Source organism: Ruegeria sp. AF3, from assembly GCF_056536285.1.
The window spans coordinates 2,197,501-2,312,843 of record NZ_JBQFJM010000001.1 but is presented as its reverse complement, the minus strand read 5'-3'; the positions used below and the strand labels follow the sequence as shown (position 1 = coordinate 2,312,843).

The following is a 115,343-nucleotide window of genomic DNA, read 5'->3' as shown; positions in this document are numbered from 1 at the left end:
TAGACGCCATTTTGGACATTTGCAGCGGATCGTTCACGGTCCAGACATAGATATCCTTACCGGCATCGTGAACCTTTCGGATCAGGCCCGGCGTTGCCATCCCAGCATTGATGGCGACAAACTCGCCCTCCAACCCCGACAGATCACCAATGGCTGTGGCAGCCAATACACCCGAACGCCAGTCCGGGCGCAGTTTCTTCATCTTTTGGACGGCCGGATATTTCAACGACATGGTGGCGACCTCGTCCTGCATCTCCAACTCTTCCACCAGATTGATCACCCGGTTTTCCAGATCAATATCATGGCCATAGTATTTCAGTTCGATAAGAACCCTGGACTTGCCTTTGGCCGCCTCCAGCACATCACGCAGAGTTGGCGTTCGTTCCGAGGCGTATTCCGGATCAAACCAGCTGCCGATGTCGATATCTGCCACATCCGCCATCGTTGCATCCCAGACCTTCAGGTTAACACCCGCCAGCTTCATGAAATCGCTGTCATGGGCCACGATGATCACATCATCCGCAGATTCCTGAACGTCGATTTCAACCCAATCCGCGCCGTCCTCGATGGCTTTCAGAACCGAGGCCATCGTGTTTTCCGGCCGCAAGGCCGCTGCACCCCGGTGGCCAATGACCTCGGCATGATCCGGGGCCTGCACACGTTCCAGCAGACTTTGACCTGACCAAAGGCCAATAACCAACGCGGCAAGGGATGCGCCCACTGTCACAAATACAGGCGCCCGAATTTTCCGGGGTTCTGGGTGGGCGATCTTTTTTGCATCAATATCGAAAAACCCGTCCAACAAGACGGCCAACGCGCCCAGCGCCGTTGCCGCCAGAACCAGCCCCGCCAATGACCACAGCCCTGCGACGACAAAACTGAAGGTCAGGGCCAGCTTGAGGTTGCTGCCGTCCTGCACGGGTACGAAAGTAAACAAAAGGCTGGCCACTGCGGCAATCAAAGCGGCGATGACAAGGCGCATCCCCAGCCAAAGGGCAAGTTCGATCTTCAACCGCCCGCGCCTGCCTTCCATCTTCTGCGCACTTTGGGCAAACGCCGTTCGGGGCGCAGTTCGTTCGAAAAGGACCAAATGCAGGGCCAGCGCCCAGGCGGACAGGCGACGGATCAAAAGCCACGCCAGTACAAGAACAACCACTCCGATCAGAAGAACCGCCACCTTGAAGGCGGGGGGGCGGAAGGTCAGGTAATAGTTGATGTCATATTCAGTCAGCGTCCACCAAGCGATCAGGCCAGCGACAGCCACGAATGGCAGGGCAAGCAACAGGACACGCAGGATGAAACGCACGGCAAATCCGAACAACGCCGGGAAACGGGACAGGATCAACGCGAGCGCCGCACTGCCAGCGCGCCAGGGATCTTGTTCGCCCATACGCAGCGACCCGGCCATGACCGAGAACACAAAGACCTCGGCCAGCAGAAACAGGCTCAGAACTACAACAGACGAGATAAACCCGACCGGAGACAGCAGGAACATGGCAATGTCCTGATCCGTCAAGGCCGTCTGGTCAGACAGAGAGACTGCCAGATTGACCGTCAGTGCCACCCCTGGCGCAATCAGCGCAACAAGCAGTAATCGCACAGCGATATAAATTGGCACAAAAACCCGACGCCGGGCCCAAGCCCCCGCGTAGGCATGTGTTACGGCATGGAAATATCTGTTCACGCGGTCGCCTCCGAACTGATACATTCATTCAAAGGCGCGCAAACGTGAATTGCAAGTCAGCTGTCTTTCAGGTCCGCAGCCAGGCGGAACCCGATGCGGTTGGCTGGCTTGTCTTCAACCGATTTGGGAAGCGCACGCAACATCACGTTCAACTGGCTGACATGTTGCACCAGTTGCGTGCGGGCTCCGGTCCCGTCGGACCCGTAAAAGGTTATCATGTCGGGGTCGAAATAACCCATCCCCTCGATCCGCATCACGCCTGCATCGCCGCCAGTGAAACCCATGGCGACCTCATGATCGCCGTCCAATGTCTGTTCGAAATTCTGGATATACAGGATTAGCCGCTCGTAGGCCCATTGTGCGGGGCTTTTGCTGGCCACCGGTTTTTTCAGCGTCTCTGGCAGTTTTTTGGTTCCGGATTCGGCTTTCGGATCGGCGTGCACCTCGTAACATCTTGGCAACGCTGCGGCTTCTGCGGCCTCGGCCGAGGTTTCGATCTGGTCCTGCATTCGTCTACCCTTTGCGCTGATACAGCCATGCCCCATCCGCGCGTTGCGTCCGGGTTACTGCACCAATGTGGTAGAGGTGATTTACATGTGCAACCGCCTCAACCAGCGCAAGGCCATACTCACCCTCTTGGATTGTACGTTTGAACAGCGGCATAAAGCAGTCAGCGGCAGATTTGGGCTGATCCAGATGATCCAGCAACCGTTCCAGCGCGCCATGGTGGTTGTCAATCAACTGCTTCATGCGCAACGGCAGACCGGTGAAGGGCAATTTGTGCCCGCCTAAAACCAGATGATCGGGACGGGCGAGTACCTGAAGCCTCTCACAGGCCTCCATCCATCCTGACACCGGATCTGCCATGGGTTCGGTCGCATAGACACCCAGATTGGGACTGATTGAACTGAGGATCTGATCACCGCTGAGTACCAGATTGTCATCGCGGCTCCAGAAGGTGGCGTGTTCCGGCGCATGGCCATTGCCCATATGAACGTCCCAGTCACGTCCACCCATACGGATCACGTCACCCTGCTTGATCCCGGTAAAACCCAGCGGCATGGGATAGACCGTGTCGGCAAAATTAAAGGGCCGGTCCGCCATCCGTTTGTTCAGAACTTCGGATGCCATCCCCGCGCTGCGATAGAATTCCAGCGTTTCTTGCGGCCAGGTTTCCTGCACATCCAGCGTCAGCATCCGCGCAAACAGCCACGAGGTGCGGCTTGTCACCAGCTCGGCGCCGTGTTCCGTCTGAAACCATCCGGCATTGCCAACATGGTCGGGATGATGGTGAGTCACCACCACCCTCCTGATCGGCTTGCCTGCAAGTGGCCCGGCCATCAACGCTTCCAAGATGCGCCGCGTCTTGTTCGAGGACAGCCCCGTATCGATCACGGTCCAGCTGTCGCCATCGTCCAGAGCGTAGATGTTTACATGGTCCAGCGCCATCGGCAGGGGCAGGCGCATCCAGAGAACACCTTGGGCAATCTCGGTGGCTGCGCCCTGCGCGGGCGGTTCAGCCCACGGATATCTGATCCCCAAGACGTGATCCCCATCCATCAGGCTGCAAACTCGTCCGTGCTCAGCGCGAAAAGGTCATCCGCCCCGTTCTGCGCCCGCGCCAAAAGGCCCGAATGTTCGGGCAACAGGGCGTTGATATAATATCGCGCCAGTTTCGCCCGCGGTCCCTCTGGGTCGGCAAGGGCTGCGGTCAGGTGATAATGCCCGCCCAGCACCCGGGCAAAAGCCTGCAAATAAGCAACTGCGCCTGCAAAGCGGTTATTCAAATCGTCCTGTGCGACCAGCCACTCTGTCGCCTCGCGCAGTGTTTCGGTGGCTTCCCAGACCGGACCCGCCAGATCAGGCAGCATTGCACGGGCGCGTTCGGCCTGGTCTTCGATCTCATCCAGCAAGTTCGAAGCAGCCTCGCCCCCGTCCATCATCTTCCGCGCAACAAGGTCCATCGCCTGAATACCGTTGGTGCCCTCGTAGATCGCGGTGACACGCGCATCGCGATAGAACTGTGCCGCGCCGGTTTCCTCAATATATCCCATGCCACCATGCACCTGGACCCCGGTTTCAGCCACACGCATCCCGGTCTGAGTACCAAACGCCTTGCTGATCGGCGTCAACAGCGCGGCCCGCGCAGCCCAATCGGCGTCACCAGTGGCCTCTGCCATATCGATCGCGACCGCATTAGCCAACAGGATCGCGCGCGCGGCATAAACATCAGCACGCATATCCAAAAGCATGCGGCGCACATCCGCATGATCGATGATCGTCCCGGACGGCGTTTTGCCTTGTTTCCGTTCCAGGGCATAGGCCAACGCGTGCTGGTATGCACCTTCGGCCACGCCCACGCCCTGTCCGCCAACACCAAGACGCGCATTGTTCATCATGGTAAACATGGCAGCCATACCGCCATGTTCGGCACCCACCAGCCAGCCTTTGGCTCTGTCATATTGCATCACGCAGGTGGGCGATCCGTGCAAACCCATCTTGTGTTCCAGCGAAACCACTTTTAGATCATTGGCCGCGCCCGGGTCACCATTTGCGTCAGGCAGGAATTTAGGGACAAGGAACAATGAAATCCCTTTGGTGCCGGGCACTCCATCGGGAAGGCGAGCCAGTACCAGATGGCAGACATTCTCGGTAAAATCGGTATCGCCCCACGAGATGAATATCTTTTGACCGGTGATCGAATATGTCCCGTCACCGTTCGGCTCAGCCTTCGCAGACAGCGCGCCAACATCCGATCCGGCCTGAGCTTCGGTCAGGTTCATGGTGCCCGACCATTCCCCCGTCATCATCTTAGGCAGATACAGCGCTTTCAATTCGTCGCTGGCGTGATGCTCCAACGCCTCAATCTGGCCCTGAGACATAAGCGGCGCAAGTTGAAGCGACAGGCAAGCAGCACTCATCATCTCGTTGACCGCCGTGGTGATGGTCATAGGCAGCCCCATCCCCCCGTATTCAGGATTGCCACTGATCCCGATCCAGCCACCTTCGGCAATTGCCTTCCAACCGTCTGCATATCCCGGAGAAGTTCGCAGCACGCCATTTTCAAGTCGTGCAGGTTCCAGATCACCGGGGCGCTGTAGAGGGGCCATCACCTCTTCGCACATTTTTCCAGCTTCGGTCAGGATCGCACTGACCACATCCCCGCTGGCATCAGCAAATTTATCCGTCGCAGCGACCTGGTCGAACCCGACCACATGGTCCAGCAGGAACTGGTAATCTGAAATTGGGGTGCGATAGGGCATGATCACTCTCGAAGGCTAACAATTCAGAACATATCGGCAGGCTTGGAATTGTGGGCAAGCGCCGGTAAGCGTATGAGCTTGGATCAATTACCTACTGTCCCCTATGTTTCAAGCAACCAAAACGCGGCGTCACCAGTTATGATCTCAACCGGCACTCAGGAATTGACGGCGGATCCCGGCGGTATCGCGCGGGCTGCAGATATGTTGCGACAGGGCCTTCTGGTCGCCTTCCCGACCGAGACCGTCTATGGCCTGGGCGGCGATGCACGCAACGGGCAGGCGGTGGCGTCGATCTACGAGGCCAAGGGGCGGCCCAGTTTCAATCCGCTGATCGCACATGTCGCTTCGGTCGCCGCGGCGCAACGGTATGTGCAATGGTCAGATCAGGCCGAGCATCTGGCGCAGGCCTTTTGGCCCGGTCCGCTTACCTTGGTTTTGCCCTTGCGCGAAGGGCACGGGATTTCATCGCTGGTGACGGCAGGTTTGGATACGTTGGCCGTGCGCGTTCCGGCACATCCGACAGCGCACGCGCTGCTGGCCGAATTTGATGGCCCGGTTGCTGCGCCGTCTGCAAACCCGTCGGGTCAGATCAGTCCGACCAAGGCAAGTCATGTCTGGTCAGGTCTTGGCGGCAAGATCGCGGCTGTTCTGGATGACGGGCCGTGCGGTGTCGGGCTTGAATCCACCATCATCGGTCTGGCTGGGGAACCCGCGCTTTTGCGTCCAGGTGGCATCGCGCTGGAGCAAATCGAAGAGACGCTAAAAACACACCTACATCTGCATCAATCCGGTGACCTTCTGACCGCCCCCGGCCAGTTGCAATCGCATTATGCGCCGGATGCTCCGGTCCGTTTGAATGCCGAAACCCGTCAGGGTGATGAGGTGTTGCTGGGATTTGGACAGGTTGAGTGCGACCTGAACTTGTCCGCCATTGGCGACCTGACCGAAGCGGCGGCAAATCTGTTTGCGTTTCTGCATCAACTGAACGAAACCGGGCGACCGATTGCCGTTTCTCCGATCCCAGGCACGGCATTGGGGGCGGCAATCAATGACCGGCTGCGGCGCGCTGCAGCACCTCGCGACAGCTGATCAGGCCCGCCCTGCGCTGGCAGAAAGGGTCAGCGGGTCCACGCCCAAAGTAGCCAACGCTGCCTCCCATTTCGCATCATCGGGCACATCGAAAACAAGCTTGGGTGTCGCGTCAGTGGTCAGCCAACCGTTCATGGCAATTTCATCCTCAAGCTGACCGGGCCCCCAGCCGGAATAACCCAGCGCCAGCATCGAGTTCAGCGGCCCGCTGCCTGATGCCAAATCCTCGAGCACATCAAGTGTCGCCGTCATGCTGAAGTCCTCAGAAATCTGCATTGAATGCAGGTTGGCCTCGTAATCGGCGCTGTGAAGGACAAAGCCGCGCGACATCTCGACCGGCCCACCGAAATGCACAAGGCGCTCTCCGACAATCGGAATACGGCAGGCGATGTTCAGTTGACCCAGCAAGGTCTTTATCCGCAGGTCCGAGGGCTTGTTCACAATCAAACCCATGGCTCCATCGTCGCCGTGGCTGCACACATACACCACCGAATGGTCGAATCGCGGATCCCCCATACCGGGCATCGCAATCAACAGTTTTCCGGTCAGGTCCATGGGCCGCCATCTCTTTCTCAGAACACCTCAACAATGGCCCCGCAGCATGTCTATTGGCAAGAGAACAACAGGTATTTTGGCGGATTTCATCCCAGTGAACAGAACGTGACTTGGAATCCGGGCCAACGCCGCGCATTTAAGAGGGATGAAGATGTCGATGAAACACACTGCTGTCGCCGCACTCGCTTGCCTGCATCTGGCCGCCCCGGTTGCCGCTCAGGGTCTGGACGGCGTGGTTCAGCTGGATGTTCTGGATGGCGGACGGACTGCAAACGGCACTTATCTTACCGCCTTGAAGGTGACGCTTGAGGATGGTTGGAAAACCTACTGGCGTGCGCCCGGAGATGCTGGCATCCCGCCGGAAATCAACTGGAAACGCTCAAGCAATGTCGGGCGTGTTGAGATCACATGGCCTGCCCCCGATGTCTTCGATCAAAACGGGTTGCAGTCGATCGGTTACAAGAACCAACTGGTCCTTCCTATTGAGATTACGCCGCGCAACCCTGCCAAGCCGGTCCGATTGCAGGGCGAAATGGATCTGGGCGTCTGCAAAGACGTTTGTATTCCGGAACGTCTGGGCTTTGACCACACGCTCGACGCCAATGCCGGGCGCCATCCCGCGATTGCCGCGGCACTGGCGCAACGTCCCTATTCCGCGCAGGAAGCTCGCGTGTCCAGTGCCACGTGTCGTCTGACGCCAACGAAAGATGGTATGCGTATCGAAGCACGAGTGACCATGCCATCGGCAGGTGGTCATGAAGTTGCTGTGATCGAACCCGGCAATCCCACCCTCTGGGCTTCGCAGCCGGTTGCACAACGGCAGGGCGATACGTTGGTGGCCGAGGCCGAGATTATCAATGCATCGGGTACACCCTTTGCGCTGGATCGGTCTGAAATCCGGATTACAGTTCTGGGCGCCAATCACGCAGTTGATATTCAGGGTTGCAGCGCAGGCTGAATTCATGACCCAATCGCCAAAAATCGGTGCCCTGGCCGTTGTTCTGCACCAGGATCAGGTTCTTCTGGTTCAGCGCAGCAAGCAGCCCGACGCCGGGCTGTGGGGGTTTCCCGGTGGCCATGTCGAATGGGGTGAAACCGTATTGGAAGCGGCGCAACGCGAATTGCTGGAAGAAACCTCGGTGATCGCGCAACCGTCACATTATCTGAACAATCTGGACCTTCTGCGCCGAACCCCAGATGGGCTGGTCGTGTCCCATTACCTGCTGGTCGGGGTCGCATGTCAGTATCGCTCGGGCACGCCGAGGGCCGGTGACGACGCACTTGATGCCCGGTGGTTTCCCATCGATCAGATACGCCAGGGCAACCTGCCCATGAGCGCGCGGGTCATTGAGCTTTTGGAATATGCCTTGCTTGCGGTTTAAGTACCTGCCGATTTCGTGAGGCGACCATAGAGTATACCTGAGGCAGCAATGCTTAGAATCACAATCGGTACAGCGCCGGCAACAAACGCGCCCAGCCCCATTTTCAATGCGGCAATGCCATCATCACCGGGATAAAGGCTTTGTAGCATGGCAAGCGGTGCACCGTTGACAGCGGGCCAGATCATCGTCAAGGCAAACCAGATCCCAAGTATCACGCCGGTTCCGGCCAACGCGCCACGAACAACCTTGTCAGGGGCCCGTGCAGCACGGCGCATGGCTGTCATCGGACGTGCCACGTCATTAAGAATTCCCAGCAAGGCAGGTACAAGAACCAACACCAGCAACATTCCGAAACCAAGCCCGTAGACCAGTGTGATTACAGTCGGTTTCAAGAATTGCGCCTGTTGAGAGCCTTCATATAGTAAGGGCGCAAGGCCAAGAACCGTCGTCAGCGTGGTCAGCATCACGGGGCGCAACCTGTCTGCCGTGCCATCCAGAATAGACGGAATCAACCCGCGATCCTGCTGGTATGCGTCGATCGTGGTCACCAAAACGATCGAATCGTTGATGATGATCCCTGTCATGCCCAGCAGCCCGACAACCGTGAACATGCTCAGCGGCACCTCCCAGATGTAGTGGCCCCAAATCGCCCCAACCAGGCCAAAGGGAATAATCGCCATAACCACAAGGGGTCGTGTCCAGCTGGCAAAAACCCAGGCCAGTACAAGATAAATACCGGTCAGACAAAGGATCAGACCGTTGCGGGCCTCGGACAGGAATTCGTTTTCCTGTTCGCTCAGACCCGACATGCGCCACTCAACCTGCTTTTCGGCCGCGATATTGGGAAGGATCTCGTCCTGCATCACGCGTTCAATTTCGGCGGCCCGTGCCGGATCGTCTTCCGAAATATCGCCTGTTACCGAAACCACCCTCAGGCCGTTTTCACGCCGGACCGTCGAAAACCCGGACTTGCGCTCGACCGAAACGATATCAGCCAGCGGTACATAGACCCCATCAGGAGAACGCATCAGAGTTCGTTCCAGAAAATCTGCTGTCAGTTCACCTTCGGGCAGTTCGACACGGATCTCGGCGCTGCGCGGCCCGTCGGGGAAGGTTGCGGCCTCAATCCCGTTCAAACGGTTGCGCAAAGCCCGCCCCAGCGTTTCGATCCGAAAGCCCAGCGCCTGACCCTGTGCCGTCAGGTCAAGAAGAAACTCTTCCTTGTCATATGCCAAAGTGTCCTCAAGCGCCGAAACTTCAGGAAACTTCGACAGCGCAGTTTGCAGATCTTCAGATGCGGCTTTCAGGACATTTACGTCTGAGCCATAAAATTGCACATCGATTGCATCGCCGCCGGGGCCGGACCGCCAACCGCGGAAGCTGATCACTTCGACCTTGGGGTGACGCGGTACGAAATCCTGTAGCTCGCCCACAAACTCAAAACTCGAATATGGGCGCAGATCGGCGTCGATCAATTCAATCGAAATACCCCCTAACACTCTGCCGCCCTTGCCGTCAGCCGCAGCAAGCGCACGCCCGGCATTGCCACCAACTTCAGCCAGGACATAGTCAATTGGATTTCGGCCATGACGCTCTTCGTAGATCCGGCCCAGTTCGTTGGTTGCATCCTGTAGAATGCGCATCATCTCAAGTGTATCTGACCGGGTCGACCCTTCGCGCATAATAAACCCGCCGCTGACCGAACTGCGTTCAGGTGCGTTGAAGAACCGCCAGTTCACGTCGCCACGAATGAACAATGCGACCTGACTGGCCAGGATGGCGATCATCAGCGCGGCCACCACATAACGCGCCCAGATCACCCAGGCGATAAGCGGGCGGAACAAGTGATCCCGAACCCAACGAAAGCCACGATTGACGACGCGGTTCGGCAGATCGTACCAGTGTTCCTTGGCCGAATGCGCAATTGCATGCGCCATGTGATTGGGCAGGATCAGGAAGCATTCCACCAGCGATGCAACCAGAACTGCGATCACCGTGAAAGGGATATCGCGGATCAGCTCTCCGAAACGTCCTCCAACCAAGGTCAGGCCGAAAAACGCAATCACCGTCGTTACCGTGGCGGCCAGAACCGGCATTGCCATTCGACGCGCGGCGCGCTCTGCGGCTTCCACTGGTGTCTCGCCCAATCGGCGGGAGCGAAAATCAGCGTGCTCCCCCACGACAATGGCATCATCTACAACGATCCCCAACGTAATGATCAGACCAAACAGTGAAACCATGTTCAGCGACAGACCGCCCAGATACATCAGTGCAATCGCCGCCGACATCGCCACCGGAATGCCCGCAGCAACCCAAAACGCAATGCGCGCATTGAGAAATAGGAACAACAAGATGACAACAAGCCCCAGCCCCATCAGCCCGTTATCCACGAGGATGTTCAACCGGTCGGTAATTGCTTGCGCCCGGGTGCGGATCAGATCAATTTTCACACCTTCAGGCAGGCTGGCCTGCATCTCGCGGGCAACGTCCTCGACCGTGTGCTGAATACCTATCGCATCGCCCAGGTTCGACCGGTCCACTCTGATCGACATGGCGGGATTGTCGCCCACATAATAGCTGCGGTCGCGGGTGACGCCTTCTACCCAAATTCTGGCAATGTCACCAACCTTCAGTTTCGACCCATCTTCGTTCGTCCGCAGCGCGATGCCTTCGATCTGTTCCGGCGTGCGTTTCTCAGTTCCCGCCCGGACACGAGCACCCGCGCCTTCGACATTGCCAGCGGGGTCCGTATTGACTTCGGCACCTATCGCTGCCGCGATTTCGGCCATCGTTATATCGTTTGCGATTAACTGAGCGGTGGTGACCTCGACAACGATGCGCGGTGCGGCAATACCCCGGATTGTCGTGCGGGTCACACCTGATGCGAATAAACGATTGATAAGCTCATCCGTCAGCTTAGCCAGCTGAGCAGTATCGGTCGGCCCCGTGATCACCACATCCGTCACCCGATCACGCCACGCACCACGTTGAATCTTGGGCTCCTCAGCGTCTTCCGGCAGATCTGTGACAGCGTCTACGGCGGTCCGGACTTCCTCAACAGCGCGGGACACATCCCAGTTGGGTTCGAATTCCAGCCTGATACGGGTCCAGCCCGGATGCGAGGAAGCCTCGGTACTGGTCACCCCTTCGACGGCCAGCAGCGCAGGTTCCAGCAACTGCACTATCCCGGCGTCCATGTCCTCGGGCCCGGCACCATCCCAGGTTACGGATACATCGACGCGTTCCAGAATGACGTCCGGAAAGAACTGTGCACGCATGTTCGGGATTGCCGCCGCGCCAAGAACCAGCATGACAAGCAACAGCAGGTTGGCAACTGTCCGATGCCGCGTGAAATAACTGAGAAGGCCACCCGCCGCGCCAGGTATCTCGCGCATCATGGCGTTTATCCCCCAGCCCTGGTTTCAATACTGCGCACCAAAGATGTCGGCACTCGAGCTTCGCGCAGCCGGGTTAGAACCTTCGTCTTTTCCTTCGGTGGCATCGCACTGTTCGCCTCGACTTGAGCTACAAGTTCGGCGCGTTTCTCGTCCGTCAGCTCGACCATTCCGGGGTCTGCACCCGCCTCAAGCCGCAGGGGCCGAACACGCACGCCCGACCCAAGCAGGGGGGTTCGTCCGACGACGACCTCACGCCCTTCCAACCCGTCGCCCCGCAGCAGAACTTCATCCCCCTGGCGGCGGATGAGCTGAACCGGCAGACTTTCCAATCGGTCATCAGGGCCAAGAACCAGAACTGTTCCGGATGCATCAAGGACCGAAGACGGCAGTCGGTAAACTCCGGCAAGGGGCTGTTCCTGAACTGAAACCGTAACGAAATCTCCAGGTTTAAACCCCGATGCCTCTTGCAGGCGGGCATAGATCAACCGCCCGGTCTGGCCTTCACCGGCAGACCCGCTATCGCGGCTAATCTGGCCAATTGCGGTCAGATCGGTCCCTGTGACTTCAAGAGATATGGTGACCGGCGCATTGATCAGACGATCGCCGCCATCCAGAAGCCGCACATATTGCGCGGTCGACACCCGAAACGCCACCTCTAAGTCGTTGGGATCAACCAGTTCAGCAAGCTTTTCATTTGCAGATACCAGCCGCCCTTCCACAAGCGTAACATCCGTTAAAGTGCCGCCAAAGCCCGCCCGGATTGTCATGTCGCCCAGATCGCGCTCCGCAGCTTCCAGTGCTATCATGGCGCGGGCCAACAGGGTTGATGCCTGATCCACACGGGATTCAGCCTGTGCCAGCGCAATACGCCGCGCCAGTACGGCCTGTTGCGCCGCTGCGGCAGCCAGTTCGGCCTCTTCCACGCTAGCGGCGGCCCCCACGCCCCGAGATTCCAGATCGCGTTGACGTTGCAACGCCCTTTCCCGCAGTTCCGCCTGAGCCTCAGCCGATTTCAGCTCGTCCTGCGCCAGCAGCAACGAGCGTTCTGCATCGCGCTCTTCAAACTGAGCGTCCAAGAGATCAGACTTGGCCCGATCCAGCGCGGATTGTGCATCTGCCGGATCCAGTTCGACCAGCACTTCGCCAGCCTCAACAATTCCACCATCTTCAAAATCTTCGGCCAGCGCGACAACGCGACCGCCGAGCGCCGCGCGCAGCTCCAGCCTGCGGCGGCTTTGAACCTCTCCGAAAGCTTCAAGATATGGGGTTACGGTTTCCGCCTCGGCAGGCCGAACTGCAACAGCAAAGACCCTTTCTCGTGCTGGCGGTGTCGCGCCCTCACGCGTCAAAGCCTCCTGAACGGCCCCAACGATCATCTGTGCAGCAACGAACAACAAAGCCAGCGCCAGAAACGCCAGAAAAATACCGACAAGACTATGCCGCAGAAATCGCATCGATCAGTTACCCCGGTTGCACCACGCTGCCGTCCACAACATGTAGCTGGATCAGGAAATATGCCAAGCCACAAGGCGGTTATACGGAATGGAACGTATGACCAGTCTACTTCCGTCGCAGATGTTCGTCCAATCTGGGCATTATTTCCACAAAATTGCACGGGCGATGGCGATAATCGAACTGTTTTTCCAAAATACCGTCCCACGCATCCTTGCAGGCCCCCGGGCTGCCGGGCAAGGCGAACAGATATGTCCCCCCGGCAACACCCCCCGTCGCCCGCGATTGCACCGCGGAAGTTCCAATCTTCTCCATCGAGATGATCGTGAAGACGGTGCCAAAGGCTTCGATCTCTTTTTCATAGACATCGCGATGCGCCTCGACGGTGACATCGCGCCCGGTCAGACCCGTACCGCCGGTCGAAATCACGACGTCGATCTGTTCATCCGCCACCCACGCGCGCAACTGATCTACGATCTGTTTGCGCTCGTCCCGAATTATTCTCCGATCCGCGACGACATGGCCCGCCTTTTCGATCCGGTCCACCAATGTCTGACCCGAGCGGTCCTCTTCCAGCGATCTGGTATCCGAGACAGTCAGTACGGCGATCTTAACCGGGATGAACTCCATGGTTTCGTCAATGCGCGACATGTGGTGTCAGGCCCTTTCCAGGATGGCAAGCCGGACCGCAAGGGCCGAAAAAATGCCCCCTGTAATCCAGCCCAGAATACGTGAAGCGCGCGGATTCGAGACCAGATGACGCCCCGCGCTTCCGGCGAATACACCAACCAGCCCGTTCACCACGAACCCGCCGATGCCTATGATTGCACCGAAAATCAAAAACTGCACCAGGACCGATCCCCGCGACGGGTCTACAAACTGCGGGATAAAGGCAAGAACGAACAGAATAACCTTGGGGTTCGTCAGATTGACAAGCATCCCGTCCCGAAAAGACAACCGGGTCGGTTTGACGGGTGCCTCGGCTGACACTGCGCCATTTCGAACGGCACCCCAGGCCAAGTACAGCAGGTATGCAACACCAACCCAGCGAATGACATCAAACAGCCATGGCAAGGTCGCAACCGCCGCGCCAAGGCCCAGCCCAGCCAGAAGGACCTGTATCATTCCACCCGCGGATATCCCGGCACTTGCGGCAATTGCGGCGCGCGGACCTGATCGCAGGCCCTGACCGAAACAGAACATCATATCCGCGCCCGGTGTCAGGTTCAGCGCCAGCGCGGCGGGAATGAAGGCAAGCAGCGTTACCAACTCAATCATAAGGCGACCTCGAACCAGTTTACCTTGGGACCAAGGTTGGCGATCCGGGTGCGGCCGATCGAGCCGCGATATCCCCAGCTGTCGTGAATATGGCCGCAAAACGTGAAACGGGGCTGTATCCGCTCGATCGCGTTCCGAACAGCGATCGAGCCCACAGCCATGCCTTGCGAGGTCACATCCCCATGACCCTTGGGCGGCGAGTGCGAAATCAGGATATCTGCTCCGCCGCAGCGCGCCAGCAGTTCGGCGGCCTCACCTTCGGTAAGATCGCAGGACCAATCACCAAACGGTGTGGGTGGAACACCGTAGCCAAGCCCGAACAGGCGCAATCCATCCACTGTCATTCCCGTTCCGTGCAGAACATGCACACCCTCGGGCACCGCTTTGCCCAGATCCTCTGCGCTTTCGGCATTCCCGGGTATCAGGACCAGCGGCGCTGAAACGCCCGAAAGCATTTGCATCGCCTCATCCAGACCCTGCCGCATGTTGCAATAGTCCCCTGCGCCGATGACCAAGTCGGCATCAGCGCTGGCGGCTACCAGATCAGCGGCGCGGTTGCGCGCCATATGAAGATCGGAAAACGCCAAGACCTTCATGACTCACCTCGCAGCCGGGCTTTCAACTCCAGCAGATCAGCCCAAGCCTGCCGCTTCATTTGCGGCTGGCGCAGCAAATAAGCTGGATGAAACATCGGGATCACAGGCATGTCCATCGCCTGATCCCACTGGCCGCGCAATCGGGTAATCCCGCGTTTCCCCAGAACAGCCTGACAGCTGATATTGCCCATTACCACCAGAACCTCGGGCCGGGCCAGCGCCACGTGACGTTCCAGAAAGGGCTTCATCATCCCTATTTCTTCGGGCTTTGGGTCACGGTTCTGTGGGGGCCGCCACGGCAGCACATTTGTGATATAGACGTTCTGCCTGCGATCCAGATCAATCGCGGCCAACATGCGATCCAGCAACTGGCCCGCGCGCCCGACAAAGGGCTTGCCCTCGCGGTCTTCGTCGCGGCCCGGCGCCTCACCAATGATCATCACCCGCGCACCGGGCGTTCCATCAGCAAAAACCAACTGCCGTGCCCCGCGCTTCAGCTCGCAGTGATCAAAAGCTTCCATTGCACCGCGCAGCTGATCCAGTGACCCCGCCCCCTTGGCTGCTGCTTGCGCAACCGTTACCGGGTCGGCCTGTCCGGGCTTTGACGGGATGGCTGCCGCAACCTCTGCCTTCTTGGGCTTTGGTGACGTGTCCGGCACCGAATATCGATCAACCGGAGCGTCCCCGATTGCCTCGGTCACGCCCAGTTCGACCTGCCATTCCAGCAAGGCCCGTGCAGAGTAATAGTCCAAGCCCGATTCCATATGGATAATTTACCCGCCTGAGGGCTGATGGAAAGCGAATTGGGCTTGATTGGTCGCTCTGTCGCGCCGACCATCAGGGCACGATGCTCAGAACCTTGCGAATCCTCCTGATCGGGCTTGGGCTGGTGCTTACCGGCAATCCGGTATTGGCGACGTTCCACGACGCACAGGGCCAATGCCGTGCGGGCCAGTTCAAATGCGGCACCACCTGTTGTTCAGGTGGTCAAAGATGCAGCTTTGATGGGCACTGCATACCGCTGGGAGGTACCTATTGCGGTGGCGGGCGCAGCTGCGGCCCGTTTGAACGCTGCGTGGCGGGAGGAGCGCGTTGTGCACCCGCAGGCGCGAACAAATGCACATCGCGTCTGGATTGCCCCGGTGACAGTTTTTGCAATGGGCGCGGCGAATGTGAACGGATCACACCAGATCCGGGTACAGCCCCTCCTACGATATGCAAGGATGGCCGAACTTGTGCGCGAGGCTCATTCTGTCTGCCGGGTGGGGGGTGTTCCCGTCCGGGATGGTTCCTGTGCGAAGAAACAGGCTCGCAGTGCCGTCCGGGATTCAAATGCTCGGACCATCAGGGTTGCGTGCCGATCAAAGCCATCGACTGCGGATACGGCAAATGGTGCAAACCGGGTGAACAATGTCTGCCCGAAGGCGGCTGCGAAAAACTGCCAGAGGGTTCTGATCCTTAGGTTGCTTTGCACCGCGTGGCTTTCTATAAGCGGCCCGATTGTCAGACAGGAGCCCGCCCATGCGTTTCGCCCATCGTCACCTTCTTGGCATCGAGCATCTGTCGCAATCCGATATCACCGAAATTCTCGACCTGGCCGAAACCTATGTCGACATGAACCGCCAGTCGACCAAACATTCGGACGTGCTGTCGGGGCTGACCCAGATCAACATGTTCTTTGAAAACTCAACCCGAACGCAGGCAAGCTTCGAACTGGCTGGCAAGCGTCTGGGCGCGGACGTGATGAACATGGCGATGCAGGCCAGTTCGATCAAAAAGGGCGAGACGTTGATCGACACTGCGCTGACTCTGAACGCGATGCATCCCGACCTTTTGGTGGTGCGTCACCCGCATTCAGGCGCGGTCGATTTGCTGGCGCAAAAGGTCAACTGTGCTGTTCTGAACGCAGGCGACGGGCGGCATGAACATCCGACACAAGCGCTACTGGACGCGCTGACGATCCGCCGCGCAAAAGGTCGCCTGCACCGTCTGAACATCGCCATTTGCGGCGATGTCGCGCACTCCCGTGTTGCACGCTCGAACCTGATCCTGCTGGGCAAGATGGAAAACCGCATTCGTCTGATCGGCCCGCCCACACTCGTGCCGTCGCAATTCGCCGAGTTCGGGGCCGAGGTATATGACGACATGAACGAAGGCCTCAAAGACGTCGATGTGGTCATGATGCTGCGCCTTCAGAAAGAACGAATGGATGGGGGCTTCATCCCGTCAGAACGCGAGTACTACCACCGGTACGGCCTGAATGCGGAAAAACTGGCGCTGGCCAAACCCGATGCCATTGTCATGCACCCCGGCCCAATGAACCGCGGGGTTGAGATCGACGGAACCCTGGCTGATGACATCAATCGATCCGTTATACAGGAGCAGGTGGAGATGGGGGTCGCTGTCCGCATGGCCGCCATGGACCTTCTGGCCCGCAACCTGCGCGAGGTTGCATGAACAATCTGAAGGTCGCCCCCCATGAACGCGGCGTCCTGCGCCTGTTCACGCTGGACATGCGCCCAGAAGAGGCAAAGTTCCTGCGCGAACCGGGTGCCGCCGATCAGGTGCTTGGCGTCGACGGGCTGGACCCCGAGCAGATCGACGTCTTTCCGGTGTCCGACCTCGAGGAACTTGGGCTTTACGGCTATCTGTACGAAGGGTGTGGCGTGTCCGAGGATCAGTTGGACCGTGCCGCGCTGGCGCAGATCGGCGGATGGGTCATGGTCCTGCGCAGCGCAGCGTTCAAAGACCAGACCATGACACTTGAGCCCGATCCCCGGCTGCACCTGACGGGCCTTTACACGGAAGAGGCAACCAATTGGACCGGCGGAACGATCGAAACCGAAAGCGCCAGACCTTTCTCGGCCCCGCAAACCGCGCCGGTTGACAACAAACCGCTCCGCATAGGCTCGGCTGTTATGGCATTGGTAGTACTTTTGATCACCGGAGGGATTCTATGGCTGATCCTGTAGTCTTTGCCCCGGACAAGGGCGCGTATATCCGCACCAATGCGTGGCTTGCGGCCGCTGCCATGGCCGGTGCAATGGCTGTGTTGTGGTTGACCGGCAACCCTTATGTCTGGACCGGAGCACCTGCTGGCCTCGCCGCTATCGGCATCCGCGCGTGGTATCTGGCATCGGAAGAACTGGCCGCAAACTGGAAGATGACCGACACTTTGTTGACCGGTCCCGGCGAGCGAAAAGTTGCGCTGAATCAGATCGAGGCGGTCAAAACCATGGGCAGTTTCGTGCAAGTCGTTACCAAGGGCGGAGACAAACACCTGATCAAGTATCAGGCCGATCCCGCCGCCACGAAGGCCGCCATCGAAAGGGCTGTTCCATGAATACCGTTCTTTTCACCAACGCACGCCTGATCGACCCCGAAGCGGGAGCAGAGTCAACTGGCTGGTTGCAGGTGAACGATGGCCGGATTACCGCCCGAGGCGAAGGAATTGCTCCGAGTACGGAGGGGCATATCGTAGATTGCAACGGCAAGTGCCTCGCCCCTGGCATCATCGATATTGGCGTCAAGGTCTGTGAACCCGGTGAACGTCATAAGGAAAGCTATCGGTCAGCAGGACTTGCTGCCGCGGCTGGCGGTGTCACGACGATTGTCACCCGACCAGATACTATGCCAGCAGTCGACACACCGGAAACGCTGGAATTCGCGACACGTCGGGCGCAGGCCGATGCGCCGGTCAATGTTCTGCCGATGGCTGCCCTGACCAAAGGGCGCGAAGGGCGCGAGATGACCGAAATCGGGTTTTTGTTGGACGCGGGCGCGATCGCCTTCACCGATTGTGATCACGTCATCACCAATACCAAGGTGTTTTACCGCGCCCTGACCTATGCGAAGTCCTGTGGCGCGCTTGTGATAGCCCACCCGCAAGAGCCGGGGCTGAGCGCCGGGGCCGCGGCGACCAGCGGAAAGTTCGCCGCATTGCGCGGCCTACCCGCAGTGTCACCGATGGCAGAGCGGATGGGGCTGGACCGCGACATTGCCCTGTTGGAGATGACCGGCGCCGCCTATCACGCCGACCAGATCACCACGGCCCGGGCGCTGCCTGCACTGGAGCGCGCCAAGCACAATGGGCTGGACATAACCGCAGGGACGTCGATCCACCACTTGACGTTGAACGAGCTTGACGTGGCCGACTATCGCACCTTCTTCAAGGTCAAGCCGCCGCTGCGATCAGAAAACGACAGGCAAGCGGTTATCGAAGCCGTTCGCACCGGGCTGATCGATATCATCAGCTCGATGCACACCCCTCAGGACGAAGAAAGCAAGCGCCTGCCGTTTGAAGAAGCGGCCTCGGGTGCGGTCGCACTGGAAACGCTTCTGCCCGCGGCCTTGCGCCTGTATCACGCGGGCCAGCTGGATCTGCCGACGCTGTTTCGGGCCATGGCCCTTAACCCGGCCAAGCGGCTTGGGTTGGACAGCGGTCGCCTGTCGAAAGGCGCGCCAGCCGATCTGGTTCTGTTCGACCCGGATGTGCCTTTTGTGCTTGATCGGTTTGCACTAAAATCAAAATCTCAGAACACTCCATTTGACGGCCAGCGGATGCAAGGTAAGGTCATTTCGACCTATGTAGCAGGTAATGAAGTGTTCCGGAGACCCTGATGCCCCCAATCGACAACTCGACTAGCGAACTGCTCCAATGGGCGGTGGTTGGATACCTGATGGGCTCCATTCCCTTCGGCTTGTTGCTGGCCAAGATCATGGGATTGGGAAATCTGCGCGAGATCGGGTCCGGCAATATCGGGGCGACAAATGTCCTGCGCACCGGCAACAAGGCCGCTGCGGCGCTGACCTTGCTGTTTGACGCTGGTAAAGGCGCGGCGGCCGTTCTGATTGCACGTGCCTATGCGGGTGAAGATGCGGCCCAGGTTGCTGCACTTTTGGCGTTTCTGGGCCATTGCTTTCCGGTTTGGCTGAGCTTCAAGGGTGGCAAGGGCGTGGCGACCTTTCTGGGGCTTTGGCTAGCACTGGATTGGCGCGTTGGTGTTGCCTGCTGCCTCACCTGGCTGGTCGCGGCGGCAATCTGGCGGATATCCTCGGTTGGTGCACTGGCAGCCGCTGCGCTTTCCACAACCTGGGTGTTGTTGCTGACAAACGGGACTACATTTATCCTTGGGATAATTCTGACACTTCTTGTCTACTGGCGGCACAGCTCGAACGTTGCGCGGATCAAGGCCGGAACGGAACCCAGAATCGGAAAACCGTGACCGCGTCAGACGCGTTTCTGTCTGCCCTTTTTGCACTGCCGTTGGGCAGTTTCACCGGAACCTCCGGCGGTCGACGCTATGTTGTTGTGCGTCAACAAATGGCGCGTGGTAAATCCCACAAGCTGATCGCGCACGAGCTAGGCGGAACCGACTATATCAGCCTGAACCTGTATCAGACCCAGGGCAGCGGCGCGTTGCTTCGACCCTGTGAAATGCCCGCACACAAAGTCATCGCATTTGTCCTGAACCTAACGCCGGATACCTGAGGCGGCTCGGCAAAAAAGAACAGTGGCTCTATCACCTGCGCACAATCACAATTCATTGTTTTGAACGTGATCAGCCCGCTTCCCAAATCGCTATCGTGACGGTCAATTACGGGCCACACAGGACAACAATCTGGGCCTTACGGCGGCAATTATTGCGGTGCTGAACGGGCTCATTTCACGAAAGGTGAAGCAATGAACAAGTTTAAATCTCTGATCAGTGGCGTGGCACTGTCTGTCACGTTGGCAACCTCCGCGCTGGCGGCTGGCGTCGAAATCAACGCAAGCTCGACTGGTCTGGCCATGCAGGGCTATGATCCGGTGGCGTACTTCACCGCTGGCGAAGCGACCAAGGGCGATTACCGCATTACTGCATTGCACGATGCTGCACTGTACCGGTTTTCGTCGGAAGAAAACAAAGTAGCCTTTGAAGCCAATCCTGATGCATATCTGCCCGCATATGGCGGCTATTGTGCCTTCGGCGCGGCCATGGGCTTTAAATTCGACGGCGACCCGAACCACTGGAAGATCGTTGACAACAAGCTGTATCTGAACCTGTCCAAAGACATTCAGGAGCGCTGGGAAGGCGACATCCCGGGTTTCATCGAAAGCGCGAGCGCAAACTGGGAAACGATTGCTGAAAAATCCCCGGCAGAGCTGCAATCGCAGTAAAACCTGATTATTTCAGGCACAGCGGCGGCGGGTTTTCCGCCGCCGTATGTTATTGAAGACCTCTTGCCCTTCCCATTCAGCGCATCAAGTGTCCCAATTCAATGGGCAATATCGTTTGGATACTGCGTTACAGGTCCAGAGTTACAGGTCCAGAATTGTGCTGCCAGTCGTTTGCCGCGCCTCAAGCGCACGATGCGCATCAGCAACCTGATCCAAGGCAAAACGCTGATCGACATGGACTTTGACCTCACCCCCCTCGACTTTGCCAAACAGGCGACGTGCCATTGCCTGACACACCGCATGATCCGCGATATGAGTAAACAACGTGGGCCGGGTGATCTTGAGCGAGCCTTTCTGGCCCAGAACCCCAAGGTTGAACGGTGGAACCGGGCCCGAGGCGTTGCCGAAGGAAATCATCATGCCCAGCGGTTTCAGGCAATCCAGTGATCCTTCGAACGTGTCCGCTCCGACCGAGTCCATCACCACGTCTACGCCCTGACCCTTTGTAATCTCAGCCACGCGTTCTGCGAAATTCTCGGACCTGTAATTGATGCAATGCGCGGCCCCGTTAAACCGCGCAAGGCTGCATTTCTCGTCACTCCCCGCCGTTCCGATCAAGGTGATGCCTTCGGATTTAGCCCATTGGCATGCGATCAGCCCGACCCCGCCAGCTGCCGCATGGAACAGGACCGTATCACCCCGTTTCAATGGTGTGGTCCGGTGAAATAGGTATTCAACCGTCAGACCTTTCAGCATCATCGCTGCACCGGCTTCGAATGTGATGCCATCCGGTAGCGGGCAAACCTGCGCAGCGGGCATCACGCGCGCCTCACAATAAGCACCGGGCGGGGCTGCGGCGTAAGCGGCCCGCTGCCCCGGTCTGAGATGCGTTACCCCTTCCCCAACCGCCTCAACGGTACCTGCGGCCTCCATGCCTAAAGCATGGGGAAGGTCAAGGGGATACAGGCCGGTGCGTTGATATACGTCGATGAAGTTCAACCCGCAGGCCTGATGCCGAATACGTATCTCACCCGGACCGGGATCACCTACAGGCCTGTCTTCGATCCGCAAAACCTCAGGCCCACCAAATTCGTGAATCACAACCGTTTTCGCTGTTTTCTGCATCCTGACCTCCTCTTGCCTGCCATCAAGCTAACATGACTGTGACACACGGCAATCCGTCCGATGCCGGAGTATTGATCCAGATTTCGCAAATTTATGTTATACTGAGGCATGGCGTTGCCGGTTGGGCCGGCCACGGGCAACTGAATGCCGGATCCGTTCCGCGGCGCAAGTCTCGCCAGGGAAGGGTGAAGAAATGGCTAAGACAATCGGAAACCCGATCAGCTGGGCGGCCCAGGCTCTGGGCGCCACAGGTGACCACGTCACAGAAAGCGTCTCGCAACTTGGCAGTGCAGATCCAACGCAAGTGCCAATGGTGCAGACCTTGACCCTGCAAGACCTACGCGCCTGCCTGAGGGCGGGGTATCAGGATTTTCTCGAAACCCGAGCGGATGTGGTGTTCATTGTCCTGGTTTACCCGGTTGCCGGGCTTTTGATGTTCGGCTTTGCCCTGAATGCCAACCTGGTTCCGCTTCTGGCCCCTCTGGTCGCTGGCTTCGCGCTGATCGGGCCAGTTGCGGCCGTGGGCCTCTATGAGATCAGCCGCAAGCGTGAACAGGGCAGCGAGGTTCACTGGCTGGACGCATTTGGTGTGCTCCGCTCGCCGTCATTCGGAGCAATTCTGGTTTTGGGGTTTTACCTTGTGATGCTGCTGCTGCTTTGGCTGATGGTGGCACAAAGCATTCACACCTACACGATGGGCCCCGAGGTTCCAGCGTCGCTCAGCGCATTTGCCACGCAGGTGTTCACGACCTCCGCGGGCTGGACGATGGTCATTGTTGGAACAGCGGTTGGATTCGTTTTTGCGCTTTGCGCACTGGCGATCAGCGTCGTCAGTTTTCCCTTGCTGCTGGACCGTAAAGTAGGCCTGCCGGTTGCTGTTGTGACATCATTCAGGGTGCTGCGTCACAACCCCGGCGTCATTCTGACCTGGGGATTCATCGTAGCGGTGCTTTTGTTCCTGGGGGCTTTGCCACTGCTGTTGGGGCTTATCGTGGTGATGCCCGTTCTGGGTCATGCCACGTGGCATCTGTATCGCCGCGCCGTTGCGTGAACGCGCGGGACTCGCCCGCGCATTCTAAACTCAACCCGCGATCTTCAGAACAATCTTGCCAATATGACCCGAGCTTTCCATGCGCGCATGGGCGGCGGCGGCTTCGGTCAGATCAAACTCGCTGTCCATCACGGGCGCAACTTTTCCGGCATCCAACAGAGGCCAGACAGCTTCGCGCAGGTCCTGCGCGATTTGCGCCTTGGCCAGATCACTTTGTGGGCGCAATGTGCTGCCGGTCAGGGTCAGGCGCTTGACCATCATCAGGGCAAAGTTCAGCTCGATCACAGGCCCTTGCAGAAACGCGATTTGCACCAGCCGCCCATCTTCGGCCAGGGCCTTGACGTTGCGGGGGATGTAATCACCTCCGACCATATCGAGGATCAGGTTTGCCCCACCTTCGGCGCGCATGGCTGCTACGAAATCCTCGTCGCGGTAGTTGATCGCTTTTTCGGCGCCCAGCTTGATGCAAGCCTCACATTTCTCATCCGACCCAGCCGTGGCGAAAACGCGCGCGCCAAAGGCATTGGCCAGTTGGATTGCCGTCGTACCAATACCGCTGGACCCACCGTGAACCAGAAAACGTTCACCTGCCCTCAACCCGCCACGCATGAACACGTTGGACCAGACTGTGAAGAAGGTCTCGGGCAGACACGCTGCCTCTTTCATTCCCATACCCGCGGGCACAGGCAAACAATGAGCCGCTGGGGTCGAAACGTATTCCGCATAGCCACCGCCGGGCAGCAGTGCGCAGACCTGATCACCGACAGACAGTCCTTCGACCCCCGCACCGACCGAGACCACTTCGCCCGAAGCTTCAAGCCCCGGCAGGTCACTGGCGCCCGGCGGCGGATCGTAAGCGCCCGCGCGTTGCAAAGCGTCGGGGCGGTTCACCCCGGCATAGGCCACTTTCAATACAACCTGTCCGGCCCCCGGCTTAGGGATAGGACGTTCGGTCAGCTGCAAAACATTGGGACCACCCGGTTGAGAGATCTCAACAGCACGCATCATCTGGGTCATAGGCACCTCCTTTGCCCAATGCCTAACAGGCATCAGAGGCAAGGCCCAGCACCAAGACGCGTTACTTTCGGGGGTTCAACATGCCAGGCAGATCATCCCGCATCTTGGCCGGCGCCCTCACCTGACCCGCCAGCCAGTTTGGAACTGCAAGAAAGGGTTTCAAGACCGGGTTGTCACGCACCTGAGCCTTGAGCTTTTCGAACTCCATGACATTTGCGATCCGGCGATCCAGAAACTCCCACGTGCGCTGATGGTCAGGGCTGTCATCACCCAGCCAGAACAGCAAGGTCGAGGAATAGACCCCCGACAAGGTTGCCCGTTTGGTATACCAGTTCACATCTTCCGACGTATCGCCCAGTGCGTCCCATATCAGGTCGCAGGTCTGCCATAAGGCCTTGGCCCCATCGGTCGCATACGCTGGCAGGGAAAACAGCGTCATGCCCCGGCGCACCAGCTCTTTGTCTTCAACAGCCTGCAACCGGAACCGGACCGCAGCGGCAATCTTGTCGCGAAATTTTAGCCCGCTCATGTCCTCGGACCTGAGGCGGTCCAGCATCACCTGATCGCCGCGCGCATGAAAGGCCAGTGCCAGATCAACCGCCCCGCGCGGGCAAATTGCACGTGCCAAACCGTCATCCAGACCACAATCGGAAACCGAGGCGCGAAAGCTGGTTTCCGACCAGCCGTCGAAAGGAACATGGTTCAGCATCGCGTCCAAAAGCTGCCGTTTTGCATCTTCATATGTGGTGGTCATGACAGTTCTCCGGTTGTCAGGTCCAGTACTAGACAAGTTAGGGCGGCTTTGCTATACGGCCAACTCCTGCAATTTCCTTGCAACTCTATCTAGAAAGGTGGTGACAACCACATGCAGGTTAGTGTTCGCGACAATAACGTCGATCAGGCGCTTCGTGCCCTGAAGAAAAAGCTGCAGCGCGAAGGCGTGTTCCGTGAAATGAAGCTCAAGCAACATTTCGAGAAACCGTCCGAGAAGAAAGCGCGCGAGAAAGCTGAAGCGATTCGCCGTGCCCGTAAACTGGCGCGCAAGAAAGCCCAGCGCGAAGGTCTGCTCTGAGATCTTTGATTTCGTCCAGCTTTGGATGACACTATTTGACGACCCCCGAGGCATGGCCCGGGGGTTTGTCGTTTCAGGGCTCGGATACAATCCGCCGACTCGTGGTTCAGGTTGTGCGGCAAGCTGCCATTTCCGTACAGGCAGTGTTTTGCCCGGCGCTTTGCAGCGCAGCGAATCTCGTCTCGGTAGCATCGGGCCGCCAAAACTCGCCTGAATTGCGCCGCCCTCTATCACCCGCGACGTCCCCGCCTCTAAGTGAGCCCGTCCGCAAGGACACAAACACAAACGGAGGCAAATATGTCGACTGCAAGTACATACGAACGCGAGATGCTGGCGCTGATAAACCAGGAGCGCACGTCCCGCGGTCTCACCCCGCTGCAACTTGAAACGCAGCTGAACGACTCGTCCGAAGATCACAGCACCTGGATGCTGAATACAGACACCTTCAGCCACACCGGTTCAGGCGGTTCTAGCGCAACCCAGCGGATGCAAAACGCGGGGTTCGATCTTGAAGGAAGCTGGCGCACCGGGGAAAACATCGCATGGCAGTCCGAACGCGGCGCGCCGGGTATCAGCGACGATGTCGCCCAGTTGCATCAAAACCTGATGAACAGTCCGGGTCACCGCGCCAATATCCTAAACCCGGATTTCAAATATATCGGGATCGGGATCGAAACCGGTGACATGCAGGGCTTCGATGCGGTGATGGTTACGCAAAACTTTGCCGCAACCGACGCGGCTGTCATGCTGGACAACGGCAATACAAACGCGCCGCCCGTTCCCCCGGCAACACCGGATGAAGTTGCAGAGCCCGAGGAACCGGAAACCGAAACCCCGGATACTGACGTCACCGAGACCGAAGAGCCTGGGACTGAGACCCCCGAAACCGAGGAGCCGACACCCGAGACACCAGACACCGACGTCACAGAGACGGAAGAACCGGACCCCGAATCGCCTGATACCGACGTCACTGAGACCGAAGAACCGGAACCTGAAACCCCCGGTACCGAGGAACCAACACCCGAAACACCGGACACTGACGTAACCGAAACTGAAGAACCGGAACCTGAAGCGCCGGATACTGACGTAACCGAAACCGGGGAACCGCAACCTGAAACGCCCGATACCGAAGTCGTGGATGGCGGTGAGCCGGAAGCCTTCTGCTTTGACATTCAGGCCTTCCTGGATGAAATCGCCAGCTTCCTTGAAAACCTGCAAGCTCAGTTTGACGAGTTTGACTGGCGCGACGACATGAATGGCGGCACTGATGTGGCAGGCAATAATGACGACGTCGATATCATGCCAGCCATAGATACCACCCCGGAGACCGAGATTGAGCCTGTCGACACCCAAACAGCCGAAGACGATGGCTGCGATGTCTTCATGATCAATATCTTCACCCATGACTGCATGATGGATGCGGCCTGATCACTTGAAATTGTGCGAGGTCGGCCCTGCCGGCCTCGCATGCGTTGCTCAGTAAATCTTTGGAACGTAAAGCTCGTCTGGCAAAACCCGCCGCTCGTATTCAGGATTGTACCGACGGTCCGGCAAATTGACCTTTTCCTGTGGCACGTCTTCGTAGGGGATTCTTGTCAACAGATGCTCGATACAATTCAGACGTTCGCGTTTCTTGTCATTACCCTCAACGATATACCACGGCGCTTCGGGTATGTTGGTTCGGAACAACATGTCTTCCTTGGCCTTCGTATACGCCTCCCAGCGAATACGGGATTCAAGATCCATCGGTGACAGTTTCCACTGTTTCATCGGGTCGTGAATACGCATGAGGAACCGCAGTTGCTGCTCTTCATCCGTGATCGAAAACCAGTATTTCAGCAGAATGATCCCTGACCGGACCAGCATCCGTTCAAATTCGGGAACGTCCTGAAAGAACTGTTCGACCTGATCCTCGGACGCAAAGCCCATCACCCGTTCAACCCCTGCCCGGTTGTACCACGAGCGGTCGAACAAGACGATTTCACCCGCGGCAGGCAGATGCGGCACGTAGCGTTGAAAGTACCATTGGCTCTGCTCGCGGCGACTGGGCGCTGGCAGAGCAACCACACGGGCGACACGGGGGTTCAGACGCTGCGTGATCCGTTTGATCACGCCCCCCTTGCCCGCACTGTCACGGCCTTCAAACAGGATACAAACCTTGGCACCAGTGTGCTGCACCCAATCCTGCACCTTGATCAACTCGGCCTGCAATCGCAGCAGGTTTCGGAAATAGACCTTGCGATCCAGCATTTCGGGGTGCTGGTCCCGATAGATTTTGCGGACTTCCATCGACAGCATAGGCTCACTGAACTCGATCTCGAAATCTTCGTCCAGCGTGTCTTCCAACTCGGCCTCAAGCCAGTTCTTGGTGCCCCCATCGTTTTCGTAAGCCAAGATCAGCTCCTTCTCAGTCATCGGGTTCGAACCATATCGGGCCTGTGTAACCGCCTGATGTCATCAGATAAATTGAAGCCGATCCGTTGCAGCAATCTCAATCGGAAATCAGGGTCTGGACGGGTATATGGTCTTTTACCCGAATGTGTACGTCTGACCCAAAGGATACAAGCACAAGAATAGACACAAGGCATCAGTCGCGCGCTTCCTAGTTGCTTGCATTGCCTTGTTTTTGTGCGGCATGACTGAGTCCACAATTCAGACGAGAACGCCGTGACGTTTTTCTTTTCGACATTGCCGGTCACCTGGCCTTGGCTGATCCTGATCACAGCGCAAGTCGCGGCGATGGTGCGTCGAACTGGCCTTGCGTTTGCCCTGCTGGTTCTGTTCGTCAGTGTTGCTTGGGTTACCGGGCTGATGTCACCGACAGCAATCGTGGCGGTGGCGCTTGGTCTGATCGTGGCCTTCTTCCTCCCACGCCAGACAGGTCTGCTCGCTATCGCAGGGCATACGCTGTTGATCCTGTGGTGCCTGGCATTGGGGGCACATCTGTTCCCAGGGTTCAACAACTTGAAACTGCTGGATCAGGTGCAGGCAAGTGTTTTCAGCACAAGTTTCACACTGCACCTGAATCTGGACAAACCCATGGTCTTCTTTGCCGTTCTTCTGGCCTGGCCCGGAATGCTGAACAGCGCAATCCAGAACAGAATAAGACCTTTGCTAGCGGGTTTGCTGATTTTGCCTGGCCTGTTTCTGCTGGGTCTATCGCTGGGCGCGGTGCGCTTGGACCTCTCAACCCCTTATTGGTGGATGGTATTTTGCCTGTCCAACCTGTTTCTGACTTGTCTTACCGAAGAGGCGTTCTTTCGCGGCTACTTGCAGTCGGCCATTACCTCGCGCCTTGGAGTAACAGGCGGTCTGGTCTCCGCCAGCCTGCTGTTTGGATTGGCGCATATCGGCGGAGGACCCGCGCTTGTAGTATTCGCAGCCCTTCTCGGGCTGGGGTGCGGGTTGGGATATTATGCTACCGGTCGGCTCTGGGTGCCTGTTGCGATGCATTTCGGGTTTAACCTGACCCACCTGCTGCTGTTCACCTATCCCGGCCCATTATGACGGTCAGACCGGCAAGGCCGTGGTCTTGAACACGGTACGCAACGCAAATGAACTTTGCATCTGCGCCACCCCTGGCAAGCGCGACAGGTATTGCCGGTGGATACGCGCGAAATCTTCTGTATTTTCCGCCACAACTTTCAGAATGTAATCTGCGGTACCTGCCATCAGGTGACACTCCAGCACATCCGGTATTCGGGCCACCGCCTTTTCGAACACATCCAGAACCTCTTCGGCCTGACCTTGTAACGTGATTTCGACAAAAACGGTGGTTGGCACGTTCATTTTCCGCGCATCCAGCAGAGCCACGTAGTTGCGGATATAGCCGTCAACCTCCAACCGTTGAACGCGGCGGTGGCACGCAGACGGAGACAGGTTGACCTGTTCAGACAACTCGGAATTCGACATCCGGCCATTCTTCTGAAGTGCGGCCAGAATCTTTCGATCGGTCGTGTCCAGGCTCATTCCTGCAATTCCTTTGCGAGTTTTTTGAATAGTACGGGAAATTCTTCCAAAGAAAAGTCCATTAGCACGTTTTCTTTCACAGAAATTGCGCCACGAAATGCACATAATTTAAGCAGCTTATGAACGGAGAGCCCAATGAAAATCGGTTGCCCCAAGGAAATCAAACCTCAGGAATTCCGCGTCGGGATGACGCCCAATGCCGCTCAGGAAGCGGTTGCACGCGGACACCGAGTCCTGATCGAATCCGGTGCAGGCATCGGCGCAGGTTTCGACAATGACGCCTATGTTGCAGCAGGCGCGCAAATCGTTGACACCGCAGAAGAGGTGTTTGCCACCGCTGACATGATCGTCAAAGTCAAGGAACCTCAGGCGGTTGAACGCAAGATGCTGCGTGAAGGGCAGTTGCTGTTCACCTATCTGCACCTGGCTCCGGACCCGGATCAGACGCACGACCTGCTGGAGTCGGGCTGTACCGCAATCGCCTATGAGACCGTAACGGATGCTAACGGCGGTCTGCCGCTGCTGGCACCCATGTCCGAGGTCGCCGGTCGGCTGGCACCTCAGGTTGGATCCTGGACCTTGCAGAAGGCAAATGGTGGCCGTGGGGTTCTGATGGGCGGCGTTCCCGGCGTTGGCCCGGCCAAAGTAGTTGTGATTGGCGGCGGCGTCGTCGGGACACATGCGGCCAAGATTGCCGCCGGAATGGGGGCTGATGTCACCGTTCTGGATCGGTCACTGCCGCGTCTTCGCTATCTGGACGATGTCTTTGGCGGAACTTTCAAGAACCAGTATTCGACAGCGGGCGCCACCGCTGAACTGATCCAGGACGCTGATATGGTCATCGGTGCTGTTCTGATCCCCGGCGCTGCCGCACCGAAACTGGTGTCGCGTGCTCAACTGTCGACGATGAAACCCGGCGCAGTACTGGTGGATGTCGCCATCGACCAAGGCGGGTGCTTTGAAACGTCAAAAGCCACTACCCATGCCGACCCGATCTACAATGTCGATGGTATCATGCACTACTGTGTGGCCAACATGCCGGGCGCTGTTGCGCGCACCTCGACCATCGCACTGGGCAATGCCACGATGCCGTTCATGCTGTCGCTGGCCGACAAGGGATGGAAACAGGCATGTCAGGACGATCCGCACTTGCTGGAAGGTTTGAACGTTCATGCTGGCAAACTGACCTACTATGCCGTTGGCAAGGCCCTTGGCATCGACGTCGTTTCGCCAAATGTGGTGGTCAAATCGTAAGTAACTCCACTCCCGAAGTTGCCTGTTGACGGCAATTCTCAGGGTGGTGCGGTCGGTACCGAACCGACGGCTTTCACAAAAAAGGGCACCGCGTTTCTATGCGGTGCCCTTTTCGATACGCGGAAGGTATGAATGACTGCCAGATCATTGAGCGCCAGCCGTCACCCCTGTTTTTGAATTTCGACCGAATGTGGATACGGAATCGAAACACCTTTGGCGTCAAACGCCTCTTTCACCACTTTCGTTAGCTCGAACTTGACGTCCCAGTAATCGGCTGCCGCACACCATAGCCGCGCAGTCAGATCGACCGAGCTGTCACCGAGATTCGTGACCCGCACCCAGGGTTCAGGGTCGCTGTGAATTCGCTGGTCGGCCTTGGCCACATCCAGAATGATCTGCATGGCGGTATCTGCACTGTCCCCGTAATCAATTCCAAACACCAGATCGACACGCCGTGTGTCATGGGCTGAATAATTGGTTATGATCGACCCCCATGCCTGACCGTTTGGAACAATGATCTGAACGTTGTCGGGGGTCACAAGCTCGGTCGTGAACAGGCTCAGGTCCATAACGGTTCCTGCCGTGCCACCGATATCCACATACTGTCCAAGCTTGTAGGGCCGGAAAACCACCAACATCACACCGGCCGCAAGATCACTCAACGTACCCTGAAGTGCCAACCCGACAGCCAGCGAGGCAGCACCCAGAATAGCGACGATACTGGTGGCTTCTATCCCGAAGATCCCCAGAACGGCGACCAGAACTATGGCCAGAATTGCCCACTTGATCACACTGGCGGCAAAATTCCCAAGTGTCGGGTCGATCTGTGGTGTTTTGTTGATCCGGCGGCGTACAACACTCGCGATCGTTCGGGCGGCGATCCAACCCAAAACAAGAACGATCAGAGCTTTCGCTGCATTCAAGGCAATGGGCAAGTATAGATTGGCCATACCAATCGCCTGCTCGGCCAAGTCGGCGGTTTGTTCCATCTCGAATTTCCTCGTGTTTTCTGTTCGTCAATTCTCATAAAACAGGCTCCGCGATTGGTGCGGAGCCCGATGTCGCGACGAAACGACAGGCCTACTTCTTCAAAGCGTCCCGGATTTCCATCAGGATGTCCAATTCGCTAGGACCTGTGGGGGCTTCTTCAGCCGCTTCTTCCTCTGCTTCGGCAGCGTCTTTGACCTTGTTCACCATTTTTACCAGCATGAAGACAACCCAGGCGATGATCAGGAAATTGATGATCGCCATTATGAAAGCACCATAGGCAAAGACGGATGCGCCTGCTTCACGTGCCGCTTCAAGGCTGGCACCTTCGGCCACATCGCCTGCCAGAACGGCGTAGTTGTTCGTAAAGTCGATACCCCCTGTGAACAATCCAATAAGCGGATTGATCAGGTCGCCCACCAACGAGGTAACAATTGCGGTAAACGCGGCACCGATAATGATCCCGACCGCCATGTCCATGACATTGCCCTTGGCAATGAAAGTCTTGAATTCTTCCAGCATAGCATCCCTCTTGTTTTTTTAAGTCCACGCCTCTGTTCACGCATGAGCGCATAGGAATTGTGCGTTAAACGCATGAAGAAGGGTATGTTTTTTAGGGGAAAGCCACCCTACTTTTCCCCAAACGGCATTACTCAGGAGGTTTCATGTCTCAACTTACGCCTTTTTTCGTAACCGACAGATGGCCTGCGAAGGATCCCAGCATCCTTCAACTTTACTCCTATCCAACGCCAAACGGCGTAAAAGCCTCGATCATGCTTGAGGAAACCGGCCTGCCCTATGAGGCGCATCTGGTGACACTGGCAGATGCGGATGTCAAAAGCTCCGAGTTCCTGTCGCTGAACCCGAACAACAAGATCCCGGCGATAATCGACCCCGACGGTCCGGATGGCGTGCCGCTGGCCCTGTTCGAAAGCGGTGCCATCCTTCTGTATCTGGCCGAGAAAACAGGTAAGTTTCTTGGCCAAAACGCGGCAGACAAGCACCGGATCACACAATGGCTGATGTTTCAAATGGGCGGCATCGGGCCAATGTTTGGCCAGCTAGGCTTTTTCTACAAATTCGCAGGCAGCGCGATAGAAGATCCGCGCCCGCGCGAGCGTTACACCAACGAAGCCAAGCGCCTGCTGAACGTGGTGAATACGCAACTGGAAGGACAGGATTGGATCGCGGGCGAGTATTCCATCGCGGATATCGCTCTTGCTCCGTGGCTGAATGCACTGGATTTCTATGGTGCTAAGGATGTTGTTGACTGGGACGGTTATTCCAATGTCGTTGCTTATGTCGATCGTTTCTTCCAACGCCCAGCGGTTCAGCGCGGCAAAGCCATACCCGCACGAGACTGATAACAGTTAAAAGAAATGGGGCGCCAAACCGGCGCCCCTTTTATCGATCAGCCGGGCAGAGCGCCTGTCAGCACGTAACGTAGAATTTCGACCACCTGAACGGGTTCTTCCGCCACAGCCAACGCGGCGGCATCAACCTCTTTCAGCGCGTGCTGGTGATCCGGGCCATGCAGAACGATGATCGACTTGCCCAATGCTGCAGCATAACCCGCGTCAAAGGCGGCGTTCCACTGCTTGTATTTGTCGCCAAACCTGACGACGACAACATCCGCATCCGCAATCCCCTTGCGGGTCCGGATCGCATTGACCATCGCTCCCTTGTGGTCGTGCCAATACTTGTTCGGCTCGGCCCCAAGAATGGCCACACCACAATCATCACTGGCCGCGTGATCGGTTACAGGGCCGTTGAAGGTCACGTCCAAGCCTTGCGCCCCATCGATGATCTGTTCACGCCAGTCAGTGTGGATTTCTCCGGAAAGATAAACGTTCAGGCCCATGGCAAACTCCGCTGTTGTTTCCGACCAATTTAAGGGTCCCACACCCAAAGCCCAACGCGGATTCCGGAAAAACCCCTACATTTTGCGAGCCACTAGGAATCGGCGAGCGTCACGTACGGGGAAACTGTCGCTCTCGATGATGCGGAACCCGGCGTGTTCAATGGCCGCATCAAGATCCGCCTCAGACAGGAATCGAACAAACGGAGCCTTACCAAAGAACTGCATGATCGGAAGCGCGAGACGAATAGCGTAATACTTCAGGCTCGCTCCGCTGGACGGTCGGCAAAATGTTTTCGAAATAAACAGTCCGCCGGGTCTAAGGACCGAATGTACTCGGCTCAATGTCAGATCCAGATCTTCGACCAGGTGCAAAAGATTGAATGCCAGCACCGCATCAAAAGAACCCTCAGGCGGTCGATTTGCATCAGCCTCGGTAAAGGTGACGTTTTCGATGCTTTGCGAAGCGGCGTTTCGACGTCCAACGGCCAACATACCGGGGGACACATCGGTTGCAGTGATAGATCCTACATATCCGGACAGCTTCAGAGCAGTCATGCCTGTGCCGCACCCTAGTTCCAGAACATCATTGGTTTTCTTCAGGTAAGACGCTGTCCGTTCCAGCGTATGCTCGTACGAAGCCATATCCTTGATGGGCGAGCAGGCATATTTCTCGGCCACTCCATCCCAGAATTTCGCAGTGGTGGTCATTGAGGAGTCTCCTTTCGACGAGAACTTATTCATGCGCAGACCGAATATAAATTGCCGAATTTTGCAGGTTTACTATACATTTTTGTATGAATGATTTTGGCGATTTTGATTGGAACCACATCCGGGCCTTTCTGGCGACGGCTGAAACTGGGTCATTTTCCGCGGCGGCACGGCAGCTGCGGCAAACGCAGCCTACCCTGAGTCGCCAGATAGCAGCGCTTGAACAGGACTTGGGCGTGATGCTGTTTGAACGGGTTGGCAGAACCCTTGAGATCACTCAGGCCGGATTGGAGCTGCTGGATCATACTCGCAAAATGGGGGACGCCGCCAACCGCATCGCGCTGACGGCGTCCGGACAGGCACAATCCATTGAAGGCCGGGTTCGCATCACCGCCAGTGACGTGATGTCGGCCTATGTCTTGCCCGACCTGCTGCGCGAAATCCGGGCGCAAGCCCCGCGCCTGCGGATTGACGTGATTGCCTCAAACGATATTCAGGATCTTATGCGGCGCGAGGCAGATATCGCGATCCGCCATGTCCGTCCTGATCAACCCGACCTAATCGCGAAGCTGGTACAGGAGGCGTCGGGGCATTTCTATGCAACCACAGAGTATCTCAACCGTGCGGGACGCCCAAAATCAAAGCAGGACCTTTCACGGCATGAGTTCATCAGCTTTGGCGACAACAATCAGATGATCGCCTATCTGAAGCCGCTTGGCATTCACCTGACCAACGAGAATTTCCGGCTTGGGTCTCAGAACGGAATAGTGGCTTGGGAATACGCCAAACAAGGCTTTGGCATCGCGCCCATGTCGCAGACCGTCGGCGATGCGACACCAGGTATGGAGCGTGTATGCCCCGGGATGGAGGCTATCACATTTCCGATCTGGTTGACCACGCATCGCGAGTTGCACACCAGCCGCCGCATCCGGCTGGTCTATGACTTACTGACCAAGTTCCTGTCCAAATAAAAAACGCGCCCGAAGGCGCGCTTTCCATTGGAGCCTCAGAGCTCTAACCGCGCAGAACTCCGCCCGTCGCCTTGGCGACCTTGGCAATGATCTTCGCGGCCACGGCTTCGATGTCTTTTTCCTTCAGCGTCGCCTCGGTCGGTTGCAGGCGCACGGTAATGGCAAGAGACTTTTTGCCTTCGCCAAGGCTGCCGCCGATGAATTCGTCAAAGACACGCACGCTCTCGACCAGCGCCTTGTCGGCACCCGCGGCTGCGTTCACCAACGTCAGCGCTTCGACATCGGCATCGACGACAAAGGCAAAATCACGCTCGACCGCCTGCAAGTCGCGTAGTTCCAGCGCAGCGCGGGTGGCACCGGATTTGCGGGGCAAAGGCACTTCGTCCGGCCAGATGGTGAACGCCATTGCCGGACCTTTTATGTCCATCGCCTGCAAAACGCGCGGATGCAGCTCTCCGAAGACACCCAGTACTTTTTTCGGACCCAGACAGATTTTGCCATGGCGACCCGGATGCCACCATGGATCGCCGTCGCGCAAAATCTGAACCTTTTCGGGCGCACCAATGGCGGCCAGTACAGCCTCGACATCAGCCTTGGCATCGAACACATCCACCGGACGCGCAGCACCGTGCACATCCTTGGGGCCCGAACGTCCAACCAGCAGGCCGGTGATCTGGGTTTTCTGATCGCCCGGCTCGCCATTGTAAAAGACCGGACCGACCTCGAACAAGGCGACATCCGCGAATCCGCGCGCCTGATTGCGGGCCGCAGCCTGCAACAAGCCAGGCAGCAGATCGGGGCGCATATGGCTCATCTCGGATGAAATCGGGTTTTCGAGCATGGTCGTAGTATCACCACCACCGAACAAAGCCGCCGAGGCCTGATCAATGAACGTATAACTGACGCATTCGTTGTAACCCAGCGCCGCGCAGGTACGGCGCGCCATGGACTGACGGCGTTGTGTCGGGGTCATTACCGGTTTCGGTATCCCCTCGGTCACGCGCGGCAGCGGCCTGCCTTGCAGCTTTGTCAAGGAAGCAATCCGCGCGACTTCTTCCACCAGATCGGCCTCGCCCAGGATATCCGGGCGCCAGCTGGGGACATGGGCCATCTCACCTTCCAGACGAAAGCCCAGACGGGTCAGGGTCTGTCGCTGTTCGCTTTCGGGAATATCCATCCCGACCAGAGACTGCACCTTTTCCGCATTCAGCTTGTAGGCGCGCGCATGGTTCGGTGCTTTGCCGGCCTCTACCACGTTGGAGGCTTCTCCGCCGCAGATATCCAGAATCATCTGGGTCGCGTGTTCCAGCCCCTCGCGGGTGTATTCCGGGTCGACACCGCGCTCGAACCGATAGCGTGCGTCGGAATTGATCTTGAGCGCACGGCCCGTCAGAGCGATCTGAACATGATCCCAGAACGCGCTTTCAAGGAAGACGTTTACCGTTTCCTCGGTACATCCGGTTTCCTCACCGCCCATGATGCCCGCAATCGACTCCGGACCTTTGTCATCCGAAATCACCATCATTCCGGGTTGCAGCGTGTATTCTTTTTCATCCAGCGCGACCAGCGTCTCGCCGCCTTTGGCGCGGTGCACCCGCAGGTTGCCCTGAACCTTGTCGGCGTCGAACACGTGCAGCGGGCGATTGTGATCGTAGGTCATATAATTGGTGATATCCACCAGCGCCGAGATAGGACGCAGACCTATGGCCTTCAACATATCCTGCAGCCATTGCGGGCTGGGGCCATTCTTCACGCCACGGATCAGACGGCCAGTGAAATGTGGCGCGCCATCCAGCGTGTCTTCGTCGATCGTCACCTTGATCGGGCAATCGAAATCACCCGGAACATGCGTATAGTCACGCTGCTTCAACGTGCCAATTCCACGCGCGGCCAGATCGCGCGCAATCCCTTCAACCCCCAGCGCATCCGGGCGGTTCGGAGTGATCGCGATTTCGATCATCGGGTCGACTTTGGAAGGGTCGTTTTCTGCAAGCCAGTCCACAAATGTATCACCCACTTCGCCCGAGGGCAGTTCGATGATGCCGTCATGTTCATCCGACAGTTCCAGCTCACGCTCGGACGCCATCATGCCAAAGCTTTCGACACCGCGGATCTTGCCGACGCTGATGGTCAGGTCCAGGCCAGGGATGTACATGCCCGGTTTGCAGACCACGACCGTGATCCCTTCACGCGCATTGGGTGCACCGCAAATGATCTGTAGCTCACCTTCATCCGTATCGACCTTGCAAACGCGCAGCTTGTCTGCATCAGGGTGTTTCTCGGCGTGTTTCACATAGCCCAGCGTAAAGCCTGCCAGCCGTTCGGCCGGGTTCACGATCTCTTCGACCTCAAGCCCGAGATCGGTCAGCGCCTCGGCGATTTCATCAACCGAAGCATCAGTGTCGAGGTGGTCTTTCAGCCAGGACAGAGTGAATTTCATTGCACGGGGCCTTTTTTGGCAAACATCCAGTCGGCACAGGCAATGGCAAAGAATGCGCCGGGGTGCAAGCTCTGCGCGTCACGGATAGGTGGGGGTGCGGCCCAAAAGCTCATCCAGCTGCCATCCGATCCAGCCATGGGGGATGAAATGCCCACCGGGATGCGTGTCCAGCGTCACCTGCCCCTGCGTGCAATCGGTCCATTCCACTCGTCTGAGCGTCAGGAACGGTTCCACACTCCACTCCCCGCGCAGGGTCTCCGCACCGCAGCCATATTTCTCACGCCACAGCGCCACTGGATACGTTGTATCGCCACCCGGACCGAACGGGAAATCCATCACCGTGTCGCCCGTCCCATGGACATGCCGCGCCACTCGCGGGGCTTGCGGGCAGGTCTCGGTCTGGCGGAGTGTACCGGCCACACCCAGCAGTGCCGCGATATCATCGCCGGTTTCGCAGACAAAGCGCCACGCCATCGCACTGCCAAAGGAATAGCCTGATACATAGATGCGGGTCGGGTCTATCGGATAGCGCCTGGCGATATCCTCAAGCACCCGGTCGGCAAAAGGCACATCATCCGAGCTTGCGGACCAGAAATCCCAGCTTTTGCCCAAACCGTTCGGGGCCACCAGCAGCACACCCCGACGCTTCGTGGCCCCTGCAATCCGTTCGTGGTTCACGACCACGGCGCCCTGCCGCGCCCAACCATGGAAATGCAGCAGCACCGGCAGAGGTGTTTCACCATCCCAGCCATCAGGTTCAAGAACGTGATACGAGCGGTCACCGAGATCACAGGCAATATCGCCGTGGCATTCGGTTTTCCAGGGACCCATGGCAAAGCCGGGCGAGGCAATTAACAGGAAAGGGCAGAGCAATCGACAGATCATGCGCCCGACCCTAACGAGGCATTCCGCCCTGTCACTTAACATATCGGTGTGGTCCGAACGCAGGCCGCGCTTCAGCCCGGCACCCACCCATCGCACATGGCGGGCTGAAGCCCGCCCTACATCAGGTCAAAACACCAAGCCGCGCTATGGCCAGACCGCGGGATGGCGATCCTTGGGTTGTGGTGGGCAGTTTATGCTGGCCAAGTCCGAGCGCTGTTCGAGCGTTGTACTGTCGGGGACAAATCACCAGCTCGTGCGGGCGGTCTGGCGATAGCGCGGCGGCCTATCGGCCTTTGCTCCGCGCAACTCGCCTTATGAATTCTCGTTCTTGTCTCTTATCGAACGACCGAATGGAGTGATTGTGATTAAGTCGACCTCTGCAACTCGCGTCTTCCCCAGATTCTCTTCGCGAATTGACCTCATCAATGCAGCAAGAAGTCCATCAAACTCTTCGTGCGGGACTTTGTGCTTTGCCGTAATCCTTCGATCAAAAGCTACCAATTGTTTCATTGCAGAATCTGACGCAACGACGGCGAATTTCATCTTGGCTGTTGAATATGCAGCAAGGGCATCATCGAAGCCTTCGCCGCCTCTGTTGAAGGCATTGGCCAGTTCACAAATGGCCTCAATAATTTCTACATAGATTTCGAAGTGCCGCTGCCTGACCTGCTCACGCCTATCAAACCAAGCCTTAACCACATACCCAACGAACAACAAAACAAGCGCCGATACGAAGGCGAAGTTTTGCTGCATCCAAAAGTCGGGTTCCGTCACCTACTCAAACCACCATGCAGATTCGGCATATCCAACGCTGCAAACCCGTAGTGGCGCAGCCAGCGCAGGTCGCTATCAAAGAACGCCCGCAAATCCGGAATACCGTATTTCAGCATCGCCAGACGGTCGATGCCAATCCCGAATGCAAAACCCTGATAGACCTCTGGGTCGATCCCTCCAGCGGCGATCACCTTGGGGTGGACCATGCCGGAACCCAGAATCTCCATCCAGTCGTCGCCCTCACCGATCTTCAGCTGACCGTTATCCCACGAACAGCGGATATCGACCTCGGCCGATGGCTCGGTGAAGGGGAAATGCGAGGCGCGGAAGCGCAGTTCGACATCGTCGACCTCGAAGAACGCTTTCACGAATTCTTCCAGAACCCATTTCAGGTTCGCCATCGAGATGTCCTTGTCGATGGCCAGCCCTTCGACCTGATGGAACATCGGCGTGTGGGTCTGGTCGTAATCGGCGCGGTACACGCCGCCCGGACAGATGACGCGGATCGGTGCACCCTGCTTTTCCATCGACCGGATCTGTACCGGCGAGGTATGGGTGCGCAGCACGTGCGGCGGGCGATTGTCGCCTTCAGCGCGGTGCATATAGAACGTGTCCATCTCGGCCCGTGCGGGGTGGTGACCGGGGATGTTCAGCGCGTCGAAATTGTACCAGTCGTCTTCAACACGCGGCCCTTCGGCCACCGAGAAGCCCAGTTCAGCAAAGATCGCGGTCAGTTCCTCGGTCGCCTGGCTGATCGGGTGGATTGACCCCTGACGGCGCGGGCGGGTCGGCAGGGTGACGTCCAGCCATTCGGTCCGCAGGCGCTCATCCAGTGCAACATCGGCCAGCGCGGCTTTTTTGGCGGACAGCGCCGAGTTAATCTCATCCTTCAGGGCATTCAGCGCCGGGCCTGCGACCTGACGTTCCTCGGGCGTCATCTTGCCCAGCTCGCGCATCTTCAGCGCGACCTCGCCTTTTTTGCCAACAGCCGCGACGCGGATCGCCTCAAGCGCGTTTTCGTCGCCTGCTTCGGCGATTTGGTCCAGATATTTTGCCTTAAGATCGTCCATGACGGCCCTCTGAATTTGGTCGAGAACCTGCTATCGGCCCCGCCCCGCGAATGCAAGCGGGACGGTGCGCATCAATAGCTGTATTCGGGATAAATCCGGGTCAGGTCTCCATTCCAGTCGCCATTGTAGTGTTCCAGCAACTCATCTGCCGGAACCTTGCCGGTGTCGATGCTTTCCTTCAACGCATTCAGGAAATGCGTCTCATCCGGGACCAGCCCACCAGCACCGGGGCGCGCGCGGGCTTTCAGGCCCGCCTCAGAGATCGCCACGACTTCACGCGCCAGATCATGCATGTTGACGTTGCCAACCTGCGTCTGAAGCCCGTCTTTGGCCGCCGCAACACGCAGCCCCTCGCGCGTTTCGGCATCCCAGCCCTTGACCAGATCCCACGCCGCATCCAGCGCGGTTTGGTCATAGGTCAGCCCGACCCAGAAGGCCGGCAAGGCGCAAAGTCGTCGCCAAGGGCCACCATCCGCGCCGCGCATCTCCATGAACTTCTTGATCCGCGCCTCGGGGAAGGCCGTTGTCAGGTGATCGGCCCAATCCGACAGGGTCGGCGTTTCTCCCGGCAATGCAGGCAACTCACCCTTGAGGAAATCGCGGAACGACATGCCCAGCGCGTTGATGTACTGCCCGTCGCGGTAGACGAAATACATCGGCACATCGAGCGCGTATTGGACATAGCGTTCGAATCCAAAGCCATCCTCGAACACGAAGGGCAACATGCCCGTGCGCGCATCGTCCAGATGTCGCCAGATATGGCTGCGCCAGCTTTTCTGGCCGTTCACCTTGCCTTCGAAGAACGGAGAATTGGCAAACAGCGCCGTCGCCACCGGCTGCAACGCCAGCGCCACGCGCAGTTTCTGTACCATGTCGCCCTCGGACCCGAAGTCGATATTGACCTGAACGGTACACGTCCGCCGCATCATGGCGCGGCCCATGGTGCCGACTTTTTCCATATAATCGTTCATCAGCCGATACCGCCCTTTGGGCATCAGCGGCATCTGGTCATGCGTCCAGATCGGCGCCGCGCCCAGGCCGATGAATCCCACGCCGATCTCATCGGCGATATCCTTCACCTCGCGCAGGTGAGTGTTCACCTCATCGCAGGTTTCATGGATCGTCTCCAGAGGGGCGCCCGACAGCTCCAGCGCGCCACCCGGTTCAAGGCTGACATTTGCGCCGTCCTTTTCCAGACCGATCAGATGACCGGATTCACGGACCTCTCCCCAGCCGTGGCGATCCCGCAACCCCTCCAACACGGCGACAATGGATCGCTTTCCTTCAAAAGGCAGAGGTTTCAGCGTGTCCTTGCAATAGCCGAATTTCTCATGCTCGGTGCCGATGCGCCAATCTTGCTTGGGTTTGCAACCCGATTCCAGATATTCGGCCAGTTGTTCATGGCGTTCGATCGGACCGCCGCCGGACTGAGGGATGGACATGAACCGTGCTCCGATCCTGCTGTGTCTGTTTTGAAGGTCAAGTGGTGGTCGTAAATGGCGCCAGTGTCAATGCAACGGCAAATGCGCCGGGCGCGACGGTGTACGTTCCCAGATAACGACCGGATGCTGCGATTTGCCGTTGAGTTCCGACAGCATTTGCTCGGTTTTGAGGCCCGGCAGGTTTGAGAATACGTCGAACAACGCCTCGGCTCCTTCTGCATTCACAGGAATGTGAAGCGCTGGCTGGCCCGGCTGATCCAGAACCCAATGTGCGGGGTCGGAGGTCGGGTCAAGGGCCAGACGCTCAATTTCGCGGGACGCGACGATGCCGCCATCCAAGGGACCCAGATAAGTGATCTGGCCTTCATCAATCGTCACGACACCTTGCCCACCCGCCCCTGTTCTGAAACGCGCGCGCTGAATGCCGATCACAGCCAAAGCCGCTGACACGACAATCAGAAACCAGCCTACCCAGGCCAACAGCCCACCCGGCCCGCTGATCCAGCTCAGACCAAGGATCAGGACAAAAGCCGCGACCAGAACCTCGCGCCAACGCCAAAGCGCCAGTTTTGCTTCGGGTCGGATGAAACTCATGAGAGCACCCTTTGCGGTTCCTGAAGCAAAGCGACCTTGTACCAGCCCACCTGTTGGAACCCGATCGCCTCATAGGCACGGGCGGCAGGTGCGTTGTTCGCAAACAGGATCGCGGCCGCCGCGCCCTCGGTTTTTGCTTTCTGCATCAATGCGGTCGTGACCCGTCGACCCAGGCCACGGTTTCTGTTTTTACGTGGAACAAAAACACCACCGACCTGAACTTGGTCGTGAACCCTGGCATTTACAGACGCCATGGCAACCGGCGCGTCGCCTTCCATCAGGACAATCGCCCTGCCTGCGGTCATTTCCGCCTCGACGCGCTCTGCGGCAAGCTCACGCGCCTCTTCGCCTGCGGCTTGTCCGGTATCCTCGATGTAATCCGCAAACCAAGTGTGCAGCCTTGCTCGATCCTCGGCGCGCAAAGCGCGATAAGGAACAGGTACCTCAGTCAGACCGCGCAGGTCACGTCGATAAAGCGGTTCATCGTGATTCAACCGGTACTTCGCCTGCCCCAATCCCAGAGCGCCCAAAGCCACCTCAACCTGATGTGCATCCCCCGTCATACCCAAAACGGTTTCGCCTTCGATCATCCGAGCGAACCACTCGGCAGCTTCGGTTTCAGCGTTGGGCAATTGAACCATCAGATAGCCCTTCTTGCTGAGCCCGAAGACACCCTGAACCTGATCCTCACCCCAGATGAAGTAGCGGCTGGAATATTCATTCGCATTCAACCCCACCCCATGAGCCGCCAAATTGCTACGCAAGAACATTGAACTGTCAGGGTAGCGGGCCAGAAACCTCTCAAGCGCCAGGGCATCCGATTGAACCGCCTCGCGAATCACGACCAATCCCCCAATGCCTGCTGCCACATGGTCAACGCGGCCACCGCCGCTGTATCCGCCCGCAGAATACGCGGGCCAAGACTGACCACATGCGCATAGGGTAAAGCCGACAACCGTGCGCGCTCAGCGTTGGAAAACCCGCCTTCCGGGCCGATGAGAATAGCCCAGGGGCACCCTTTTTCATTCGCTGCCAGCCGCAGGGCCGAGCCGACCTCGGCCTCGTTGCAGAACATCAAGTGCCGACCTTCAGGCCAGGTATTCAGCACGCGGTCCAGCCGCTGAAGGTCTGCCACTTCGGGCACGTAGGTTCCTCCGCATTGTTCAGCGGCTTCGATTGCATGAGCCTGAAGCCGGTCTTGCCGGATACGGTCTGCGTTGGTGAATTCGGTCTGAACTGGCAGGATGCGAGCCGCGCCCATTTCAGCGGCTTTTTCAACAATGAAGTCGGTGCGCGCCTTTTTGATCGGCGCAAACAGGAACCACAGATCGGGGGGCAGCTGCAAAGGTTTGGTCTGCCTGATACAGGTCAGAGCGCCACCACGTTTTCCGGACTCGGCCACCTCGGCCAGCCACTCGCCATCCTTACCGTTAAACAGCGCCACTGCTCCACCAACCGGCAGTCGCATGACCCCAAACAGATAGTGCGCCTGATCGCGCGTCAAAGGAACCGATTGCCCCTGACCCAAGGGCTGCTCTACATACAGTCTGATTTTCGCACTCATGAGACCTACATATGCAAGGCAATGCCCCAACACCAGATGGTCAAGTCGCCGATGCCGTCACCGGCAATTGGGTCGACACCCATGCCCCAGCCTTTGCCCGACCGTATCTGCGCCTCAGCCGCGCGGACCGGCCCATCGGCACATGGCTGTTGCTGCTTCCATGTTGGTGGGGGCTGGCGCTGGCCATCCTGCATGACGGCCAACCGCGTTGGGAAGATCTGTGGATTGCCCTAGGCTGCGCATTCGGAGCCTTTTTGATGCGAGGTGCCGGTTGCACGTGGAATGACATTACAGACCGGGAATTCGACGCACAGGTTGAACGCACACGATCACGCCCGATACCGTCGGGGCAAGTCAGTGTCCGGCAAGCTGCGGCCTGGATGATCCTGCAAAGTCTTCTGGCGCTTGGCATTCTGCTCAGCTTCAATCAGGCGGCCATTGCCATGGGTGTGTTATCTTTGCTGCCGGTGACCGTTTATCCGTTTGCCAAGCGGTTTACCTGGTGGCCTCAGGTTTTTCTGGGGCTGGCCTTCAACTGGGGCGCATTACTGGCCTGGACGGCGCATAGCGGGTCGCTCGGCTGGCCTGCTGTCACGCTGTACCTGTCCGGCATCGCGTGGACCCTGTTCTATGACACGATCTATGCACATCAGGATACCGAGGATGATGAACTGGTCGGCATCAAATCCACCGCGCGCCTGTTCGGCACCGACACGGCGAAATGGCTGAAGTATTTTCTGGTCGCAACAGTATCGCTGATGGGGCTGGCCATTATTGATGCCGGGGTGCCTGACGCGTCGATTCTGGCGTTGGGGATCGCGCTTTGCGGTCCCTGGGCCATGGGCTGGCACATGATGTGGCAATTGCGCGGGCTTGATACTGAAGACAACGACAAGCTGCTGCTGCTGTTTCGGGCCAACCGCGATACCGGCTTTATTCCGCTGATCTTCCTCTGCGTCGCCTTGCTGCTCTGATTGCACCCGCTGAACGGGGCCTGTAAAGATCGGCGCAAACGCCTGAGGAGTGCCAAACCCAAACATGCGTCTGCCGTATTTTATCGCTGTTTCCCTGATCTTTCTCGTATCAGCAGGCCTGTCGCTTCTGGCAGCCAGCTATGCCGTTACCGAGATCGAAGAATCATCAGAACTGGCTGTACGGCGCTCGCTGGACCTAAAAGGACATGATTGGGCCGAGGTCGAGGCCGATGGTTTGCGGGTGGTCCTGACTGGTACAGCGCCAGATGAGGCGACCCGCTTTAACGCTCTGACCGCCGCGGGAACCGAAGTTGATACATCTCGCGTAATCGATGAAATGGAGGTTATCGCAACTTCTGCCCTCGCAGCACCGCGCTTTTCGGTAGAAATCCTGCGCAATGACAGTGGAATCTCGGTGATTGGTCTGATCCCGGCCAGTGAGAACAGGGACAAGCTGATCCAACGGCTGGGCAATCTGGACAGATCCGTTGCCGTGTCGGACCTGATGGAAACAGCGGATTATCCAAAGCCCAAAGGATGGGATGCCGCAATTTCTTACGCGTTAGAGGCCCTAACCCACCTGCCCCGCGCCAAAATTTCCGCCAACCCGGATTTGGTCAGGATCACGGCAATTGCCAACAGTCAGCAAGAAAAACAAAAACTGGAACGCGACCTGACCCGTACGGCACCGCCCAGCCTGCGGGTTGGGCTGGCAATTTCAGCACCTCGCCCGGTCGTCACGCCTTTTACTTTGCGTTACCTGATCGACGAAGGAGGTGGGCATTTTGACGCCTGTTCCGCCCAGGATGAGAAGGCACGTGACCGTATCGTGGCCGCCGCGAAAAACGCGGGGTTGACGGGGTCTTATTCCTGCACCGTCGCCTTGGGCGAACCATCGCCACGCTGGCCAGAAGCAGCCGAGAAAAGCATTCAGGCGCTGTTCAGGATCGGCCAGGGTTCGGTCACCATTTCCGACGCAGACATTACCCTGATTGCTGCCGAGGGTACCGATCCTACGGTGTTCGACCGGGTTGTGGGCGAGCTTGAAACCGAGCTGCCTGCGGTTTTCGCACTGCACGCCGTTTTGCCAGAGCCTGAAACAACGAACGCAAACGGCCCGGTCGAGTTCTCGGCCACCCGCAGCCCTGAAGGGCTGGTGCAATTGCGCGGACGGCTGGGTGATGAAACTCTGCGCGACATGGTCGACAGCTACGCGCGCGCGGCCTTTGGGTCCGATCAGGTGTATACCGCCACCCGCATCGTTTCGGATCTTCCGGCGGACTGGCCAGTACGTGTTTTGGCCGGTCTGGAGGCTTTGGGTCAGCTCCACAACGGCGTATTGACCGTTACACCCGATACGGTCGAACTGATCGGCCTCAGCCACGAAGAAGACGCCAAGGCTCGCATCGCAGGTCAACTATCCGACAAGCTGGGCGAGGGGCAGGAATACACCTTGACCATAACGTATCAGCCCCCACCGGAACCCGAGGACGCCCTGCCCGACCCGGAAGTCTGCGAGGCCCAGATCGCCGAAATTCAGGCCACCGGTAAGATCGCCTTTGAGCCCGGATCGGCCACGATTGCATCAGACTCGCGCGATGTGGTGAACCAGATTGCGGATATCCTGCGCGACTGCGGTCCGATCCGTATGGAGATTCAGGGCCACACAGACAGTCAGGGCCGGGAAGAGATGAACCAACAACTCAGCCAGGCGCGGGCACAATCCATTCTGAACGAATTGCGCGGGCGGCGCATTCCTACCAGCAGCTACACCGCTGTGGGATATGGGGAAACGCAACCCATCGCTGACAACGACACCGAAGAGGGCCGGGAAGAAAACCGCCGGATCGAGTTCCGTCTGATCCGCCCTGAGCCTGTTGCAAGTACCAAAACAGGGCTTGAAGCGCTTGAGACCGAGGCTGCGACATCCGCAGAGGACCAAACCGACACGACCGCACCTGATGCGGATGCAGGGGACCAGTAAGTTGAACAGAACAGAATTCGTCATTGTCACTGCCATTATCCTGTTCGCGGCCTTCTGCATGGGCTGGTTTGCCAACTGGCTGGCGCACCGCCTGTCCCGCGTAAGTCAAAGCGATGTCGCTGATCTGGACCGGATGAGTCAGGAGTTGCACGAGGCCGAGGAAACCCGCGATCAGGCCATCACCTATTTGCAGCAACGTGAGGCCGAATTGACGAACCAGCTAACCCAGACAGAGGCCGAGCTGGCAGCCGCAATGGATGGCCTGCGGGCCGCGCGTCAGGAGGCCGAAGAACTGCGCGGACGGATCAACAACGCGGATTAAGCGCACGACCTTGCGCCGTCGCCGAAGTTTGCAAGAATAAACGGTCGCTAAGTACTACCACCGGGTCAGCGCGTCTTCGTCTTCGTCTTTGGCTGCGACCCATTCCGCACCAGAGTGGGTGATTTCCTTCTTCCAGAAGGGTGCGCGAGACTTCAGATAATCCATCAAGTATTCCGCTGCCTCAAACGCATCTTTACGATGCGGCGCAGCGGTGGCCACCATCATGATCCTGTCCCCCGGGGCCAGTCGGCCATGACGGTGAATCACCAGGACGTCACCCAATGACCACCGCTCCTTGGCTTCCCGGGCAATCTTGGTCAGGGCCCGTTCCGTCATACCCGGATAGTATTCAATCTCCATCACGTCCAGATCACCGCTTGCCAAGTCGCGCACAACGCCAGTGAAGGTGACAATGGCTCCGTTGGCATCATCCCCGGCGGCAAAAGCATTGGCCTCGGCCCCCAGATCGAATGCTTCCTGCTGAACAGCGATCCGCATGGGTCAGCCGCCTGTCATTGGTGGAAAAAATGCCACTTCCCGAACGCCCGACAGCGAGGCGTCGAAATCCGACAACTCCTGATCCAGTGCAACGCGCAGGGCGGACAAATCGGCAAATGCCGCGGCATAGCGATCTTCCCGCGCGCTCAACTCGGCCACCAGGTCATTGACTGTGACTGCCTGCGTCTCGACCTTTTCCTTTGGCAAGCCGATACGCTCGCGAACCCATGCAAAATACAGCACATCCATCCCTTAGATCTCCTTCAGATGTGGCATGGCTTTACGTAGGTAATCATAGCCGGTGATCAATGTCAGCGTCGCCGCAATCCACAGCAACCACAGCCCGATCTGGCCCGCCCAAAACATGCCATGGATGTTCCAGCGCAGGTGGTTCACATCTTCAACCTGGCCCGCGATGACCTGTTCTACCAGCGCAGCGTCCATGCCGAAACTCGCCATCACGGCATAGTGTTCAAAGATACCCTGCGAGAACAGCACGGCAATGGCGATCATCTGCGCTGTTGTTTTCCACTTAGCCAGCTTTGTAACCTTCAGCGTCCCCGCAACATCGCCCAGATATTCGCGCAGGCCCGAGACAAAAACCTCGCGGAACAAGATTACGGTGGCGGGTAGCACGAGCCATGGCGTCCAGTGTTCGGTCGAATAGCCAACCAGAATCATCAGCGCGATCACCACCATTGCCTTGTCGGCAATCGGGTCCAGCATCGCACCCATCTTGGTTTCCTGTTTCCACGCGCGGGCCAGATAGCCATCGAACCAATCGGTGATCGCCGCAGACAGGAACAGGATCAAAGCGAACCAGTCCGCATAGGGCCGGGTGAAGTACAAAAACATAACGGCCAGACCGGGCGCAGCCAGCAGGCGTAGAACCGTCAGGAAATTGGGCAAATTCCACTTCATGGCTCGGACCCTATATCGCCGGTTCAAGACAGAAAAGACAAACTGGTAAAAAACTACGTCACTCACAACAGCTTGGTCAAAGCGCCGCAGGTCCGACGCTTTGGACCTTGTGCACTTGGCGTTTCACGTCTTTGCGGTCAGATTGCCCGTCGACTGCAAAGCGGAACGTACAGGATGACAGCGCATATTCAAACCGACGCCCGGTCGAACATGGTCGGCAGCCTGTGGATGGTGGCCGCAATGGCGGGCTTTGCGCTGGAGGATGCGTTGCTGAAAGCAGCTTCGACCGCGCTTCCGATCTGGCAGGTAATGGTGCTGTTCGGGACGGGCGGGTCCGTTATCTTTGCCGCGCTGGCGTCAGCTCGTGGAAAACGCCTGATGCACCCAGACGTTCTTTCCCGCCCGATGAAAGTTCGGGTGCTGTTCGAAGTCTTTGGTCGGCTGTTCTATGTGCTCGCCATCGCATTGACGCCCTTGTCCTCGGCCACGGTGATCCTGCAAGCGACGCCGTTAGTTGTGGTCGCAGGCGCGGCGTTGTTCTTTGGTGAAACGGTTGGTTGGCGGCGATGGAGCGCAATTTTTGTCGGTATGATCGGCGTCGTCATTATTCTGCAACCCACTGGAGACAGTTTTTCGCTGCTGTCGATACTGGCCGTGCTGGGTATGTTAGGGTTCGCAGGGCGTGATCTGGCCAGCCGCGCGGCCCCTGCCACGCTAGGAACCGAAGTTTTGGGGTTTTATGGTTTCCTCAGCATTATCGTCGCGGGCCTTGCCTATCGGATGTGGGAAGGCGCGCCCTTGGCATCGGTTGGCCTGCACACCAGCCTGCATCTGACGGGCGCGGTTCTGATGGGCGTCATGGCCTATGCCTCGCTCATGAACGCAATGCGCACGGGAGAAGTGTCTGCCGTGACCCCGTTCCGCTATACCCGACTGCTGTTCGGTACCGGGTTGGGTATCGCCCTGTTCGGCGAAAGCCTGAACCGTACCATGTGGGTCGGCAGCGCGCTTATTGTAGCCTCGGGCCTCTATATCCTGTGGCGGGGGCGACAAGTCTAACCCTTGTCGTGGAAGAAATCATAGACTTTCTGAGCCAACCCGGCCGAGATCCCCTCGACCGCTTTCAGGTCCGCCAGATTGGCCCGGCTTACCGCTTTGGCGCTGCCGAAGTGAGTCAGCAAGGCGCGCTTGCGTGCTGCCCCGACACCTGGGATTTCGTCCAGCGGCGTGGCACCAACGGCCTTGGTGCGTTTCGCACGGTGGGTGCCAATGGCAAAACGGTGCGCCTCGTCCCTTAGCCGTTGAATAAAGTACAAGACGGGATCGTTGCGTTTCAGCGCAAAGGGGCGCTGACCGATCCGGTGAAACTCTTCCTTGCCGTGGTCACGGTCGACCCCTTTGGCAACACCGACCATCGGAATGTCTTCGACCCCGTGAGCCTGCATGATCTCGTGCACAGCGCTGACCTGCCCGGCACCGCCATCGATCAGCAGCAGGTCGGGCCAAAGCCCCTTATCCCGATCCGGGTCTTCTTTTTGCAGGCGGGTGAAGCGACGGTTCAGAACCTCTTTCATCATGCCGAAATCGTCACCCGGGGTCAGGTCATCGCCACGAATGTTGAACTTGCGATAGGCGTTCTTCATGAACCCGTCGGGCCCTGCCACGATCATGCCGCCAACAGCGTTGGTACCCTGAATGTGAGAGTTGTCGTAGACCTCGATCCGACCGGGCGGGCCGTCCAGATCAAATGCTTCGGCCACACCGCGCAACAACTTGGCCTGTGTCGCGCTTTCCGACATGCGCCGGGCCAGAGACTCTCGCGCATTGCGCAATGCACCTGCAACCAGTTCCTGTTTTTCCCCGCGCTGCGGCACGAGAAGCTCGATCTTACGACCGGCTTTTTCCGTCAAAGCTTCCTGCATCAAATCGGCGTTTTCGATCCCGTCCGACAAAATCAACTGCCGTGGTGGTTCCTTGTTGTCGTAGAACTGGCCAAGGAAAGCTTCCATCACCTCGGCCGGAGATACATCTGGTCCTACACGCGGGTAAAAATCCTTGTTGCCCCAGTTCTGGTTGGCACGGATGAAGAATACCTGAACACAGGCTTGCCCGCTGTCCATATAAAGGCCGATCACATCTGCTTCGGTCACACCACGAGGGTTGATGCCTTGTACGGTCTGTACCTGCGTCAGCGCCCGGATACGGTCGCGCAGACCGGCGGCGCGTTCGAACTCCATAGCCTCGGACGCCGCCATCATCTGTTCAGCCAGTTCCTCCTGCACCTTGGTCGAGCGCCCCGACAGGAAACGTTCTGCATCCTTGACGCTTTCACTGTAATCCTGCTCCGAAATCAAACCGACACACGGCCCGGAACACCGTTTGATCTGATAAAGCAGACAGGGCCGCGTGCGGCTGTCGAACATGGAATCCGAACAGTTACGCAGCAGGAATGCTTTTTGCAGCTGGTTCAATGTGCGGTTTACAGCACCCGCGCTGGCAAATGGTCCGAAATAGGCGCCTTTTTCCTTCTTCGCCCCGCGGTGTTTCTTGATCTGCGGAAAGTCATGATCCTTGGCGACCAGGATGTTGGGAAAGCTTTTGTCGTCCCGCAGCAGCACATTGTATTTCGGTTTAAGCTGCTTGATCAGGTTCTGCTCCAGCAGCAGCGCCTCGGTTTCCGTTCTTGTGGTCAGAAACATCATCGAAGCGGTCGAGGAAATCATCTTCTCGATCCGGCCTGAGTGACCCGGCCTTGTATAGTTCGACACCCGCGCCTTCAGGTTTCGCGCCTTGCCCACGTATAAAACCCGACTGTCGGCATCCAGCATCCGGTACACCCCGGGTGAGCTGTCCAGCGTCTTTGCATAACGCTGAATGCAGGCATAACCGGTCAGGGACGATTCACTGTGGGTAGTCATGGGATTCCGATATGATTCTCTTTTACTGGCTGCAATCTTGCGGGCTTCAGATCAAGAGAAAACAAATCCACGATTCCTGTGGATAAGTGTGAAGATAAGTTTTCACAGCCTTAGAATTTCCCTTGTTTCATTACCACTTCATTAACATGCACAAAAAATAGGCACATTATCAAGATGCTGATTTTTAACGATATTTTTTCACACATTTAGCAAGTGTATGAAAAAAAAGACATTTTTGTAACACGCAGGTAACACAAACGTGCGCGGTGCAAAACTTGCAGCGATATTGCTTATTCAACTCCCAGAACGTCCGGTGTTTTCCACCCCAGGTGCTGACCGCCATCCACGCATATCAGTTGCCCCGTTACTGCGTGTGCATCCAGAAAATATCCCAAAGCGGCGGTGATATCCGACGGATTTGACCCGCGTTCCAGAACAGTATTCGTTCGTTGCGCCTGGAAATGCTCAGCGCTTTGACGATGCCCCTGTACCGTTGGTCCGGGTCCGATGGCATTGACCCGGATTGCAGGGGACAGCGCCTGTGCCGAGGTACGGGTCAGCGTCCATAGCCCCATTTTGGCGATGGTGTAAGACATGAACTCGGGTGTCAGCTTGCGTACACGCATGTCCACCATGTTGATGATCAGACCGGTCGCCAGGGGTTCGCCATTTTCGTCTGTGTCCGGGGCCAGCCCCTGCCCGGCCATGGCTTGGGTCAAAACGAACGGTGCGCGCAGATTGCTGTCGAGATGGCGGTCCCAGCTTTGACGGGTCGCGGTGTGAACACTGTCATATTCAAAGATTGAGGCGTTGTTCACCAGACAGGTGATCGGCCCGCCCAGAGCCTCGGCTGCTTTGGGCAGCAGGTCCTGCACCTGTGCCTCGTCGAGCAGATCAGCCTGCAAGGCCACCGACCGTCGGCCCAATGCCTGAACCTCCGCCACAGTCTCGTGCGCGGGGCGTTCTGAGGACGCATAGTGAACGGCGACATCATATCCGCGTCCGGCCAGATAAAGCGCCATGGCCCGGCCAATGCGAATACCGGCACCGGTCACCAAAGCTCGGGTCATGCTTCACCTCGTTTTGTCAGATCACACCAGCAATACAGTGGTATAAAGCGCATAAAGGAAGGTCAGTACCAGACCCCAAACGCGAGAGATATCCTGCTTGAAAAGAACAAAGGGAACCAGAAGCAGCGAAGCGCTCAGCATGACCCAAAGGTCAAAATACAGGAAACCGGGATCAACCGGGATACGCCCGAACCAGGTTGCGATCCCGATAATGGCCAGCAGATTGAACATGTTCGAGCCGATCACGTTGCCTAGGGCCACATCGGCCTGCCGGCGCAACGCGGCCATGACGGTTGTTGCCAGTTCGGGTAAAGACGTTCCGACCGCAATCAGGGTCAGACCGATAACCGTCTCACTGACACCATAGGTTCGGGCGATGACCGTCGCATTTTCCACCAGCAGGTGCGCCCCCATTGGAAGGCCGACAAGGCCTAGGATCAGGTAAACCGATACCTTCCAGTAAGGCATGTCAGGATCGGCTTCTTCCAGGCCTTCAAGGTCGTCGTCATCGGCACAGGCTTCCCCACAGGCCTTGCGGTGCGCCTTTGCTTCACGAAAGGCATTCATCAGAACCAGGCCCAAAGCCGCCAGCAGGATCAGGCCGCTGACGACGGTGAATGTTCCACAAAACGCCAACCCTATGAACAAGGCCGTCGCCATCAGCATGAAGGCATAGTTCCTACGGCTGTCGCACTCGCTGGTGTGGATCGTTGCCAGCATCGCTGGAAGGCCAAGAACCAACAGGATGTTGGCCGTGTTTGATCCGACAACATTACCCAGCGCGATACCCGGTGCGTGTTCCTTGACGGCGCTGATAGCAATCAGCAACTCGGGCGCGGACGTGCCGAAGGCCACAATCGTAAGGCTGACGATCAGAGCCGGGACACCTAAACGCAGGCTCAGGTTCACTGCGCCACGCACCAAGGCATCGCCTGCCAGCAACAGGATCAACAAGCCAAGACCAGACAGCAGCCACGTGGTGATCAAGCCCGGCCTCCTTTTTCACAGGTACAGGGGCCCTTTCCGATGCGATACCGACCGCATCGCGGACATTTTGCCGAGCTCAGCTTTTTCTGCCCGGGAAACCGCAACTTGCCGAACATTGCCAATACGCCCATAGCGATCAGAAAAAGAGTGACAGCCTTTACGATCACGTCACAAACCGAAACGCGCGTAAGCTGCCCGCTCCTCTAATCCTGCAATAGCGTCCTGCGCCAGGCTGGTCCCAAACCGGGTCCAGATCGGTTTTTTCACGCCATAGCGGCGGAATTTGACCTTGTCACCGAAACGGTCCTGCATCTTTGGCTTCAGATGGGCGATGCCGTCGATCAGCCCCAGTTCCTGCGCGCGACGCGCCAGCCAGACCTCGCCCGTGAACAGATCAGTTTCCTGATTCAGCTTGTCCCCGCGCCGATCTTTGACATGCGCAATGAAATTCTCGTGGATATCACCCAACAACCCTTGCAGGCGGGCTACATCCTCTTTCTTTTCTGGTGAAAACGGGTCGAGCATGGACTTCGATTTCCCAGCGGTATGGACCCGCCGCTCAAATCCCTGCCGCGCCAGAAAGACATGCGCGCCAAACCCAGCCGAGATCACACCGATCGATCCCAGTACGGAACTGTCATCGGCCCAGATCTCATCCGCTGCGGCGGCCAGCCAATACCCACCGGATGCAGCGACGTCTTCGACAAAAGCGATGACCGGCACGTCCAGTTCTTCGGACAAACGCCGAATGCGCGCACCGATCATTGAACTTTGGACAGGGGATCCGCCCGGTGAATTGATCTCAAGCGCCACGGCCGCAGGTTTTCCCTTGCGAAAGGCTTTCTCAAGAACCGGCGCCAGCGTGGCGTCATTCAAGGACCCGCGCCCGGCCATTCCAATGGCGCCGGACAGGCGGACGATGGCCACACAGGGATGTTTTTTGACGAACGGCAGGCTGAGCTTCATGGGTGCCGATGTAGAGTGCCGCCATCCCGTAAACAAGGGACTCTTCGAACCTTGAACGCGACGTGAACCAGATTCACACACTCGATGGGCAAAAATGCAACGCACCGGTGCGGGTTAGCTGCGAATGCGCCAGCCGGTTTTGAAGATCCAGCCAATGACCGCCAGACACACCCCGGTAAAGGCTATGATGGCCAGCAAACTCAGGGCAATGGGCACATCCGCAAGCCCGAAAAACGACCAGCGAAACCCCGAAATCAGATAGACGACCGGATTGAACAACGTGATCGTCTGCCACAGAGGCGGCAGCATCGAGATTGAATAAAACGTACCGCCAAGGAAGATAAGTGGCGTGACCACAAGCTGCGGCACCAATGACATCTGTTCAAAATTACTGGCCCATATCCCGATGATGAACCCCAGCAATGAGAAGCTGAGACATGACAGGATCAAGAACGCCGCCATGGCAAAGGGGTGTTCGATCCGTATGTCGACGAAGAAGGTCGACGTGGCCAGAATGACCAACCCCACAAACAGCGCTTTGGTGGCCGCCGCACCGACATACCCAATCACGATTTCTATAAAATTCACCGGTGCCGACAACAGCTCGTAGATGGTGCCCAGAAACTTGGGAAAATAAATTCCGAAAGACGCGTTCGAGATCGACAGCATCACTACAGACAGCATGATCAAGCCCGGCACGATGAACGCGCCGTAGGATACGCCCTCGACCTCCTGAATTCGACTGCCGATGGCGGTGCCAAACACCACGAAATACAGCGAAGTGGAAAGAACCGGCGACAGGAAGCTTTGCGCCAGGGTGCGAAAGAAGCGGGCCATTTCGAACCGGTAGATTGCAGCAATTGCGGTCCAGTTCATGCCGCCTCTCCGGATACCAAATTGACAAATATCTCTTCCAGGCTCGATTGCCGTGTCTGCACATCGCGCAATACCAGCCCGGCCTGCGACACGTCATTCAACAGGGTCGTTATCCCCGTGCGATCCGCATGGGTATCGTAGGTATAGATCAGGCTATCCCCGGCGCCATTGAGGGTCAGATTGTGGTTGGCCAAATCATCGGGAATCTTGGCGATTGGCTCGGTCAGCATGACGACAATCTGCTTTTTGCCCATCTGCGCCATAAGCGTGTCTTTGTCCTGCACCAAAAGCAATTCACCCTTGTCAATGACGCCGACGCGATCCGCGATGGCTTCGGCCTCTTCGATATAGTGGGTGGTCAGAATTATGGTGACACCGTCCCGTTTCAGCTCGGCCACGATTTCCCACATATCCTTGCGCAGCTCGACATCCACACCTGCCGTCGGTTCATCCAGAAACAAAACACGTGGTTCATGCGCCAGAGCCTTGGCGATCAGCACGCGGCGTTTCATGCCGCCCGACAGCTCCTTGATGGGGTTCTTGCGCTTGTCCCATAGCGAAAGCTTGCGCAGAATGTCCTCGATCCGGGCGTTGTCTTTGCCCAGCCCAAACAACCCGCGTGACAACCGAACCGTGTTCCAGACCTTTTCAAACGGTTCCAGCGCGATCTCTTGCGGGACAAGCCCGATCATCCTGCGCGCTGCGCGATAATCCGACTGAATGTCGTGCCCGCCGACTGAAACCGCACCGGATGTTGGCGTGGTTATTCCGCAGATCGTCGAGATCAGAGTGGTTTTCCCCGCCCCATTCGGCCCCAGAAGCGCAAGAATTTCGCCTTCTTCAATGTCCAGAGACACACCTTTCAGCGCCTCGAACCCATCGGCGTAAGATTTGCGCAGATCTCTGATGGATAAAATGGTCGTCATATCCGCTCCCCGTTCTGGCACAGACCCTATCGCCCCGAACACAGGGATAACAGGCCCATTCCGTACCATGTGATGAACAACTGCCAAAAGGAAGACCGTCCTCGTCGGCAATCATCCGGCTTGCAATCCCGACACCAGCCAGCAAACTCTGCCGGGAACGGAGGGCCCTGATGCTGAACGGAATACGTGTTGTCGAACTCGAAGGTCTGGGCCCCGGCCCGTTTGGTGCCATGTTACTGGCAGATCTGGGCGCTGACGTGATAACAATCCACCGCAAAGGGGGCGCCGCAACACCGGGTATGCCGGAACGTTCCCTGCTGGACCGCGGCAAAAGATCCATCGCACTTGATCTGAAGGACGCCAATGATCTGGATACCGCGCTTCGCCTGATCGACACAGCCGATGCGCTGATCGAAGGATTCCGCCCCGGTGTGATGGAAAAACTGGGGCTCGGCCCGGATGTCTGCCTGACCCGCAATCCAAAACTGGTCTACGGGCGCATGACGGGCTGGGGGCAGGATAGCCCGCTGGCCGACACGGCGGGGCATGACCTGAATTACATCGCCCTGTCCGGTGCGCTCTGGTATGCTTCGCATCCCGGCCATGCACCGCAGACCCCGCCAACGTTGGTAGGTGATATCGGCGGTGGGGCCATGTATCTTGTGGCGGGCATTCTGGCCGGGCTGATCAATGCACAGCGCACTGGCGCAGGTACTGTCGTTGATGCGGCAATCTATGACGGCTCAGCCCATATGATGAACCTGCTTATGACAATGCGCCAAACCGGCAACCTGTCTGAAACCCGGGGTCAAAGCCTGTTGGACGGTCCCCACTGGAGCAGCACCTACGCCTGCGCCTGCGGCGGCTTTATTTCCGTGCAATGCCTCGAACCAAAATTCTACATGCAATTTCTGAACTTACTGGGCCTCACAAACGATACCGAGTTTCAGCGGCAATACGACCGTGATCTGTGGCCTTCGCTTTCACGCCGTCTGACCGACATCTTCGCCAGTCAACCTCGCGATCATTGGGAGGCCCTGTTTCGCGGAACAGATGCCTGCGTTGCTCCTGTTCTCAGCCCGGACGAAGCTCGCTCACACCCGATGAACCGCCATCGCAACAGCTGGCAGGATTTTGACGGTGCATTTCAGGCCGCCGCCGCCCCACGGTTTTCAGGCCATGACTGGACCCCGAAACCCAGCCCCAAGCGCGGCGAGCATACTAAAGAGATCCTCGCAGAGCTGGACGGCCTGCGCTGATCCGCACTTCATCTGGCCCAAAATATCCCGGGGGATGGATTGGCCTCAGGCCAAGAAGGGGGCTGGCCCCCTTTAACCTGCTTACTGTGCGCGTACCGTATCGATCATCAGCTGAACATTCTCAGGATCGGCATCCGGCGTGATCCCATGTCCCAGGTTGAAGATGTGCGGTCCCTTAGAGAACGCCTCGACAATCCGCCGCGTCTCATCCACCAGAGCCTGCCCACCGGTCACCATATGCGACGAGGCCAGGTTTCCCTGTACACAACCATCAATCTGTACATGTCTGGCGGCCCAATCGGGCGACACCGAATTGTCCAGCGCGACGCAATCCACACCCGTCGTCTTGGCAAACCCGACATACCCCTCCCCCGCCTCGCGCGGGAAACCGATCACCGGGATGCCGGGGTGACGCTCCTTGATGGCCTGTGTAATCACACGACACGGTTCCACCGCGTATTTGCGAAACGCGTCACCTTTCAGGGAACCCGCCCAGCTGTCGAAAATCTTGATCACCTCGGCCCCAGCGTCGATCTGAGCTGACAGATACTCAATTGTTGCCTCCGTGATGCGATCCAGAAGCGCCTCGAATAAAGCAGTATCGCTCTCTCGCAGAGCGTGAGCTGGTCCCTGATCGGGTGTTCCACGCCCAGCGATCATGTAGGTCGCGACCGTCCAGGGCGCGCCGGCAAACCCGATCAGCGCGGTCTCAGACGGCAATTCTCGCGACAGGATCCGAACAGTTTCATAAACTGGTGACAACGTCTCATGAATCGCATCTATCGGTTTAAGCGCATCAAATTCGGATGGCCGCGTGATAGTCGACAAACGTGGGCCTTCGCCGGTCACAAACCACAGATCCGCACCCAGCGCCTGCGGCACTAGCAGGATATCGGCAAACAGGATCGCAGCGTCAAAGCCATAGCGCCGGATTGGCTGCAATGTGACTTCGGCGGCCAGTTCCGGGTTATAGCATAAAGACAGAAAATCTCCGGCCTGGGCACGGGTGGCCCGGTATTCCGGCAGATACCGACCCGCCTGGCGCATCATCCAGATTGGCGGCACGTCCTGTACTTCACCCGCCAGCGCCCGCAGCAGTTTCTTTGTCTCGGCCATATTCGCCCCCAATCTTCCGGTTTTGGCAACGGGTCGTCCTTCGGCGGCAATTTGTCAAGCTCAGCCCCCATTGTCAGGGCAATGTGACGCGACTAAAGCTGTGCACATGACTTTGACCCTGCCCACTCCCGCATCGCCCCTCAGAATTGGCACCCGTGGTTCACCGCTGGCTCTGGCTCAGGCCTATGAAACCCGCCAACGCCTGAGCGATGCTTTCGATCTGCCCGAAGCGGCCTTTGAAATCGTCGTGATCAAAACAACCGGCGACAATCGCGCAATGATCGATGCGGATCGTCCCCTGAAGGAAATCGGCAACAAGGGCCTGTTCACCAAGGAAATCGAAGAGGCGATGTTGCGCGCTGAAATCGATATCGCCGTGCATTCAACGAAAGACATGCCTGTTGAACAGCCCGAAGGGCTGGTTCTGGACACATTCCTCCCGCGCGAAGATGTGCGTGACGCTTTCATCTCACCGCGCCTTAACTCAATCCACGATCTGCCCGAAGGGGCCGTTGTGGGCACCTCGTCTTTGCGGCGCCGGGCACAACTGCTGAATCGGCGGCCGGATCTGAAAGTGGTCGAGTTTCGCGGGAACGTGCAGACGCGGCTGAAAAAACTGGAAGCCGGGGTCGCGGATTGCACTTTTCTGGCCATGGCAGGCATTCGCCGTCTGGACATGGACGAGGTTCCAGCCAGCGCCATTTCTCCGGATGACATGCTGCCCGCGATTGCACAGGGTACCATTGGCATCGAACGGCGCAGCAACGACATGCGAGCGGCTGAAATGCTTGAAGCGATTCATCACGCGGAAACGGGATGGCGGCTGGCCGCCGAACGCACCTTGCTGGCCGCGCTGGACGGGTCTTGCGAAACTCCGATCGCCGGTCTGGCAGAACTGGACGGAGACAACTTAAGGCTGCGCGGCGAAGTCCTGCGCCCCGATGGATCGGAAACCGTGAACAGAGATGTGACCGGTGCTGTCAAAGACGGGCCGGAAATGGCCCGCGCGATGGCGGCGGAACTGCTGGAACAGGCGGGTCCGGGTTTTTTCGATTGGAAAAAATCAAATTAAATTGAGGCAGTGTGAACTTGATCACTGTGGCTGCCGGGAATCTCAGGCATTAATGTGACATACCGATGAGGAAGTCGGGTCAGTCTCGAAAGTATCGAAAAGTTTTCAGATTGCCGGTGATTTAATCAGTATTCGAGGGGGCGAGGCTGATCCCCGACTTCCAAAGGTAGCGGGTCGCTGTTGAATTCAACGGCGACCCGTTTACGTTGTATACATCCAACCTTCAGGAAATGGCATCAACAGCGTGACGGACAGCGTGGCGGGTCTGTTCCAGATCCGCATCGGTGATCGCCAGCGACGGATAAAGCTTGCCCGGAGACTTGAAGATTCCATGGGCGCGCAGCACCGCATTGTAAGTGGCGTTGCGCTGTTGATCATCATGGTTTGCACTGCGATAATCACGGCATTCAGCGTTGGTGAAATAGATGTCAAACAAAGTCTCGTCACCGCAAATCCGATGCGCGATGCCCGCTTCATTCAAGGCGTCCGACTGAATCTGCTGCAAGTGTTTTCCAATTGCGCGCAAACGCTCATACGCGCCGTCACGCCGCAGAATCTCCATCGTCTTCAGACCAGCTGCCGAGGCGACCGGATTCCCCGATAGGGTCCCCAACTGCATCAGCCAACCTTCTTCCCCGACCTTCGATTTATCGAAATGCTTCATGATCTCGACGCTGGCACCGAGCGCAGCCAGAGGGAAGCCACCGCCCGTGATCTTACCCAAAGTGCAGATATCCGGTGTGACCCCGTATCGTTCCTGCGCCCCGCCATAAGCCAGCCGGAATCCGGTGACAATCTCATCAAAGATCAACAGCACACCATGTTGATCACACAGGGCTCGTAGGCCCTGCAAATATCCTGGTATTGGCGGGATAATCCGTTGTAAAGGCTCGACCATAATCGCGGCAACGTCGTCATTTTCATCCAGCAAAGCAGCGACGGCTTCCAGATCGTTAAAGGGCGCGATCAGCATTTGCTCAGCCACGCTGTCGGGGATACCGGCGCTGTCGGGAACTGCCTGCGGGAAATTGACTCTGCGGCTTGGGGCAAGGCTCATCTGCGCCTCGGCGCTCATACCGTGATAACCGCCTTCAAACTTCAGGATCTTGCTGCGCCCGGTATAAGCCCGCGCCAGGCGAATCGCATACATGTCGGCTTCGCCGCCCGACGCGACAAAGCGCACCTGCTCGCAGCAGGGAACGGCGTCGATGATCGCTTCGGCCAGTTCGATGCCCTTGCTGTTGTTTGCAAAAAACGTCATCCCCTTGGGCAGCTGTTCCAATACGGCTTCCATCACCTCGGGGTGGCCATGGCCCAGCAGCATCGGACCCGACCCGATCAGATAATCGACATATTCGTTGCCGTCCTCGTCCCAGACTCGGCTGCCTTCACCACGGGCGATGATGATTTCGGGATCAAAGTTGCCAAACCCCCCGGCGGGCAGAACGTCATTCGCGCGTGCAATCCACTCGGATTGTGTTCGGATTTTCAGCATCTCAGTCGATCTCCAGAATTGGGGTGCCGAGAATATCGAGGTCCGGCACAACACCTAAACCCGGACCTTCGGGCGGAGCAATCCGGCCGTTTTCACGAATTGGTGCATCAGGACACAGACGTGGGGCCACGTAAGAAGACAAGTCGCACGTGTTCATCAGAGAACCTTTCGGCGTCGACGCCGCAAAGTGAAGTGAAGCCGCAGTAATAATATCAGACCCCCATGTGCATTCCGCGCATATCTCGGTGCCCAGATGCACGGTCAGATCCCGAGCACGACGCATTGCCGACAATCCGCCGAATTTCGAAAGTTTAAGCGCCACTGCATCCATGCACCCCAGTTCATGCGCACGCATAAGCGAGACAAGATCAAAGGCACTCTCGTCGATTTTCATCGGAAGACCGGTAGCCTGACGGACAGCGGCACAGTCTTCCAGCGTTTTGCAGGGCTGTTCCAGCATCACGTCCAGATGTGCCACCGCACGCCCGGTTCGGGTCGCCTGCAAGCGCGATGCTCCACAATTCCAGTCACCATATACCAACGGCCCGGTTCCCACGGCTTCGCGCACTTTGATCAACCGTTCGGCATCCGCCTGCCAATCTCCCTCGACGCCCAGCTTGACCTGAAACTGGCGGATGCCGGTTTGAAAAGCGGATTTGGCAATGCGCGCCATCTCGTCCGGTGCAATGCAAGTAATTGAATGATAGAGCGGCATATTTGCCTGCGTTCGCCCACCCAACACCGCATAAACCGGCAACCCTGCCGCCTGACCGAACAGGTCCCAAAACGCGATATCGACGATCGATTTCGCGTATTGATGCCCTTGCAGAAACCCGTCCAGCTTGCGCATGGGGGCGTCTATACCAAAAGGAGTGATCCCGAGGATTTCAGGCCCCAACTCAGCAATGGCTCCCGGCACCCCATCCGCATAGGCCGGCAGGTAATGCGGGATCGGGCAGACCTCACCCCATCCCCTGTGACCGGTATCCGTTTCAAGGCTCAGAATATGGGATTTCACAGTGGCACAAGTCTTGCCGTCAGCCATGTGGTACGTTTCGTGACTTGTCAGATCGACAGACCAGAGCGTTATCTTGTTGATTTTCAAGCGTATACTCCCACTGGATCACCTAATGTGCTTTCATCCGGATGAACGCCAAGTCCAGGCTCTTCTGGCAGGTGCAAGTGGCCATCAACATTCCGAGGCCCACGCCCCCCGGCAATATCGACCGTGATCATGTCCTGACAGGCCCATACTGCAAGGCAGTTGTTATCCGGGATGGTCGCGGCCAGATGCAATGCTTCGGTATCGGCCAGAACCGTACCGCCAGTGGCCATTACGAACATGTCTATCCCATGGGCCAATGCGATATCCCGAATGCGCGCAGCCTTGGTCAGCCCGCCGACGCGGTTCAACTTGATCCCGAAAATCTGAGTCAGACCATCGCGGGCGATAAGGGCCGCATCCTGCAAAGTCACAAGGCTTTCGTCCACTGAAACGGGCGACGAATGAAGTCCCGAGATTGCAGCAATGTCATCCAGCGTCTCACAAGGTTGTTCGAACATGACATTAAGTTCCGCGCAGGTGCTCATCACACGCAACGCTTGCTGACGCGTCCAGCCTCGATTGACATCATAAAGAACGATCTCGCCGGGTCGCCGAATACTCTCGACATCGCGAACACGCGCGATGTCCCGTTCAACGTCACCGCCGATCTTTACGGAATGGGCGATGTAGCCCCGCTGGCGATAACGCTCTATGACCGCGCGCGTTTCGTCGACGGTTTTCGCCCCGACCGAGGACGCAATCGGGCGCGGTGTCCGCGATCCACCCCCCATCAGATCGGCAATCGGCACGCCCGCCGCCTGACCCGCGATATCCCAGCAGGCCATATCAATTGGGCTTTTGGCATAAAGGTGCCCGGGCAAGGCAAGATCCATCGCCCGTTCCACCTCCAAAACCCGTCGCGGATCCAGGCCCAGAATGAACGGCGCCATCGTTTCAATTCCAGCGCGGATACCCGGTCCATGCGCGGGCACATAGGTATGGCCCCATGGGGTCCCTTCACCCCAGCCAACAAACCCCGCATCGGTCTCGATTTTCACGAGTGTCGCGTCAAGGGTTTCGAATTTCAGCCGCCCACCAGACAACCAATATGGATGCTCAAGCGGGAGATCGATGTGATATACAGTGATAGCTTTGATCTTCATGCGATATCCATCCGGGGCAAGTCACCCATGCCTTCACCGCGCCACAGGACATAGGTCAGGATCGGCTGATCTGTGGTGACCATGGCATGACTTTGCCAACTTGCGTGCAAGCGCGTTTGATTGGCACCAATATAAGTTTCGTCCCCATCGACCTTGAACAACGCACCTCCGCCAAGAACGAGGTAGAGTTCTTCGGCCTGATGGCTGTGCCAATCGTAATTCAGGCCAGCCCCCCAATACGCGATGTAGCCGCGCAGCAGGGTCGAGTGAAAATGTCCGGTTGGACCGAACAGCTCATAATAGCCGTATCGGTTCAGGAAATCCGCACCAACTTCGTCTTCAGTGTAGGTGTGTTTCCAATGTGCCAGATGCGCCGTCGCTTTGACCGCCGTGATCAGGTCACGGGTTGGCGCGTCTTCAACAAGGTCGAAGGCTGCCACCAGTCTCGTTGCGGGAATGGGTGCGGGATCCAACCCCGTCGGGGTCAGATTACCCGGCCAAGACGCGAACGCAGCCAGATCCGGATGCGCATGGTGCATTTGCCGGGCAGCTTTAAGAACATCGTCAAGCGTCATGGCATCACCACGATGTTGCCGGCGTGCTCTTTCGCAATGAACGCGGCTTGCGCATCTCGGAGATCCTCCAACGGGTATGTCGCGGCAAGCGCTGGCTGGATCTCACCAGCCTCGATGTATGTTACGAGGTTCTTCATGACCTGAGGGTCAATGACGGTCGAACCGGTGAAGGTCAGGTCGCGCAGGTAGAATGTGCGCAGATCAAGTTCGACGATCGGGCCTGCAATTGCGCCCGAACAGGTATAGCGGCCACCCCGTTCCAATATGTCGATCAGGTTCGGCCAGTATGGTCCGCCCACGACATCTGCGACCACACTGATCTTTTCTACGCCCAGCGCCTCGCGCAGGTTCGCAGGAGCGCGTGGCAGAATGACGTCGGGGCCAAGCCTGGCCACGTCCGCGTGTTTGGATTCGGATGCCATCGCGATCACCCGTGCGCCGCGCCGTTTGGCCAGTTGCACAAGCGCACCGCCCACACCGCCGGAAGCACCTGGAACCAAAAGTGTATCCTCGCCGGTCACATTGGCTCGGGTCAACATGCCTTCGGCGGTGGAGTAAGAGCAGGAAAAAGTTGCCAGTTCAGCATCCGTCAGGTTCGAGGTGATTGCCACAGCATTCACCGCCAGAGTTGTCGCGTATTCGGCAAAACCACCATCCCGTTCCGAGCCGAAATAGCCGGTCTTGTCCATATTGTCGGGTTCCACCGGGTCGCGCAGCCAGCCATCCGTAATGACACGCTCGCCAATACGCGCCAGGTCAACACCGTCGCCGACGGAAACGATATGCCCGCAGATATCGGCCCCTTGAATTCGCGGAAAGGTGATCGGATTACCGCCCCAGGTGGGATCTTCTTCGCCAACCTCTTCAAACGCACCACCGGTCGTCGCGGCTGTGACCGTCTTGGAATACCAACCTGACCGCGTATTGACGTCCGTATTGTTCAACCCGCATGCCGCAACCTTGATCAGCACTTCGCCCTCCGCAGGTTCAGGGCGCGGCCAGTTATCGTGCCGAACTATCTGCTCTAAACCTCCATGGCCCATCGTGACCATGGCTTTCATTGTGGCGGGCAGGCTCATCAGGCGGTCTCCACTACTGCGTCTGTGCGGGGCAGCAGGCTTTCTGGATCGTAGGCGGGCTTATCCAGTACACAAGCCGGACGCGGCTTGCCGTGAATCACGACCTCCAATTCGGTTCCCGCTTTTGCTGCTTCGGGTTTGATGTAGGCAAAGGCCAATATCTTACCAACCGTGTGACCGAACGCGACCGAAGCCGTCGAGCCTATGACACGCCCGTCCAGCATCACCGCCTCGCCTCCATGGCCGTCAATTTCGCCATCCGGCTCGATTTGCAGATAGGCACATATCCATGGCAAATCGGTGTTCAGCGTCTTGTCCCTGCCCAGGTAGTCCTTGCCCGTACGGGCAAAGCGCAGCGCGTCAGCTTCGGCCAGCGTGACCTCGTTGGTCAGCTCACCTGCCCCTTTGAAGCCCTTCTCCATCCGCATCACGTTCATGGCGAAACTGCCGTAGTCGGCGATGCCATACGCCTCGCCCGCAGCCCATAGCGCATTGTAGACATCAAGGCAGGCAGCGTTAGGCATATGCAGTTCCCAACCCAGTTCGCCCGCATAAGACATGCGAAACGCCCAGAGTTTATGACCGGCAATCGTGACCTCTTGCGCTGACAGCCAGCGGAACCCGGCATTGCTCAGATCGGTATCCGTACAGCGCGCCAGAACTTCGCGTGATCTGGGGCCGTTTAGCGACAAGGCCGACCAATCAGAAGACAGCGCGGTGATCTGCACAACTTCACCCTTACGCTGATGCGCCAGGTGATCAAGCAAGCGCTGTTCGAAGAACGCCGCACAGACCAGATAGAAGCGGTCTTCGGCGATGCGGACAATCGTAGTCTCCAACTCAATCCGGCCACGGCGGTTCAACATATGGGTCAGCGTGATCGAGCCAACCTTTTGCGGCATCCTGTTAGCAGTCAACCGATCAAGTAGGGTATAGGCATCCGGCCCCGATACTTCGACTTTGGTGAAGGCGGTGACATCCATGATGCCGACACGTTCGCGCACTGCCTTGACCTCGGCCGCGACCATGTCGTCGGCAGGAGTGCGGCGGAAGGAATAGTGATCGCGCTGTTCCACGCCATCGCGGGCGAACCAGCGGGGGCGTTCGAAGCCATAGACCTCTTCATGTACCGCGCCTTTAGACTTCAGCAACTCATACAGTGGCGACGGCTTGATCGGACGCCCTGCAAGTCGATTGAAGTGTGGAAACGGGATTTCGTGACGTAAGCAATAATCTTCTTCCGCCTTGGTCACCTGCCAGTCTTTGGTGGCATAGCTGCCAAAGCGGCGCGGATCGAAATCCCGCATCGAGATATCGGCAGCCCCATGCACTATCCAGCGGGCCAGTTCACGGGTCAGACCCGGCCCCCAGCCGATGCCGATCTGCGTCCCGCAACAGCACCAGTAATTTCGCACACCCGGCGCAGGACCGATCAAGGGGTTGCCGTCCGGCGGATGTGATATCGCCCCATGCACATCACGTTGAATGCCCAGTTCGGAAAAAATCGGCATCCGGTTCAGACTTTCCTCAAGCCATGGCATTACCCGGCCATAATCCGCGTCGAACAACCAGTTCTCGTACTCCCAAGGGCAATGATCATGCCAGACCGAGTTCGGGTTCTCTTTCTCGTATATTCCGATCAGGCCGCGCTGCTGCTCCATCCGGATATAGCCCGAGACTTTGCGGTCATCGCGGATCACCGGCAGTTCCTTGTCCAAGTTCTGGAATTCGGGCACTGGCTCAGTCACGAAATAATGGTGCGTCATTGACGTCATGGGCAGTTGCAGCCCGGACCATTCGCCCATCTGGCGCGCGTAGGTGCCGCCCGCGTTCACCATATGCTCACAGACGATGGTGCCCTGTTCGGTCTCAACAATCCATTCGCCGTTTGCGCCCTGCGTGATGTTCGTCGCCCGGCAGCTGCGGAAGATGCGCACGCCCTTCTGGCGTGCCCCGGCTGCCATCGCCATGGTCACATTGGTCGGATCCACATGCCCGTCATCCGGTGTATGCAGCGCGCCCAGAACACCATCAAGGTTATAGAATGGATGCAGTTCAGCCACCTTCTCGGGACCGACAAGTTCGATATTGAAACCCAGCGACCGGCCCACCGACAGGGTATGGCGCAGCCAATCCATCTCATCCTCGGTATATGCGAGACGGAACGAGCCGCAGCCATGCCATGTGACAGGCTGACCTGTCTCTGCCTCAAGCAGGCCGGAATACAAACTGATGTTGTAATCGACGCATTTGCCCAGACCAAAGCTTGAGGTTGAATGCGTAATCTGCCCTGCCGCATGCCATGTACTGCCGCTGGTCAGCTCGGCCTTTTCCAGCAGAACAGTCTCTTCGCCCCAGCCTTCATGGGCCAGATGGTAGGCCAGACCAACGCCCATGACGCCGCCTCCGACGATGACCACGCGTGCGTGTGACGGCAGTTCATTCCCGGACATGATTTTTCCTCTTCCCGAGTCGCTTTTCTGCTCGACAGGCTAATTCCACATTTGTACCATCGTCAATCATGAATGACACAAATGTATCATCAACTGTTCTGGACCGCCTGACCGAAGAGTGGGACGCCCTGACCCCTGAGGCGCAGAAAGCCGCGCGTTACGTTCTGGAGAACCCTACGGATGTAGGGGTCTCAACCGTGCGCGAAATTGCCGAGGCAGCAAAGGTCAAACCCAACACCTTCGTGCGCATGGCACGGCAAGTGGGGTTTGAAGGGTACGAAGATTTTCGCGAACCCTTTCGCGACGCGATCCGAAAAGGGCGCGTGTCGTTTCCAGACCGTGCCAGATGGCTTCAGGACATCGGCAAATCCGGTGAATTGGGCGGCCTGTATGCCGATATGATCGGCGCCGCGATCCGGAATATCGAGGAAACATTTGCAGGGATCGACGCGACCCGCCTGAAATCTGCTGCCGAAGTCATCTGGAATTGTCGCCAGATTTTCACACTCGGCGTGGGCGTCAACAATTCCAACGCGCGCAACTTTACCTATCTGGCTTCGACCGGGATGAAGCAGTTTCATGCAATCCCCCGCCCCGGTTCAACCCCGGTAGACGATCTTGCATGGGCGGATGAACAGGACGTGCTGATTGCGATCACCTGTCATCCCTACCGAACCGAAGTGATCGAGGCGGTCAAACTGGCACGTCAGCAGGGCCTGACTGTCATAGGTATCTCAGACAGCCCGGCCAGCCCTGTGATCCGGAACGCCCATCACGGGTTTGTCGTCGCAGCAGATACGCCGCAGTTTTTCCCATCATCCGTTTCGACCATCGCGCTGCTGGAAACGCTGCTGTCTTTCGTGATCGCGGTATCCAGCGACGAGATCGTCGAACGGGTCGAACGTTTCCATCGTCGTCGCCATCAGCTTGGAATCTATGCGGAGGAACCCGAATGAACGTACCGCTGACCCACTCACTGGACGCGCGATATTATACCGACCCCGCCATTTTCGAGAAGGAGATGCAGGGGCTTTTGGCCCGAACATGGCAGTTCGCAGGCCATGTCGCGCAGGTTCGGGAAACAGGGGATTACTTTGCTTTTGAGATCGCCGGGCAAAACCTGTTCTGCATTCGCGGACGCGATGGCGAAATTCGCACTTTCTATAACGTCTGCCAGCACCGCGCGCACGAAATGGTCTCGGGCGCAGGAAACACCCGCGTCGTCGTCTGCCCTTACCACGCGTGGACTTACGAGTTGTCCGGCCAGCTGCGCGCGGGTCCAAATATCAAATCCGTCCCCGGATTTGACCGCAGTGCAATCTGCCTGACGGCGGTCCGGACCGAAATCTTCAATGGGTTCATCTTCGTCAATCTCGACGAAAACGCAGCCCCGATGGATGACTGGTATCCCGGAGTGCGGCAGGAAATCCGTACATTTGTCCCACATATCGACGAGCTTGAGCCGCTGGAATGGGTCGAGATCCCTGAACACTGCAACTGGAAGGTCAGCGTCGAGAATTATTCGGAATGCTATCACTGCCCGACCAACCACCCGACTTTTGCTGAAGGTGTCGTCAAGCCCGAAACCTACGACATCCAACCCGATGCAGGCGGCGGTTTCGTGCTGCGCCACACGACCGAATGTCAAAGTCTCGACAAGATGACTTACCCTATCGACCTGTCGGTGCCTCATGCGGGCGATTACCAGTCTTGGTTCCTGTGGCCTATGTTTTCGTTCCAGTGCTACCCGGGCAATGTGCTGAACACATATCACTGGCACGCAAGTGACACGGATCACTGCACCGTCTGGCGCGGTTGGTACACTGAAGGTGGTTCGGAAAGCGCGGTGATCCGGCAACTGGCCGTTCAGGACAGGGAAACAACGGTCGAAGAAGACATCCGGCTTGTGGAATCCGTCCATCGCGGCCTCAGATCTCGCGGTTACCGCCCCGGCCCGCTGGTGCTGGATCCGGGTTGCGGTGTGATGTCCGAACACTCAATCGCCAAGTTGCAACAATGGATGCGCGAGGCCGTGGAATGAAACCCGCCCTTGGCAGACATAACCTGTTTGCCCTGCCCTTGAGCGGATAGATCAACCACGCTGATGCTCAAGGAATGGCACCCTTGCGAAATCGACCGGCCCTGGCCTAAAGCCACGCAGGTATAACGACATAGTGGACCAGCCACACCGGTTAAAACAGATGCACCAGTTGATAATTTCGCACTACGATCCTGCATACAAACACCGCCTGACACGCTGACAAACCGGAGACCCACAATGGCCGACTTATTTGACGAAGACCTGTTCCTGAAAGGGTTGGAACAACGGAAGAATACACTGGGCGCAGAGTATGTAGAAAAGAACCTTGCAGCGGCTGACGATTTCACCCGCCCGTTTCAGGAAGCCATGACCGCCTGGTGCTGGGGTTTTGGCTGGGGGGATGACGTGATCGACGCAAAAACGCGGTCGATGATGAACCTGTCCATGATCGGCGCTTTGGGAAAGATGCATGAATGGGAAATCCACTGCCGCGGCGCCATCACCAACGGGGTCACCAAAGAAGAAATACGCGCCATCATCCACGTGGTCGGGATTTATTGCGGCGTTCCGCAAGCATTGGAGTGTTTCCGCGTCGCCCGTAAAGTGCTGGAAGACAAATAAACGCCATCAAAGACCAGCTTCGGCCAACAGTCGCGCGCCTTCGTCATAGTATTTTCTGTTTTTGAAACAGCCGGGCCAGGCCCAGCGCTCGGCCGTAAATCCGGGCTGCAATTCCAGGATGCGACGGGCGTGCCGACGTGCCAGTGACTGGTTGCCTGCCGCAGCGGACAACATGCATAACACGACCCGCGCCCGCACGCTGCCGGGGTCCACTCGCAAGACATTATGCGCGTGCTGCCATGCTGCCTTGTCTTCCGAGAGGGCAAGGGTCATTGACAAGTTCGCCTCGATCCAGATCGGCGGGTGCGGAGTTAACGCAAGAGCTTGCCGATACGTGGCTATTCCGTCCTCAAGCCGGTCGTCATACATCAACAAGACACCATAATAGCCCAGCAATTCGGGGCTGCTGTGGAACCGCTCAAGAACCTTGCGCATCAGCTGGCAAGCCTTGGCAGTATGGCCAGCAACATTTTGGGTAAACGCTTCGAGCGCGGCACAATAGGGATCCGCCGGGTGTTTTTCACGCATGATGGCGCAGTCGGCCTCGACCAGAGCCAGCGTTTGTTCCGGCGAATCTTCCATGCCCAACCGGATCAGATCCAGGCGGCAGAATCCGACAGCGATCCGCGCAGGCAGATAGTCCGGATCGCGCCGCAAACAGACCTCATACTGGCGGATGGCACGAAACAGGCCGTCCTTGGTCGTAAGGCTTTCCTGAATGCGGCCATTCTGAAATGCCGTCCAAACTTCGGTGGATGTAGCGTGTGCTGACCAGATATCGGACCAGTGACCATCCCGCAGCCGCAACTGAAGCGCTTCGACAACTTTCATTGCGATTTCTTCAACGGCGTCAAACGTATCCTTTTCCCGAAACCGGAAACGTTCGGTCCACAGGCACACCTGATCCACAGTTGACGTCAATTGTGCTGCCACGCGCAGCCCTTCGGCCCCTACCACGCTGCCGCTTAGCATATAACCGTCGACAGGCCCTTCCTGTCTTCGCGCATCGCGCAATTCAATGACATCCGACAACGTGCCCAAAAGGAAAAGCAATTCGTCCCGGATCGAGGCCGCCGCCACGTTGATGTTGTTATCGTCACCAATTACTTCAAACGGCTCGACAACAATTGCTGGTCTCTGGCGCCCCCAATGGGATGGAAAGCGCGCGCCAACCGGAACGGGCGCGTTTTCATCAAAACCAACATCCCAATAAGCTTGCCGTTCAACGGCCAACCAGTCTTCAAATTCCGGGTCTGCAACATCCAACCCTTCCAGAAGCTCGGCGCGATCCGGTTGAAGCGGTTCATCAAACAAATCAATTTCAAGCGCTTTCAGGTCGATGGAGACATTCTCGCGCCCGATGTCCAGAAACCCCAGACCGAACCCGGCCAGATGCTTGGTCAAGACACTAAGTTCCTTGCGCAACGATGCCGCACCCTGTGCGGGTGAGCTTTTGCTCCAAAGCTTGTCTTGCAGCCAGGCCCTGCTGCGAACAGCATTTTTAGACAACAACACCAAGGCGAGAAGCGCTTTCGCCTTGGTGCCGCGTGGTGTTGCATCCTGGCCGTCGTCGCAAATCACCTGAAACGGACCGGTCAGGAATATCTTGGTTTTTGCCTTACTCAAATAAACTCCTCAGGCAAGTTCAGACACTGCGGTCAGGAACCACAGCCATAAACGACAATGCCACCCATCGCTTCATAGGCCAGCTTGCAGCACCATGACTGGTGATCGGGATTTGGGTCTGGCTCTTTTTCGCTCAGATCGGGGATGACAATGTGAACCCTGTCCTTGGAATCATAGACGAACTCCACCGCAGGATTACCGACATCCGAAAGGATGTCATGTATCTTCTGCTCAGCCGCATCGCGATCTTCTGGCGACCCCAGCGCGTTGCTCCGGGCGGCGTTCAAAACTTCACACCCAAGATCCTTAAGTGTGTATTTCGGATTAATAGTCAAACGAGCCATACTAAAAGTCCTTTCTTAACAACCACAACCATTTGTATAACCCGTTACATACCTATCCGGAAACAAAAATGACTGACGCGCTGATTGAACTGGCCGAAAACGCAGGGCTTATTTCCGGACCTTCTTTTGCTGAATTTCCCAAAGGTGCTCCGATCCACACCGCCTTTCGCATGATCAATTTGCGAAACGGAACAGTGCCACCCGCTGGCGCAATGAAACATCGCGTGTCCTTCGGCACTGCGCGTAACCGGAACGAAGCCGCGCGGCTTTCGGGTTTCGAAGCGATCGAACGTTATGCGCTGCAATACAGCGCGGATTCGCCTGAAACCCGCGAGAGCCTGATTTCATCGGACGGTGCCACGCATTTTCTGCCACGTGATGCCCTTGCTCTGGGTGCGCCGGGCAGCGACGGGCAGATCACGTCGAAGGGGGCCGCAGCGGGACCAACGCATGAGGCCGCTGCGCTATGGGCCTCGCTTGAATGTCTGGAACACGCGCTTGGACCACGTGAGTTCGACCAAGTGTTGCCCGAAACAGCGCTGCCGCGCGATCTGACCCGCTGGCTGAACACCTACCTGCGCAATCTGAGCGTTCACCTTCGCGTGGTTCCGGCGGTCGGCTTGCTACTGCGTGCGGTCTGCGCCGATGCGGATGGCGGGCGGCCAACCTATGGAACGGCTTTTTCCGCCGATCTGGCGACAGGTGTCTGGCACGCGGCATGCGAAGCGGTTGTGTCCTGGCGCAATATGGTGACGCTTGACCACACCGGCGTGACAGATGACGCGATGAATGAGGAACAGGCACGCTTGTTCCGACTGTATCGCGGCGCGCAAACCAATCGCCCGCCAACTCCGGCATCCTCTTTCGATGTGGATGCCTGGAAAAGCCCCGACCCGACGCTAATGGCTGTATTGACAGCGGCGGCCAACGCTGCCGGGCGTCCGATTGCCATATTCGATATGACGGCGCCGGAAATACCTTTGCCCGTGGTCAAAGCCGTGCCGGTTTGAAACCTTTGTCAGTGACTGAATTGGCGAGTTAGCGCTACGTTGCCAAAGACCTCGGTTTCGGTCCGGTCCGCAAATTCAGAAATCTGTTTGCATCGTTTGGTTTCTGGAAGCCCACAAACGATGTCGCCTGGATCAACAGGCGGGACTTCAACAAATTCGACCCTTGTGATCGCGCGTGGTTTGGCCGCTACTGTTATCAAGGGGCCAACTTCGATCAGGCTGGCAAGCGCGTAACCCGACACAGGCCGTGCGGTTGGCCCTGTTCCCATGGTGATATCGTCCAGAAACCGGGGATCATCGTCGCCCGGCCCGAACTCAAGGCGCATGGGCATTCCAGCTTCACCGCGCTGATAACGCACCCAATCTGTCGGCACATCCACCGCATCCACGAAGAGTTCGGAAATGTGAAACGCCCGAAAATAAAGCCCCAGAGGATTCACGAATGCCATCGCGCGCCCTGTCGGTGTCGCCGTGCCCTTGGAGAAGGCCAGATCAAGGGCTTCACCCGCCAAACCAGATCCCGCATGGCGACAATACAGATCCTGTCGGTTGGCAAAATGTAACACCTCACAAAGCCGCGCGGGCCTTCTGTTTTCACCATGGCCGACAACATAGGGAAATGAGGAAAGATGCATTGTGGCGATCAGGTCGCTCAGGCTGTTTGTCTCTGTGGTCATGAACAAAGCATGTTCGATATTCAACGGATGCTCTGGTGGATGGGCAAAATCTGTTCCCACCAGTCTTTTGTGAAAACGAGCGATGCGTTGAGGCACATCCATCTCGCACCAATCTGCTCGCGAAACCTCGAACAGCTCTTCGCAGGAATATGAACATCTGGATACGGTTTCGACGACCGAAAGGAAGTGATTCAGATCGAACACTGCCATGGTTCTCCACCACTCCATCAGTTCGGTCGTGGCGACAAAGCGCTTCGGCCGCATTTTGCCGTCGGAATCGGGACGTAAAATCAGCGCATATTCCAAAAATTCATTGTGCAGTTCAGCCCGGCTTGCCCATCCCTGATCCGAAAGACTGGCGGCCAGTTCCTCGCCCAGACAATCCCGGGGTTCGCGCGGGTTGGCAGACCATTTGAACCCCGTCGATATCTGACCATCGACGATGTCGTCTGGGTCCATGACCAAGAACGGGCTCACTCCATTGCCATCGAACATCCCTTCAATTCTCGAGTTCCAATCCGACAGGGCAGCTACACTCACCCCCCTATCGGCGCAACCTGGCGATTGAAAAACAGCCATCACCGAACACCGATCCGTATCTGAAATGCAGGGCTGATCTGCCATCAATAATTGCCACGGCAGTTCCAGCCTGGTTCGAGAGATCATCATCGTTGACGGGCACGGAAGCATCATGAAAAATCTCCCTCCGAAAAAAATTGAAACTTCATCCGCCCCAACCTGCCTGTTCTGGCAGGTGGCGGGTCCACCACAATTCCGGCGAACTATTGGCAACGTGGATTTCACTGCCAGAAGACCGATTACCCAAGATGCTGAGATGATCGCCGTCAAAAGTCTCAAGCGACACTTTCGATGACGTCGGTGATTTTGCCATATGTTCTGCCAGAATGCCGACCGCGATACGCTCACCCATCCGGATACTGTCGAAATAATCGCTGTAGAAATGAACGCCCGCCAAATTGCGCCCAAGTGCAATATTCGCAGCCAACTTGTTCAACTCGCCATTTAGCGTCAGGCAGTCTGCACTGTCTTCCGGTCGGGTCGAGTTGTTCAGGGTCTTACCCCCCGCAGCTGGCACAAGGACCCGAGGCAGACCGGCCGAAGCCAAAGACACCCGTGATCCATCCAAAGCGTGCGTTCTGAAGAAAGCTTTGAGCACAGTGACGCATGCCCCGGCAACGGCACCATGAGCCGCCCCATAAGACGGGTGCATTGGCGAGCCTTCGGGATAAGCAACCGGCAGCAGCAAGTTACGGTCATTTCGCGGCAGGCCCTTATGGGAAATGGCGTTATGCGCAAACCTCTTCACCGAAGGCGAGGCGGCGATTGCATCCATAAGACTGAAACCTTCGCTTGCCGCAGCTTCGAGTTTTCTCAGATGAGCCGCGGCAAAAGGCTCGGCCGCGCCAAGAGTTGCGCCGTGACCGTTCGCCATCAAACTCGTAACACTGCCCAGCTTTTCAGGCCGAGCACGATTGTGCACCTGAAACGTCTGGCGTTTCGCGGCCCTCAGGGCCCGTGCCCCGGCTTCCGTCAACAGGGACAGTACGTGCGCGCCGCCCCAGGCAGAGCCTGGATCACGCACACCGGCATATCCATCCTCGGGCAAACCTTCATCTGTCGGCGTGCCCTGTCCCAGCATCAGCAGGCAGGCATTGAAAAAAGCCTGATAGATTCTGTCAAAATGCACGTAAGAGGCAAGGTCGCGCGGTGTTTCAATGAATTTCGTTCCCTCGCTTTCAAAGGCTTGTTCAGCCGTCGTGTCCGCCCCGTTCTGAACGTCCAGCCACTCAGCCCAATCCCGCAGATAGTCCACGCCCGCCGCCTGCGGCTGGATCTTCTGGTCGATCCTCAAAGCGCCGAAGGGAACAGCCCCGACGGCCATTGCCTGCGTCAGCATTTGCTTTTGTCGGCGCGCTTGATCTGCTGTCAGTGGATCGTGGCCTTGTACCAGGAACTGCGACAGATACGGTCCCTGTGCACAGCCCTGTGAGCAACCGCGAAACAGGGTTTGAGGGGTCAGGCCGCCACCGTCCCGAACCCGCCGCGTCGCCGAAACCTTTCCAATCTCTGCGCCATCAGCGTCCCGAGGGCTGCCATCGCGCCGGAACCATTCCATCTGACAAAGGGCACCCGCCACGTTGGCCGCATCACCAGCACCATCCCTGATGGATTCGAACGGCACATCCCGCAGATAGGCCATCGCGTAAACCTCGGCCATCTCCGCCGCCAACTCATCCGATCCAAGCCGGGGCGCGGGTGCAATTCCCAACCCCCCCGCGTCACATCCGTTGAGACCAAGCCGATGACCCAGGATTGGCCCTTCCCACGCACGCCACCTAAATTCACCACCCTCTGATGGCGCGGTGCGGAAGGGCCCGGAGTAGGCTGGCGTGTCGAACAACGCCAACCGATTGCCATGATTGTCGGTGCAGGTCGGATCAGCCATTTCGTCCAGAAACTCGGTATAGACCTGCGCGTCGACAATTCCGTTCACGTCATGACGCAAACCCTTCGAGAAATTCGTGGGCCATGTCCCTTCAAAAAGGTCCGATTCACCGTTGTGATCCTTGAAAACCTCCTGAGTGGAACGCTCCAACACACTCAAACGGCGTCGACCCCGGCCTACCTTTTGATTGGCTTCATAAGGGTTCTGCCATGGTTCAGACGGAACGGTATATTGCGACATGATGTTCTCCTCATCGACAACAGAACGAATCGCATCACGGCGTTACCGGATCGTGACTTCCAAAAAGGGAATTTGTTTTCTACTTTTTTTTCAATAAGTTGCCAGCTTCAAGACTGCGTACAGAACGCTATCACGCAAAAAAATCGTGACCCGATTTCACATTGCAAAGCCAACCGAGCACTTGAACGCCGCTGTAGACTTGCCACGTCTCAGATTCTCGCAAACCAGGCCAGAAGCCACAGGCAAGGCCTGCGATTCTAAAGACATTGCGAACTGCATCAGTCCGGAAGAAAGTGAACCAATTCATACCAATGGCGGATGCAAACCGTTGCGATTCCGTTCTATTTCAAAGAGTTCGGATGGATCTGTAAAAAAAACCAAACACTGCGGAATTGACCTTGTATATCCGTTGCTTGCACGGATATACCCGTCGGCGGAGACGTGGCCGAGTGGTCGAAGGCGCTCCCCTGCTAAGGGAGTAGGCCCGGAAGGGTCTCGAGGGTTCGAATCCCTTCGTCTCCGCCATCAAATCAAACTATTAAGTTTGCAAAAAACAATAACTTGCCAGACACTGGACAGTCTGCACCCGGTCTGACGAGAGTCGACATCCCTTAGAAATTATTGCTCTCCGCTGCAGCTGTAGTACAGGCAGCATTGCCAAATTAATGGAAAAGCCCGAGCCCACGCGTTCAGGCCGATACTTCGGCGGCATCACCTTTCCGCAGTTTGAATATGTCGGTTCTCGCATTGCGGCGAACCTAGGCCAGAATGTCGAGCACATCACAGTTGCCCTCGATCGCGCGTCACAACCAAAGCTTCATGCCGTTGGTCGGGACGATTACTTCACCCATGTGGTGTTATTGAGGGATATCCGCCCGGTCAGTTCGATCGGGATCGGGCGCCCAAAGCCCCTGAGTATCTAGTTGAGCGCCCTAATCCCGGCTGAATTAGCCCCCTTTTATCAATGACGATCTTTTGCGGCAGCACTACCATAGGGCGTATCAACCAACCAAGATTGGGTCATCGATAACCTTCCCTTTGGACATATTCTCTGGATATCGCTTACTTTCTTGTTAGTGTGCAGCCAGTGCAGAACTCAATCTGCGGTCGTTTTGAACAGCGTCTATCGGAGCTTCTTTTTGATTATTCCATTTCACGTGCGAGAGATGCTGCGGCGTGTAAAAGCGCGATATGACGTTGAACGCACACCACATCAATTGGCCCCAAGCAACGAAAGTTTTTCGCCTTTGCGCCCCTCTCGCAAGGCTAACAGCGCGACGGTTGCGCGGTTCTGGGACCAGTTGAAACCTGTGGCAAGCGACGCAGATCAAGCCTTGATCGCGGATCCCGCAACAGTTGAGGCTTCGGAAACCTACAGCGCCAATATTGAAAATTTCATTGGAACTGTGAAGGTGCCAGTTGGCATCGTTGGGCCATTGCGCTTGAATGGTATGAATGCCAATGGGGATTTTTATGTGCCTCTTGCGACAACGGAGGCTGCTCTTGTGGCCTCTTACGCACGGGGTGCTTTTGCTGCTGGGCGGTCTGGAGGCGTCAGCACTGCAGTATTGTATGAAGGTGTATTGCGCACGCCAGCCTTTGTGTTCGAAAGCCTTTTGCAAGCCGGTCAGTTCGTGGATTGGGTGGTCAGCAATGTCGACGACCTCCAGAAGGCGGCTGATGCGACAACCCGACATGGTAAACTCGTCTCGCTTGAGCCTTTCATAGACACGAATATTGTCTTTCTGATTTGCCGCTACACCACAGGTGATGCGGCAGGTCAGAACATGGTAACCATTGCAACAGATGCGCTGTGCCGTGCAATTGAAAGCGGTTGCCCAATACCAATTGGAAACTGGTATATTGAGGGGAACTTTTCGGGCGATAAAAAAGCTTCGGCGCTTGGATTGGTGACGGGTCGCGGCCGCAAAGCAAGTGCGTCGATAACCTTGCCTGCAGATGTCGTGGAAAAGACACTCGGCACCACCGTGGATGCAATGCTGGCTTATGGTCGGGTGGCCAATCTTGGGTCACATCTGTCCGGTCAGCTTGGGGCCCAGGCCCACTATGCCAATGGGCTTGCGGCCTTTTACATCGCAACCGGGCAAGACGCTGCCTGTGTCGCTGAAAGTGCGATGGGGGTGACGCGGATGGAACCCAGAGGAGATGATCTTTTCTGCTCGGTGACGCTTCCAAATATCCTTGTCGGTTCCGTCGGAGGTGGTACTGGCTTGCCCAGCCAGGCTGCGGCACTGAACATTCTTGGATTGAAGGGCGCTGGTCACGGCACAGCGCTGGCAGAAGTCGCTGCTGCGATTTGCCTGTGCGGAGAGATATCGATTGTCGCCGCAATCGCTGCGGGGCATTTCACGCGAGCCCATGAGAGTCTGGCCCGCCAACGATGACTTTGCTGGCTCGATTGTGGATCTATCAATCCGAACGCTTTCCGCTAAAGAAGACCGTTCCGCTTTTGCTGGTGTTTTCTGCGGCAAGCATCTGTGTCTCGGCTCGACTTGCTGATCGCCCCTTGCCCGAATTGCCCGCCTTTGCGATCGGCTTCATCCTGGCGATAATGCTGTTTTTTCAGATGCGCGTTTGCGATGAATTCAAGGATGCCGAGGACGACCGTCGCTACCGACCCGAGCGCCCCATTCCAAGGGGGCTGGTGTCACAGGCGGAGATGCTGGTGCTTGGTTTACTGACATTGCCGGTGACTGCCGCTGCTGCATGGTTGTGGTACCCCCCGGTTCTGTGGTGCCTTTTTGTGGTTTGGGTATGGCTGGCGGCAATGACGGCCGAGTTCGGGGTGCCGGTCTGGCTAAAGGCGCGACCGGTTCTCTATCTGTGCAGCCACATGGCGATTATGCCGCTGATCGATTTGCTGCTCACCAGTATAGAATGGCTTCCAGCCGGTGGCGCGGCATCGAAGCTATGGTTGTTTCTGGCATTGTCTTTCGTGAATGGTTGCGTTCTTGAAATCGGGCGCAAGTTGTGGTCGCCCGAAAACGAAATTGACGGGGTAGATACCTATTCGGGCCTTTGGGGGTATCGCTTCGCCGCTATTGTTTGGCTGTCCAGTGTTGCGCTGTCTTTTCTGTTGTTAGTGGGTACTGGGTTTGCGACCGGCGTCGGAACGCCAACCATAGTGTTTGGGGCCGTCGCGTTTGTGCCCTGTTGTCTTGCGGTACGCAGCTATGTGATGGCACCAACGCCAAAGGCACAAGGCAGGATGGACACAGTCGCGGGACTTTGGGTGTTCTTCTGTTATGTCACAGCGGGCTTTTTACCGTTTCTGGTTGGAGGCTTCAGATGACCTTTATCGTCAATCAATCCGATGCAACTGACCCGACCGTGGTCGGAGGTAAAGCCGCTGCGTTATCGAGCCTTGTCTGCCACGGATTCAATCCGCCTGCGTTTTTTGTCATCAGCGATACCGCTTTCCGACAAGGCAAGACTGGACCAGTCGCGGTGCGCGGGCTGAGTGATGCACTTGGCGTTGCATTGGATGCATTGGGTCCGGGGCCATATGCGGTGCGCAGTTCCGGTCGGGCCGAAGATGGTGCGGAGCACAGTCATGCAGGGCAGTTCGATACGGTCTTGAATGTCGATGCTAGCAAGATATTGCTGGCGGCGAAACGGGTTTGGCAATCGGGATTTACGGATTCTGTCGCCACCTATCGCTCGGTCAAATCCGGGGGTGAGGCAGAAGCCCCTGCAATCATCGTACAGCGCATGATTGATGCGACGACCGCCGGTGTCGCTTTCTCGGCCGATCCGGTAACCGGGCGACGAAACACTGTAGTCGTGTCTGCCGTCAAAGGCCTGGGCGATGCCCTGGTCGCAGGTGAGGTTGATGGCGAGGACTGGACCATCGAACAAGCCAGACAGCCTGAATGCGCGCAAGACACGCCCCAGGTTTTGACACGGGACCAGGCGCTTCAGGTCGCAATGCTGGCGCGCAAAGCGGAAGAGGCTTTTGGGGGCCCGCAAGACATCGAATGGGCATTCGATGCGGATGGGTTGCACATTCTTCAGGCACGGCCGATTACGACCGAACTGCGTCCAGTGGCGATACCGGATAATGCGCTTACCATCTTTGACAACTCGAACATTGTCGAAAGCTATCCGGGCATGGTCAGTCCGCTGACTTATTCCTTTGCCGTGCATGTCTACTCTCGGGTCTATCGCGCCTTCGTGCGGCTTCTGGGCGTTTCGGATAGAGCCGTCGCGCGGAACTCGGCCATCTTCGACAATTTCCTTGGGCGCATTGATGGGCGTGTCTATTACAATCTGGTCAACTGGTACCGTGCGCTGGCGCTGCTTCCGGGGTTCTCGCTGAACCGCGACTACATGGAAACAATGATGGGTGTGTCAGAACCCATGCCGCGTGAGATTACAGATGGGATTGGGCCTGCTCCTGCTAAAGGCGCGCGCAAGGTATTGGAGTATGCCAAACTGGTTGCGGTTGCGGGCAGCCTGATCTGGCAGGCCGTGCGTTTGCCGCGCACCCGGCGCAACTTCTATGCCAGGCTGAACGAAATTCTGGATCGTGATCTGGACACAGAAGCTGCGAATGCGACCGAACTGGCCGCCGAGTATCGTCATATCGAAAGTACCCTGCTGGATCGCTGGGACGCGCCGCTCATAAATGATTTCTTGTGCATGATCGCCTTTGGCGCATCGCGTAACCTGCTGTACAAGTGGTTGGGTGAAGACGGGCTGATGCTGCATAACGATGTTATGATTGGCCAGGGTGATATCGTCTCAGCCGAACCGGCGCAGCGCATTGCCCGCATAGCTCACTTGGTCCGCGAAGCCGGGATCGCGGAACAGCTGAGCGTGGAATGCCAGTTGGAAACCCTTGCATCTTATCCTCAGATTTGGGCCGAGGTTCAGTCTTATCTGAATAAATTCGGGGATAGATGTACTGAGGAACTGAAGCTGGAGAGTATTCCACTGCGCGATGATCCCACCAGTCTGCTGATGGCCATTGCCGCCAGTGCCACCCGCCCCGAGGGTAAGCGGCACATCAGCACAGAACCGGACTGGAAATCCCTGTTTCCAGCCAATCCGTTGAAACGCCACATTTCCAAATGGATCGTAGGGTGGGCCAAGGCCCGGGTACGTGATCGAGAGAATCTGCGCTTTGAACGCACCCGGATATTCGGCCACGCCCGACGTGTTTTTCTGGGCATCGGGCGAGAGTTTGTGGCAAGGGGGCTGCTTACAAATCCCCGCGACGTCTTTCATCTGACGACATATGAAGTCCTGGGCGCCGTCGAAGGGTTCTGCCTGTCGCCTAATCTGAAGGCCATAGTCTCGCAGCGTCAAAGCGAAGATGCAGCTGCATCCCAACGCGCGGACCCGCCCGAACGTATAGAAATCCGAGGTCCCGCCATTGCTCCGATATGGGCGGTTACCGAAGAGGTGGACAGCGATCCGGAGCGTTTGAAAACCGGCACCGGCTGTTCAGCCGGGCAGGTAATCGCAAAGGCCCGTGTGATCCGTGATCCGCGGACCGAGGCGCTACAGTCCGGCGATATCCTTGTGGCGCGCCACACTGATCCGGGCTGGATTGCGGTATTCTCGAATGCATCGGCCATTGTAGTAGAGCGGGGATCACTATTGTCGCATTCTGCCATCGTGGCGCGCGAGTTGGGCATTCCCTGTGTAGTGGGTCTGAAGGGCGCCACGCAATGGATCAAGGATGGTGAAACCCTGTCGGTCGATGGAGCAAGCGGCAAAGTGGAACGGTGCGATGGGGTATAGTGAAATCGAAGGCAAAGCAGATTTCGGTCACATCCGGTACGCGCAGCTATGGGAAGACGCAGACGTTCTGACCGAGGCGCTGGGCGATTGCGCTGGGGGCACGCTGGTTTCCATATGTTCGGCCGGGGATAATGCACTGGCTATGCTAACGCTGAACCCGTCGAAAGTTGTGGTAGTTGATCTGTCACCGGCACAGATCGCCTGCCTGAAGCTACGGATCGGCGCCTTCCGGAACTTGACACACCCCGAGTTTCTGGAACTGACCGGGTCACGCGCCAGCAACAGGCGCGCTGCATTGCTATCGCAGGCCCTGCGGGAAACCGACACTGAAACACGTGCCTTTTGGACCGGTCTTGTCCCGGATGTCGAGCACCACGGGATAGGCGGGGTCGGCAAGTTTGAGCGGTATTTTCGCATCTTCCGCACCCGGCTTTTGCCGCTTGTTCATTCCCGACGCACGATTGATGATGTCTTTACGCCCCGAACACCCGAAGCGCGCGAAGTTTTCTTTGACACGCGCTTTGATACCTTCAGATGGCGGCTGCTGCTGAATGTGTTCTTCTCGCGTTTTGTGATGGGGCGCATGGGTCGCGACAAGGCATTCTTTGATCACGTCGAGGGCAGCCCCGCCCAGCATGTAGCTCGTCGAATTCGCCACGCAGGTGTTGATACCGACCCATCGCGAAATTCATATTTGCACTGGATTCTGAAGGGAACGCATGGCGACGCGCTCCCAATGGCCTGGAGACCCGAGCATTTTGATACGATCCGCGCCCGCCTGGACCGCCTGGATATCCGTCCGGGGTCGTTGGAGGCCTTCGTCTCGACTGGCGAAAAGGCCAATGGTTTCAACCTGTCGGATATCTTCGAATATATGTCACCCGAAGTGTTTGAACAGGTTTACGGGTCTATCCTGTCCGCTGCCGCGCCCAAGGCCCGCCTTGTGTATTGGAACATGATGGCGCCCCGCCGCGTGCCCGTCGTACATAAGGGAAAAATAGAATCACATCACGCGATCGAGGATCGACTGAAGGCACGCGACATGGCCTTTTTCTACTCGGACTTTGTCGTGGAAGAGGTGCTTGTGTGAGTGTTCCGGCACAGATTCTGCTGGCCTTGACGTCTATTCTGGTCCTGTTGGGATTGATGGCAGTTGTCCGACGGTTGGCGCAAAAGGTCGGCTTGAACGCTGAAGTACAACGCAAGCTGATGCATGTTGGAACTGGGCTCTTTACCCTGGTTCTACCTTGGGTGTTTCCGGATCGTTGGCCGGTTTACATGCTGATCGGGATAACGTTGTTCGTCATGCTGATCCTGCGATTGCCCCGGTTCTCGAAAGGTTTAGGCGCGGCCCTACACAGCGTCGAGCGCACCTCATACGGAGATTTCCTTTTGGCTTTGTCCGTTGGGTTTTGCTTTTTGCTGGCCGGGGAAAACGCTCTGTACTACCTGCTTCCAATCGCTGTTTTGACACTGGCTGATGCCGCAGCTGCGCTGGCCGGGACCACTTACGGGACCAAACGTTACGTGGTCGAAGATGGCGACAAGAGTTTGGAAGGGTCAGTGGTGTTTTTTGTCATAACGCTATTGGTTGCGATCATCTGTTTCCTGTTCTTGTCGAAACTCCCTCCCTCGAACATCATGATGCTGTGCCTTATGGTTGCAGCCTTTGGCACATTGGTCGAGGCGCAAAGCTGGCGAGGGTTTGACAACCTGTTCCTGCCGCTTGGTTTGCTGATTTTTCTGAAAAGTCACTATCATAGCTCTTTGGCAGAGCTGGCGTTGTTGGCCGTTTTGTTTCTTGCCTCCCTTGCCAGTTTCGGTGTCGTGGGAACCAAACTGGGCCTGACCAAACATACGACCCGCGTCTATGTTGTTGCGGTCTTTCTGTTACTGGCAGCCGCAAAACTCCAGAATACAGTGCTGCCGATCATGGTTCTCGCCGCGCACGGCTGGGCGCGCACCGCCTCTCCGTGTGACAGTAAGTACCCCGATCTGGATGTTGTTGCCGCCCTGGGCCTGTTGGGCTTCGGTTGGCTTGCGGCCGGGCATGCAGCGGGATGGGATGCGATATCCTTTTTTGGGCTGAGTGCGATGGGGTTGGCCATGGGGCTCATTGCAGTGGCGTTGCGCCCCGCGCCAATTGCGATACCGTTTGCTGCCGCCCTCCTGTTCTTCATCCGGTCCTGGGTGGTTTCCCTGAATTCTGACCAATCGAATTGGGCCGAACCCCTGACTGCACTCGCACTTGTATCACTCGCAACAATGGCGATTGTGCCCCTATTGCTTCCACATTTGCTCCAAAAGAATCGTGTTTTCAGGCTCACGCTGTTGGCACTGTTTCCACCGCTTGCCTATTATTTCTGGTCCATAGCAGGGGCCGTTGGCGGTGGGATGGTCTCAGGAGTTGTATCATGACGAAAGAAACCATTCAGACTGATGGCGCCAAACTGTCTGTTTATCTGCAAGGCCCCGATTGGGACGATGTTCCCGCTGCAACAATCGGCGACTTTTCGTGCCAGACCCCAGAGGCCGGTTTGGAGGCTTTGAAAACGGCGGTTGCGCGTGTCCGGCGGGCTGGGATTGATCGGATCATTGGGCCGATGTCTGGTGACACATGGCATAGCTATCGGTTCGTATCCGACAGCGACGGTTCAGCGCCTTTTTTAATGGAGCCGACGAACAAGCCACATGAGCCCGATGTGTTTCGGGCGGCAGGATTTGCGACCATCAGCAAGTATTTCTCGGCGCGCGTGTCTTTGGTACAAACGTCCAGGTCGCCTCTTTCTGCAACCGACGCGTTTGATGTCGAACCCTGGGACGGAACCAACCCTGAAGGATTGTTCCGGCAAGTGTACCAACTGTCAGTTGAGGCTTTTTCCAAAAACGCCTTCTATAAACCTATTTCTGAGAGTGATTTTCTTGCAATGTACATGCCCGTCATTCCGCTTCTGACGCGCGAGCTTATCTTCTTTGCTCGCCGTCCGGACGGCTCGTTGGCAGGTTTCCTGTTTGGGATCCCTAACTATGCAGAAGGCCCAAATCCAACTGCGGCCGTCTTAAAGACGTATGCAAGCCTTGAGCGCGGCGCAGGTCGTCATTTGGCCAGTCATTTCCATAGATCGGCACTAAATCTTGGTTTTAAAACAGCCATCCACGCGCTGATACATGATGATAACAAATCCGCCGACCGCAGCGTTGTCGAAGGGGCTAAGGTATTCCGGCGGTATAACCTGTTCGGGTTGCGCCTGGATGATTAATCTGTTGGATCATTTTGCCGTTGCCGTCGACCGATTTCCAGACCGAACGGCCATCGTAGAGAGCAACGGTCGCGAGGTCACCTTTCGAGAGTTGCAGTTACGCGCGCAGCAATTGGCCGGAAAGTGGGGACGTAAGGGGCTTGGCCATGGCGATCGCGTTTTGTTGGCGATGCCGGTCAATGCTGATTTATACGCTAGTCTTGCGGCCTTGTGGTCATTGGGGGCAACGGTGGTTTTGCCTGAACCAGCTATGGGACTCGCTGGGCTGCGTCATGCAGCGAGAGCGACCCGACCCAAGGCCTTTTGCGCATCGGGTTCCTTTGCGCTGCTCGGGTTTGTTGTGCCCGAACTTATTAAAATGCGGCTTTTGCTACCTGGCAATGCCAAGGGCGACCTGAGGAAAGCTGTTGTAAAAGACAGTGACACGGCGCTCATTTCCTTTACGTCCGGGACAACAGGTCAGCCCAAGGCCATCCCCCGCAGCCATGCGTTTCTGATGGCACAACATGATGCCATCGCACCGCTTCTTGACAGTAATGAAGCAGAGCGGGATCTGGTAGCGTTCCCGGTGTTCACCCTGATAAACCTTGCGGCCGGGCGCACGACTGTTCTGCCGAACTGGAAGATGAGCAAACTGGAGCGGCTTTCTCCCGAACAGTTGGCGGTTTGGATATCGAAGCAACACGTTACCCGGCTTCTGATCCCTCCGTCATTATGCGAAAAACTGACACAGTGTACAGATATCGGTTCCCTACACACAGTTTTCACTGGCGGCGGTCCGGTGTTCCCTGACCTGGTCGAAAGGCTTCTTGCCCATTTCGACCTGGAGGTGATCTGCGTCTACGGGTCAACCGAAGCTGAACCGATTGCGCATCTTGATGCGCGTGACATCTCCGAAACCGACCAACGCGAAATGGCAGCGGGCAAGGGGCTACTTGTTGGGTGTCCGGTTTCGCAAATCAAACTCCGAATTCGAGAGGATGAAATTCAGGTGGCGGGCGATCATGTAAATGATGGCTATCTTGATCCCGCACACTCCAAGGAAAATAAGATCAAGGACGACACTACGATCTGGCATCGAACCGGCGACGCTGGGCGGTTGGATGATCTAGGTCGTTTGTGGTTGTGGGGTAGAGTAGCGAGCGATGTGGCAACCTCAGCTGGCCGCACTTTTCCATTCGCCATCGAAATAGCTGCCCGACAATGGCCGAGCGTGACGCACTGCGCGCTCATGAGCCTAAATGGAAGTTCCACTTTATGCATTGAAGGTGACGCGCATCAGTTGTCAAACTGGGTCAGGCTGGCGAAGGATCTTGGCATTGCCAAAGTGACCCACGTGAGGAAGATGCCAATGGACAAGCGCCACAGATCCAAAGTTGATCGGGTAAAACTCGCGCACTTATTGGGCTACTAATTTGACGGGGTTATTCCACACAGGTGCCAACGGAACACCGCTGTCGAACACTTTTTTGACATTCGAACGGCAATGCTACACGCACCGCTTAAGCGCGAAATTGCGGAGTTGGTTTTGATGCCATGATGTCACGCCATTTTGGCAAAATACCAAGTAAAAGGGTCAGCACAATTCCGTGACAGGCCCATAGAATTGGTCAACACGACCCGCAATGGCCAGGCACCATCCGAGCGCCATCCGTTTCCCCAAGTCATCGTCCAACCCGCAACACGTAACAGGTTAGTATCAAAGGATGCGCCCGACGTCGTTTTCAGAACCTGTATGTTGCCCCCAGCAACGGGCCTGACTGGTCAAACCTGAAATCATTGCCGTTGATCTCATGATCAAAGGAGATATAGCGGTAGCCGCCCCGGATCAGCCATCTGTCATTGATTTCATAATCCGCGGTCAGCAGAACTTGCCAGGTTTCGCTACCGCTCCGAAATCCACCGTAATCCACAAATCCGGTCCCTGACCATTTGTCAGAAATCCGAACTCGTGCGCGGGCAGCGACGACCGGATCAGTCCAGTTGTCGTCGATCGTCACACTTCGCCCGGCGACGATCCCCGGTTGCAATCGGAATGTGGTTTCCGTGCTGAACCACCTGAACCCGCCGGCAAGGGCCACGCTGATCGCGGGTGTCTCATAAACACGGTATCCGACATAGCCGCTGAGAAATTGCGTGGTGGCGGAGGTGTCCAAACTCGAAAACGCTGGGCCGGGAGTTGAATTACTGAACGTCAAATCGGTGTAGTTATAGTCAGCAAGCAACAACCAGCGCCCGTTAGACGCGGAAATGCCGCCCATAAACGCAAAGTCCAGGTTTTCGAGAGCGTCTGAAAAACTCAACGTGCCGTCGATTGTTCCACTTGGTGTTCTAAGGGAAATATCCGTTTCGGCCATGAACAGATAAGCGGTGCCCGCAAAAGACCAGTCAGATTGCTGGGCTGAAATAGGCGGTGCGATCAGTAACGCAAACGCTATCGCCAAGTATTGCACCTTGCTTTTCATCAGTGACCTCGTTGCCAGAATTTATATTGCATTCCTTGCATACTTCACGGTTGCACAATTTGTAGCCTTTTCCAATATCTCGATCGCTGTACCGCCAACACGGTCCTTATTAATCACAGGATGCGTTCACACAGGAAATGCTAAAGGCCGCTGTCGTGCGTCACCCGAACTGATCATACGAAGGATAAATCCCGCTTCTAACGAAGTCGCTACTGGTTTGGGGCAACAGAGGCGGTCAACAATTGCTTGGAATACTCGTGGCTTGGGTTCCCCAAACGCAGAGTTTCCGAGGACATAACCTCAACAATTTCACCATTTCTCATAACTGCCAATTGCTCGCACATATGTGCGATAACCGGAAGATCATGAGATACCATCAGATAGGTCAATCCGCGCTGTTTGCGCAGGTCAGTCAGCAGGTTGAGCACCTCGGCCTGAACGCTGACATCCAAAGCCGACGTGGGTTCGTCCAAAAGCAAAATGTCCGGCTCACCTGCCAAGGCCCTTGCGATTGCCACGCGTTGTCGTTGACCACCGGAAAGCTGGTGTGGATACCGAAACCGGAATCTTCGCCCAAGTCCGACGTCGTTGAGCAAATCGCTCACGCGTTTATCGATATCTCCAAACCCATGCAGATGAATTGTTTCACTGAGAACCTGATCAACAGTGTGCCGCGGATGCAGAGACGCGTAGGGGTCCTGAAACACCATCTGGACGGTCCGAAAGAATGACCGATCCCGCCGGGACCCGGATATAGCCTGACCTTCTACGCGAATTGTGCCCGACCATTGCGGTGCAAGCCCCGTTATTGCCCTCAGAATTGTCGACTTGCCGGAACCGCTTTCGCCAACAAGGCCAAAACTCTCGCCCTGCGCGACTTCAAGGTTTGCGTCTTTCACCGCATCGACCCGGTCGTGCGCGTGACCAAACCAGACATTCAGATGGTTGATTTCCAGTGCCTTCATTTCAGCCCCTCACGCTCGGGGCTTCGGACCAAGACGGATCGCGTGTGAGAACACTCAGGTGGGTGCATTTTTCATCAAGGCGCGGCAGCGAGTTTAGCAAGCCCTGGGTATAGGGATGTTGGGCCTGATGCAGCTTGTCAGCCTCGCAAACCTCGACGATCCGACCAGAATACATGATGAGGACACGGTCACAGAACTCAGATACCAGATTCAGGTCGTGGCTGATGAATATCAGGCCCATCCCCCGTTCCTTGACCAATCCATCCATGATGTTCAGCACCTGCCGCTGAACACTGACATCAAGCGCCGAAGTTGGTTCGTCGGCAATCAGAATCTTGGGATTGGGGATCAACATCATCGCAATCATAATGCGCTGCCCCATACCCCCAGACACCTCATGCGGGTATGCTCGCATCACCCGCTCAGGATCACGGATTGAGACGTTATCCAACATCTCGATAGCCATCTTTTTCGCGTGGGCCTTAGAGCCGGAATTGTGCTGGAGGTATGCCTCCATAAGTTGCTCGCCAACCGTGACCACCGGGTTCAGAGAAAACTTGGGGTCCTGCATCACCATCGAGATCTGCTTGCCTCGCACCTCACGCATCTCGCGCTCGCTGAGCTTCATCAGGTCTCGGCCTTCCAGATTGATGTGTTTGGCCTCGACGATACCCGGATTTCGGATCAGGCGCAGAATGGCCCGTCCCGTCATCGACTTGCCCGAGCCGCTTTCGCCGACGATCCCCAGACGCTCGCGCCCCAGCGAAAACGACACGCCCCGCACGGCGTCAAACACGCCCTGACGGGTTGGGAAACGAACCCACAGATCTTCGATGTCGAGTAAGTTCATTGGCCACCGTCCTTTGGATCAAGCGCGTCCCGCAGGCCGTCACCCAACAGGTTGAAGGCCAGCGAAACCGTGAAAATTGCTAGCCCCGGCACCGTTGCCACCCACCAGTGATCAAGGATGAAACGTCGACCCTCGGATATCATGGCACCCCATTCCGGACTTGGAGGTTGTGCCCCCAACCCCAGAAAACCAAGGCCGGCGGCGGCCAGGATGATTCCGGCCATATCCAGCGTGACCCGCACGATCAAAGATGAGATGCACAGTGGCCAGATATGCCGGGTGATGATGCGCAGCGGCCCGGCACCCTGAAGGCGGATCGCGTTGATATAGTCGGTTGACCGGATGGTCAGGGTTTCTGCACGCGCCATACGCGCATAGGGCGGCCATGCCGTGAGCGAGATTGCCAGAACCGCGTTTTCAATCCCTGCCCCAAGCGCAGCGACAAACGCCAACGCCAGAACAAGTCGTGGAAAAGCGAGGAAAATATCCGTGATGCGCATGAGGATCACATCCGTCCATCCCCCCACATATCCCGCAACCGTCCCGACCAGAAGCCCCGCAATCGGTGCGATGAGCGCCACCAGCGCCACGATGTACAGTGTAATTCGGGCCCCATAGATCAGGCGTGACAGAATATCCCGCCCCAGGCTGTCGGTTCCCAGCAAGTGGCCTTCAGCCCCGATGGGAAGAAGACGGCTGGACAGGCTCTGAACAAAGGGATCATGCGGCGCGAGAAAAGGCGCAAAGACCGCTGTCAGAACAAGGATTACAAGGATCGCAAACCCGACCATTGCCATCGAGTTTGATCGCAAAGTCAGCCAGCCTTTGTAGAAGCTGGCCAATCTGGCATGGCGGCGCGAAGTCGGCTCGTCGGTCAGCAGCCACTGGCGCAAGGTCATGTCGCTCATTTCGACCTCGGATCAAAGAAACGGTAAAGAAGATCCGAGAATATGTTCAGGCAGATAAAGATCAGCCCGACCACAACGGTTCCTCCAAGAACGGCATTCATATCGGCGCTCAGCAAAGCCGTCGTGATATAGCTGCCGATCCCCGGCCAGCTAAAGATGATCTCGGTCAGAACTGATCCTTCTAACAAGTTGGCATAGCTCAGTGCGATCACTGTGATCAGCTGCACTCGGATATTCTTGAAGGCGTGGCGCCAGATAACCTGCCTTTCAGACAGCCCTTTGACGCGGGCAGTGATGACATACTCGGCTGACAACTGTTCCAGCATGAAGGATCGGGTCATCCGGCTAATGTAGGCAAGCGAGTAGTACCCCAGCAAAGCCGCGGGCAGGATGATATGGGACAACGCATTCCGGAAAACATCCCAATCCTGGGCCAAGGCACTGTCAAGCAAGATCAACCCTGTTCGCGTGGGAACAAGGTCTTCATAGAAGATATCCAGGCGGCCCGGGCCACCGACCCAGCCAAGTATCCCATAAAAGACCAAAAGCCCCATGAGCCCCAGCCAGAATATTGGCATTGAATACCCGACAAGCGCGACCACACGGGCGATCTGATCGATCCACGATCCGCGCTTGACTGCGGCGATCACACCAAGCGGAACACCCAGAAATATGCCAATCAAAACACCCAATGTCGCCAATTCCAGCGTAGCAGGGAAGACGCGGGCAATATCCTGAGAAACCGGGCGCGCATTCAGAAGTGAATCGCCAAAATCGCCGTGCAAAACATCCCAAAGGTAATATCCAAACTGAACCAGCAGCGGTTTATCAAGGCCAAGCTGTTGATAGACCGCATCATAAGTCGATTGCGATGCGCGTTCGCCTACGATCGCCAGCACCGGGTCGATCGGCATCACGCGACCGATAATGAAGGTCACGAAAAGCAGACCCAGCATTGTAATTGCGATGGTGCCAATAGTTTTCAGGATACTCTTGATCCAATGGATAAGAGGCGCCGAGCGGCGCCCCTCAGTTGGTCTTTCGGCCAGTGCCATTTACTTGGTCACCTGCCAATACGACGCCGAAGTTATCGCCTGACCGGTTGAGAAATTCGTCACGTTTTCACGCAGGGCCGATTGCTCGATCTGCTGGAACATGATGACAAACGGCGAAGTCTCGCGGAACTCGGCCTGGATTTCCTTGTACATGTCAGCGCGTTTCGCGGTGTCGTTTTCGACAACAGCCGCGTCCGTTTTGTCGGTCAGCCCGCCGGTATCCCAAGAATTCCGCCATGCCAGCAATCCTGTGGCATTGGCTTCGTCCGAGTTATCCGGGTTATAGGCAAAGGTACCTGCGTTCGTCTGCGGGTCGGGATAGTCCGGCCCCCATGCGCCAAGATAAACATCCAGTTCCCGCGCACGATACCGCGCCAGAATTTGTTTGGCGGTTCCCACGGTGATGTTCATCGTGATGCCAACCTGACTCAGCGCATTCTGCAGCGACTGGGCAATTTCAATCCGTTCCTGCGCTTCACGTACACCAACTTCAATCTCAAGCCCGCTTACACCTGCTTCATCCAGCAGGGCCTTGGCTTTTTCCACATCAAAGCTAAACGGCGTTTCGTCAGAGGCACCGAGATAGGTTTGGGGCAGGAAATTTTGGTGGATCGTGTATTGCCCCTTCAGGAAGCTGTCACGCATCCCTTCATAGTCAACCAGATATTTGAACGCCTGCCGAACCTGAGGCTTGCTAAGCTCGGGGTGTTTCTGGCTCAGCGAAACATACATCAGGCGGCCCTTAAGCTCGTCTGCGATCTTTACGCCGGCAACAGATGAAGCGCCGGCAACATCTTCTGGGTTCAGGTTGCGCGCGACATCGATATCACCACGTTCCAGCAACAGGCGCTGGCTGGCGCTTTCCTGAACGTGGCGGACAACCACACGCTCCATGGCCGGAGCGCCCAAGTAGAAATCGGGGTTCGACTTCAGTGTTACGCTTTCATTGGGCTTCCAACTGACCAGGCTATAAGCACCAGATCCAGCAGTATTGGTCTTGAGCCATTCGTTGCCCAGATCGCCATCCTTGTCGTGTTCCATCACCGTCTTCTTATCAACAATGCCGCCGATGGTAGCGGTCAGACAGTTCAGAACGAAGGATGTCGCATAGGGTTTGTCCGTTGTGATTGTCAGAGTGTTGCCATCCGCGACAATCGTTTGTTCGACATTTTCCGGCGTGAACCCAAACTGGGTCAGGATAAATGCCGGGGTCTTGTTTAGAATGATCGCACGACGCAGTGAAAATTCAACATCTTCGGCCGTCACCGGATTCCCGGAATGAAAGGTCAGTCCTTCCCTGATATTGAAGGTAATCGATTTGCCGTCTTCAGACACATCCCAACTTTCAGCGATGTCGGGCTGATAGCCGGCATCCAGATTGAGCGGGTCGAAGTTCACCAGCTTCTGATAGACATTCCGGCTGACATCCGAACCCGCAAACTCAAAGCTTTCGGCCGGATCCAGCGTCGTGATATCGTCGATACGATGCGCAATAACCAGCATGTTCGGCGGCGTTTCGGCCATTGCCGAAGTCGAGGTCACGGCCAGCGCCAATCCCAGCGCCGCACCGGTAAGCAATCTGTTAAATGCGTTCATTTTGTCCTCTCTGTCATCAAGTCTTCACTAACGGTTACGATCCCCAGGTCTTCTCAAGAACACGCAACCAGTTTTCGTGGCAGAGCTTCTTGATGAGCTCTTCGCCGTATCCATGGGTCACCATGGCATCCCTCATTCGAGGCAGCATCGAGACGTCCTTCACGTCGTCCGGCACGACTGCCCCGTCATAATCGGACCCAAGCCCGACCCGGTCTTCACCCAATATGCCGATCAGGTGGTCAAGGTGCTTCAGAACCTGTGTCAACGGCACATCGGACAGCATCCGACCATCCTCGCGCAGAAACGCTGTGGCAAAATTCAAGCCGACCATCCCGTCGCTTTCCGCGATGGTGCGAAGCTGGTCATCGGTCAGATTTCGCGCGTGCGGACAGATGGTATGGGCATTCGAATGCGTTGCGACCAAAGGCGCATCCGAATACCGCGCTACATCCCAGAAACCTTTTTCATTGAGATGCGACAAATCCAGCATGATACCCAGCGCGTTGCAACGCTGCACAAGCCGCAGTCCATGATCTGTCAATCCAGGGCCAGTATCCGGCCCCGATGGATATCTAAACGGCACACCATGGCCGAAAATGTTGGGTCGGCTCCACACTGGCCCAAGCGATCGCAACCCCGCTGCATGAAACACGTCAAGCGAATGCAGATCGGTATCAATCGCCTCGGCGCCCTCAATGTGAAAAATGGCCGCCATCTGGCCTTGCGCCATGCTGTTCCGGATATCCGAAACCGATCGAACCACTTTCAACGCCCCCAAACGTTCCAGTTCCAGCAGGATCGCAATCTGCCCCAGCGCTGAAGGCAGAGCATCTTCAGCGTCAATATGATTGGGAAGCGGCAGGTCATAGCTGGGCTGGACCATTTCTTCCATTTTTGCATCGGCATCGATAGGCGAAGGCACCCAAACGGCAAAGAAGCCTCCGCCAAATCCACCGGCCTTGGATTTAACAGAGTCAATCGCACCTTCGAGCCCGGTCAGGAAACGGCCCGCTTCGGGCAGACCACCTGACGAGGCCAGTTTTGACAGAACATCATTGTGCCCATCAAAGATAAGAGGGGAGGTGCTCAAACTCACTTTACCCAGGTTAGTGTCATTTCGACACACGCTAACAGACGTAATCATCATAATTGTAAAAAATCTTGATGAGTTTTACTCATAGAGCTAGTCGGAATCATGCGGGCGCCCAGCAATGAAGAAACCTCGCAACTGGCATTCTTTGCCGGAATACCAGGCGCTCCGTGCGCTCATGCAGTCTGGAACAACAGCAGCCGCCGCACGACAGCTCGGCTTGTCTCAGTCTGCGGTCAGTCGCTCGGTCAGCAGCCTGGAGGATCGGTTGGGTAGAACACTGTTCGAACGGGATGCAGGCAGATTGCGACCGACGCAAGAAGCCGTAAGGCTGAATATGCGATTGGATCCTTTGTTCGAGGCTTTGGACAGGATCGATGGCCCGGGCGAAACAGTGCAAGAAACACTGCGTCTCGTTGCACCACCCAGCTACGCTCATCGATACATCGTTTCCCTCATCGCCAGTTTCATTCGCGGGAATCCCGGTTTTTTCGTAAACCTTGAGGTGACAACATCAGATATGGTCACGCTAGGTGTGCTTGAGAATCGATTTGATCTTGCCGTGACCGGGATTGAACAAAGCCGCGCTGGCATCAAACTTATTCCATTTCGCGAGTCACCAGCCGTTTGCGTCATGCGCCCTGAACATCCTCTGTCTGAACGCACCGTTCTGACGCCTTCAGACTTGCATGAGCAAGAGTTGATCGCACTGACATATCGACACGGGCGGCGCGGGCAACTGGACCGGTTGCTTCATCAGGTGCGTGCCAAACCGAGGATCGTTGCCGAAGTTTCAACCTCATTTGCCGCAGCCGACATGGCGCGCGAAGGACTGGGGCTGTCTGTTATCAATCCCTTTCCCGTCTACCATTACCGATCTCCCGACCTAACATTTGTCCGATTTGAATCTCCAATGCGGTATCGAGGCCATTTTGTGGTTTCGGATCAAAAACCGGTTCCAAGGATTGCACGGGCATTCATACGGCATCTGCGATTGAACACCCCTCCGGACCCTTTTTCTGACCCGAGATAATGCAATCTTTCCGAGGTTCTTCACTGGCAACACGCCATGTGGCCGCCCAACAGGGATGATTTTGGAGGGGGTTGTTCGAGGTGCGGACCTGTCATGGCTACGTGCACAGTTTGGTATGAGTAAAGTCCGCAAACATGGCTTTATTTGTCCTTATGTATCTCAGGCCGTATCACCCGGCATGCGGTTCGTTTTTTTGGCTCTCAAGTTTCTCTACCCGCAACCCGCCTGTGATTTCCCTACGTTTCGTAGCGAAGCTGGCGTATCATTATCTCGCTCAAGTCTTAGGAAGGAATACCTAAATGGCGGATTGTGTGAAACTGCGCCCCGGCGAAATCTATTCCGGGAAACAGGGGTTCGATTACTTCGAAGGCATCGCCAGACAGACGGTAGGAAGCCAAGCTATCTGCATGCATCTGCTTACGGTCCCGCCCGGAGGGCGCGCCAGGGCGCATAAACATGAGACACATGAAACCGCGATTTATGTGATTTCCGGGTCTGCGAAGATGTATTGGGGCGACAGGCTGGAACACGTTATGGAAACGCAAGCAGGAGACCTGATCTATATACCGGCAAACACTCCGCACCTTCCGTTCAACGATGGGAATGAACCCGCATTTGCAGTTATCGCACGCACGGACCCGAACGAACAGGAAAGCGTTGTTCTGATGCCTGAACTTGAGGACCTTGTACCGAGGTGACGCAAAATACTGTTGGGGGCCAGTTGCGCAGTTTTCTAACCCCTATTGCTTCCACGGTGCTTCCAGCGCCAAAGCTCCAATGCAAAACGCCGCCCCGATACGGTTTGTAAATATTTGTAATCACACAGTATGACTTTGGTTTCGGGAGTAGGAATTGAGCCACTGACTTTCGGTTTATGAGGCTGACGAGATGAGGACGTTAAGCAATTGATCGGGTGGATCAATTGTAGTCTGAACGGCCAGTGTTGAGATTATTCGACCTGGTTGCGGGAGTAGGATTTGACCTTTATCGAACATCAATTAGGCACATCCCTAACAAACCAATTTGAAGTAGATTTCTGGAGGCACAGATTCCCTGCTTTAGACGCTTGACCAATTTGGGCAGAAGGCTGTCATTCGCTGCGGTCTGCGCTAAGGTCCGTTCCGCGCAAACTATGCGGTGGCAACTTCTGTCATAGTATTGACTGTTCGAACGGCCATCGCGTTCTTCCTGTCGGCAGTCTTTCAGCTTTGATGCAACCATCAGAGAGATGCTACCTTGTGTATGCACTTTGGCGTCGTAGCGACCGCACATCCAAGCTCAGCACGGAGAATCTACGTTTGCTTCAAGGCACGATGGGCTAGGGTACAAATCTGCAGCAGAAAAGCAGCTCGGAGTCTGCCACTGAGATCCGAAGAGCTTTACGCCCGGCTTTCATTCGTCAACAAAAGTGTGCGCTTCTGACAAACCCTTGGTAACGGCTTCGACAAGAACCGTGTTCATACTATGCGATTCCAGCCATGCTTTGGGGTCCTCGTAGAGAAGCGGGTCGAGCTCAGCCAGTCTATTGAGAGCAACTCGTGCGGCTGTTTCATTTGAGAGTTTGCTGTGAGCGATGGCAAGCAAAGCCTGGCCAAAGGACCAGCCGTCAGTGGAGGCGTGTTCCGCATCTATGGCCAGTTCCTCCCATTCCTCTCTAAGCAGATGGTCCGCGGCCAGCAAGTGAAAGTAGAACGGCGGTGGCGCAACAGAGCGGTCTATCGCGCGATGCATAATTGGAACTCCCTCGTCGAAGCGACCTGCTATACCATAGCGGATCGCTAGATTGGCCAGTGCGGCTGGATCGTTGGGGTTAACTTCCACGGCCCTTTGTGCAAACTCGATCGAGCGCTCCATATCACCCGCATATTGCTCAACATGGGACATCGCCTGAAGCGCGTCTGTATCTTGGGGATCCAAGTCGATAGCGCGTGCCGCTGCCTCTTTGGCAAGGGCAAAGGCCGCGTCCCTTGAAAGCACTTTCTCATGACCGAACCGGGCAGCATCATTGCGCAGGTAGGCCAGCATTGCCCATGCGCGAACGTATTCCGGGTCCTCGCGAACGGTCGCTTCCAGACAATCCCGCGCAGCCTGATATTGATCTCGATGGTATGTTCTGCGGTAAATCTGTGCACTCGCGACACACGCAAACCCTCGCAGTGTTGGGTCGTTTCGATCCACAAGTCTGTCAGTGCGAACATCGCGGAGCGCATATCCGTATTGCTGCCCTATTGTCGAAGCGATCTGCGCAGAAATCGTGTCCTGAATTTCGGTTATGCTCTGGCCATTGGTGCCCTCGGCATAGCGCTCGCTCCATAAGACTTCGAAATCATCCCGCCGCACAAGGTTGGTTCGGATAAGTAACTCGCCGCCATCGCGCCAAACGTCGCCGGTCACTGTAAACTCAGCGGTTGGCTGATGGATTTCGAACGACGTGGTCCCCGAGCCCTGCGCGACTTGAGCAGATGCAATATGCACTGCAAGATCCGGAAACTTGATCAAATCCGCAGCAAGCTCATTGGTCAGGCCCGAGGCGACAAGCGAAACAAGAGCGTCGTCCGTTCGAACTTCAAAATCCTCAACTAGAATGGAAACTTTTTTGTCGGGCCTCTCGGCTATTGCTGGTACAGGGCTATCAGGTCTCTCGTACCAGAAACCAAATCCGGCCAAAATGACTAGGCACATGACCACCAGCAAAGCCAGTCCCGTGTAGAACCTTGTATTAGGCTTCGACACTTGCTCGTGGTCGACAACCTCAGTCGCCCTGGGATGAACTGCCTCGGGCACAATCTGTTCTCGTGCGGAAAATTTCGGAATGTAATGACCTTTTGGAATACTAATGCGGATCGGGTCATTGCTACCTCGCCCGACATAGTAGTTGTCGAGATCCCTGCGCAGCTTTCGGGCTTCGAGCCGCACGACCGGGTCGGCTTGCTGATCAAAATCAGACCCACGCCCGAAGACCGCGATTGCGATAGTGGTCGCCTTCAGTTCGTTCTCGCGACCCGCCAAGGCTTCCTCGACAATGTGTGCCAGCATCTCGCGACGCCGGGCACTGGACTGCAGTCCACTATAGTCAAGTATTCGTTCGAGTTGTCGACGTATGTCCTCTTCGGACATCTCCAAACGTGTCGGCCAATGACTGCTGGTCACTTTTGTCCTCACTGGTCCATAGAACCCTTAAGAAAAGAAAATAGAAGTAACAAGCCACCTGGCCATACTTTTTTTTGGCCTGCGAACTGCATGTATACAACATGTAACAACGTTCTAATCCACGCCTTTTGATGCTGTGGTCCGGCAGGAGCACAACGGATAATGGACGCTTTTCTGGAAAATTTGATTGACAGGTACCCCGAGCAAGGTGAGCGGATCTTTGTTCAGTTTCGTGAGGACCCAGTATTCCGGTCAATCTGTGAAGAGATGGAAATAGCCGAACAAGCCATAATACGCTGGAAAAATCTTCCGCCTCGCGCGGCAGAATATGAACAGATTTTGAATGAGCTGAAAATAGAATTTCGGGCGTATCTCACTTCTGATTGTCATCGGCAGACGAAAGATAATCAGGGCAGTTCGGCGGCATCAGATGGAGAATAATTAAGTGGGTTACGCGGAATGCAAATCTTCGGGCCGGACAGAGGACCGGATGCTAATGTCAAGACTGCTCAGAGTTGGCGCTATCTCGGCTGTCTTTACTGCCGCGATCAATCAATCTGTTTCTGCTCAGGAAGACCTCAGCGAGATCAACAACGGAACCAATCCAACACTGCTGACAACGCAGTTTGGCTTCCAGTATCAGTTCAACCAGATCAATTCCGACCTGAACACCGGCCTGTTCGAGGCCTTCTACACGCAACCTTTCGGTGAGGGTGGAAAACGGGCGTTCCGGATAACCGTCCCAGGCTCGGACAGCCCGTTCAACGCAAACCCCATCTACGGCGGAGAGCCAGGGGTTGAATTCACATTGGGCGACATAAGCGTAACCTACATTGACGTTTTCCACCTTACCGAAAAAAACGGGGCCGCTTTCACTTTTGAACTGTTTCTGAACACAGCGGAAACCGAAGCCGCCGGGTATGGGCAATTTGCCGGTGAAACCTCGGCCTTCTACGCTTGGTTTCTCAACAACGGAGCAATTTTCGCCCCAGCCTGGGTTCAAACATTCGGATTGGAGGGCGGGAATGATCAAGGCCAGAATGTAAACACGACCACGATCGACTTCTACTATGTTCCCAAGCTGAAGAATCCGCGTTTCTACCTGACATTCGATCCCGCAATCATCCACGATTGGGAAACAGACGCGACCTTTGGCAGCCTGCAGGTGACTGCAGGCATGTTGACAGGCAAGGCATTTGGCGGCGATGGTCAAGTGTTCATCAAGCCTGGCATTCTCTTCGGCGGTGACAGACCGGCTGAGTGGTCTGTCCAGGTCGGATACAAGGTGCTGAATTTCTGATGCCGGTCCACTTTATTGCTGCCTGCCTACTTCAAACCCGCCCCACCTCCAGGCGCTCGAAACAGTTCTACGCGGAGCAGAAATGGGCCGTAAGGGTCCCCCGTCTCAATTTGCAATTTTCACAGCGCGGCACAACTCCACCCCTGAACTACCCAGTGCAATCACAACGAAATTCGTCCAAAATCTGAAAATGAGGAAACCAATCATGTCCAACAAAATGTTGACCTATTTTCTCTGCACCACGCTCGCGGCAACTCCGGTCAGCGTTCTGGCACATGACGCCAACCATGCGGTCGTCCCAGCCGGCGTAATCGGCGAAATTGAAACCACCAACGTCAGAATGAAATTCGACAATGTCCTTATTCGAGGCGCGCGGATATTCAATGGCTGCGACGAGGAATTGTCGGAAGCCGACGTGCTGGTCTCTGGCCAGCTGATCCAGAAGATCGGCAGCGACATCCCGACACCGGAAGGCGCTTTCGAGATCGATGCCGAGGGTTATACGCTCATCCCAGGCCTGATCGACAACCACTGGCACGGGATCTTTGCCGAGGCCACCATCGCCCAATTGGCACTGACCGGCGAGGGGTACTGGAACCTTCTGGCCGCCAGGGCGCAGAACAACGCGCTTGCCCGCGGCTTCACCACGGTGCGTGATACTGCTGGACCGATGTTCGACATCGCCAAGGCAACGAACGAGGGTCTGATCGACGGACCTCGTGTGTTTCCCTCGGGACCCGCGCTGTCGATCACAGCGGGCCATCAGGATTTTCGCATGACGCGAGATGTGCCACAGGGCGCCGGCGAATTGCACTCCTTCGAGCGAGGCAACATGTTCTACATCACGGACGGCGTACCGGACGTTCTCAAGCGCACGCGCGAAAACCTCATGCAGGGTGCCACCCAGATCAAGCTGATGGCGGGCGGCGGTGTCACCTCGGCTTACGACCCGATCCACACCATCCAGTTCACCGATGAGGAATTCAAAGCTGCTGTCGAGGCGACAGAAGCCTGGGGCACCTATGTGACCACCCATGCGATCAATGACGAAGCGGTTCGACACTCCATCGAAAATGGCGCGCGCAGTGTTGAGCACGCGCATATGTCGACTCGCGAAACACTGCAGATGTTTAAGGACAACGATGTCTGGCTCAGCATGCAGCCATTCCTCGATGACGAAGACGCACCGGCCCTGAACGAGTTCCAGAAGGCCAAGTACAAGTTCGTCACCGACGGAACCGATTTCGTCTACCGCACCGCCAAGGAGTTGGGCCTGAAGATTGCCTTCGGTACTGACACGCTCTTCAGTGCGGACCTTGCGAAACGTCAGGGCGCGGTGCTGGCGAAGATGGAACGGTGGTTTACCCCCTACGAGACGCTGAAGATGGCCACCTGCGACAACGCCGAATTGCTTAAGATGTCGGGGCTGCTAACGCCCTATCCGCTCGGGCCGCTCGGCGTGATCGAGGAAGGTGCCTATGCAGACATGATCCTCGTCAACGGCAATCCGCTGGAGGACCTGCAACTGATCAGCGATGCGAAGGCGAATTTCGGCATGATCATGAAGGATGGCACCATATACAAGTTCGACATGGAGTGAGCATCATATCGCGTAGAACCATGATTGCCTCTTTCGTGTCCTCGCGGCGTCGATCGCGGGGGCGTAGAATCAACCTGCCGGGCCCATTGTTATTACCAACGTCAACGTTTTCGACGGTTTGAATGAAGAACTGATCGATGGCGCCAATGTCGTAGTTTATGGCAAATTGATTGCACAAATCACTACTGAGGAGGTCGCAGTCGCAGGGGGGGCAGGTCATCGACGGTGGTGGTCGCACGATGATCCCGGGTTTGACCGAATCACACTGGCACATGAGCCTTGCCGAACTACCTGTCTGACGTCAGCGCTAATGGGACAGTTTAGGTTGATTTGATAAGAGAGGGTTTCTGGTTCATCGTAACCACCAAGGAGTGGAGATGAGACAGAAACCCGGAACCAAGCGGAGCCACGGCGAGAAGGTCGTCAAAGACATTCGCCGTGCGATGCGCAAACAGTATTCTGCCGAAGAAAAGGTCAGGATCGTGCTGGACGGTCTGAAGGGCGAGGACAGCATTGCAAAGCTGTGTTGCCGTGAGGGCATAGCGCAGAGCTTGTATTACAGCTGCTCCAAGGAGTTCCTTGAGGCTTGAAAGAAGCGCGCAAAGCCGCACTCGAAGGTATCATCAATTCGGCATCAAATGAACCGCCGGTTGTGCTGCACCCCGTGACCCAGCCCCCTGAAATCAGGCCATTGAGGTGTTAGTAATCCCTCCAAGCAAAGGATGGGCTATGAAACGCAGATTTAGCGACGAGCAGATCATTGGAATGATCAAGGAATACGAGGCGGGCGTGAAGGCTCAGGAGCTGTGCCGCAAATACGGGATCAGCGACGCGACGTTCTACAAAAACAAAGCCAAGTTTGGCGGTATGAATGCCTAGGATGCGAACAAGCTGAGAGCGCTGGAAGACGAAAACAACCGTCTGAAACGGATGCTGGCGGATGCCATGCTGGACAACGCGGCGCTCAAGGATCTCGCGACAAAAAACTACTGACGCCTGACGTTAAGCGAAGGGCCGTGTCGGACGTGATGGATCGGCACAGCCTGTCTGAGCGTCGGGCGTGTGAACTGGCCGACCTGCACAGGTCTGTCTTTCAATACCAGAAACAGGATTGGGGGATGCTCTCTGGCGTAGCACCGTTGTAGCACCGGGTAAGGATGTCCTAAACGCGGAAAGCCCTGCGTTATGCAAGGCTAAGTGTTTGATATCTGACTAGGAAGTATTGGTTGCGGGAGTAGGATTTGAACCTACGACCTTCAGGTTATGAGATAGCTTACACCCACCTGCACCAACTACGCCCCAAAACGCTGACTCACCCTATCTTATTGTAATTGTTTATTTATTATTGACGACCGCCACCCTCCATTCCTACCTCTTACGCCATGAACCGCTTCCAGTTGCTTCCACAATGCTTCCACGGGGCGATGACAGAGAAAGGATGAGGGATGCCCAAACTGACCAAACGTGCCGTAGAAGCCCTGCCTGTTGAGGCGAAAGATTACTTTGTCTGGGACAGCCAGATAGCCGGGTTTGGGGTCCGCGTTATGCCCTCCGGGGCCAAGACCTATCAAGCTCAGTATCGCAAAGGCGGACGGACACGGCGCGTTTCTATCGGTCGACATGGCAAGATCACTGTCGACGAGGCGCGGAAACTGGCCAAGGAACTGATGGGCCAAGTCGCCAAGGGCGAGAACCCAGCCGAAGAGATTGCACAGCATCGCCGTGCGCCCACGGTCGCTGCCCTGTGTGAGCGGTTCTTTGACTCTCACGTCAAGGAGCGCTGCAAGCCGTCCACCCAAGGGGAATACCGCAGGGCCATCGACCTATTCATTGTTCCGGCCATTGGCAGCTTTAAAGTGGTCGATGTGGAACGAAAAGACATAGCCGAGTTGCACCACAAGTTTCGGGGCAAACCCTATCAAGCCAATCGGACATTGGGCGTGTTGTCCAAGATGTTCAATCTCGCGGAAATCTGGGGCTTGCGGCCTGACGGATCAAACCCCTGTCGCCATGTCCCGAAGTACCGCGAAGAGAAACGAGAACGGTTTCTGAGCCCAGACGAATTGCAACGACTCGGACAGGCTCTGACGGATTCGGAGCAGGATGGATCGGAGACGCCCTTTGTTGTCGCTGCCTTCCGATTACTGATCCTGACTGGATGCCGCCTTGGTGAAATCCAAACCTTGCAATGGTCCTTCATCACAGACGCCGGAATGGAGCTTCCAGACACCAAAACAGGCGCGCGGCGGATTCCCCTGCCCCAAGCGGCCCGAGCGGTTCTGAGCGCGCTGCCACGGCTTCCTGACAACACTTACGTTATAGCCGGGGCAGTTCCCGGCCATTACGCGACCGACCTGCAAAAACCATGGCGTCGTATACGTAAGCGGGCCGGTTTGAATGATGTTCGTATTCATGACCTACGCCACACCTATGCGTCGAATGCCGTGTCGTCGGGCATGCCAATCCAGATGGTCGGTCGGCTGCTAGGTCACAGTCAGATTCAAACCACGATGCGGTATGCGCATCTGGCTGATGATCCGGTACGGCGAGCGGCGGAAGAAAACGCCGCGCGGCTCAACACATTCGTCGGTGCGCAGGAACCCAGCCATGGGCTGCGCCTAGTTAGGTAAGGCATTTTGCGGGACCGGCCCCATAAACGTATACATAGGCGGGCTACATTACGTAGGGCGTCTACGTATACAATACGTTACATAGGGATTTCCTCCCTCCCCGGGGTATACGCGGGGCCGGGTATACCCCGGGGAGGGTAAAGCTACGCCTCAAGCCGATTTCTCGAATGACGGGTCTGAGCCCGAAGCGGACACTGTTTTTATGCTACGATTGATGTGTGTCATGACACGTCGGGAGGAAGGTGAAATAGGCTCTCTGCATGAAATAGCTCGAGGCCGCATTTGGCGTACTTCGTGAAAGATAATAAGGGCCGATGGTCGCCTGACGTAGTTGGTAGTTTGGTGGGCGGCGCGGCAGGGGTAAACCTCTTTGTTCTTCTGTCATTGAGGTCGTACTTGTTCGGCCTGATAGTGGTTTTCTCTTTCGGTGCGATGGGTATTCTAGCCTTCATTGTGCTAATTGTGGTTGGGCTTGCAGTAGGCCAATCGTTTGCCAAGGCGGGAAGAGTGCCGCCACTGCCGCCGATGAAAACACTTGGCCTCGTGCTTTTTGTTTCCTTCGGACCACTTGCCGCTGGCTACCTTGAAGTTGCCATGCGCGGCTCGCCCTTTTCACTTCCGGATGACAGGTCAAACGTCACTTGGAAGTTTAGTCCAGATGGCTCAAGCCGCGTGACCTTCGCAAGTGAGAGTTCGGCTCCGGAGCTATACGACAACTTGCTAAAATCCGCAGAACAAGAAGGATGGTATTGTGCTGTGTGCCAAAATCCCGACGAAAACGGTTGGGGACGTGCTGAGTTTCGAGGACGAAGTTCTCTGCGGACGAGCGAGCAGAGTGAAAGAGCGTGGTTTGAGGTCCACAGCGATGTCAAGCCGTTCAGTGGATATGGCCTGAAACCCTCGGATAAGAAGCAAGCCGTAGTTGGCTATTACCGAAAGAATTGGAGCCTTGAACTGGCCATTATCGCTGTACTGGCGCTGTTACTTTATGGAAGCCTAAGACAAACCAACAGACGGTCGGGCATTTGAAGGGCTTCGACCGCAAATCCCGCTACCGATGCAACGAGTAGCGGATGGCGGCTAAGTCCGCAAAGCAGACGCCCAACGAGCTCTTTCTGATGGCTGCTTCTGACCTCACCAACACGTATCCTACGCTCAATTTCGATTGGTTGTTAAGGCAATGCGACCGGGTTTTCATCGAGTGTCCGGAGGTAAGAAATCAAGTCTGCGCGATCCTGATCAACCCAAACTCCATCTAAGTCCATCTTTGTTCCCGGAATGTATTCTCGTGGACGCCCAAGAAACGAGTTGAGATTGTCGTAGTCCCAGACACCTGAAGTCGCTGAGAAAGCCGTCGAGTACTCGTAGCCATCGTACGAGCCAATGGTGCGCCCGAGAACTCCCCAAAGTGGCGGACCTTCATTGGCTTGAACTTGCCCATTGTTCTCCAGGCTGTGACAGGCTTTGCAGGCACCTGCCAGAGTTTCTCCTCGGCCCCTATCGGCATTACCAATCAAGTGCTTCACACTAGGGATACTTGCACTTGTAGGTACGCCAGCATCCAATAGGATGGTCACGATTTCGTCGTGCCCACGCAACGAGGCGAAATGCAGTGCTGTCCCAAGCCAAGGATCCACGACAGTTGGATCAGCACCGGCTTCCAAAAGCAATCGAACAACTTCTGTGTGTCCGTTGCTTGACGCAACATGGATTGGGTATGCAAAAGTTTTTTCGTACTCAGCATTGGGAAGAGAGTAGTTTGGGTCGGCCCCAGCCTCCAACAGGGCCGCGACCACGTCCGTACGACCGAACCGAGATGCTACTACGAGTGGTGACGAACCTTCAAAACGAGCGCCTGTGGTGCTCGGCAGATCCACCGGCACTCCTTTTTCGATTTCTGACATAACTTTTGCGACATCGCCTTTTCGAGCCATCAAGTGGATCATTTCAGCGGAACTTGTCGACATGGTGGCGCATAGCGCAGCCACCCCCGCGAGGAATGTTTTCCAAGTTCTGTTCATTGCGGCATCCCCCCGGTTGTGGGAGCCTTAATACCACAACTAGTCGTCAATTTCATTTCTTGCAAAGAGTGGCCGCTTTGTCCGCATAACAGACTTTCACGCGATTGGCCTGTCAGCCTCTAGTTAGCGCAACATTGGGTTACACCGCAGTATGCGCCCGTTCTCAAACTAGTGGCTATACTTTGCGCCTCGTCATACCTACCAGACGCATGCCTTACCCGATAAAAGGCAAACCCAGATAAGAAGAATCGGAACCCGGTTAAGCTCGTCCACGATAGAAGAGGCAGTCCCATACTTATCGTACCCGAAAACCAAGTAGTTCCACCAAGATTCTACAAAGACACATACGATGCCAACGACGTTCAAAACCTTTGTGAAGTTGGGGAGCTCTACCCTGTGAACATCGGGGTTTTCACGGAAAAACTTGAACACAGCGCTGCTATGTACCGCTGGGAAACTGCGAAATTTGAGAACCTTCCTCGAAACAGCGACGTTGCGCGCGAGCTGAAGGACATAGCGAAACAAGCCAATCGGCTGAAATCTTCACTTGAGCAGTTGTCATGGAAAGCACAGTCGGAACTCGACAGGCACGCTGATAGTGACGCGGAGAAAAGTATTACTGGATCATTAGCCGCCCCAAGCGAGCCCTCTCTGGCGGTGTCTTTGAAGCATCTGGAAATTGGTGTCCCTTGCGTGATTTTGGATGTTCCAGCGCTGCGTTCAGTGATTGAAGGATTGGAAATCGCAGCCAGCAACAAGAGCGCCAACCTCCCGAAAGGAAGACCCGGACAAGTCCGCTCATACGGGTTGCGTCTATGGATGCGTAACATCGCTGATCTTTGGAATGGAACGACCAGTCAGGCGTTTACACGGGACGTTACTTCGTCAGGCGAGCCGATAACAAACGCCGCTCGCTTTTGCACTGAGGCATTTCGGAAAGTCGATCCAAGCATTCCAACGTCGCGCGTCATGAGGGAGTTAAAAGATTGCATCCGTGAGCGCGCTTAGCCTACTGAACGAATTGTTGTTCAGATTCGCGGTTAATTCGTCCAGCGGTTTCGCTCGAAATTCGCACCCAAGCGCTCCTATGTTCGCCCCATAGCATTTTGCACTGAAAGGACGAACAACATGCAACAGCAGGCAATCGCCACCGAGCAGATCATCCCCACATCAGACTATTGGGATGGATTTATCACTGAGACCGAGGCAGCAGACTATCTCTGCCAAAGCGTGCGCACCATGCAGAAATGGCGCGTCACAGGCTTTGGCCCTTCCTTCTACAAACCGGGCCGGTCAGTTCGCTACCGCCGTCGCGATCTGCGCATTTGGGCCGAAGGTCGCCGCCGCCGTAACACCTCGCAAGTCTGAGTTTTGCCCGCACGGGGTTGGCAGCGCCGTGCGGGATTTTGGGGCCGGAATGGCTCTGACGGGGCGCGGGCGAAACGGTCCTGCGCCCCTTTTCACAAACATCAACAGAAAGACACTGAACCATGGCAAACCAGCCAGCACAGAAATTCAAGATTGGCCTGATCACCGCAACCATCTGGGACAATGATGGCTTCTACTCGGTCGATATGTCCCGCTCTTACAAGACCGATACCGGCGAATGGCGGAGTTCGACCAGCTTCCACCATTCGGACCTGCTCAATATCGCCAAATGCGCGGAGCGCGCCGAAATCTGGATTGGCCGTCAAACCAATGCCAGGTAGTGGCAGCACCGGAGCGGCTTCGCTCCGGCCCCAAAACAAATGCTGCCCCGCCGGAGGCACTCAGGGGGCGTAAGCCCCCGCAATCTTTTCCCCACATTGCCAATTATCCCAGCGGCAGGGCATGCCGCGATAGAGGGGGGTCTTGTAACACCCCCCTCCACGAATACGAAAGCGAAGGTCAGCGCAAATGGAGGCAACAATCCTGCATTCCGGGTTTGATGGGCTGAAATTCACTATCCAAGCGGATATCCCAGACAACTTTCGCGACGAATTGGCCTCCGCCAAGCAACATGCCAAAGAAACCTATGGCGATTGCGTTCTAGAATTCGGCTCAGTGTCGTTGAATGTGACTAGCAAGGGCGCGCGCGGCTTCACCGCTCACACTGGCGACCATGGGGCTGTGTGGCTGTTCCAAGACCCGCAAGACCGCATTCCAAACAATCCCGGCATCACTGTCGATTTCCGCGCTTTTGGTCTCGCCACAGGCGGCCTTGAGAGGGCGGAGCAACACTTTCGCGACTGCATGGAAGCATTCGGGATCAAATACGTGGAAACGCAATTACGGGTCGCACGGGCTGACTTTGCAGTGGACATCTTGGCCCCTTGGTTTGAACCGAACCGCGAAGCCTTGGTTGTTCCGCCGGGTACCAAAATCACGGAATACACTGGTGTTGATAAAACTGCGACGGTTTCCAGCGGGGCGCGTGTTGTTGGCCTGCGTGCCGGGGCCGTCGCCAACCGGCAATTGGCGATATATGACAAGCGGGCAGAAGTGATCCAGCAGAACAAGATGGGCTGGCTGACCATCTGGAACGCGGCACTGGACGCCATCGGGAAGCTACCGCTTGACTTGGCCGACAGGGACACAAGTCAGGTCTGGCGCTTTGAAATGCGCCTTGGCTCCAAGCAATTGCGCAACCGATTCGAGTTGCGAAACTGGCAGGATGTCCATGACATCATCGGAGACGCCTTCACAGACGCGCTGGGGCGCATTCGCTACTGCATGCCGACCGCAGACGGAAACCGCGCCCGTTGGCCCACACACGAGCTTTGGCGCCAATTTGAGGCTGTGGTTGGCAACGACTTGCTACAAAACTGTGCGGGCGTTTTGCCCTGCAACGTGATGGAAGCCAACCGAACTGCCAAGATGCGTGAACTGGACGCCCAGCTTGCAGGATTGTTCGTCACGCGCGCAGCAATTTCAGACGTTTGTGCGCACAATTTTAGTGATTTTTTGGAAAGTCACTCCGACGTGTTGGCTCGGCTCGTTGCAGAGTATGCCACCCCACTCGAAGAACGGCTTTCCAAGGCGCGCGGAAAGTATCGGTTGTCTTGAGAGGCCACCAAGCTGACATTCGCTGCATGTGCGAATAGTCTACTGCAAGCGCAAAGCCATCCACCGGGAGGGCGGAAAACAGACACTTTCAGCAATCGCGCTCTGGCGGATTCAGGCTATAGCGAGTGGACATTCAGATCGCGTTAGATCGAGTTGTTTCCAAGGGAAACCGGCAAGATGCCTCTAGCCAACCACAAAGAAAACCCAAACCGCACACTCGCGTGCAAAACCCAGAGCTCAGCTCTCAAAAAGGCAGCTGTTCGATGCAAATTTGGAGAATCACGCAACCGTTGTGCTCAGTCTCCAACTGGCTGCTTGATCTAAACTCGGAGCCGCAAGGAACAAGCAGCTAGGCTGGAAGGCAAAAGCTGGAGGACAGAGAGAATGCCAGAGTAATTGAGTGCACACAGTGCTTTGGTCGCGCCTAGTCACTGTGCTGTGCGTTGATCCGATAATTTGTGACTGCCACGAAACGATCGGATTTATCATGGTGCACCAGTAGCTCCATTATCTTACCTCGAGGTAATCCTTCCTTTTTTCATGTGATTTGAGAATTTTCTGCCGTTGGCGATTGGAGAAAAATGGCAGCGCTGCCAAGCAACCAAGAATTACAACCTCTAATCTAATCAGTCTATTTGCCAATTTTGAGGGTGGTCGATTTTGTTGCACGCTTTCCCGAGCCGATTGAGTTCCACTAGCTTGAATTTGCAATCCGGCGGCCACAGAAGACAAGCGAGCCTCTATAGAACCTAGCGCCGATCGTTGCATAGAATTCTGTAATCGAGAGAAATCATCTATCTGTTTCCGAACTTCGATTTTCATTGCGCCCAAAAGCACAATAGTCTGTCGTTCGATCAAATCTTGAAAAAACTCTTCCACTTCGGCTTTTGGTTTCTGTAAATTAGTGTTTCGTCCTAGTCCTATGGGCGCTCCAGAAATAACTTGATTGATGTAGTCAACGCTATCCTTGTGCTTCTGCCAAACCTGATCTGCGGCGCCTTCAGGCAATTGAAGGTTTGCGCCCTTGCGAGCCGGGTCTGAAACGATAAGCGCTTCGGAAATAGCGGCGCCTTCGTTTGGTGGTCGCAATTTTAACGCCGCATTTGCACTACGCATCAGCGCCAATTCACAGGTGTCCAAACTGCGATTCACTGAAGCTAAGTCAGTCTGTGGTAGAGCGTCGAAGTGATTGATATTCATAGGCTTCAGCAGGCCTTGCGCAATATTTTGCCGGATATCAGCATAGTTTAAAACCGTAAGAGTGAAGGCATCGGTCTCTTTTGCTGCTTTCGATATGGCAGCTATATTGCTTAGTTTGATCGGCAAATTCGGAGCGCAGCGTTCGAAATCATCGGTTCGGCCATGCTGCTTAACTTGCTGCCCATAAATCGAAGCCAACCACGGCAGCAGGTCCCGAACCGCGCAAATAAGGTGTAGCCTAGTGTCCACCTGACGGCATTTCTCTGATAGGGCCAAAAAGTCGTCTGGGGAAAGATGAAATAGATCCTCTGAGCTAATCAAGAGCTTTCGACACTCATCTCCTCGCAAAAGGCTCATTGCAGCGTCAAGCTGTCGAAGACCCTCCTCGGAGGCGTCGATAGTATTCTTGTTTTCTCTTAGAAAAACACTGGCTATGAGTAATCCATTACCTGAGGTTATTCCACCACTAGCGGCAATATGGAAGTTGTTGGAAAGATCAGGGTATAAGAGACCATGTTTTTCGAATAAAATGTCAGAGTGCTCGGCGCAATAAGTTTGAAACGCGGAGGTTCCGGTTTTCGGGGCCCCTATGTGCATAAATAGCGTTTTTTTATACATAAATTCATCTCTCATCGCATTCGTGGTGCGCACCTGGCTTTGCGTCTGGTTTTTCTCAGTACGTTTTGCTGTGGATCTCAACAACAATTGATGAGCCGTGCCAGTACCTAATCCTTAAATACCCAGCTTTCTATCTCAAGCAAACTACATGTGAAACCCGCTCCAACCTCAACAGTTGAAAGTGGGCCGTGATGATAAGAGCATGCTTGCGAACTTGCCTGAGGTTAAGTGACGTACCTATACACATGGCAACCACTTGGACATCAGGCAGGTGCGATATTATGCTTAACGGAGGCTAAGTCTGCACTGTGGAATTTGAGCTGGAGCAGAATCAAGCAGGTGCGGCGAACGGTGGAATTGATAGGCTGCGATGCAGAATTTCGATAGGCGCGTACCTTCGGAATTGGATTTTTACTATGCAGCTGAGTTGATCCTGGTTGGCTGCTCTGTCCCGCACTGCTCACATTCACGGGACCAATAATTTGCGCTTGCAGCGAACGTCTCCTTTGGCGGGCCGCGCCACAGCGATTGGGGAGCATTGTCAAGGTCGGCTCTGGGCCGAGCCATCATGCCGCACTTGCAAAAGACCGAAGTGCGATCGACGTCAGCTCAGGGCTCCTCGCGACCAATTGCTTGGATTTGCGTAAGCTTCTTCTGTTGCCCGTTCAACACACTTCTTTTACGTTTCGCTTGCTTCCACAGTGCTTCCACGGGCTGTGGCACAAATAGCAACGCCGCCCTGAGGCGGTGGATAAGTAATTGATATTGTGTGTTATATTTGGTTGCGGGAGTAGGATTTGAACCTACGACCTTCAGGTTATGAGCCTGACGAGCTACCGGGCTGCTCCATCCCGCGACACTTTTGATGACCTACCGCTTACGCTACTTGAGGTCTTTTTTGGTCTACCGCCTATTCGGCTGCTTGAGACCGGGTAGTGTTCTTATCATCGTGTTGAGAGATTGGGGATTTTACTAGGTTTGGCGGTGACCTACTCTCCCGGGGCTTAAGCCCAAGTACCATTGGCGCGGCAGTGCTTAACTTCCGGGTTCGGGATGGGACCGGGTGTTTCACTTGCGCTATGACCACCAAACCGAGGAAAATCCCCGTCGCTCTTTTGCTTTGCAAAGGCGACGCGCAGGAGGCAGCGTATTCGCGAAGCGGATGCGCGTTCCTGCACGGTTGTTATGTCAATCAACAGTGTCGCTTGGCGCGACACAGCTATCCAACTCAAGGTGTGTATGTCTTTGATTTGTCTTTCCATTACTGGATCAAATCAAGCCTATCGGGCGATTAGTACCGGTCAACTGAACGCATTACTGCGCTTACATCTCCGGCCTATTGACGTGGTGGTCTTCCACGGCCCTCAGGGAGACCTTGTTTTGAGGGGGGCTTCCCGCTTAGATGCCTTCAGCGGTTATCCTGTCCGATCATAGCTACCCAGCACTGCCGTTGGCACGACAACTGGTCCACCAGTGGATCGTTCACCCCGGTCCTCTCGTACTAGGGGCAACTCCTCTCAAGTCTCCTACACCCACGGCAGATAGGGACCGAACTGTCTCACGACGTTCTAAACCCAGCTCACGTACCTCTTTAAACGGCGAACAGCCGTACCCTTGGGACCTGCTCCAGCCCCAGGATGAGATGAGCCGACATCGAGGTGCCAAACACTGCCGTCGATATGGACTCTTGGGCAGTATCAGCCTGTTATCCCCGGCGTACCTTTTATCCGTTGAGCGATGGCCCTTCCACTCGGGACCACCGGATCACTATGGCCGTCTTTCGACTCTGCTCGACTTGTCAGTCTTGCAGTCAGGCTGGCTTCTGCCATTGCACTCAACGAGCGATTTCCGACCGCTCTGAGCCAACCTTCGCGCGCCTCCGTTACGCTTTAGGAGGCGACCGCCCCAGTCAAACTACCCGCCACGCAGGGTCCCGGATCCGGATAACGGACCGCGGTTAGACATCAAGAGTGCGAAGGGTGGTATCTCAAGGGAGGCTCCACAGGGACTTGCGTTCCTGCTTCAAAGCCTACCACCTATCCTGCACATCACAATCCTGATGCCAGTGCGAAGCTGTAGTAAAGGTGCACGGGGTCTTTCCGTCTAACCGCGGGAAGCCTGCATCTTGACAGGCAATTCAATTTCGCTGAGTCGATGTTGGAGACAGCGGGGAAGTCGTTACGCCATTCGTGCAGGTCGGAACTTACCCGACAAGGAATTTCGCTACCTTAGGACCGTTATAGTTACGGCCGCCGTTTACCTGGGCTTCAATTCAAGGCTCTCACCTCTCCTTTTAACCTTCAGGCACCGGGCAGGCGTCAGACCCTATACGTCGTCTTGCGACTTCGCAGAGCCCTGTGTTTTTAATAAACAGTCGCCACCCCCTGGTTTGTGCCCCCAGCCCCTAGTTGCCTAGGAACCGGGCCTCCTTCTCGCGAACTTACGGAGGTATTTTGCCGAGTTCCTTCAACATCGTTCTCTCAAGCGCCTTGGTATGCTCTACCAGTCCACCTGTGTCGGTTTAGGGTACGGTCTGATGGAGGGCTATTTCCAGGAACCACTCAGCAGCCCAATCAATCCGATAAGATTGAACTACACCTGTGATCCGTCACATCCTCCTGGCCTAGGAATATTAACCTAGTTCCCATCGCCTACGCCTTTCGGCCTCGGCTTAGGGGCCGGCTTACCCTGCTCAGATTAGCTTTAAGCAGGAACCCTTGGACTTTCGGCGAGAGTGTCTCTCACACTCTTTGTCGCTACTCATGTCATCATTCTCACTAGTGATCTCTCCACCGGATCCCTCACAGGCCGGCTTCATCGAAAAGACTCGATCCTCCAAGGTGCCCCGAAAGACACTAAAGAGGATAAGTCTTATGTCACACTACGCTCTGCTACCATGCCTTACGGCATCCTAAGCTTCGGCTCATGGCTTGAGCCCCGTTACATCTTCGCCGCAGGACAACTTATTTAGACCAGTGAGCTGTTACGCTATCTTTAAAGGATGGCTGCTTCTAAGCCAACCTCCTGGTTGTTTTGGTCGTCCCACCTGCTTTCCCACTTAGCCATGAATTGGGGGCCTTAGCTGTAGGTCAGGGTTGTTTCCCTCTCCACTACGGACGTTAGCATCCGCAGTGTGTCTGCCATCTAGTACTCCCGGGTATTCGGAGTTTGGTTAGGATCAGTAAGCCTGTGGGGCCCCATTACCCATCCAGTGCTCTACCCCCCGGGGTATTCGGATGACGCTCTACCTAAATAGATTTCGCAGAGAACCAGCTATCTCCGAGTTTGATTGGCCTTTCACCCCTAGGCACAGCTCATCCCGATCCTTTTCAACGGATGTGGGTTCGGTCCTCCAGTAAGTGTTACCTTACCTTCAACCTGGCCATGCCTAGATCACTCGGTTTCGGGTCTGATCCCACGAACTCATTCGCCCTATTAAGACTCGCTTTCGCTACGCCTACACCTAACGGCTTAAGCTTGCTCGTGAGACCAAGTCGATGACCCATTATACAAAAGGTACGCCGTCACCCCGCAAGGAGGCTCCGACTGATTGTAGGCGTTCGGTTTCAGGTACTGTTTCACTCCCCTCGTCGGGGTGCTTTTCACCTTTCCCTCACGGTACTGGTTCGCTATCGGTCAGCAAGGAGTACTTAGCCTTCGAAGGTGGTCCTCCGATCTTCAGACAGAATTTCACGTGTTCCGCCCTACTTAATACGTCCGATCATGCTTCATATACGGGACTGTCACCCTCTATGGTCCTGCTTCCCAACAGGTTCTATTCACACTCACGGCTCGGCTGGTCCCCGTTCGCTCGCCACTACTAGGGGAGTATCAATTGATTTCCTTTCCTCCGGGTACTTAGATGTTTCAGTTCCCCGGGTTTGCTCTTAAAACCCTATGTATTCAGGTCTTAAGTACCTGTTCATGCTCATTATTGATCAGCTGTGCCAACAATAACAAACATTCAGGTGGGTTGCCCCATTCAGAAATCCATGGATCAAAGCTTATTCTCAGCTCCCCATGGCTTATCGCAGAGTATCACGTCTTTCATCGCCTCTTGCTGCCAAGGCATTCACCAAACGCCCTTCTCGCGCTTGATTTGATCCAGAAAAAGAAAGACATAACATCTTGCGCTACCGCCTATTCGGCTACTTGAGCGCGTGAAGCCTTTCGACCTTTCGGCCTGCAGGCTTCGACTATGTCGATCGTGATCACCCAGCTGGTAACTAAAGGCGATCGTTCTTCTGAACCAAAAACATACATTTCCCGCCCCCGCCACTTGGACGAGGACAATTGAGCAACCCCATATGGTCTCCCAGCCGTGCAGCTGATCAACGCAGGTCGCTCGGGTTAGTATATTTGACTTGGACAACTCTGTTCGTTTCAGTCGCGATACGCATCCCGGGCCGGCTAGACCCAAAC

The 115,343-nt window shown here is 56.5% G+C and carries 104 protein-coding genes, 2 tRNA genes, 2 rRNA genes and 2 pseudogenes (1 of these 110 running past the window's edge); 49 read left to right on the top strand and 61 right to left on the bottom strand.

Translation table 11 applies throughout. The features are described from left to right. The 4 genes in view from ACR3FC_RS11640 to ACR3FC_RS11625 are tightly spaced (at most 32 nt apart) and all read right to left on the bottom strand, a layout consistent with a single transcriptional unit that may run on beyond the window. Positions 1-1,708, bottom strand: partial view of a glycerophosphodiester phosphodiesterase gene (locus tag ACR3FC_RS11640; protein WP_480475003.1) — the 5' portion only. Its footprint begins 158 nt before the window's first position; only the first 1,708 of its 1,866 coding nucleotides appear in the window; the start codon lies at positions 1,706-1,708; the stop codon falls past the left edge of the window. Between the two features lie 32 nt (positions 1,709-1,740). Further along, on the bottom strand, positions 1,741-2,193 hold the full coding sequence (locus tag ACR3FC_RS11635) for a DUF6173 family protein (protein ID WP_480475001.1): 453 nt from the start codon (positions 2,191-2,193) through the stop codon (positions 1,741-1,743). Positions 2,194-2,197: 4 nt separating this feature from the next. After that, positions 2,198-3,244: an MBL fold metallo-hydrolase gene (locus tag ACR3FC_RS11630; RefSeq protein WP_480474999.1), complete on the bottom strand. Its 1,047-nt coding sequence runs from the start codon at positions 3,242-3,244 to the stop codon at positions 2,198-2,200. Then, on the bottom strand, positions 3,244-4,947 hold the full coding sequence (locus tag ACR3FC_RS11625; RefSeq protein WP_480474997.1) for an acyl-CoA dehydrogenase: 1,704 nt from the start codon (positions 4,945-4,947) through the stop codon (positions 3,244-3,246). Before ACR3FC_RS11625 ends, ACR3FC_RS11630 begins: the two co-directional genes overlap by 1 nt. Before the next feature lie 138 nt (positions 4,948-5,085). On the opposite strand from ACR3FC_RS11625, the gene ACR3FC_RS11620 reads away from it, so the two are divergent. Continuing rightward, positions 5,086-6,036, top strand: coding sequence for an L-threonylcarbamoyladenylate synthase (locus ACR3FC_RS11620; protein WP_480474994.1), 951 nt, complete (start codon positions 5,086-5,088; stop codon positions 6,034-6,036). On the opposite strand, the gene ACR3FC_RS11615 is transcribed toward ACR3FC_RS11620, so the two are convergent. Beyond that, positions 6,037-6,591, bottom strand: coding sequence for a YqgE/AlgH family protein (locus ACR3FC_RS11615; protein WP_480474992.1), 555 nt, complete (start codon positions 6,589-6,591; stop codon positions 6,037-6,039). 157 nt (positions 6,592-6,748) lie between these two features. Here ACR3FC_RS11615 and ACR3FC_RS11610 point away from each other — a divergent pair, with 157 nt between their 5' ends. Continuing rightward, positions 6,749-7,549 carry a protein-disulfide reductase DsbD domain-containing protein gene (locus tag ACR3FC_RS11610; RefSeq protein ID WP_480474990.1) on the top strand — a complete coding sequence of 267 codons (801 nt, stop codon included), beginning with the start codon at positions 6,749-6,751 and terminating at the stop codon, positions 7,547-7,549. Between the two features lie 4 nt (positions 7,550-7,553). Continuing rightward, positions 7,554-7,973 carry an NUDIX hydrolase gene (locus ACR3FC_RS11605; RefSeq protein ID WP_480474988.1) on the top strand — a complete coding sequence of 140 codons (420 nt, stop codon included), beginning with the start codon at positions 7,554-7,556 and terminating at the stop codon, positions 7,971-7,973. Here the strand turns inward: ACR3FC_RS11605 and ACR3FC_RS11600 are convergent. The 6 genes from ACR3FC_RS11600 to ACR3FC_RS11575 all read right to left on the bottom strand — a co-directional run bounded on the left by ACR3FC_RS11600 (position 7,970) and on the right by ACR3FC_RS11575 (position 15,461). Continuing rightward, on the bottom strand, positions 7,970-11,371 hold the full coding sequence (locus ACR3FC_RS11600; RefSeq protein ID WP_480474986.1) for an efflux RND transporter permease subunit: 3,402 nt from the start codon (positions 11,369-11,371) through the stop codon (positions 7,970-7,972). The genes ACR3FC_RS11605 and ACR3FC_RS11600 overlap by 4 nt on opposite strands. Before the next feature lie 5 nt (positions 11,372-11,376). Continuing rightward, a complete protein-coding gene (locus ACR3FC_RS11595; protein WP_480474984.1) occupies positions 11,377-12,825 on the bottom strand; it encodes an efflux RND transporter periplasmic adaptor subunit in 1,449 nt (482 codons plus the stop codon). A gap of 106 nt (positions 12,826-12,931) precedes the next feature. Next, positions 12,932-13,474, bottom strand: coding sequence for a molybdenum cofactor biosynthesis protein B (gene moaB, locus ACR3FC_RS11590; protein ID WP_209506621.1), 543 nt, complete (start codon positions 13,472-13,474; stop codon positions 12,932-12,934). Between the two features lie 6 nt (positions 13,475-13,480). After that, a complete protein-coding gene (locus ACR3FC_RS11585) occupies positions 13,481-14,101 on the bottom strand; it encodes a LysE family translocator (protein WP_480474982.1) in 621 nt (206 codons plus the stop codon). Then, positions 14,098-14,697, bottom strand: a complete 600-nt coding sequence (locus tag ACR3FC_RS11580; protein WP_480474980.1) for a metallophosphoesterase family protein — start codon at positions 14,695-14,697, stop codon at positions 14,098-14,100. Before ACR3FC_RS11580 ends, ACR3FC_RS11585 begins: the two co-directional genes overlap by 4 nt. Further along, on the bottom strand, positions 14,694-15,461 hold the full coding sequence (locus ACR3FC_RS11575; protein WP_480474978.1) for a uracil-DNA glycosylase: 768 nt from the start codon (positions 15,459-15,461) through the stop codon (positions 14,694-14,696). The genes ACR3FC_RS11580 and ACR3FC_RS11575 overlap by 4 nt, the downstream gene beginning before the upstream one ends. Positions 15,462-16,218: 757 nt before the next feature. Here ACR3FC_RS11575 and ACR3FC_RS11570 point away from each other — a divergent pair. From ACR3FC_RS11570 to ACR3FC_RS11540, 7 genes are all read left to right on the top strand, one after another. Continuing rightward, entirely contained in the window at positions 16,219-17,154 is a 936-nt protein-coding gene (locus ACR3FC_RS11570; protein WP_267366053.1) for an aspartate carbamoyltransferase catalytic subunit, read from the top strand. Next, positions 17,151-17,669, top strand: coding sequence for a hypothetical protein (locus ACR3FC_RS11565; RefSeq protein WP_480474976.1), 519 nt, complete (start codon positions 17,151-17,153; stop codon positions 17,667-17,669). Before ACR3FC_RS11570 ends, ACR3FC_RS11565 begins: the two co-directional genes overlap by 4 nt. Next, positions 17,654-18,040 carry a hypothetical protein gene (locus tag ACR3FC_RS11560; protein WP_480474974.1) on the top strand — a complete coding sequence of 129 codons (387 nt, stop codon included), beginning with the start codon at positions 17,654-17,656 and terminating at the stop codon, positions 18,038-18,040. Before ACR3FC_RS11565 ends, ACR3FC_RS11560 begins: the two co-directional genes overlap by 16 nt. Further along, positions 18,037-19,317 carry a dihydroorotase gene (gene pyrC, locus ACR3FC_RS11555; RefSeq protein ID WP_480474972.1) on the top strand — a complete coding sequence of 427 codons (1,281 nt, stop codon included), beginning with the start codon at positions 18,037-18,039 and terminating at the stop codon, positions 19,315-19,317. Before ACR3FC_RS11560 ends, pyrC begins: the two co-directional genes overlap by 4 nt. Further along, positions 19,317-19,922 carry a glycerol-3-phosphate 1-O-acyltransferase PlsY gene (gene plsY / locus ACR3FC_RS11550; protein ID WP_480474970.1) on the top strand — a complete coding sequence of 202 codons (606 nt, stop codon included), beginning with the start codon at positions 19,317-19,319 and terminating at the stop codon, positions 19,920-19,922. The genes pyrC and plsY overlap by 1 nt, the downstream gene beginning before the upstream one ends. Next, on the top strand, positions 19,919-20,188 hold the full coding sequence (locus ACR3FC_RS11545; RefSeq protein WP_480474968.1) for a hypothetical protein: 270 nt from the start codon (positions 19,919-19,921) through the stop codon (positions 20,186-20,188). The genes plsY and ACR3FC_RS11545 overlap by 4 nt, the downstream gene beginning before the upstream one ends. A 192-nt stretch (positions 20,189-20,380) precedes the next feature. After that, complete coding sequence (locus ACR3FC_RS11540; protein WP_480474966.1) at positions 20,381-20,857, top strand: YHS domain-containing (seleno)protein; 477 nt, start codon at positions 20,381-20,383, stop codon at positions 20,855-20,857. Between the two features lie 141 nt (positions 20,858-20,998). Here the strand turns inward: ACR3FC_RS11540 and ACR3FC_RS11535 are convergent, their stop codons facing one another. Then, positions 20,999-21,982 carry a quinone oxidoreductase family protein gene (locus ACR3FC_RS11535; RefSeq protein WP_480474964.1) on the bottom strand — a complete coding sequence of 328 codons (984 nt, stop codon included), beginning with the start codon at positions 21,980-21,982 and terminating at the stop codon, positions 20,999-21,001. Between the two features lie 193 nt (positions 21,983-22,175). On the opposite strand from ACR3FC_RS11535, the gene ACR3FC_RS11530 reads away from it, so the two are divergent. Beyond that, complete coding sequence (locus tag ACR3FC_RS11530) at positions 22,176-23,033, top strand: DUF2189 domain-containing protein (RefSeq protein WP_480474962.1); 858 nt, start codon at positions 22,176-22,178, stop codon at positions 23,031-23,033. Between the two features lie 30 nt (positions 23,034-23,063). Here ACR3FC_RS11530 and ACR3FC_RS11525 read toward each other — a convergent pair whose 3' ends face one another. Then, positions 23,064-24,050, bottom strand: a complete 987-nt coding sequence (locus tag ACR3FC_RS11525) for an NAD(P)H-quinone oxidoreductase (RefSeq protein ID WP_480474960.1) — start codon at positions 24,048-24,050, stop codon at positions 23,064-23,066. Positions 24,051-24,111: 61 nt separating this feature from the next. Continuing rightward, the gene (locus ACR3FC_RS11520; protein ID WP_480474958.1) at positions 24,112-24,804 is read right to left on the bottom strand and encodes a COQ9 family protein; all 693 of its coding nucleotides are present in this window, start codon (positions 24,802-24,804) and stop codon (positions 24,112-24,114) included. Positions 24,805-24,915: 111 nt separating this feature from the next. Between ACR3FC_RS11520 and rpsU the strand changes: the two genes are divergently transcribed. Both rpsU and ACR3FC_RS11510 read left to right on the top strand, forming a co-directional pair. Next, positions 24,916-25,122, top strand: a complete 207-nt coding sequence (rpsU, locus tag ACR3FC_RS11515; protein ID WP_005614280.1) for a 30S ribosomal protein S21 — start codon at positions 24,916-24,918, stop codon at positions 25,120-25,122. Between the two features lie 297 nt (positions 25,123-25,419). Further along, positions 25,420-26,550 (top strand): CAP domain-containing protein, encoded by a 1,131-nt coding sequence (locus ACR3FC_RS11510; protein ID WP_480474956.1) that lies wholly within the window; start codon positions 25,420-25,422, stop codon positions 26,548-26,550. 48 nt (positions 26,551-26,598) lie between these two features. On the opposite strand, the gene ppk2 is transcribed toward ACR3FC_RS11510, so the two are convergent. Then, entirely contained in the window at positions 26,599-27,537 is a 939-nt protein-coding gene (gene ppk2 / locus ACR3FC_RS11505; protein ID WP_267365547.1) for a polyphosphate kinase 2, read from the bottom strand. Positions 27,538-27,789: 252 nt separating this feature from the next. Here ppk2 and ACR3FC_RS11500 point away from each other — a divergent pair, with 252 nt between their 5' ends. Then, complete coding sequence (locus ACR3FC_RS11500) at positions 27,790-28,629, top strand: CPBP family intramembrane glutamic endopeptidase (protein ID WP_480474954.1); 840 nt, start codon at positions 27,790-27,792, stop codon at positions 28,627-28,629. Between the two features lie 3 nt (positions 28,630-28,632). On the opposite strand, the gene ACR3FC_RS11495 is transcribed toward ACR3FC_RS11500, so the two are convergent. Then, complete coding sequence (locus tag ACR3FC_RS11495) at positions 28,633-29,091, bottom strand: Lrp/AsnC family transcriptional regulator (RefSeq protein WP_209506641.1); 459 nt, start codon at positions 29,089-29,091, stop codon at positions 28,633-28,635. Between the two features lie 135 nt (positions 29,092-29,226). Here ACR3FC_RS11495 and ald point away from each other — a divergent pair, with 135 nt between their 5' ends. Continuing rightward, the gene (ald, locus tag ACR3FC_RS11490) at positions 29,227-30,345 is read left to right on the top strand and encodes an alanine dehydrogenase (protein WP_480474952.1); all 1,119 of its coding nucleotides are present in this window, start codon (positions 29,227-29,229) and stop codon (positions 30,343-30,345) included. Positions 30,346-30,506: 161 nt separating this feature from the next. Here ald and ACR3FC_RS11485 read toward each other — a convergent pair whose 3' ends face one another. After that, complete coding sequence (locus ACR3FC_RS11485) at positions 30,507-31,295, bottom strand: mechanosensitive ion channel family protein (protein WP_480476890.1); 789 nt, start codon at positions 31,293-31,295, stop codon at positions 30,507-30,509. Positions 31,296-31,425: 130 nt separating this feature from the next. Next, entirely contained in the window at positions 31,426-31,854 is a 429-nt protein-coding gene (mscL, locus tag ACR3FC_RS11480) for a large conductance mechanosensitive channel protein MscL (protein WP_480474950.1), read from the bottom strand. 143 nt (positions 31,855-31,997) lie between these two features. On the opposite strand from mscL, the gene ACR3FC_RS11475 reads away from it, so the two are divergent. Then, positions 31,998-32,696, top strand: a complete 699-nt coding sequence (locus tag ACR3FC_RS11475; RefSeq protein WP_480474948.1) for a glutathione S-transferase N-terminal domain-containing protein — start codon at positions 31,998-32,000, stop codon at positions 32,694-32,696. A 47-nt stretch (positions 32,697-32,743) separates the two neighbouring features. Here the strand turns inward: ACR3FC_RS11475 and ACR3FC_RS11470 are convergent, their stop codons facing one another. Continuing rightward, positions 32,744-33,193, bottom strand: a complete 450-nt coding sequence (locus ACR3FC_RS11470; RefSeq protein WP_480474946.1) for a YtoQ family protein — start codon at positions 33,191-33,193, stop codon at positions 32,744-32,746. Positions 33,194-33,268: 75 nt separating this feature from the next. Beyond that, positions 33,269-33,901 carry a class I SAM-dependent methyltransferase gene (locus ACR3FC_RS11465; protein WP_480474944.1) on the bottom strand — a complete coding sequence of 211 codons (633 nt, stop codon included), beginning with the start codon at positions 33,899-33,901 and terminating at the stop codon, positions 33,269-33,271. Positions 33,902-33,987: 86 nt separating this feature from the next. On the opposite strand from ACR3FC_RS11465, the gene ACR3FC_RS11460 reads away from it, so the two are divergent. Further along, positions 33,988-34,872 (top strand): LysR family transcriptional regulator, encoded by an 885-nt coding sequence (locus ACR3FC_RS11460; RefSeq protein ID WP_480474942.1) that lies wholly within the window; start codon positions 33,988-33,990, stop codon positions 34,870-34,872. Positions 34,873-34,915: 43 nt separating this feature from the next. Here the strand turns inward: ACR3FC_RS11460 and pheT are convergent, their stop codons facing one another. The 8 genes from pheT to ACR3FC_RS11420 form a co-directional block, all read right to left on the bottom strand. Further along, positions 34,916-37,312, bottom strand: a complete 2,397-nt coding sequence (pheT, locus tag ACR3FC_RS11455; RefSeq protein WP_480474940.1) for a phenylalanine--tRNA ligase subunit beta — start codon at positions 37,310-37,312, stop codon at positions 34,916-34,918. A 78-nt stretch (positions 37,313-37,390) separates the two neighbouring features. Next, a complete protein-coding gene (locus ACR3FC_RS11450; protein ID WP_480474938.1) occupies positions 37,391-38,143 on the bottom strand; it encodes a CE1 family esterase in 753 nt (250 codons plus the stop codon). Positions 38,144-38,509: 366 nt separating this feature from the next. Continuing rightward, complete coding sequence (locus ACR3FC_RS11445; RefSeq protein WP_480474936.1) at positions 38,510-38,971, bottom strand: hypothetical protein; 462 nt, start codon at positions 38,969-38,971, stop codon at positions 38,510-38,512. Then, positions 38,968-40,041 (bottom strand): phenylalanine--tRNA ligase subunit alpha, encoded by a 1,074-nt coding sequence (gene pheS, locus ACR3FC_RS11440; RefSeq protein ID WP_480474934.1) that lies wholly within the window; start codon positions 40,039-40,041, stop codon positions 38,968-38,970. Before pheS ends, ACR3FC_RS11445 begins: the two co-directional genes overlap by 4 nt. A gap of 71 nt (positions 40,042-40,112) precedes the next feature. Beyond that, positions 40,113-41,483 carry a glutamate--cysteine ligase gene (locus ACR3FC_RS11435; RefSeq protein ID WP_480474932.1) on the bottom strand — a complete coding sequence of 457 codons (1,371 nt, stop codon included), beginning with the start codon at positions 41,481-41,483 and terminating at the stop codon, positions 40,113-40,115. A gap of 66 nt (positions 41,484-41,549) precedes the next feature. Further along, positions 41,550-42,077 (bottom strand): hypothetical protein, encoded by a 528-nt coding sequence (locus tag ACR3FC_RS11430; RefSeq protein ID WP_480474930.1) that lies wholly within the window; start codon positions 42,075-42,077, stop codon positions 41,550-41,552. Next, positions 42,074-42,919, bottom strand: coding sequence for a GNAT family N-acetyltransferase (locus ACR3FC_RS11425; RefSeq protein WP_480474928.1), 846 nt, complete (start codon positions 42,917-42,919; stop codon positions 42,074-42,076). The genes ACR3FC_RS11430 and ACR3FC_RS11425 overlap by 4 nt, the downstream gene beginning before the upstream one ends. After that, the gene (locus ACR3FC_RS11420) at positions 42,916-43,641 is read right to left on the bottom strand and encodes a 16S rRNA (uracil(1498)-N(3))-methyltransferase (protein ID WP_480474927.1); all 726 of its coding nucleotides are present in this window, start codon (positions 43,639-43,641) and stop codon (positions 42,916-42,918) included. Before ACR3FC_RS11420 ends, ACR3FC_RS11425 begins: the two co-directional genes overlap by 4 nt. An 11-nt stretch (positions 43,642-43,652) precedes the next feature. Between ACR3FC_RS11420 and ubiA the strand changes: the two genes are divergently transcribed. From ubiA to ACR3FC_RS11405, 3 genes are all read left to right on the top strand, one after another. Next, positions 43,653-44,615 carry a 4-hydroxybenzoate octaprenyltransferase gene (gene ubiA, locus ACR3FC_RS11415; RefSeq protein ID WP_480474926.1) on the top strand — a complete coding sequence of 321 codons (963 nt, stop codon included), beginning with the start codon at positions 43,653-43,655 and terminating at the stop codon, positions 44,613-44,615. Between the two features lie 64 nt (positions 44,616-44,679). Next, positions 44,680-46,599 (top strand): OmpA family protein, encoded by a 1,920-nt coding sequence (locus tag ACR3FC_RS11410; RefSeq protein ID WP_480474925.1) that lies wholly within the window; start codon positions 44,680-44,682, stop codon positions 46,597-46,599. Position 46,600: 1 nt separating this feature from the next. Beyond that, positions 46,601-46,921, top strand: coding sequence for a hypothetical protein (locus tag ACR3FC_RS11405; protein WP_267365430.1), 321 nt, complete (start codon positions 46,601-46,603; stop codon positions 46,919-46,921). A 54-nt stretch (positions 46,922-46,975) separates the two neighbouring features. On the opposite strand, the gene ACR3FC_RS11400 is transcribed toward ACR3FC_RS11405, so the two are convergent. The 3 genes from ACR3FC_RS11400 to pgsA are packed head-to-tail and all read right to left on the bottom strand — an operon-like array spanning position 46,976 to position 48,340. Further along, entirely contained in the window at positions 46,976-47,419 is a 444-nt protein-coding gene (locus ACR3FC_RS11400) for a molybdenum cofactor biosynthesis protein MoaE (RefSeq protein ID WP_480474924.1), read from the bottom strand. Positions 47,420-47,422: 3 nt separating this feature from the next. Beyond that, the gene (moaD, locus tag ACR3FC_RS11395; protein WP_480474923.1) at positions 47,423-47,668 is read right to left on the bottom strand and encodes a molybdopterin converting factor subunit 1; all 246 of its coding nucleotides are present in this window, start codon (positions 47,666-47,668) and stop codon (positions 47,423-47,425) included. Between the two features lie 3 nt (positions 47,669-47,671). Then, a complete protein-coding gene (gene pgsA / locus ACR3FC_RS11390; protein ID WP_480474922.1) occupies positions 47,672-48,340 on the bottom strand; it encodes a CDP-diacylglycerol--glycerol-3-phosphate 3-phosphatidyltransferase in 669 nt (222 codons plus the stop codon). Between the two features lie 174 nt (positions 48,341-48,514). On the opposite strand from pgsA, the gene ACR3FC_RS11385 reads away from it, so the two are divergent. Beyond that, positions 48,515-49,399 carry a DMT family transporter gene (locus tag ACR3FC_RS11385; protein WP_480474921.1) on the top strand — a complete coding sequence of 295 codons (885 nt, stop codon included), beginning with the start codon at positions 48,515-48,517 and terminating at the stop codon, positions 49,397-49,399. Here the strand turns inward: ACR3FC_RS11385 and uvrC are convergent. The 6 genes from uvrC to ACR3FC_RS11355 all read right to left on the bottom strand — a co-directional run bounded on the left by uvrC (position 49,396) and on the right by ACR3FC_RS11355 (position 56,083). Beyond that, on the bottom strand, positions 49,396-51,258 hold the full coding sequence (gene uvrC, locus ACR3FC_RS11380; RefSeq protein WP_480474920.1) for an excinuclease ABC subunit UvrC: 1,863 nt from the start codon (positions 51,256-51,258) through the stop codon (positions 49,396-49,398). The genes ACR3FC_RS11385 and uvrC overlap by 4 nt on opposite strands. Before the next feature lie 290 nt (positions 51,259-51,548). Continuing rightward, on the bottom strand, positions 51,549-52,328 hold the full coding sequence (locus tag ACR3FC_RS11375; RefSeq protein ID WP_480474919.1) for an SDR family oxidoreductase: 780 nt from the start codon (positions 52,326-52,328) through the stop codon (positions 51,549-51,551). Positions 52,329-52,349: 21 nt separating this feature from the next. Further along, complete coding sequence (locus tag ACR3FC_RS11370; protein ID WP_480476888.1) at positions 52,350-53,312, bottom strand: calcium/sodium antiporter; 963 nt, start codon at positions 53,310-53,312, stop codon at positions 52,350-52,352. A gap of 171 nt (positions 53,313-53,483) precedes the next feature. Continuing rightward, positions 53,484-54,281 carry a S49 family peptidase gene (locus tag ACR3FC_RS11365; RefSeq protein WP_480474918.1) on the bottom strand — a complete coding sequence of 266 codons (798 nt, stop codon included), beginning with the start codon at positions 54,279-54,281 and terminating at the stop codon, positions 53,484-53,486. Positions 54,282-54,395: 114 nt separating this feature from the next. After that, positions 54,396-55,157, bottom strand: coding sequence for an ABC transporter permease (locus ACR3FC_RS11360; RefSeq protein ID WP_209598717.1), 762 nt, complete (start codon positions 55,155-55,157; stop codon positions 54,396-54,398). Continuing rightward, positions 55,154-56,083 (bottom strand): ABC transporter ATP-binding protein, encoded by a 930-nt coding sequence (locus ACR3FC_RS11355; protein WP_480474917.1) that lies wholly within the window; start codon positions 56,081-56,083, stop codon positions 55,154-55,156. Before ACR3FC_RS11355 ends, ACR3FC_RS11360 begins: the two co-directional genes overlap by 4 nt. 170 nt (positions 56,084-56,253) lie before the next feature. Between ACR3FC_RS11355 and ACR3FC_RS11350 the strand changes: the two genes are divergently transcribed. After that, positions 56,254-57,342, top strand: coding sequence for a CaiB/BaiF CoA transferase family protein (locus ACR3FC_RS11350; RefSeq protein WP_480474916.1), 1,089 nt, complete (start codon positions 56,254-56,256; stop codon positions 57,340-57,342). A gap of 81 nt (positions 57,343-57,423) precedes the next feature. On the opposite strand, the gene hemE is transcribed toward ACR3FC_RS11350, so the two are convergent. Then, positions 57,424-58,458, bottom strand: coding sequence for a uroporphyrinogen decarboxylase (hemE, locus tag ACR3FC_RS11345; RefSeq protein WP_480474915.1), 1,035 nt, complete (start codon positions 58,456-58,458; stop codon positions 57,424-57,426). Between the two features lie 106 nt (positions 58,459-58,564). On the opposite strand from hemE, the gene hemC reads away from it, so the two are divergent. After that, complete coding sequence (gene hemC, locus ACR3FC_RS11340; RefSeq protein ID WP_480474914.1) at positions 58,565-59,530, top strand: hydroxymethylbilane synthase; 966 nt, start codon at positions 58,565-58,567, stop codon at positions 59,528-59,530. Between the two features lie 223 nt (positions 59,531-59,753). On the opposite strand, the gene ACR3FC_RS11335 is transcribed toward hemC, so the two are convergent. Genes ACR3FC_RS11335 through ACR3FC_RS11310 form a run of 6 tightly spaced genes read right to left on the bottom strand, consistent with a single transcriptional unit; the run spans position 59,754 to position 67,340 of the window. Beyond that, positions 59,754-61,025, bottom strand: coding sequence for an aspartate aminotransferase family protein (locus ACR3FC_RS11335; RefSeq protein WP_480474913.1), 1,272 nt, complete (start codon positions 61,023-61,025; stop codon positions 59,754-59,756). Position 61,026: 1 nt separating this feature from the next. Then, positions 61,027-62,130 carry a mandelate racemase/muconate lactonizing enzyme family protein gene (locus ACR3FC_RS11330; protein WP_480474912.1) on the bottom strand — a complete coding sequence of 368 codons (1,104 nt, stop codon included), beginning with the start codon at positions 62,128-62,130 and terminating at the stop codon, positions 61,027-61,029. Next, complete coding sequence (locus ACR3FC_RS11325) at positions 62,127-63,233, bottom strand: mandelate racemase/muconate lactonizing enzyme family protein (RefSeq protein WP_480474911.1); 1,107 nt, start codon at positions 63,231-63,233, stop codon at positions 62,127-62,129. Before ACR3FC_RS11325 ends, ACR3FC_RS11330 begins: the two co-directional genes overlap by 4 nt. Next, entirely contained in the window at positions 63,230-63,808 is a 579-nt protein-coding gene (locus tag ACR3FC_RS11320; RefSeq protein ID WP_480474910.1) for a dimethylsulfonioproprionate lyase family protein, read from the bottom strand. Before ACR3FC_RS11320 ends, ACR3FC_RS11325 begins: the two co-directional genes overlap by 4 nt. Then, positions 63,805-64,887 (bottom strand): alcohol dehydrogenase family protein, encoded by a 1,083-nt coding sequence (locus ACR3FC_RS11315; RefSeq protein WP_480474909.1) that lies wholly within the window; start codon positions 64,885-64,887, stop codon positions 63,805-63,807. Before ACR3FC_RS11315 ends, ACR3FC_RS11320 begins: the two co-directional genes overlap by 4 nt. Next, positions 64,887-67,340: an FAD-dependent oxidoreductase gene (locus tag ACR3FC_RS11310; protein ID WP_480474908.1), complete on the bottom strand. Its 2,454-nt coding sequence runs from the start codon at positions 67,338-67,340 to the stop codon at positions 64,887-64,889. Before ACR3FC_RS11310 ends, ACR3FC_RS11315 begins: the two co-directional genes overlap by 1 nt. A 68-nt stretch (positions 67,341-67,408) precedes the next feature. On the opposite strand from ACR3FC_RS11310, the gene ACR3FC_RS11305 reads away from it, so the two are divergent. The 3 genes from ACR3FC_RS11305 (at position 67,409) to ACR3FC_RS11295 (ending at position 70,002) form a co-directional block, all read left to right on the top strand. After that, a complete protein-coding gene (locus tag ACR3FC_RS11305) occupies positions 67,409-68,296 on the top strand; it encodes a MurR/RpiR family transcriptional regulator (protein ID WP_480474907.1) in 888 nt (295 codons plus the stop codon). Then, the gene (locus ACR3FC_RS11300; protein ID WP_480474906.1) at positions 68,293-69,381 is read left to right on the top strand and encodes an aromatic ring-hydroxylating oxygenase subunit alpha; all 1,089 of its coding nucleotides are present in this window, start codon (positions 68,293-68,295) and stop codon (positions 69,379-69,381) included. The genes ACR3FC_RS11305 and ACR3FC_RS11300 overlap by 4 nt, the downstream gene beginning before the upstream one ends. Positions 69,382-69,618: 237 nt before the next feature. After that, positions 69,619-70,002: a carboxymuconolactone decarboxylase family protein gene (locus ACR3FC_RS11295; protein ID WP_480474905.1), complete on the top strand. Its 384-nt coding sequence runs from the start codon at positions 69,619-69,621 to the stop codon at positions 70,000-70,002. 6 nt (positions 70,003-70,008) lie between these two features. Here ACR3FC_RS11295 and ACR3FC_RS11290 read toward each other — a convergent pair whose 3' ends face one another. Together ACR3FC_RS11290 and ACR3FC_RS11285 are read right to left on the bottom strand one after the other, a co-directional pair. Next, entirely contained in the window at positions 70,009-71,628 is a 1,620-nt protein-coding gene (locus ACR3FC_RS11290; RefSeq protein WP_480474904.1) for a hypothetical protein, read from the bottom strand. Between the two features lie 32 nt (positions 71,629-71,660). Beyond that, positions 71,661-71,972: a hypothetical protein gene (locus tag ACR3FC_RS11285; protein WP_480474903.1), complete on the bottom strand. Its 312-nt coding sequence runs from the start codon at positions 71,970-71,972 to the stop codon at positions 71,661-71,663. Between the two features lie 68 nt (positions 71,973-72,040). Here ACR3FC_RS11285 and ACR3FC_RS11280 point away from each other — a divergent pair, with 68 nt between their 5' ends. After that, complete coding sequence (locus tag ACR3FC_RS11280) at positions 72,041-72,982, top strand: YcaO-like family protein (RefSeq protein WP_480474902.1); 942 nt, start codon at positions 72,041-72,043, stop codon at positions 72,980-72,982. Between the two features lie 8 nt (positions 72,983-72,990). Here the strand turns inward: ACR3FC_RS11280 and ACR3FC_RS11275 are convergent, their stop codons facing one another. Then, positions 72,991-74,118, bottom strand: a complete 1,128-nt coding sequence (locus ACR3FC_RS11275; protein ID WP_480474901.1) for a hypothetical protein — start codon at positions 74,116-74,118, stop codon at positions 72,991-72,993. Positions 74,119-74,383: 265 nt separating this feature from the next. Then, the gene (locus tag ACR3FC_RS11270) at positions 74,384-76,366 is read right to left on the bottom strand and encodes a phosphatase PAP2 family protein (RefSeq protein ID WP_480474900.1); all 1,983 of its coding nucleotides are present in this window, start codon (positions 76,364-76,366) and stop codon (positions 74,384-74,386) included. Positions 76,367-76,801: 435 nt separating this feature from the next. On the opposite strand from ACR3FC_RS11270, the gene ACR3FC_RS11265 reads away from it, so the two are divergent. From ACR3FC_RS11265 to ACR3FC_RS11225, 9 genes are all read left to right on the top strand, one after another. Next, positions 76,802-76,891 (top strand) — tRNA-Ser (locus ACR3FC_RS11265). A gap of 140 nt (positions 76,892-77,031) precedes the next feature. After that, entirely contained in the window at positions 77,032-77,289 is a 258-nt protein-coding gene (locus tag ACR3FC_RS11260) for a hypothetical protein (protein WP_480474899.1), read from the top strand. A 216-nt stretch (positions 77,290-77,505) separates the two neighbouring features. Beyond that, positions 77,506-78,771: a hydroxymethylglutaryl-CoA reductase gene (locus ACR3FC_RS11255; protein ID WP_480474898.1), complete on the top strand. Its 1,266-nt coding sequence runs from the start codon at positions 77,506-77,508 to the stop codon at positions 78,769-78,771. After that, entirely contained in the window at positions 78,768-79,679 is a 912-nt protein-coding gene (locus ACR3FC_RS11250; RefSeq protein ID WP_480474897.1) for a UbiA family prenyltransferase, read from the top strand. Before ACR3FC_RS11255 ends, ACR3FC_RS11250 begins: the two co-directional genes overlap by 4 nt. Then, on the top strand, positions 79,676-82,135 hold the full coding sequence (locus ACR3FC_RS11245) for a PEP/pyruvate-binding domain-containing protein (protein ID WP_480474896.1): 2,460 nt from the start codon (positions 79,676-79,678) through the stop codon (positions 82,133-82,135). The genes ACR3FC_RS11250 and ACR3FC_RS11245 overlap by 4 nt, the downstream gene beginning before the upstream one ends. Then, positions 82,095-83,225: a BtaA family protein gene (locus tag ACR3FC_RS11240; protein WP_480474895.1), complete on the top strand. Its 1,131-nt coding sequence runs from the start codon at positions 82,095-82,097 to the stop codon at positions 83,223-83,225. Before ACR3FC_RS11245 ends, ACR3FC_RS11240 begins: the two co-directional genes overlap by 41 nt. Further along, positions 83,222-84,553 (top strand): hypothetical protein, encoded by a 1,332-nt coding sequence (locus ACR3FC_RS11235; RefSeq protein WP_480474894.1) that lies wholly within the window; start codon positions 83,222-83,224, stop codon positions 84,551-84,553. Before ACR3FC_RS11240 ends, ACR3FC_RS11235 begins: the two co-directional genes overlap by 4 nt. Then, positions 84,550-85,395 (top strand): hypothetical protein, encoded by an 846-nt coding sequence (locus tag ACR3FC_RS11230; RefSeq protein ID WP_480474893.1) that lies wholly within the window; start codon positions 84,550-84,552, stop codon positions 85,393-85,395. The genes ACR3FC_RS11235 and ACR3FC_RS11230 overlap by 4 nt, the downstream gene beginning before the upstream one ends. Next, a complete protein-coding gene (locus tag ACR3FC_RS11225; RefSeq protein WP_480474892.1) occupies positions 85,388-86,809 on the top strand; it encodes an AMP-binding protein in 1,422 nt (473 codons plus the stop codon). Before ACR3FC_RS11230 ends, ACR3FC_RS11225 begins: the two co-directional genes overlap by 8 nt. Positions 86,810-87,119: 310 nt before the next feature. Here the strand turns inward: ACR3FC_RS11225 and ACR3FC_RS11220 are convergent, their stop codons facing one another. The 7 genes from ACR3FC_RS11220 to ACR3FC_RS11190 all read right to left on the bottom strand — a co-directional run bounded on the left by ACR3FC_RS11220 (position 87,120) and on the right by ACR3FC_RS11190 (position 94,324). Then, positions 87,120-87,860, bottom strand: coding sequence for an outer membrane protein (locus ACR3FC_RS11220; RefSeq protein WP_480474891.1), 741 nt, complete (start codon positions 87,858-87,860; stop codon positions 87,120-87,122). 209 nt (positions 87,861-88,069) lie between these two features. Next, positions 88,070-88,825, bottom strand: coding sequence for an ABC transporter ATP-binding protein (locus ACR3FC_RS11215; RefSeq protein ID WP_480474890.1), 756 nt, complete (start codon positions 88,823-88,825; stop codon positions 88,070-88,072). A gap of 1 nt (position 88,826) precedes the next feature. After that, positions 88,827-89,675 (bottom strand): ABC transporter ATP-binding protein, encoded by an 849-nt coding sequence (locus tag ACR3FC_RS11210; protein WP_209506685.1) that lies wholly within the window; start codon positions 89,673-89,675, stop codon positions 88,827-88,829. Next, complete coding sequence (locus ACR3FC_RS11205; RefSeq protein WP_480474889.1) at positions 89,672-90,583, bottom strand: ABC transporter permease; 912 nt, start codon at positions 90,581-90,583, stop codon at positions 89,672-89,674. Before ACR3FC_RS11205 ends, ACR3FC_RS11210 begins: the two co-directional genes overlap by 4 nt. Next, entirely contained in the window at positions 90,580-91,638 is a 1,059-nt protein-coding gene (locus ACR3FC_RS11200) for an ABC transporter permease (protein WP_480474888.1), read from the bottom strand. The genes ACR3FC_RS11205 and ACR3FC_RS11200 overlap by 4 nt, the downstream gene beginning before the upstream one ends. Further along, on the bottom strand, positions 91,639-93,234 hold the full coding sequence (locus ACR3FC_RS11195) for an ABC transporter substrate-binding protein (RefSeq protein ID WP_480474887.1): 1,596 nt from the start codon (positions 93,232-93,234) through the stop codon (positions 91,639-91,641). It lies immediately after the preceding gene. A 34-nt stretch (positions 93,235-93,268) separates the two neighbouring features. After that, complete coding sequence (locus ACR3FC_RS11190) at positions 93,269-94,324, bottom strand: dipeptidase (RefSeq protein ID WP_480474886.1); 1,056 nt, start codon at positions 94,322-94,324, stop codon at positions 93,269-93,271. Between the two features lie 121 nt (positions 94,325-94,445). On the opposite strand from ACR3FC_RS11190, the gene ACR3FC_RS11185 reads away from it, so the two are divergent. Continuing rightward, positions 94,446-95,357 (top strand): LysR family transcriptional regulator, encoded by a 912-nt coding sequence (locus ACR3FC_RS11185; RefSeq protein ID WP_480474885.1) that lies wholly within the window; start codon positions 94,446-94,448, stop codon positions 95,355-95,357. Between the two features lie 299 nt (positions 95,358-95,656). Next, on the top strand, positions 95,657-96,055 hold the full coding sequence (locus tag ACR3FC_RS11180; RefSeq protein WP_480474884.1) for a cupin domain-containing protein: 399 nt from the start codon (positions 95,657-95,659) through the stop codon (positions 96,053-96,055). Positions 96,056-96,749: 694 nt separating this feature from the next. Here ACR3FC_RS11180 and ACR3FC_RS11175 read toward each other — a convergent pair. After that, positions 96,750-98,474: a hypothetical protein gene (locus ACR3FC_RS11175; RefSeq protein WP_480474883.1), complete on the bottom strand. Its 1,725-nt coding sequence runs from the start codon at positions 98,472-98,474 to the stop codon at positions 96,750-96,752. A 195-nt stretch (positions 98,475-98,669) separates the two neighbouring features. Here ACR3FC_RS11175 and ACR3FC_RS11170 point away from each other — a divergent pair, with 195 nt between their 5' ends. From ACR3FC_RS11170 to ACR3FC_RS11140, 7 genes and pseudogenes are all read left to right on the top strand, one after another. Beyond that, positions 98,670-98,948 carry a hypothetical protein gene (locus tag ACR3FC_RS11170; RefSeq protein ID WP_480474882.1) on the top strand — a complete coding sequence of 93 codons (279 nt, stop codon included), beginning with the start codon at positions 98,670-98,672 and terminating at the stop codon, positions 98,946-98,948. A 55-nt stretch (positions 98,949-99,003) separates the two neighbouring features. Further along, complete coding sequence (locus ACR3FC_RS11165; RefSeq protein WP_480474881.1) at positions 99,004-99,807, top strand: hypothetical protein; 804 nt, start codon at positions 99,004-99,006, stop codon at positions 99,805-99,807. 220 nt (positions 99,808-100,027) lie between these two features. After that, on the top strand, positions 100,028-101,407 hold the full coding sequence (locus ACR3FC_RS11160; protein WP_480474880.1) for a metal-dependent hydrolase family protein: 1,380 nt from the start codon (positions 100,028-100,030) through the stop codon (positions 101,405-101,407). Between the two features lie 377 nt (positions 101,408-101,784). After that, a pseudogene (locus ACR3FC_RS11155) lies at positions 101,785-101,994 on the top strand (transposase); the annotation flags it as partial. A gap of 142 nt (positions 101,995-102,136) precedes the next feature. Beyond that, positions 102,137-102,477: pseudogene (locus ACR3FC_RS11150) on the top strand (transposase); the annotation flags it as partial. Between the two features lie 375 nt (positions 102,478-102,852). Next, positions 102,853-104,037: a tyrosine-type recombinase/integrase gene (locus ACR3FC_RS11145; RefSeq protein WP_480474879.1), complete on the top strand. Its 1,185-nt coding sequence runs from the start codon at positions 102,853-102,855 to the stop codon at positions 104,035-104,037. Between the two features lie 294 nt (positions 104,038-104,331). Then, positions 104,332-105,066, top strand: coding sequence for a hypothetical protein (locus ACR3FC_RS11140; protein ID WP_480474878.1), 735 nt, complete (start codon positions 104,332-104,334; stop codon positions 105,064-105,066). 143 nt (positions 105,067-105,209) lie between these two features. On the opposite strand, the gene ACR3FC_RS11135 is transcribed toward ACR3FC_RS11140, so the two are convergent. Beyond that, positions 105,210-106,058 carry an ankyrin repeat domain-containing protein gene (locus ACR3FC_RS11135; RefSeq protein WP_480474877.1) on the bottom strand — a complete coding sequence of 283 codons (849 nt, stop codon included), beginning with the start codon at positions 106,056-106,058 and terminating at the stop codon, positions 105,210-105,212. 396 nt (positions 106,059-106,454) lie between these two features. On the opposite strand from ACR3FC_RS11135, the gene ACR3FC_RS11130 reads away from it, so the two are divergent. From ACR3FC_RS11130 to ACR3FC_RS11115, 4 genes are all read left to right on the top strand, one after another. Continuing rightward, the gene (locus tag ACR3FC_RS11130) at positions 106,455-107,066 is read left to right on the top strand and encodes a hypothetical protein (RefSeq protein WP_480474876.1); all 612 of its coding nucleotides are present in this window, start codon (positions 106,455-106,457) and stop codon (positions 107,064-107,066) included. Positions 107,067-107,186: 120 nt separating this feature from the next. Continuing rightward, entirely contained in the window at positions 107,187-107,426 is a 240-nt protein-coding gene (locus ACR3FC_RS11125) for a helix-turn-helix domain-containing protein (protein ID WP_480474875.1), read from the top strand. A 122-nt stretch (positions 107,427-107,548) separates the two neighbouring features. Continuing rightward, the gene (locus ACR3FC_RS11120; RefSeq protein ID WP_480474874.1) at positions 107,549-107,767 is read left to right on the top strand and encodes a hypothetical protein; all 219 of its coding nucleotides are present in this window, start codon (positions 107,549-107,551) and stop codon (positions 107,765-107,767) included. 187 nt (positions 107,768-107,954) lie between these two features. Continuing rightward, the gene (locus ACR3FC_RS11115) at positions 107,955-109,103 is read left to right on the top strand and encodes a hypothetical protein (RefSeq protein ID WP_480474873.1); all 1,149 of its coding nucleotides are present in this window, start codon (positions 107,955-107,957) and stop codon (positions 109,101-109,103) included. Positions 109,104-109,610: 507 nt separating this feature from the next. On the opposite strand, the gene ACR3FC_RS11110 is transcribed toward ACR3FC_RS11115, so the two are convergent. The 4 genes from ACR3FC_RS11110 to ACR3FC_RS11095 form a co-directional block, all read right to left on the bottom strand. Continuing rightward, positions 109,611-111,002, bottom strand: coding sequence for a hypothetical protein (locus ACR3FC_RS11110; protein ID WP_480474872.1), 1,392 nt, complete (start codon positions 111,000-111,002; stop codon positions 109,611-109,613). Between the two features lie 698 nt (positions 111,003-111,700). Next, positions 111,701-111,777: transfer RNA gene (locus ACR3FC_RS11105), tRNA-Met, on the bottom strand. 120 nt (positions 111,778-111,897) lie between these two features. Then, positions 111,898-112,012 (bottom strand): 5S ribosomal RNA (gene rrf, locus ACR3FC_RS11100). A 179-nt stretch (positions 112,013-112,191) separates the two neighbouring features. Continuing rightward, positions 112,192-115,021 (bottom strand): 23S ribosomal RNA (locus tag ACR3FC_RS11095). Positions 115,022-115,343 lie beyond the last annotated feature (322 nt).

What these genes read in the sequence shown, in the direction of transcription:
- ACR3FC_RS11295 (WP_480474905.1), top strand. Translation starts at nt 69,619, where the DNA reads ATGGCCGACTTATTTGACGAAGACCTGTTCCTGAAAGGGTTGGAACAA.
- ACR3FC_RS11185 (WP_480474885.1), top strand. Translation starts at nt 94,446, where the DNA reads ATGAAGAAACCTCGCAACTGGCATTCTTTGCCGGAATACCAGGCGCTC.
- ACR3FC_RS11620 (WP_480474994.1), top strand. Translation starts at nt 5,086, where the DNA reads ATGATCTCAACCGGCACTCAGGAATTGACGGCGGATCCCGGCGGTATC.
- ACR3FC_RS11400 (WP_480474924.1), bottom strand. Translation starts at nt 47,419, where the DNA reads ATGCGGATCGCTGTTCAGCAGGAAGCATTCGATCTGGGGGCCGAGGCC.
- ACR3FC_RS11565 (WP_480474976.1), top strand. Translation starts at nt 17,151, where the DNA reads ATGAACAATCTGAAGGTCGCCCCCCATGAACGCGGCGTCCTGCGCCTG.
- ACR3FC_RS11435 (WP_480474932.1), bottom strand. Translation starts at nt 41,483, where the DNA reads ATGTCCATCCCTCAGTCCGGCGGCGGTCCGATCGAACGCCATGAACAA.
- ACR3FC_RS11250 (WP_480474897.1), top strand. Translation starts at nt 78,768, where the DNA reads ATGACTTTGCTGGCTCGATTGTGGATCTATCAATCCGAACGCTTTCCG.
- ACR3FC_RS11310 (WP_480474908.1), bottom strand. Translation starts at nt 67,340, where the DNA reads ATGTCCGGGAATGAACTGCCGTCACACGCACGCGTGGTCATCGTCGGA.
- ACR3FC_RS11570 (WP_267366053.1), top strand. Translation starts at nt 16,219, where the DNA reads ATGCGTTTCGCCCATCGTCACCTTCTTGGCATCGAGCATCTGTCGCAA.
- ACR3FC_RS11580 (WP_480474980.1), bottom strand. Translation starts at nt 14,697, where the DNA reads ATGAAGGTCTTGGCGTTTTCCGATCTTCATATGGCGCGCAACCGCGCC.
- ACR3FC_RS11175 (WP_480474883.1), bottom strand. Translation starts at nt 98,474, where the DNA reads ATGTCCGAAGAGGACATACGTCGACAACTCGAACGAATACTTGACTAT.
- pheT (WP_480474940.1), bottom strand. Translation starts at nt 37,312, where the DNA reads ATGAAATTCACTCTGTCCTGGCTGAAAGACCACCTCGACACTGATGCT.
- ald (WP_480474952.1), top strand. Translation starts at nt 29,227, where the DNA reads ATGAAAATCGGTTGCCCCAAGGAAATCAAACCTCAGGAATTCCGCGTC.
- ACR3FC_RS11530 (WP_480474962.1), top strand. Translation starts at nt 22,176, where the DNA reads ATGGCTAAGACAATCGGAAACCCGATCAGCTGGGCGGCCCAGGCTCTG.
- ACR3FC_RS11485 (WP_480476890.1), bottom strand. Translation starts at nt 31,295, where the DNA reads ATGGCCAATCTATACTTGCCCATTGCCTTGAATGCAGCGAAAGCTCTG.
- pheS (WP_480474934.1), bottom strand. Translation starts at nt 40,041, where the DNA reads ATGGACGATCTTAAGGCAAAATATCTGGACCAAATCGCCGAAGCAGGC.
- ACR3FC_RS11365 (WP_480474918.1), bottom strand. Translation starts at nt 54,281, where the DNA reads ATGAAGCTCAGCCTGCCGTTCGTCAAAAAACATCCCTGTGTGGCCATC.
- ACR3FC_RS11325 (WP_480474911.1), bottom strand. Translation starts at nt 63,233, where the DNA reads ATGAAGATCAAAGCTATCACTGTATATCACATCGATCTCCCGCTTGAG.
- pgsA (WP_480474922.1), bottom strand. Translation starts at nt 48,340, where the DNA reads ATGAAGTGGAATTTGCCCAATTTCCTGACGGTTCTACGCCTGCTGGCT.
- ACR3FC_RS11495 (WP_209506641.1), bottom strand. Translation starts at nt 29,091, where the DNA reads ATGAGCCTGGACACGACCGATCGAAAGATTCTGGCCGCACTTCAGAAG.
- ACR3FC_RS11205 (WP_480474889.1), bottom strand. Translation starts at nt 90,583, where the DNA reads ATGAGCGACATGACCTTGCGCCAGTGGCTGCTGACCGACGAGCCGACT.
- ACR3FC_RS11610 (WP_480474990.1), top strand. Translation starts at nt 6,749, where the DNA reads ATGAAACACACTGCTGTCGCCGCACTCGCTTGCCTGCATCTGGCCGCC.
- moaB (WP_209506621.1), bottom strand. Translation starts at nt 13,474, where the DNA reads ATGTCGCGCATTGACGAAACCATGGAGTTCATCCCGGTTAAGATCGCC.
- ACR3FC_RS11360 (WP_209598717.1), bottom strand. Translation starts at nt 55,157, where the DNA reads ATGAACTGGACCGCAATTGCTGCAATCTACCGGTTCGAAATGGCCCGC.
- mscL (WP_480474950.1), bottom strand. Translation starts at nt 31,854, where the DNA reads ATGCTGGAAGAATTCAAGACTTTCATTGCCAAGGGCAATGTCATGGAC.
- ACR3FC_RS11320 (WP_480474910.1), bottom strand. Translation starts at nt 63,808, where the DNA reads ATGACGCTTGACGATGTTCTTAAAGCTGCCCGGCAAATGCACCATGCG.
- ACR3FC_RS11125 (WP_480474875.1), top strand. Translation starts at nt 107,187, where the DNA reads ATGCAACAGCAGGCAATCGCCACCGAGCAGATCATCCCCACATCAGAC.
- hemC (WP_480474914.1), top strand. Translation starts at nt 58,565, where the DNA reads ATGACTTTGACCCTGCCCACTCCCGCATCGCCCCTCAGAATTGGCACC.
- ACR3FC_RS11285 (WP_480474903.1), bottom strand. Translation starts at nt 71,972, where the DNA reads ATGGCTCGTTTGACTATTAATCCGAAATACACACTTAAGGATCTTGGG.
- pyrC (WP_480474972.1), top strand. Translation starts at nt 18,037, where the DNA reads ATGAATACCGTTCTTTTCACCAACGCACGCCTGATCGACCCCGAAGCG.
- moaD (WP_480474923.1), bottom strand. Translation starts at nt 47,668, where the DNA reads ATGGATGTGCTGTATTTTGCATGGGTTCGCGAGCGTATCGGCTTGCCA.
- ACR3FC_RS11630 (WP_480474999.1), bottom strand. Translation starts at nt 3,244, where the DNA reads ATGGATGGGGATCACGTCTTGGGGATCAGATATCCGTGGGCTGAACCG.
- ACR3FC_RS11410 (WP_480474925.1), top strand. Translation starts at nt 44,680, where the DNA reads ATGCGTCTGCCGTATTTTATCGCTGTTTCCCTGATCTTTCTCGTATCA.
- ACR3FC_RS11450 (WP_480474938.1), bottom strand. Translation starts at nt 38,143, where the DNA reads ATGGGTCCCTGGAAAACCGAATGCCACGGCGATATTGCCTGTGATCTC.
- ACR3FC_RS11375 (WP_480474919.1), bottom strand. Translation starts at nt 52,328, where the DNA reads ATGACCCGAGCTTTGGTGACCGGTGCCGGTATTCGCATTGGCCGGGCC.
- ACR3FC_RS11535 (WP_480474964.1), bottom strand. Translation starts at nt 21,982, where the DNA reads ATGCAGAAAACAGCGAAAACGGTTGTGATTCACGAATTTGGTGGGCCT.
- ACR3FC_RS11245 (WP_480474896.1), top strand. Translation starts at nt 79,676, where the DNA reads ATGACCTTTATCGTCAATCAATCCGATGCAACTGACCCGACCGTGGTC.
- ACR3FC_RS11430 (WP_480474930.1), bottom strand. Translation starts at nt 42,077, where the DNA reads ATGAGTTTCATCCGACCCGAAGCAAAACTGGCGCTTTGGCGTTGGCGC.
- ACR3FC_RS11510 (WP_480474956.1), top strand. Translation starts at nt 25,420, where the DNA reads ATGTCGACTGCAAGTACATACGAACGCGAGATGCTGGCGCTGATAAAC.
- rpsU (WP_005614280.1), top strand. Translation starts at nt 24,916, where the DNA reads ATGCAGGTTAGTGTTCGCGACAATAACGTCGATCAGGCGCTTCGTGCC.
- ACR3FC_RS11115 (WP_480474873.1), top strand. Translation starts at nt 107,955, where the DNA reads ATGGAGGCAACAATCCTGCATTCCGGGTTTGATGGGCTGAAATTCACT.
- uvrC (WP_480474920.1), bottom strand. Translation starts at nt 51,258, where the DNA reads ATGACTACCCACAGTGAATCGTCCCTGACCGGTTATGCCTGCATTCAG.
- ACR3FC_RS11230 (WP_480474893.1), top strand. Translation starts at nt 84,550, where the DNA reads ATGACGAAAGAAACCATTCAGACTGATGGCGCCAAACTGTCTGTTTAT.
- ACR3FC_RS11210 (WP_209506685.1), bottom strand. Translation starts at nt 89,675, where the DNA reads ATGAACTTACTCGACATCGAAGATCTGTGGGTTCGTTTCCCAACCCGT.
- ACR3FC_RS11335 (WP_480474913.1), bottom strand. Translation starts at nt 61,025, where the DNA reads ATGCTGAAAATCCGAACACAATCCGAGTGGATTGCACGCGCGAATGAC.
- ACR3FC_RS11525 (WP_480474960.1), bottom strand. Translation starts at nt 24,050, where the DNA reads ATGACCCAGATGATGCGTGCTGTTGAGATCTCTCAACCGGGTGGTCCC.
- ACR3FC_RS11145 (WP_480474879.1), top strand. Translation starts at nt 102,853, where the DNA reads ATGCCCAAACTGACCAAACGTGCCGTAGAAGCCCTGCCTGTTGAGGCG.
- ACR3FC_RS11275 (WP_480474901.1), bottom strand. Translation starts at nt 74,118, where the DNA reads ATGGACCCAGACGACATCGTCGATGGTCAGATATCGACGGGGTTCAAA.
- ACR3FC_RS11180 (WP_480474884.1), top strand. Translation starts at nt 95,657, where the DNA reads ATGGCGGATTGTGTGAAACTGCGCCCCGGCGAAATCTATTCCGGGAAA.
- ACR3FC_RS11355 (WP_480474917.1), bottom strand. Translation starts at nt 56,083, where the DNA reads ATGACGACCATTTTATCCATCAGAGATCTGCGCAAATCTTACGCCGAT.
- ACR3FC_RS11170 (WP_480474882.1), top strand. Translation starts at nt 98,670, where the DNA reads ATGGACGCTTTTCTGGAAAATTTGATTGACAGGTACCCCGAGCAAGGT.
- ACR3FC_RS11305 (WP_480474907.1), top strand. Translation starts at nt 67,409, where the DNA reads ATGAATGACACAAATGTATCATCAACTGTTCTGGACCGCCTGACCGAA.
- ACR3FC_RS11470 (WP_480474946.1), bottom strand. Translation starts at nt 33,193, where the DNA reads ATGGGCCTGAACGTTTATCTTTCCGGAGAAATCCACACTGACTGGCGT.
- ACR3FC_RS11350 (WP_480474916.1), top strand. Translation starts at nt 56,254, where the DNA reads ATGCTGAACGGAATACGTGTTGTCGAACTCGAAGGTCTGGGCCCCGGC.
- ACR3FC_RS11135 (WP_480474877.1), bottom strand. Translation starts at nt 106,058, where the DNA reads ATGAACAGAACTTGGAAAACATTCCTCGCGGGGGTGGCTGCGCTATGC.
- ACR3FC_RS11575 (WP_480474978.1), bottom strand. Translation starts at nt 15,461, where the DNA reads ATGGAATCGGGCTTGGACTATTACTCTGCACGGGCCTTGCTGGAATGG.
- ACR3FC_RS11585 (WP_480474982.1), bottom strand. Translation starts at nt 14,101, where the DNA reads ATGATTGAGTTGGTAACGCTGCTTGCCTTCATTCCCGCCGCGCTGGCG.
- ACR3FC_RS11165 (WP_480474881.1), top strand. Translation starts at nt 99,004, where the DNA reads ATGTCAAGACTGCTCAGAGTTGGCGCTATCTCGGCTGTCTTTACTGCC.
- plsY (WP_480474970.1), top strand. Translation starts at nt 19,317, where the DNA reads ATGCCCCCAATCGACAACTCGACTAGCGAACTGCTCCAATGGGCGGTG.
- ACR3FC_RS11225 (WP_480474892.1), top strand. Translation starts at nt 85,388, where the DNA reads ATGATTAATCTGTTGGATCATTTTGCCGTTGCCGTCGACCGATTTCCA.
- ppk2 (WP_267365547.1), bottom strand. Translation starts at nt 27,537, where the DNA reads ATGACTGAGAAGGAGCTGATCTTGGCTTACGAAAACGATGGGGGCACC.
- hemE (WP_480474915.1), bottom strand. Translation starts at nt 58,458, where the DNA reads ATGGCCGAGACAAAGAAACTGCTGCGGGCGCTGGCGGGTGAAGTACAG.
- ACR3FC_RS11315 (WP_480474909.1), bottom strand. Translation starts at nt 64,887, where the DNA reads ATGAGCCTGCCCGCCACAATGAAAGCCATGGTCACGATGGGCCATGGA.
- ubiA (WP_480474926.1), top strand. Translation starts at nt 43,653, where the DNA reads ATGCAAGGCAATGCCCCAACACCAGATGGTCAAGTCGCCGATGCCGTC.
- ACR3FC_RS11475 (WP_480474948.1), top strand. Translation starts at nt 31,998, where the DNA reads ATGTCTCAACTTACGCCTTTTTTCGTAACCGACAGATGGCCTGCGAAG.
- ACR3FC_RS11385 (WP_480474921.1), top strand. Translation starts at nt 48,515, where the DNA reads ATGACAGCGCATATTCAAACCGACGCCCGGTCGAACATGGTCGGCAGC.
- ACR3FC_RS11460 (WP_480474942.1), top strand. Translation starts at nt 33,988, where the DNA reads ATGAATGATTTTGGCGATTTTGATTGGAACCACATCCGGGCCTTTCTG.
- ACR3FC_RS11520 (WP_480474958.1), bottom strand. Translation starts at nt 24,804, where the DNA reads ATGACCACCACATATGAAGATGCAAAACGGCAGCTTTTGGACGCGATG.
- ACR3FC_RS11240 (WP_480474895.1), top strand. Translation starts at nt 82,095, where the DNA reads ATGGAGCAAGCGGCAAAGTGGAACGGTGCGATGGGGTATAGTGAAATC.
- ACR3FC_RS11615 (WP_480474992.1), bottom strand. Translation starts at nt 6,591, where the DNA reads ATGGACCTGACCGGAAAACTGTTGATTGCGATGCCCGGTATGGGGGAT.
- ACR3FC_RS11300 (WP_480474906.1), top strand. Translation starts at nt 68,293, where the DNA reads ATGAACGTACCGCTGACCCACTCACTGGACGCGCGATATTATACCGAC.
- ACR3FC_RS11220 (WP_480474891.1), bottom strand. Translation starts at nt 87,860, where the DNA reads ATGAAAAGCAAGGTGCAATACTTGGCGATAGCGTTTGCGTTACTGATC.
- ACR3FC_RS11605 (WP_480474988.1), top strand. Translation starts at nt 7,554, where the DNA reads ATGACCCAATCGCCAAAAATCGGTGCCCTGGCCGTTGTTCTGCACCAG.
- ACR3FC_RS11595 (WP_480474984.1), bottom strand. Translation starts at nt 12,825, where the DNA reads ATGCGATTTCTGCGGCATAGTCTTGTCGGTATTTTTCTGGCGTTTCTG.
- ACR3FC_RS11560 (WP_480474974.1), top strand. Translation starts at nt 17,654, where the DNA reads ATGGCTGATCCTGTAGTCTTTGCCCCGGACAAGGGCGCGTATATCCGC.
- ACR3FC_RS11120 (WP_480474874.1), top strand. Translation starts at nt 107,549, where the DNA reads ATGGCAAACCAGCCAGCACAGAAATTCAAGATTGGCCTGATCACCGCA.
- ACR3FC_RS11465 (WP_480474944.1), bottom strand. Translation starts at nt 33,901, where the DNA reads ATGACCACCACTGCGAAATTCTGGGATGGAGTGGCCGAGAAATATGCC.
- ACR3FC_RS11195 (WP_480474887.1), bottom strand. Translation starts at nt 93,234, where the DNA reads ATGAACGCATTTAACAGATTGCTTACCGGTGCGGCGCTGGGATTGGCG.
- ACR3FC_RS11420 (WP_480474927.1), bottom strand. Translation starts at nt 43,641, where the DNA reads ATGAGTGCGAAAATCAGACTGTATGTAGAGCAGCCCTTGGGTCAGGGG.
- ACR3FC_RS11270 (WP_480474900.1), bottom strand. Translation starts at nt 76,366, where the DNA reads ATGTCGCAATATACCGTTCCGTCTGAACCATGGCAGAACCCTTATGAA.
- ACR3FC_RS11215 (WP_480474890.1), bottom strand. Translation starts at nt 88,825, where the DNA reads ATGAAGGCACTGGAAATCAACCATCTGAATGTCTGGTTTGGTCACGCG.
- ACR3FC_RS11260 (WP_480474899.1), top strand. Translation starts at nt 77,032, where the DNA reads ATGGAAAAGCCCGAGCCCACGCGTTCAGGCCGATACTTCGGCGGCATC.
- ACR3FC_RS11540 (WP_480474966.1), top strand. Translation starts at nt 20,381, where the DNA reads ATGAACAAGTTTAAATCTCTGATCAGTGGCGTGGCACTGTCTGTCACG.
- ACR3FC_RS11635 (WP_480475001.1), bottom strand. Translation starts at nt 2,193, where the DNA reads ATGCAGGACCAGATCGAAACCTCGGCCGAGGCCGCAGAAGCCGCAGCG.
- ACR3FC_RS11280 (WP_480474902.1), top strand. Translation starts at nt 72,041, where the DNA reads ATGACTGACGCGCTGATTGAACTGGCCGAAAACGCAGGGCTTATTTCC.
- ACR3FC_RS11625 (WP_480474997.1), bottom strand. Translation starts at nt 4,947, where the DNA reads ATGCCCTATCGCACCCCAATTTCAGATTACCAGTTCCTGCTGGACCAT.
- ACR3FC_RS11600 (WP_480474986.1), bottom strand. Translation starts at nt 11,371, where the DNA reads ATGATGCGCGAGATACCTGGCGCGGCGGGTGGCCTTCTCAGTTATTTC.
- ACR3FC_RS11200 (WP_480474888.1), bottom strand. Translation starts at nt 91,638, where the DNA reads ATGGCACTGGCCGAAAGACCAACTGAGGGGCGCCGCTCGGCGCCTCTT.